Genomic DNA, 115,343 nt, shown 5'->3' on the forward strand with positions numbered 1-115,343 from the left:
AACGCCCACCGCCCCGGCCGGGCCCCGGTGCGCGGGGCCCCCCCGGGGGGGCGCGGGCGTGCCCCCGAGCCGGGGGCACGCCCGCTCCGCACGGGGAGGCTCAACCGTTCCACCGGTGTCGTCCGGTGGGACGGCTCACGCTCCTGGTGCCGCGGTGAAGGTCACGTTGACGGTTCCTCTGCCCGCGGCCGACGTGTCCTTGGTGGAGGTCGCGACGACCGCGACCGTGGTGGAGGTCTCGTCGGCCGCCACCGTCAGCAGGCCGTCGGCGGAGATGGCCGTGCCCGACGCGTGGGCGCCGACGAGACTCCACGTGACGGACGGGTCGTCCGCGACGAACCGCTGCCTGGCGCCCTTGGCGACCGTCCACTCGAACTTGCCGGTGTAGGGCTGGATGTCGACACCCGTCCAGCCGACCGAGACGCTGCTCTGCCAGGCCCACTTCTCGTGGCTGACCCAGTTCGCGGCACCCCGGTCGATCGCGTAACCGGCGGTGGCGGTCAGGCCCTGGTCGGAAGCGGCGGGACCGAGGAGTTTGCCGCCGGAGTAGGTCTTGCCGAAGGTGACGGCCGTGCCGCCGACGGTCAGGGTGCTCGTGCGGTTCAGGCGGGTGGTGATGTAGACGGTGTTGCCGATGAGGCGCAGGTCGCGGTCGCTCGCGCCGGAGCCGTCGAAGACCTTGGCGTCGGCGACGCTCGTCACCAGCCGTGCGGCCCCGGAGGCGTCCTGGGCGTAGTACTCGGTGGTGCCGCCGACGCCGGTGCTCAGCGTGTAGGTGACCGGGGAGAAGACCTGGGCCGGGGAGGTGAGGTTGCCGAGCCCGTAGAAGCTGTACGCGGTGACCGTGCCGTCGACGGTGGTCCCGCCCCCGCCCTGCTGCGCCTCGTACGCGTAGACGCTCGCCACCTTGTACGACGTGGTCAGGGCGCTCCTGTCGTCGGTGGTGAGGCCCTTGACGTGCTTGCCGTCGACGGTGAGCGACAGTGACGAGTAGACGGGCTCGAACCCCCAGTTCTGCAGGGTCACCGCGACCTGGGACTCACCGGCACCGGTGTGCAGGGTGAAGTCCCGGCCCGGCTTCAGGGCGAGGGTGTCACCGTGCGCGCTGTGCAGGGTGAGGTGCACGTCGGACGGCTTGAGGGCGGACGCGTCGGCGCCGCGGGGCCAGGTGACGTAGAAGTCGTCGGCCGCGGTGTCCGCGAGGTTGGGCTCGCCGCCCGCGCCGACCCACGTCCACCGCGGCCGTGCCGAGCGGGACGGCGGGTCGGAGACCTTGTCGGCGAGCGGCGCGATGACGGCCTGGACGGGCGTACCGTCGCCGTAGAGGGCGTCCGCGTCGCTGGTGTAGTTGTAGCCGTAGATGGAGACGTGGACGCGGAAGGTCTGCGCGGCGACGGGCAGCCCGTTGTAAGTGAGGCCGCCTACCCGGAGGTTGAAGGTGTAGTTGCCCTGTCCGTCACCGCCGAGGCAGCTCCACTCACGGCCGCTGTTGGTGTCCGCCAGGGGATAGCCGTGCATGTCGAGGGCGAGGTCGCCCTGTTGGAGCGCGTAGCTGGTGCGGCCCTGCTTGAACGAGTGGGTGAGGCTGTCCGCGCCGAGGGTGTATTCGTCGGGGAAGTAGCCGTCGCCGGAAGCGAGTTGGACGGTGCTGTGGCTGTCGTCGATCTTGCCGTTGTCCAGGCCGGGCAGTTTCAGGGCAAGTTCGGCCTTGGTGTTCTTGTCGAAGGACACCACCCCGCCGAAGTGCTCCTTGAGCGTGCTCTTGCCGTACGTGTACGCGCTGCCGGTGATGTCGCTCGTGACGGCGAGTTCCGGCACGACGTAGGACCCGGCGCGGGTGGCCGCCGGTGTGTAGGCGCGGTGCCCGTTCCCGGCGTGCAGGGCGACGGCCGGCGGCCGAACGTAGAGAGCGGTCGGGCCGTTGCCGCTGAAGCCGGTGATGGCGGAGGCGTCCACACGGACGGTCAGACCGGAGCCGTCGCGGCTGCGCGTGGCGTGCGCCACGGCCGCGTCGCCCGTGAAGGCGGGATCACCGGAGGCGTTGACGAACCAGTCGGTGACGTCGCTGCCGCTCGTGGTGCGCCACTGGGCGGACGCGGCGGCCCGCAACGTGAGGGTGTAGGCGCGGGCCTCGGTGATCTTGATGGTGGAGCCGGTGAGCCGGTAGTAGTCGGCGGCGCGGACCGTGACGGAGCCTGATGCCGCGGTGTCGTTCGTGTGCTCGGCCGTGACCCTGGTCGTGACGGACGGGGGTGCGGCCTGGGCCGGCACGCTCATGGCCGTGGCGGCTGCCAGGGCCGCGGCGGTGACGAGGACGCAGGCGGCCCCGCGCCTTCTGGGCTGGAAGGGCATGGTGGGGCCCTTTCTCTCGTCGGAGGTGAGGGGAACAGGGGGGCGGGGGAACTGCGGGCGGGCGGGAGGGCCGCTCGGCCGGTCCGTGCCGGGAGCCGGCCCTCCGCGCGCGCCGGGTCAGCCGGTGCTGGTGTTGTACAGCGCGTCGCCGCTGTAGACGGCGGTGACGGTCTTCCCGGACCAGGCCGAGGCGTTGCCGGTCAGGACGGCCTTTCCGCCGCTGAGCCGGACGGGCTTGCCGAGGCTGACGCCGTCGGCCTCGAACTGGACGGTGCCGGTCGCGGCGGCGGGCTCACTGGTCGCGGCCACGACGGTCGCGGTGAGCCGCCCGGAGCCCTGGGCCACGGTCGTGGTGGTGGCGCGGAAGCCGACGCGGGTGAGGAAGTCGTACAGGGTCTGCTGCCAGAAGGCCCAGGTGTGGCCACCACCGGCGGTGTAGTAGGTGAAGGGGACACCGGCGTTGATGAGGCCCTCGCGCTCGGTGGTGGCCGTCATCATCGGCGCGTTGCCGCCGGTGTCCTCCTGGCCGATCGCGAGGTGGATGCCGAGGACCTTCTTCAGGGCGGCGGTCTTGTACGCGTCGTCGACGGGCGTGTTGCCGGAGCCCGTCACCGTCACGGCGGGTGCGCCGGCGGCGGGCGACCAGGCGCCGACGTAGCCGAAGGCGTCGGTGTCCTTGAACAGGAAGTTGTTCGCCTGCGTGCCGTAGGCGCTGGTACCGGCGAACGCGCGGTCGGCGGAGTCGTCGGCGACGTCGTAGTGCTGCTGGACGTAGGGCAGGACGTTGTCCGTGATCTCGGAGGTGTAGCTGCCCGCCGAGAGGCCGGAGCCGTTCGGCATGACGACGATGGCCGGCTGCATCCTGCCGGCGGCTATGAGGTTGTCGACGATCTGCTGGAGCCGTCCCCGGGTGGACCAGGCGATCTCGTTCTCACCGCCGCCGTGGCTGAGTACGAGGACGGGGTACGGGGTGGACCGCTTCGCGTTGTAGCCGGGAGGGGTGTAGACGGCCAACTGGTGGCTGCCGGTGGTGGAGTTGGCGGTGCTGTAGGTGACCTCCGCGAGCTTGCCGCGCCTGGCGGCGGGGGCGTCGGCGAGCCAGGAGGCGTCGGTGGTGCCGAACTTCTTGTCGGAGGGCACGTACACCTGGCTGAAGGCGGCGGCCGAACCGGTGCTGTTCCAGGCGGGGTTGGCGGGGTCCGTCTCGGCGGTGCAGCCGCTGAGCGTGGCCGAGGCGCAGTTCGCGTAGAACTGGTAGTCGAAGCTGCCCGAGGGCAGCGGCACGGTGTACGACCACACACCGGTCTTGGCGTCCTTGGTCAGGGACGCCACCGCCCACGCCTCGCCGGGCTGGTCGGGTGACTGGAGGGGGAAGTCGCCGGGCTGCCAGTCGGCCGCCCGGACGGGTGACGCGTTGGTCGGGTCGGTGCTCGCCGAGGTGGTCGAGGCGAAGGACCAGGTGCCCTTGATCCGCATGGAGGTCGCGGACGGGTCCTTGACGCGGAAGGTGACCTGGTAGCCCGTCGGGCCCTGGCCCGTGTGCGTCACGGTCGGCCCCAGGGCCGTCGAGGAGGCTTTGGGGGAGGGGGACTTGGCGGAGTCGGCGCTGGCCGCGGTGGTGGCCAGCAGGGTCGCGGTGGCCAGGGCGCAGGCGGCGGTGAGGGTCAGCAGTCTCTGGCGAGGCATGGCGGGCACGAGGAATCCCCTTGCTGTGCTCGGGAGTTGGGTGGAGCGCCGTCAACGGCCCTTGTTCCTCGGGGGAGTGGCCGGACGGTGTGCCGGGTCGTGGCGGGGTGGGCGGCGCCGTCGGTGGTAACGACGCTGCGGCGCGCGGTCGTTCGGCGGCGTGGGGCGTGGGCGGGCGGCCGCCGGAGCGACGCGCGGAGCGCGAGGCGGCTCGGGCGTCTTCGTCGCCCCGGCGGCCGTGTTCGGGGTCAGGCGCCCCAGGAGGTGTCGGCCGTGGTCGGTGGCAGGAACGCGCAGCGGGTCAGGAAGTCCCGCAGCAGGAGGCGCCAGACATACCACTCGTGGCCGCCGTCGACGAACGCGGTCTGCACGTGGATGCCGGCCGCCGTGAGGTCGCGGACCTCGCGCAGGGGCCCTCGGTGCAGCGTGAGGTAGCCCTGGTTGATCGGGTCCTGGCGGCCCGCGCCGACGTACACGGAGACCTTCTTGATGGCGGCCTTCTGGGGCTCGGTGAGGGTCGTGCCGCTGGGCAGGCCGGCGCTCATCATGCCGTAGTAGCCGAACTGCTCGGTGTTGTTGAGGAGCAGGTAGTTGGTCCGCATACCGCCCGCGGACAGGCCCGAGTAGGCGCGGTCGGCGGCCGAGGCAGAGACGTTGTAGTTCTTCTCGACCCAGGGGAAGACGCGCTCGATCAGGTCGGTGCGGTGCAACTGCTCGGCGGTGGACGAGGCGTAGCCGGTGGCGTTCGGCATGACGACGACCATGGGCGTCACCGCGCCGGCGTTGACGAGGTTGTCCAGGATGTTGGCGAGGTCGCCCTGGGTGCTCCAGCCCATTTCGTTCTCGCCGCCGCCGTGGCTGAGGTAGAGCGTGGGGTAGGGCGCCTTGCGCTTCGCGTCGTAGCCCGGCGGTGTGTAGACGACGAGGTAGTTCTCGTCGGGCGGGGTCAGGTGGCCGGGGGAGCTGTAGGTGACGTGCCTCAGCTTGCCGCGGGCGCCCTTGGCGGGACCGAGCCAGGACGCCGCCGACGGGTCGAGGTCCGGGTCGGAGGGCACGTAGACCTGGCTGCGGTCGACGGCGGTGCCGTGGACGACACCGTTCACCACGTTCCAGGCGGGGTTGGCGGGGTCGGCGAGCTGTCCGGTCTGGGTGGTGTCGTCGGCGTCCGCGTCGACGAAGAAGCCGTAGGTGTAGAAGCCGCCGGGCAGCGGGGTGGTGTACGTCCAGATCCCGTCGCGGCCCTTGACCATGTCGGCGGTGTGCCAGTTGGGGTTGGTGGAGTTGGGGTGCGATATCGGCACGTCGCCGGGCCGCCACTGGGTGGGCAGCAGGCCGGGGCTCTCCACCAGGTGGTCGGGGTCGGTGAGCCGCCGGGTGAGGGCGAGCGGGCGTTCGAAGTACCACTCGCCCTTGATCTGGACCCGCTTGGCCTTCGGGGCGCGGTACCGGAAGGTCACCTCGAACCCGGTGGGCGCCCTGCCGGTGTGGCGCACGACGGGACCGGTGCCGTCGGTCTGCCGAGCGGTGTCCGCACGCCTCGCGGTCGCGCCGCCGCCGGCGGCCGGTGCCGCCGAGGCCAGGCCGGCCGAGGTGCCGAGGAGGGAGGCGCCGCCCACGGTGGCGGCGAGGGCTCGGGTGACACTTCTTCGGGTCACGGACATGGGATGAACTCCTCTGCTGAGGGATGCGCGGTTCCTGTACGCCCCCGCTGACGGCCTGGCGGTCCCCGTGTCCGTCCGGTGGCCGCGGACCCCGGTCCTCGGTGTCGTCGGCCTGACTTCGCGGGCGGCGGCCCGGGGCCCGGCCGCTGCCCTTTCCGGCCTTCCGCGGGGCGCCTGATGGTGGACGGGTGACTTGGAGAGGTGTCGGCAGGTGGGTGGCAACGTCCCAGTGCCGCTTCGGGTGTTGAACGAACGGGGGGCGGGTGTCGCCTTTGTAACCCTCGCGTAATCAACGTGTCAACGGTCTGGCGAAATCGAGTTACGCCCCTCGCAACCGAAGGCTGTGGCCTTGTGCCTTTATGAGGTGTTTGCCTTCGTGCGACCTGGGCCGTGCCCAGCCGTACCAGCTCGTACGTGCCGCCCGTGCGTAGCGCCTCGTGCGAGGAAGTCCAGTGTGTGCCGCGCAAGTTAAGCGTGCGGCGGCACGCCTGTGAGCTTGGGTCAGGTTCTTGAAGTCATGAAGGCGGGCTTCCAGCATGGGCCGCCGGACCCGACGGCGGGTCGGACTCGTCCGCGCCGCCGTCGCGTCGCCACCCGCCGTTCGTCCCCAGGAGACAGATCGTGAACTCAGAGGAGCAGGACCCTCGTAACGGAACACCCTTCGCCGGGCCGGGCATTGGCCGCCGACGGCTGGTCGCGGGCACGGCCGGTGTCGTCGCCGCGGGCGCCGTCCTCGCGGAACTCGGTACCGTTCCGGCCGCCGCCGCGTCGCGCGGCGCGAGCCGTCGCGGCAGGGGCCGCGACCCGAGGACGCCCGTGCGCACGACGTCCGGGCTCGTGACCGGGGCCGACGCCGCGCTGCCCGGTGTCAGCGTCTACAAGGGGATTCCCTACGCCGCCTCGACCGCCGGCCGCAATCGCTGGCGCGCTCCGCAGCCGGCGCCGTCCTGGAAGGGCGTCCGGGCCGCCGACTCGTGGGGGCCGGCGTGTCCGCAGCCGGTGACGGGCATCCCCGCCGACCAGGTGCCCGAGCTGAGCGAGGACTGCCTCAACCTCAACATCTGGACCGGCGCGACCTCCTCGAAGGAGCGCCGCCCCGTGATCGTGTGGATCTACGGCGGCCGCGACTCCGCGATGTGGGCGTCGCAGCCGATCTACGACGGCTCGGGCCTCGCCGACAAGGGTGCCGTGGTGGTCACGTTCAACCACCGGGTCGGCCCCTTCGGCGGCCTGGCACTGCCCGAACTCAGCGCCGAGACCGGCCACGGCTCCGGCAACTGGGGCACCCAGGACACCGTCGCGTGCCTGAAGTGGATACGGAACAACATCGCCGCGTTCGGCGGCGATCCCGGGCGGGTGACACTCGCCGGGTGGTCGCACGGCTCGTCGTTCGTCAACATCCTGATGATCTCGAAGCTGGCCCGGGGGCTGTTCCACCGCGGCGCCCTGTGGGCCGGCGTGCAGTACACCAAGGACCCCTCGCTCGGCCACGTCGCGGGCGGCTACAGCCCGCTCGCCGACTGCGAGGCCGTGGGCACCGCCTACGAAAAGTACCTCGGTGTCTCGTCCCTGGCCGGTCTGCGCGCCATCAGCGCTGCCGAACTGGTGGAGAAGACGTTCGCCGCGGACGCCCCGGCGGAGGCGACGGACTTCGGCAACGTCCTCGACGGTTACGTGCTGCCCACCACCTACACGGGCGCCATGACCTCCCGGACCGAGACCGACATCCCGGTGTTCACCGGCAACAACAAGGACGAGAACGGCGCCTCGCCTACCCTCACCATGACCGTCGCCGCGTACCGGGAGTTCGCCGCCGAGACCTTCGGCGACAAGGCGCCGGCCTTCCTGGGGCTGTACCCCGCGTCGACCGACACCGAGGCCGCCGCGCAGTACAACGCCTACTGCCGCGACGAGGAGCGGGTCTCCACGTTCCTGTGGGGCACCCAGTTCAAGTCCGTTGCCCGCAACCGCAGTTCGGTCTTCACCTACTGGTTCACCCAGGCGCCGCCCGGGACCGACACCACCAGCCCGATCGTGGGCACCGGCACGGTGGGCGCCTACCACGGAGCCGAGATCAACTACATGTTCGGCAACCTCTACGGCACCGACCGTCCCTGGACCTCGTCGGACCACAAGGTCGCCGACAAGGCCTCCTCCTACCTGGTCAATTTCGCGGCGCACGGCGACCCCAACGGACGGGGACTGCCCGCCTGGCCCGCCCTGCGCACGAGCAGGGCGGTCACCCTGGAGCTGGGCGCGCCGACGAAGACCATCGACTCGGCCGACTCCCCGGCGAAGTTCGCTTTCCTGAAGGCCTACTTGGAGTCGCAGACGACGGCCTTCTGAGGCATCGGTGCCCCGCCGGCGGACCGGCCACCGGCGGGGCGGGGCGCCCGCACCGGGCTTCCCGCGCCCGGAGTGCGGGAAGCCCGCGAGCCCTGGTCAACTCCGCTGATCGGAAGGGGGGTTGGGTCCAGGGGACCGGCGAACGGGTCCGGGGCGGCCGGGGCCGCGGCACGCGAGCGGGCTCGTCCGGGAAATCCCGGTGCGGCGTGCCGCCGATGCGGCCGCCCCGCCGGTCTCGGTTCCCTCCAGTAGAAAAACATAGCCTTTCGCTGGACGAAATATGAGAGGCTTCCTTCAGCGCGTCCCCGGCCGTCGGCCCGGTACGCGGCTCTTGTGGTCGGGCCGGGCCGGGCCGGCACGGCAGCCGGTGGACCCGAGGAGCGGCCTGTCGGCCGGAAGGAGACCCGTGGTCCGTCGCGCAGCGGAGAGCGTGCCCGAACCGGACGCCGCCGAAGAGGAGGCGACCGGAGCCGTCGACGATTCCCCCGGCGCGTCCGCGGAGGGGGGCAGGCCCGGGTACTACATCGCGGCGATCGGCCGCGCGCTGGCCGTTCTGGACGCCTTCTCCCCGGAGCGTCCCGAACTGGCCCTGCGGGACGTGGCCGCCGCGGCCGACGTGACCCAGCCGAGCGCGCTGCGCATCGGCTACACCCTCGTGCGAGAGGGCTTCCTGGTCCGCAACCCCCTGACCAAGGGGTACCGCCTCGGGCCGAAGGCCATCTCGGTGGGCATGGCGACACTGGGGTCGATGACCCTGCCCGAGATCGCCGAGCCGTACCTCGTCGACCTGCGCGACCGGACCGGGGAAACGGTCAAGCTCGCCATCCACCACGGCGCCACCGTCGTCTTCGTCTCCCGCGTCCCCTCGTTGCAGCACCCCTCCTCGGCGCATCACATCGGTACCCGACTGCCCATCCACGCAACGTCGTTGGGGCGGGCCATCCTGGCGCGGCTCCCCGAGGACGATGCCGAGCGCCTGGTCGCGGAGTCCGCCGAGGCGCAACTCACCGCACGGGCCCCCAGCAGGGAAGCGGTGCTGGCGGAGCTGCCCCGGATCAGGGAGCGCGGCTACGCCGTGAACGATCAGGGCACCTCGCTGGAGCACCGCTCCGTGGCCGCTCCGCTCGTCGGTCCGGACGGGGCGGTGGTGGGCGCGGTCAACCTGTCGGTCTCCGCCCACCGGATGTCCGCGAAGGAGATGGAGGCGACGCTGGCCCCCGAGGTGGTCGCGGACGCGGAGGCGATCAGCGCGGTGCTGCCGCCGGACGTCCAGGGCAGGGGCTGGTCCTGACCCGGCGCGCGAGGACCGGCGGGACCGGCCTGCGCCCGCACGGTCACGACCAGCCGGCACCCTGGACGTTGGGCGGCAGGACGGCGCTGATGGCGCGGGCGGTCTCCACGACCAGGGGAGCCATGGTCCGCTCCATCTCGGCCATGGTGATCCGCTGCACGGACATGGAGAGGTTCACGGCGCCCGCGGGGCGGCCGTTCGCGTCGAGCAGCGGAGCGGCGACGGCCCGGTTCTCCAGGCTGGTCGCCTGGTCGTTGACGGCGTAACCGCGCTCGCGGACGAGGGCGAGATCCTTGCGGGCCTGCGCCTTGGTCAGGGTCCGGGAGGTGATGCGGGCCTCGGCGGACTCCTCGATCAGCCGCAGCGCCGTCTCCTCGGGGAGGTGGGCGAGGATGGCCCGGCCCAGACCGGAGGCGTGCACGGGCAGCGAGGAGCCGATGTAGTGGGTGCCCGCCGGGTGCGTCAGGGAAGGGACGCGGGAGACGAAGACCACGGTGGTGCCGTGGTGGATGGCGAGCTTGACCGTTTCCCCGGTCCGGTCGCGCAGATCGACGAGGTACGGCTCGGCGATCTCGGGCAGGGCCAGGGAGTTGAGGGTGGCCATGCCCACCGAGATGGCCTTCGGCCCGAGGCGGTACCCCTTGGTCAGCGGGTTGCGGACCAGGAAGCCGTCCTGCACGAGGGTGTAGCCGATGCGCAGCGCGCTGGGCTGGCTGACGTCGGCCGCGGCGGCCATGTCCCGCAGGGCCAGTTCGGGACGCTGCGGGGAGAAGGCGTCCAGGATCGCCAGCGCTCGGCCGACCGCGGCGATGTAGTAGTCGGGCCGGTCGCCCTCGCCGGTGGTCGACTGCTGCGGTGGGTCTGCCTTCGCCCTGGCGGTCATGTGTCCTCCTGCTTCCGCGCGTGCGCCGCCTCGTTTCGCTCCGCGAAAGAACGGCCGCGCCAGCTTAACGAGTCGCCGAGTCCCGGCGAGCGCCCGTGGCCGAAACCGGGGTCGCGCGGGAACTCGGCTCCAGGGGCTACGGCGGCCGGTCAGGCCGCGCCGTCGCCCGCGACCTCCTGGGGGACGGGAGGCAGCACCTGGTTCTCCGCGTGCCGGCGCTCGCGGGCGGTGGCCACGATCAGGCCGGTGACGACCGCCCCCAGCCCGCAGACCAGCCAGACGACGACGAAGGCGGACTCGCGCGGGACGTCGGTGTGGGCCACGGTGATGGCGGACAGCACGGCGGAGAAGCCCGCGCCCGAGGCGCTGCCGCCGATGTTGCGCATGGTGCTGACCAGTCCGGTGGCGATCCCGGTGTGCGAGCGGGCGGAGCGCTCCGCCAGGACCAGCGTCAGCGACCCGAAGGTGAGGCCCAGCCCGTACTGGCAGACGCATCCGCCGACGAGGAACTCGGTGAGGTTCGCGTGGAGGGTCGCCATCAGGACGTAGCCGACGGTGATGGCCGCGGTGCCGGTGTAGAGCATGCGTTTGTGGCCGACGCGGGCGGCCAGCGGTGCCACGCACATGGCGCCGGCCATCCCGACCACCGACGTGGGCAGCAGGGCGAGCGCGAGGTGGGTGGAGTCGAGTTGGAATCCGTAGCCGACCGAGTCGGCGGAGGCGGCCATGAAGAGACTGGTCGCGGTCTGGGCCCCGAAGTAGGCGCAGCCGAAGGTGGCAGCGGCCAGGTAGAAGGGAAGCACCTGGCGTTTCACCGCGGCCCGTACGTCCACCATCGGGTCCTGCACCGCCAGTTCGATCCGCGCCCAGACCACGAGCACCGCGCCGCCGCCGATGATGCAGCCGAGGGTGGCGGCGCTGGTCCAGCCCCAGAGAGCACCCTTCGATATACCGAGCAGCAGCGCCGCGAGGCCGACGCCGATGGTGAGGTAGCCGGCCCAGTCCGGGCGTACCCGTGCGCGGTCGACCGTCTCGGGGACGGCGGTGAACAGCAGGACCAGGGCGAGCGCGAAGCCGATGGCCGGCATCCACAGGGCGACCCGCGGGTTGCTGGTGGCGTCGAAGATCTCCGCCGCCGCGAGCAGGCCGACCGCGCTGCCCGCCGTCAGTCCGACGAAGAGGGAGGACAGGGCCCGGCGCATCCGCTGCCCCTCCAGCCGGTCGCGGGCGATCCCCGCGGCGAGCGGAGTGATCGCGGCGACCGCGCCCTCCAGCATGCGGCCGACGAGGAAGACGCCGAAGCCGGGTGCCAGGGCGCACAGCGCGGCTCCGGTCAGGGACGACAGCAGGGCGATGCGCAGCAGCAGCCGGTGGCCGTACATGTCTCCCAGCCGGGCCATGATCGGCACGCCCACGCCGGCGGCCAACAGGTGTGCCGCGCTGGACCAGTTGAGGTCCGCTGCCGAGACGTCGAGCATCCGGCCCACGGCCGGGGTCGCGGAGGGGACGACCCCGAGCAGGAAGCCGCCGGTGAAGTCGGAGAAGGCAAGGATCGTTATGAACAGGGCGATGCGGGACTCGCCCGACGGCAAGCGCTGGGAATCGGCTCTCACGTCCGCTCCTCGGATCGTCGGAAGATGCTGGCCGGACCGGCGCCGGGTCCCGGTGACGTCGGTCACGGACGCGACGATTGAAGAACTCATTTCTGCCAGTGTCAATGGCTTACGCAAGACGAAAGAAGCAGTCCCGTGCCGTGCGGAATGCGCATGGGGACGGCCAAAATTTCCCCCTGCGCAACATGTTGACGGTGTGTGAAATGCTTCTTACTGTCGCCGCACGGAGCACGATGCCTGTCGTCCACGTCGCAGAGGTGATCGCTGTCATGGCCGCACATCCCGTCAGCATCGTGGTCAGCGACCGCCCGCACACGGCCGTGCTCCGCTCGGTGCGCAGCCTGGACGGCACGCTCACCGTCTTTCCGTCGGTCAGCCCCCTCCACCGGGCGTTCGCACAGATGATCGCGGACGCCCGGTACGACATCTGCGAGATGGCGGTGGGCGCCTTTCTCCAGGCCCGAGCGGCAGGGCGTCAACTCCTGCTGCTTCCCGTGGTGATCGGAGGCGGGTTCCACCACGGCAGCGTCGTCGTCTCGCCGGCGGCCCCGCCCGGCGGCCCGGCCGGACTGAGAGGGCGACGCGTAGGGGTGCGCTCCTACAGCCAGACCACCGGACTGTGGGTGCGCGCCTTCCTGGAGGAGGAGCACGGCATCCGCCCCGAGGACGTCACCTGGGTGACCACCGAGGGTTCGCACGTCCCCGAGTACCAGGACCCGCCCTTCACCCGGCGCACCTCCCGCACCCTGCGGGAGGAACTCCTCGACGGCGGAGTCGTCGCCGCCGTGCCCGGCCGTGGAGACGGCGCCGGCCTGTCCACCCTTGTCGAGGACCCCGCTGGCGCCGCGCGTGCCTGGCACGCACGGCACGGTGTCGTTCCCGTCAACCACCTGCTGGTCACCACCGAGACGTTCGCGGCGGAGCGCCCGGCCCTGATCGCGGAGGTCGTGGCCCTGGTGGGCGAGGGCATCGACGCCACCCGGTCGCCGGGCACGGGCGGGCCGGCCCTGCCCTCGGGCCTCGTCCACGGCCGCGCCGCCGTCCTTCCCACCGTCGCCCTGGCCGCCCGGTACGCGGTGCGCCAGGGCCTTGTCCCGGAACTCCCGGACGTCGAGGCGCTGTTCGTGCCACAGCTCTGAACGGGTGCACTGAACGGGTGTCCTGCCCGTACCGACCGCCGGGCGGCACGGGCGGCACGGGCGGCACTGCTCCCGGCACACCCGCCGGGCGGCACATCAGCCGGCCGCGCCCGGCGGGCCGCCCCGAGTCCCGGGGCCGCTGCCGTCGTGGTGCGACGCGTGGTGACGCCGCAACAGGTCGACGCCGTAGTCCCCGCCGTTCGGGGTGCGGACCACCGTGTGGACGTGGTTGCGCCAGGGCTCGTCGACCTCGAACATCACGCTCGCCATGTGCTCGAACTCGATGAGCACCACGGGACTGTGCACGCGGTAGTAGAAGGCGCCGCCGGGCCCGCCGTCGCCGACGAACGCGAACGAGGTCAGTGCCCCGTGCGCGCGTACGTCCGCCCGGCGCACGGCGGCCTGGTCCCGCGGCGCCCGGTCGACGTAGAGGTCGATCAGGTCGTACGCGGACTCCCGTTGCGCGCGGGACATGTCCGCCAGGCACAACCCCGCCCGCTCCAGGTGGAGGTTGTCCCGGTAGGCGCCGGTGAACAGGTCGGGCGGCATGACCTCGGCGATCCGGGCCCGCGCGCGCTGTTCCTCGCTCAGGGCGGAGAAGAGCGCGGCGCCGGCCGCCTCCTCGGGCCCGAAAACCCTGGTTCCCGCGTAGCGACCGCCCTCCGCGACCACCGGCTCCGCGCCCAGGAACGACGGGGTGAGCGTCATCCGGCCGTCGACCACGACGCAGTTGACGGCGAGGTGGTGGCCGTCGAGCTGCCAGCCCCACGGTGCACCGGGCCGGTCCGGCGAGCCGTAGACGCTGAACCAGTAGAGCCACTCGTTGAGTACGTCGAGTTCGTCCCGCAGCTCCCCGATGGTGCGGTTGAGCCGCATCACGTCCACGAGCTGCCGGTACCCCTCCGTGCCGAGCGACGCCGCCACCACGCTCAGCGCCAGCGCCCGGCGGGAGTGGTCGAGGTCCTCCAGGCACTGGCCGTGGCGCCCGTAGAAACGGCTGCCGTTCATCCAGTGCCGGCGGCTCTCGTGCTCCATCGGGAAGCGGACGGTGGCCGCCTGTCGTACGGGGAGGCTGTCCAGGAACGCGAGGAGCGCGTGGCGGGCCGGTTCCGACCCGTCGGCCGGAAGCGCCGGGGGAGGGGCCGGGCTGTCCGGGGCGGGGGCCCCGGACAGGCCGCGAAAGCCCTCGTCGGTGACCCGCCGGTGCATGCGGTCGACCTTCTCCGCACGTTCGAGGGACCACACGGTCCACATCGGCGGACGGCTTCCGCCCCCGTCCCTGGGACGCAGTTCTGCCACGGGGCCTCCATGTCGTCGGTGACCGGTCGGTGACCTGTCGCGGTCGGCGGGGTCCGGTTCGGCCCTGGTCCCGTCGGCGCGCGTTTCAGGTGGGGGTGCTCAAGTCTCTTTGGAATGTGTGCAGTTCGTGGCTCGGCGCCACCCGCGTGCACGGTGGCCGGACAACTGCGAGGACGGAACCCTCACTTGAGGACGGCGGTGTCGCCGTCGATCCGGATGTCCGTGCCGAAGAGCGAGGACAGTTCGCGGTAGCGCTCAAGGACGCGTTCGGCGTCGGTGCCGGTGGCGGCGAAGGGGCGGCCGTCCGTGAGCGGGCGGGCGCCGGAGCCGACACCGCGGCGCAGGGTGGCGTCACCGCCGACCTCGCGGCCGAGTTCGACCGGCTGGAACCTGATCTCCCGCAGCTCCCCGCCCTCCATCCGCACGTCGAGTACGGCCGAGCTCCACCAGGTCGCGCTGTGTGCGCTGTAGCCCGGGTGCAGGGGGTGGCTGGCGGGGGTGAGCGCGGGGAGGTTCTCGACGTCGTGGCCCCAGCTCTCGTAGCCGTCGAAGGGTACGCGGCGGGCGAACTCGGACTGGGCGAAGAAGTTGCCGATGCCGTAGACGATCGGCCGGCCCTTGTAGATCTCGATGCCGAGCGTCTTGTGCCAGCCGTGCCCGACGTAGATGTCGGCGCCCTCGTCGATGCAGGCATGCGCGAACTCCCGCACGAAGCCGGGCGGAACGTCGCCCCGGGTGCCCTCGGAGTTGCTGAAGTGGTGGGCGACCAGGACCAGATCGGCCATGGTGGCCGCCTCGCCCACCGAGCGCAGGTTGCCGGCGAGGTCGAAGCGGTGGAGGGCGGACCGGATCTCGTGGTGGTCGCCGGTGACGAAGCGGTTGGCGCCCCAGGTGCTTCCCGGCATCGGGAGCTGGAACTCCGGTCCGGTGGGCTGGGCGACGCCTCCGCCGCGCTGGAGCGGGATGCCGAGGTTCGCCCAGATCTCCTTGAGCCGGCGGGCGTCCGCCTCCGGGACCACGTAACTCATCGTGGTTCGCAGCGGGTTGACGCCCGTGCGGCCGGGCAGCGTGGCCTTGGGCGGAGTGGCCCATTCGTGCGCGCTGTTGCCGGAGCTGACGGAGACCAGAGCGACGCGCCCCTTGCGGGTTTCCAGGTAGGCGGGTTCCCTCGCCTCTTCCAGGTCGCGACCGGTACCGGCGTGGGCGATGCCGGCCGCGTCGCAGTGACGCATCGTCGACAGGATGCCGGGTGCGCCGAAGTCGAAGCTGTGGTTGTTGGCGAGGGAGGCGAGGTCGACGCCCGCCCGGCGCAGGTCGTGGGCGGCGCGCGGGTCGGTGAGGAAGTAACTGCCCAGGGAGTCGCTGCGGGCCGGCGCGCCGACCTCGGCGTACTCGCCGAAGTTGGTCTCCACGTGCGCGTACGTCACGTCGGACGACCGCAGCCCTTCGAGGACCTGTGTGAACTCCGGCTCGTCACCGGAGGAGAAGGGCCGGGTGACCATGCACTCCCCGGCCAACTTGACGGACATGGACTTCGGACCGGACACGGTGCGGCTCCTTCGGGAGTACCTGGCGAACAGGGGCAGACGGCTGCGGTACCGGCCGGGCAGGCCGGCAGCCGGAAACGCGGGCGGTCAGTCCATGACCGTGCCGGGCCGGGCACGCCGGATCCAGCGCATGTGGCGGCTGAGCACGCCGCGTTGGGTACGGACGTCGACCACCGCGAGTCCGGGCGCCAGGGCGGCCCGCGCCACGCCCGCCGCGGCGGCCGTGTCGGCGAGGAGACTGCCGCGCGCGCCGAGGGCGGTGGCCACGGCGGCCAGGTCGGGAGTGGCGACGGCAGCCAGTTCCGCCGGTCCGCCCTCCGCGTGCAGGCGCTGGTACTCGGTGCCCAGCGCCTGGTCGTTGAGGACGAACACGGTCAGGTCGGCGCCGGAGCGCGCGGCCGTCTCCACCTCCTGGAGGTGCATCATGAACGCCGCGTCGCCCTCCACCACGACGACCTTGCGTCCCCCGGCCCCCAGCGCAGCGCCGACCGCGGACGTCAGCGCCTGGCCGATCGAACCGAATCCGTGCGCGGCGAAGAACCGGCCGCCGGGCGGGAGTTCCAGCAGCGTGGCGGCGAAGCCGGAGCTGTGCCCGTTGCCGATCACCACGACCGCGCCGTCCGGCAGCAGGTCGCTGACGGTGGCAAGGACCGGCCGCGGGTCGACGGAGCCCTCGGTGACCACCGGTGCGAAGTCGGTCAGGTCCTCCGTCCAGCAGTCGGCGGGCGCGGGTACGGTGCCGCACCACGGCTCGACCGCGGCTTCGTTCCGTCCGGGGGCGAACAGGCAGTACCGCAGCGTCCGTTCCGCGTCGCCGAACACGCGGGTCACCTGGGGGTGGAGGGGACCGTCCGCCGGCTCGTGCACGAGCTGGAGCAGACGCGCGCCGCCGAACAGCCGCATGGACGAGGTGGTTCCCCGGTCCAGGGCGGCGCCCACCGCCAGCACCACGTCCGCCTGCTTGAGCAGGGTCTCGGCGCGCCGGTGGGACAGGCCTCCCGAGATGCCCAGGTTCGCGGGGTGCCCGTCGAAGAGTCCCTTGGCCGGGACCGTGGTCGCCAGCGCCGCACCGTACCGCTGCGCCAGCCGCACCATGAGCGCCCCGGTCTCGCCGCGGAGTGCGCCCCGCCCGGCGATCAGCACGGGACGTTCCGCCGCGTCGAGCGCCTTGACGACCGCGTCGGCGGCGGAACGGTCGTCCGCGTCACCGGGCCGCGCCACGGGTGCGGGACCCGGGCCACGGCTCCCGCCGGCGGGAGCCGTGAGCAGATCCGCCGCCACGGCGAGCACCACGGGACGGCGCAACTCCCGTGCCGTGTATGCCCGTTCGGCAAGGGCCGACGCGGGGTCCTCATCGGCCGCCAGCCGTCGGTAGGGCGCTTCGCAGGCGTCGACGAACCGCTTCTGGTCGAAGCGCTGCGCACCCTCGTAGTCGGCGGGCGTCTCGGCCAGCAGCATCACCAGGGGCGAGTGGCTGCGGGCGGCGACCACGAGAGAGGTGGCCGTGTGGGTGAGGCCGGGGCCGTGGGTGACCGAGCAGAACCCGACGCCGTGTGACGACGTCCAGCCGTAGCCCTCCGCCATGGCGACGGCGGCGCTCTCGTGCCGCACCTCGACGACCTCCACGCCGTGGGCGGGGAGCGCGGTGAACAGGTGCATGTTGCCGTCGCCCATCAGACCGAAGAGCCGGTCGCACCCCTGCTCGGCGAGGGCTTCCGCCAGCGCCTCCGCGACCGTTGGCCGTACGGGAACCTCGCTCGCCCGCACGGCCTGCCCCTCCTCGGACCGGTTGGCGTCCCGGCCGCTGTCCTCCGTGGTCCGCATCGCGGCTCCTCCGTATCCGGTCGACGGGGAGAACATAACGCCGCACTACGTAGTTGTAAACGGCGTTACGTGCTGCGAAATTACTTAAGGAGTGTGGCGGCCCTGCGTCGTCGCGCGCGAACACCGGAGCGGCCGGCGTCACCGAACACGGTTCACGGGCAACGGAGTTGGGGTGAAGGTGCGCGACGGTCGGCCATGGCTCGGCTCGACGCCCGGCCTCGTCCGCATGGCGGGCGGCGGGCCGAAGTGGGTTGCGCGGGTCGGCGACCGGGGGAGGTGTAGGAGCCCGCGCGGGCCCCCACCCGGTGACAGGTTCGGTGCGGGTGTGGTCGGCGCCGCCGCCCCGGGAAGGTGGAATCCGGCACCGGTGCGCCGGCGGGGCGGCCCTCAACAGCCGCCGGGCGGTGCCTGGTTCGCGGTGATTGCTCCGCTGTACGCCTGTGGCCGACCTGTGAATCCTTGTGCGCCCGGCATGAGGTCAACGAAATTGTTGACGATCTGTCGGGCGGCTCCCTACGGTCGGGAAGCGGTGGAGAGGGGCCGTGCCTTCGCGCCGGGGCGGTCTCCGCCTCCGGCGGTCGAGGACGGTTCCCCCACGGCCGACGGCGGCAGCCGCCGTTGCCTTGTTCGAAGGGGATCAGGTGAAGCACCGAGCAGTTAAGCGCAGGTCCGTCGTGATCGGGATCGGAGCGACCGCGGGAGTCGCGGCGGTCGGGGGCATCGCGCTGTCGGCGCAGGCGTCGACCGGGACGTCGGCCTCGGGACCGGGGACCTTGACGTTCGACCCGGAGGCGTACACGAAGAAGACGATCACGATCACCACGGCGGACGGCAGCGAGAAGGACGTCGTCTACCACTTCTGGGCGCCGATCACGTACGTCACCAGCCCGGTCGACACCGACCACCAGACTCTCGTCGTCAGCGTGCCCGTGGAGATCGACGGCAAGGCGGTGGACGCCTCCAACGCGCCCATCGTGTTCGCGAACGAGGTGGGCGGCTACTTCCCGGCGACGGTGAAGGACGCCACCGGTGTCGGACAGGCCACGATGGAGATGTCGGGAGGCGCGCCGCCGGCCGGAGGGGCGTCGGGCGCGCCCAGCGGCCTCCCCTCCACGGGCGCGAGCCCGGGTGACGACGGTTCGGCCAACGACATGACGGACGCCGCGGGCGGTCGCGTCAGCCTGCCCCAACTCGCCCTGGCCGCAGGCTTCGTGGTCGTGGAACCGGGCTGCCGCGGGCGTACCCTGACCGACTCCGCGGGCAACTACTACGGCACCGCGCCCGCCGCCATCGTCGACCTCAAGGCCGCCGTGCGGTACATCCGCTTCAACAAGGGCCGCATACCCGGCAACACGGAGCGCATCGTCTCCACCGGCACCAGCGCGGGCGGCGCCCTGTCCGCGCTCCTCGGCGCCTCCGGCGACAGCCGGATCTACGACAAGTACCTCAAGGCCGCCGGTGCCGCGGACGCCAGCGACGCGATCTTCGCCAGCGCCGACTGGTGCCCGATCACCGACCTCGAACACGCCGACGGGGCGTACGAGTACTGCTGGGGCACGAGCGTCACGCAGACCACCGGCAAGGGCGTCGACCAGACGGTCTCCAAGGACCTCAGGACCCTCTTCGCCGAACACCAGGCAGCGCTGAAACTGCGGGGCCTGAACGGCTTCGGGGCGCTCACCGCGCGGAACTACGACCAGTACCTGCTCACCACGTACCTCCAGCCGGCGGCCACCACCTACCTGGCCTCCCTGTCGGACTCGGCGCGCACCACCTATCTCGCGAAGAACACGTTCATCACCTGGAAGGGCGGCCGGGCCACCTTCACCTGGGACGACTACGTCACGCACGTGGGCGCCCGCAAGAAGGACGCTCCCGCGTTCGACGCGTTCGACCTCTCCGCGGGGGAGAACAACGAGTTCGGCAAGGACACCACCGAGGCGCGGCACTTCACCGCCTACGGCCTTGAGCACGACACCACGGGTCTCGGCGCCAAGCGTCTCGACAGCGACATTCCCGAGAAGTTGAACCTGATGAACCCGATGTACCACATCGGCAGGGAGAACCCCGGACGCGCCCGGCACTGGTGGCTGCGGGTCGGCACCAACGACACCGACTCCTCGCCGGTCATCGTCGCAAACCTCGCCGCCGCCCTCCACGGGCTCGGCGACGACGTCAACTCCCTCATGTACTGGGACCAGGGCCACGGATCCAACACGGACCCGGGTGACTTCATCGCGTGGATCAGCAAGGTGAGCGGCCACAGGAAGTAGCCGCGGCGTCCGCATCGCAACGGACAGGTGTGTGCGGCCCACCCCGGCAGGGGGGTGGGCCGCACACACCTGTCCGAGGGGGCCCACGACGTCGCCCTGGAAGTATGCGCGTTACGTCTGTTGTCATGGCGTTACGGCAGGCGTACTTTGCTGTCGCTCCATCTCCCGCGATCGGAGGACCTTCGTGCACGCTGAGCAGCCACCGCACCCGCAGCAGCCGAACCGCCCCGCGCACCCCTTCACCCGCCGGAACTTCGTGACCGGTTCCCTCGTCACCGCCGCGGCCCTCGCGGCCGGCCGTGCCCCCGCCTTCGCCTCCACCCCCTCCGCCAAGGGGAATGCCGTACGGAGCGCACCGGTTCGGACCGACTCCGGACTCGTCACCGGGGTGGCCGGAGCACTGCCGTCGGTCACCGTGTACAAGGGCATCCCCTTCGCCGCGTCCACCGCCGGGGACAACAGGTGGCGCAGCCCACGGGCACCCCGGCCGTGGACGGGTGTGCGCGCCGCCGACACCTTCGGCGACATCTGCCCGCAGGCAGGTCCGGCGTCCGGTCTTCCGCCGATGAGCGAGGACTGCCTGAACCTCAACGTGTGGACCACGGGCGCCGGTTCGGGCCAGCGGCGCCCCGTCCTGGTGTGGATCTACGGCGGCGGCTTCACCGGAGGTTACGGCGCCGCCCCCGGCTTCGACGGGTCGGGCCTGGCGGCCAGGGGACTTGTCGTCGTCACCTTCAACTACCGCACCGGCACGTTCGGTTTCCTCTCCACGCCCGAGCTGAGCAGGGAGTCGGGGCACGGCTCCTCCGGCAACTACGGGCTGCTCGACCAGATCGCCGCGCTGCGCTGGGTGCGGCGCAACATCGCCGCGTTCGGCGGCGACCCCGACCGGGTCACCGTCGCCGGACAGTCCGCGGGTGCCGGATCGGTCGCCTTCCTCCTGTACTCGCCCCTCGCCCGGGGGCTGTTCCACGCGGCCGTCGCCGAGAGCGGGGTACGGAACCCGCGCGACCCCGAGATCGCCTGCCTGCCCACCTCCTACCGCACACGGTCCTACGCGGAAGACTCGGGCGCCGAGTACGCGGCACGCTGGAAGGCGAGCAGCCTCGCCCAACTGCGCACCGTGAGCACCGCCGACCTCGTGGCGGCCAACAGCGCCACCGATCCCGCCGTCACCGCCCCGATGTACGACTTCTGGGGGGCGCCTCTGTGGCGTCCGGTCGTCGACGGCTGGGTCGTCCCGGCAGGCATCGACGAGACGCTGACCCGCGGCAGGATCAACGACGTGCCGGTGCTCACCGGCAACAACAAGGACGAGAACGGAGCGGCGGCGAACACCACCGAGACCCTGGACGCCTATCGGGCCTCGGCCGCACGGCAGTACGGCTCCCTGGCCGGCGAGTTCCTCTCCCGCTACCCCGCGACCACGGACGCCGAGGCAGTCGCCGCCTTCAAGGCGTCGGCCCGGGACAGCGCACGCACCTCCACCTGGCTGTGGGCCGCGCAGTGGCTCCGCCGCGCCAGGAATCCCGTCTACACCTACTACTGGACCCACGCGCTGCCGGGCCAGTCGGCCTCGCACGGCTCCGAGATCCACTACGTCTTCGACAACCTCTACACGGCCGACCTCGCGTGGACCGACGAGGACCGTTCCATCGCCGACACGCTCTCGTCGTACGTGGTCAACTTCGCCGCTCGCGGAAACCCCAACGGACACGGCCTGCCCGCCTGGGCACCCACACGCACCGACAGGGCCACCACGATGCAACTCGGCGACGGCTACGGGCCCTTCCCCGTGGCGGCACCCGGCAACGCCGGCTTCTTCCAGCGCTACTACAGGACGCAGCCGGCCTGGTAGACACTCCCGCGCTCAGCCGCACCGCCTCCTGCCCGCGCCGGGTGTGAGCGTGCCGATGTTCAGGGCCGGGCGGTGGGCGCAGGACGGTACCGGCCGCGGCCGGACGATGCGCGCTCGCGACGGTCAGCGATCGTCAGCGGGCGGAAGACCGACGGCGGTTCGTCGCCTGTCGCCCCGACGGGGCATGCGTCGCCGTACCGGACGTGCCCGGAGGAGCGAGCCGGCGGATCACGGTGTCGGCGTTGTCGGACAGGGAGACGGCCCTGTCGCCGAGCCTCTCGGGCACCTGCGCATGGTCCCGGTTGATGCGCGCCAACCGGGACGCGGGGAACGCCATGGCGATGTTCTCCATGGGCTTCCGGACGACGACCGGTGTGTTCCAGCCCGTGCCGATGTCGAGAACCACGAGGTTGGGGTCGGGGGTGTCCTTCAGCCAGGAGACGAGGCGCTCACCGGTGGGGGAGAAGTGGTCGTCGATGAAAGAGGCGTCGAGGCGGACATTGAGGAAGACGTCGGCACCGCAGCGCGGGCAGTGCGGGATCGCGGCAGGGTCGGTCACCGCGCCGGTGTCGGGGTCAACGGAGGCCAGGAGGCGTTCCATGACAGGTGTGAAGTCCCAGACCTGACGGGTGCACGGACCGGTGCACTGGTAGAGGGCGTAGTCGCCCTGCGGGGTGTAGACCCGGTCCGCGGCGAAACCGTTGCGGGTGAAGAGGCCGTCGACGTTGGAGGTCCACACGAAGTGGTCCCTCTCCCCGACGAGTTCGCGAAGCTGCTGGTAGAGAGGGTTCGGGCGGGGGTCGTAGCGCACGTAGTCGACGTGGACGGCCCAGTAGCCCCACAGCAGTTCGGGCGCCATCGGCAACCCGATCATCTGGTACTGGGCGCGCAGGCCGCGGGCCGCGAACGCGGGGAAGACACGGGCGAAGGCTTCCGTGTCGGTGTAGTCGATGCCTGCGGCGGCGGTCAGGCCTGCTCCCGCGCCGATGAGGATCCGGTCGGCGTCACGCAGCCAGCCGGCCAGGGTCTCCAGGGGCGAGGTGGGTGGTGCGGGGTGGGGCATGGCGGTCACCAGTCCTTCAGGATCCGGGTGTACGTGGCGTGGTCGGCCTCTGCGAAGACGTCGAAGACCACGAGGTCGAGGCCGTTCGGGTGGGCCTGCGACCAGGTGGCCACCGTCTCCAGCGCGATCCGCGCGGCGGCGGGACCGGGATAGCCGAAGACCCCGGTGGAGACCGAGCAGAAGGCCAGGGTGCGGGCGCCCGCCTCGGCCGCGAGGTCCAGACACGAGAGGTAGGAGCGGGCGAGCAACTGGGCCTCGGCCCGGCCCGGTTCGCCCCGGACGATGGGCCCGACGGTGTGCAGGACGTACCGGGCCGGCAGGTGGTAGCCACGGGTGATCTTGGCGGTGCCGGTGGTCTCGCTCGTGCCCAGAAGGGCCATGATCCGCGCGCAGTCCTCGCGCAGGCGGGGGCCGGCCGCGGAGTGCAGTGCGTTGTCGACGCAGTGGTGCCCGGGGACGAAGCAGCCCAGCAGGCGGTCGTTGGCGGCATTGACGACCGCGTCGACGCCGAGCTTGGTGATGTCGCCCCGCCACAGCGCGGTCCGGTCGGCCGCGGGGTACTCGCTGTGGGGATGGGCGGCCCCGATGAGCGGCAGGGCGGCCGGTTCCACGACCGGCCGGTCCGCTGCCTCCGCGGCGAGCAGCCCGTCGGTGCGGGCAAGCACTTCCGGGGACCACGCACGGGCCGGACGCACCGTCAGGAGGGACGCCAGCAGCCGCCGTGCCGTCACGGCGTCGGGGGCCCGGGAGGCGATGGCGGCCGCGGTCAGCCCGGCCGCCGCCGCGGTGCCGTCGGCCACCAGGTCCGCCAGGAGCGCGCGGACCGTGCCCGCGGGATCCTGGGCGGCCGGGGCGCCTGGACGGAAGGGCACGTCGAGTGCGACGAGGTCCCGGTAGGCGGCCAGCGGGGTGGGAGTGACGTACATGATCGACTTTCTGTCGCCTTCCCCGGCCCATGGGGCGACCGCGGGGAACGCGGTGCCGGGCTCGCCAACGTACACGGTGAAAACGAAAGCGCCAACTTTTTGAAAGTGCCCTCGTAAAGTAAGCTCCCCGCATGAGTACTCAGCGCCCACCCGCGACCACCCCGCGCGCCGAGAACCATGACGCCGCCGAGCGGACGCCTGCCTTCGACGTGTTCGACCACGGCTGTCCCTCACGTCCGGTCCTGGCCCACCTGACCGGACGGTGGGGTGCCCTGACCATGGCGGCACTGCGGGAGGGGCCGGTCCGCTTCAACACACTTCGCCGCCGCATCGGGAACATCAGCGACAAGATGCTCGCGCAGACCCTCCAGAGCCTCGAACGCGACGGCTTCGTGGACCGCCGGGTCCTCGCCGTCATGCCCCACCACGTCGAGTACCGCCTCACCGCGCTCGGCACGGAAACCGCCGCCAAGCTCTACGACCTCATCGAACACCTCGAACGGCACATGCCGGACGTCCTGGACGCCCAACGCCGGCACGCCCAGCACCAGACCACCGCCGAGTGACCCGGCCGGGGCCGCTCCGCGGAGTCCACATCACCCAGGAGGCACGGAGTGGCTGACGGCTTTCCCGCAACCGTCGCGTTGATCGAGGCGGCCGACGAGTACCGCCCGCTTTTCTCCCGGCACGACATTCCCCTGCTGTACTGCCGGAACAGGCCTGAATTCACTGCCGCCATCGAATCCCGAGGCGCGGGGATTCGGGCGATCATCACCCGCGGCACCATAAAAATAGAGGCGTCGGACATCCAGCGACTTCCGTCCCTCGAAATCATCTGCGCTCTCGGTTCCGGAGTGGAGACGATCGACCGGGACGCAGCCGCAGCCCGCTCGATTTCCGTGCTGGCGAACACGGGACTGAACGCGCCGACGGTCGCCGACCACGCGATGGGGCTGCTCCTCGCGGTGGTCCGCGAGATCCCGGCCGCGGACTCGGCCATCCGGCGCGGCGAGTGGCGACGCCTGGTGCCTCCCGGCATCGCGGGCAAGCGACTCGGGGTGATCGGCCTCGGCGCGATCGGTACCGAGGTCGCCCGGCGGGCCGCCCTCGGCTTCGGCATGGACGTGTCCTACCACAACCGGACGCCACGGACCGATTCCGATTACGCGTACGCCGACACCGTCGAGGCATTGGCCCACTGGTCGGACTTCCTCCTGGTGTCCGCCCCGTCCACCACCGCTACGCGGCACATCGTCGACCGACGCGTACTTCGGGCACTCGGACCGGGCGGATACCTCGTCAATGTCTCGCGAGGCGACCTCGTGGACACCCAGGCGCTCACGGAATGCCTGCGCACCGGAGAGACGGCGGGTGCGGCCCTCGATGTCCTGGAAGGCGAGCCGGCCGTGCCCGACGTCCTGCGAAATCTGCGCAACGTCGTGCTGACGTCCCATTACGCCGGCCGCTCCCCGGAAAGCACACAAGCGGCGGTCGACAGGTCAGTGGGAAATCTTCGGCAGCATTTCGCGATCAGCGGTCGGCGAAAGGAAGTGAAATGAAAAGGTGTCCGACGTCCCCGACGCCTCCGAAACGCTCGTGCACGGGGCCGCCGGCCGTTGGGCCGGGGAGGTGCTTCAGCGGGCGAGGAGTTCGGACAGCTCGACGGCCGGATGCCCGGTGAGCCGTGGGATTGCATCGCTGACCTGGCTGAAGGCGCCCGAGGCGATCGCGGTGTAGGTCGACACCCACGCGTCCAACTGCCACTGGGGGGCACCGTACGAGGCACGCGAGCGGTACGCCTCCGCCACCGTCTCCTCCCTGTACGAGACGGGCCGCCCCGTGGCCCGGGACACCGCCGCGGCGATCTCCTCCAGGCTCAGGGCCTGCGGACCGGTGAGGTCGTACGTGACGCCGTGGTGCTGTGCGGGATTCCGCAGCACCGCCACGGCGGCGTCCGCGATGTCGTCCTGTGCCACGGCGGCGACCCGCCCCTGCCCTCCAGGTCCGCGGATGACCCCGTCCTCGCCGACCAGGGCCGGCATGAAGTCCGCGTACAGGTTGTCGCGCAGCACCGTGAACTCCAGACCGCTGGCCCGGATGTGTTCCTCGGTTGCCCAATGGTCACGGGCCAGGGTGAACGTGGCGTCCGCCGCCGCCCCGACCGACGACGTGTACACCAGGTGGCGCACCCCGGCGGCGACTGCCGCGTCGATGAAGTTGATGTGCTGCGGCACCCGGTCGGGCGCCTCCGAGGCGGAGACCATCAGCACGGTGCCGACACCGCTCAGCGAGGCGACGATGTCGTCGTAGCGCGCGTAGTCTCCGGGCACGGCGACAGCGCCGGGCAGGTCCGGGGCGTGGGCGGGCGTACGGGCCAGAAGCCGCTGGGGAACACCGGCCTCGGAAAGGCGTCGCGCCACCCGGCCGCCCAGGCGTCCGGAGGCGCCGGTGACCGCGAGGACCCGCTGCTGGGCATCGTCGTGCGTGGGGGCGGCCATGGGTGCTCCTGATGTTGTGATCGGCGACGGTGACCAACGTATGCCCGCCCGGACCATCGGGCAGTTCGCGTTACGGTCGTCTGCCCCGACCGCACGTGGGCTCCAGCCGGGTTCGCGGACGCGGTCGGTGACCTGTGGGCTGCGGTCCTGCTGCGCCAAGTCACGCCGGAGGCCGGGCAGTTGCTCGGGGCGAACGCCGGGGCCACGTCGCCGGGGCGACGGCGGGGCTGTCGGGACGGCCGACGTAATACCGGGGGAGGGGTTGGGCCGGTCAGGGTGACCACCGGTGACTCGCCGCCGTCCTGGAGGTGGGGCGCGGCACCGGGGCGCCGGGCCGTGCGGTGGTCGGTGCGGAGGGCGAGCGCCCTGGTGCCGAGCCGTCCGCCCGCGCGATCGCTGCGAGAGGGCCCCCGCCCGCGACGGCAGGCGCGTCCGTGTCAGCCGTGGGAGCACGGTCAGGTGCTGAACTCCGCGAGCGGCAGGCCCAGTTGGACGTGATCGGCAGCGCCGCCGACGTGGAGATCGGTCGTTCGGGCAGCGCTATCCCTCAGCCCTGCGCCGCCTCCACCGCCGAGGCGACGAAGTCCGCGACCAGTCGTCGGCGGTCGTCCTCTCCCCAGGCGAGGACCAGGGCACTGCGCGGCGCGTCGGTCACCGGAACATGAACCAGCCCCGGATGGTGCGGCCTGGCCAGCGAGCGGGGCAGCACCGCGATCGCCCGTCCCAGCAGGACCATGTGCGTCAGTTCGGCGCCGTCGGCGACCTCGGGGCCGGCCTCGGGGAGGGGGTCGATGCCGGGCACGGCGTTGCCGGTGACGCCCTTCCAGCGCGGCAGTGTCTCGTGGGCCAGGTCGGCGAGGGTCACCTCGCTGCGGCCGGCGAGCCGGTGGTCGGGCGGCAGGATCGCCACCCGGCCCTCGACCATCAGCGTCTCGTGGTCCAGTCCGGTCAGGTCGTCGAACGGTACGTACAGCAACGCCACGTCCGCCCTGCCGTCGCGCACGTGGTCGGCGCGGTCGGTGGCCCCGCCGAACAGGATGTCCACCTGGCGTGCGTCGAGCCGGCGGGAGTAGGCGGCCAGCATGCCCGACAGCAGATCCGCGTCCCCGCCGGGCTTGATCACCAGACGCAGCCGCGTCTCCCGCTCACCCGCCCGACGAGTCTTCTCGGCCGCCGCCCCGACCGCGAGCAACGCGTGCCGGCCGTGGTACTGCAGTGCCTTCCCGGCGGAGGTGAGGGCGACGTGCCGGCTGGACCGCTCCACCAGGACCACCCCGAGCCGGTCCTCCAGCCGCCGCACCGCTTTGGACAGGGCAGGCTGCGCGATCCCCAGCCGCTGCGCCGCTCTGCCGAAGTGGAGCTCCTCGGCAAGGGCGGCGAAGTACTCCAGTTCTCGGGTCTCCAGCTCTGCCATGGCCGCCAGCGTACTGTCCCGACCATTCCCTCAAGGAATGAATCGAGAATCCCTCGGCCTTGGACTACGAGCGGAAACCCCAGTTGAATCGATGCATGATCCAGCACACGATGATCGTCGCCTTCGACGAACCCATTCCCTCGGACGAGCTCGACGAGTACCTGAAGGGACTTGAGGAGCTGACGATGGGTACCGGCGGCTTCCAGTCCTTCGCCGCCCGTCACCACCTCCGGGTCCCCGTCGACGACCACGCCCCCGTGGCCGTCGCTTCCGCCGTCGTCCAGTTCGGCGTGACCGACCTCGACGCGCTCAACGCCAGTTTCAGCCTCCCCGGCATCGGTGAGTTCATCGACGGCTGGCAGGCACGCCGCCCCTACAAGGTGATCTGGGTCAACCACGAGCCCCTCGCCTGACGCCACGGCCTGCCGATGTGTCCCCGACGCCGCGTCGACAGCCACTTCGGTGAGACATCGGCAGGCCCGTCGGGGCGCGGAGGACTCGGGCGGCTGACCGCCTTGGTGACACCGAACCGGTTGTGGGTGTCAGTCGCCGTGGAACTCGTGGGCGCGGGCACCGCGCCACTCCAGCCACTGCGGATCGTTCACGATGGCCTCGGGGTCGGCGACACCGGCAGCCGCCAGGAACACGGCCAGGTCGTGGTCGCTGTAGGCGATGCCGAGGACCTCGTCCCGGCCGTCGCTGTGCACGGTGACCCGGCGGCCCCCGGCGGGCAGGGGCGGGTGCACGACGATGGGGGCGTCCGTCATGGCGTCGACACGTTCCCACCGCGCTGCTCCGCGCGCAAGGTGGTCGGCGTGGTCGGCGCGGCCATCAGGCGACCGTCGATTCCCGGGCCCGCACCGCTCGCCGCAACTCGCCCCGGAGCTCGGAGGCCTGCGTGGTGCCGTTCCAGAACGGATGCCACCAGAGCCGCACGGACAGCCGCAGGAGGCGGCGGCGCAGCGTCGCCGCCTCCTGCGGACGGTGCGCGGCGAGTGCTCGGTACGTGGTGTTCCATGCGTGCTGGATCCGAACCAGGTCGTCGGGGAAGTCGGTGAAGCCCATGACGGCATTAGATCGCATGTTCGAATTTGGTGTCACGTCGAGACCGGGTGGGTCGGTGTCGACGCCGCAGGCCCGTGCCGCCGGAACGAACCAAGTCCAGTGATCACCGTGGTCGCCGTGCCCATGCGCGCTCGCCCGGGTGGCTCTCGGCGGCCGTGGCGCGTCGCGCGCCCGCCACCGTTCTGGGCGGCCACCCGTCAACGCGCCGGCAGGAGCCTCCGGCCGTCCAGCTTCTTGAACGTGTTCAAAAGAGAGGGCTAGGCTGACTTCGGCGAACCAGGGGGATTCGATGAAGGTAGTGCTGCCCGGGGGAACCGGACAGGTGGGCACGATTCTCGACCGTGCGCTGACCGCGGCAGGCCACGAGGTCACTGTGCTGACCAGGCGTCCCGTGCTGGCGCATCACATCAAGTGGGACGGGGCCACCCTCGGCCCGTGGGCCGCCGCGGTCGACGGCTGCGACGCGGTGATCAACCTGGCCGGGCGCTCCGTCTCCTGCCGCTACACCGCGGAGAACCTGCGAGCCATGATGGACTCCCGCGTGGACTCGGCACGGGTGGTCGGCGAGGCCGTCGCCGCCGCGTCGCGACCGCCGCGCGCCTGGCTGCAGATGAGCACGGCGACGGTGTACGCCCACCGGTTCGACGCGGCGAACGACGAGGCGACCGGGGTGATCGGCGGTACGGAGACCGGTGTGCCGGACTACTGGGCCTACAGCGTCGACATCGCGCGGAACTGGGAACGGGCGCAGGCCGAGGCGCCAACTCCCTTGACCCGCAAGGTGGCACTGCGCGCGGCCATGGTCATGTCCCCGGACCGGGGCGGGGTGTTCGACGTGCTCTCGCGACTGGTGCGCCTGGGGCTGGGCGGCCCGGTGGCGGGCGGCGCGCAGTACGTCTCGTGGATCCACGGCGCGGACTTCGTGCGGGCGGTGGAGTTCCTGCTCGCACGGAACGACCTCGACGGGCCGGTCAACATCGCCTCGCCGCACCCGCTCGCGCATCGCGACTTCATGCGGGCGCTGCGCGCTGCCTGGAGAGTTCCGTTCGGCCTTCCGGCGACGGGCTGGATGGCCGAGTTGGGAGCGTTCGCACTGCGCTCGGACACGGAACTGCTCCTCAAGAGCCGCCGAGTTGTACCGGGACGGCTGCGCGAGGCCGGTTTCACCTTCGCACATCCCGAGTGGGAGAGCGCTGCCGCGTCCCTCGTGCGGCTCGCGCGCCGACCGGACTCCGCCCTCCTGACGCCCCCGGACGATTCCCCTCAACCGTCGGCCCCGACCGGCCTGTTGAGCAGCCGGCCGGACCGGGCCGACCCGCCGAGCTGACGGACGGGACCGCTGGGCCGCCCTGTTGAACCACCCTGACGAGGAACCGTGAGGGCGAGGGCCAGGGCGAGCCTCAGCTCGTGCCTGACAACGTGAAGCCCTCCGGGGTCGGGCTGTGCACCGGCCTCGCCGCGGAGGCGGCTGCGGCAGCAGCGGCCAGCGGGTCGCGGGCCGGACGGCCGAGAAGGTCGGCGAGGTCGGAGCCGAATCCGGTGCCGTCCAGGAAGCCGTGCCGGACACCGGTCGCGATCGACGCGAGCATGGGCGGCTGGAACGGCAGCAGGCCCGGCGTCTCGTCGAGGAGACGCCGCCGGTACTCGCCCAGGCCGACAGTCCGGTGCGGGACTCCGAGCCGGTCGGCCACCTCCCGCGCCGTGATCGGAGTACCGGTCAACTCGTATACTCGGCCGCTGTGTTGCGCCGGATCCGCCGCGACGACGGCCGCGGCCTCGGCGAGATCCGTACGGACGACCGCGGCCAGGGCACCGTCGCCGAACGCGGACTCCACTCCCTCGGCGGTCCACATCAGCAGGCCGCCGAAGAGTTCCGCGTACAGGCCGTTGCGCAGAATCGTCCACCGCGGGCCGCATGTGCGCACGAGCCGTTCCGTCGCACGGTGCGCCAGAGCGAAGCCGAGGTGGTCGCCGGCACCGGTCAGGCTCGTGTAGACAACGTGCCGCACGCCGTCCCGGGCGGCGGCGTCCAGGACGGCCGCGTGCCGTGCGACCACCTGGTCGTCCTCGGCGTAGCCGGCGGAGACCAGTACCAGGGTCGACACGCCGGTGAGATCGAGGCCGGAGGGGTCGTCGAAATCGAGTCGCCGCATCCCGTCCCTCGGAGTGCGGCTGCCGCCCGTCGCGACCGCACCACGAGTGTGCAGCGCCGCGAGTGCGGCCGAACCGAGGTTCCCTGTCGCACCGGTCACCAGAATCATGTCCGTCACGGCCTTCCGTTGTGGTTCTCTTCAGTAACTGGGCTTGATCCTTGTCCGCCCGTTCACCAGCCACAAGGAGGCAGTCAGATGTCACTCACGCACACCGGGGTAACCACGGCGCCCGCCGACCTCGACCCCTGCGGTCGCGCGGATCATCCGGACTGCGGGATCCGCGACGTCCTGGACCGCATCGGCGACAAGTGGTCGGTACTCGTCATCGTCGAACTGGCAGGCGGACCGCGCCGCTTCCGTGAACTGCAACGCGCCGTCGACGGCATCTCCCAGCGCATGCTCACCCTCACCGTGCGCAGACTGGAACGCGACGGACTCGTTCGGCGCACGGTGTACGCGACCGTGCCGGCGCAGGTCGACTACCGCCTGACGGAGACAGGAGCCGGCCTGACCCACCTGGTCAAGGCACTCGCCGACTGGTCGCTCAGCCATCGCACCGTCATCGCCGAGGCACGGCACCAGTACGACGAGACCCATCCCGGCCACGACATCCGGTGAGGGCAACCCGTCGGCACGTGCCCTCCTCGGTTTCGACGTGGAGGGCGCGTCAGTTTTTGGAGTGTGCGTCACGCGCGCCGCGCTGCCTCAGAGGCACGGCAAGCTACTGGATGCTCCAGCGGTGCGGATGCTCGGGCTGGTGAGGGCAGGCGAACACGTTGAGCTCGCCCCACCGGCCCACAGTGACCTCCGTGGGACTGGCACCACGATGAGTGGTCCGGTGCCGGTGCCGGTCCTCCAGCGGTTTCCAGCTGCCGCTGCCGCCGTCCCACTCCGAGCTGTCGATGGTCAGCAGCAGGTGCATCGGCGCCGCGCAGGTCAGACAGTCCATGGGACAGGGGTCGGTCACGTGCCAGGAGGCGAAGCCGCCAACGCGCCAGCCCGGCGGGATGGACAGGTCGTACTGGTAGCCGATCGACTCAGCCGCGCTCTCGTCCGCCGACTGCTCGGCTTCCTCCTCCAGGGCTTCCTCCCAGGCGTCGATCCGGGCGTGCAGTTCCTCCGGCAGAAGGCCGGCGAACGGGTAGGTGAACACCTGCTCCGGGTGCAGCACACAGGGCTCGGGCACGAAGCCGTCGGACCCGACGACCAGCGGCTGCGGCGGCGCGGTCAGCACATCGCCGGCCTCCCACGAGCGTCGCCAGCGCAGGTGCAGCGCCAGGTCGTACCGGCCCGGACCGTGCGCGTCGAAGGGACACCAGAACACTTGAAGTAGATCGCAGTCGGCCGGCCCCGCGGGCAGGTCCGGCACATCCCGGCGGTACAGCTGCGCCAGGCCGATCATCGGCAAGGGGTCGGAATCGGATGCCCTGGGGACCCGGTGCTCCCGGCGCAGTTCGTCCAGGAGCTTCAGTTCCTCGTCCGTCGGGCCGGGAGCCTCCTCGCGTGCCCAAGCGGAAGCCAGCACCTGCCGACAGCGGCGGATGTCAGCCGGGCGTCGACCGTGCCCACGGCTGTGCGCCTCGCCGCACACAGGCCAGGGCTCGTCCCCAGGCCACAGCATTGGACCGCCCACGGAACTGGCCGAAGGGTCCGGCCTGCCCGGCCGCGGATGGAGCCGAGTTGTCGTTCCCCGAAAGGCGGCGAGTTCCGGGAAGAGCGCCTCGACGTCGAGCGGTCGTGCGGGCGTGGTCCTCGTCATGGACGTGACCCTAGACGCCTCGGAGCCACTGCCACCGGGCACCCCTTTCGGGGGCATCCCGCACAGCGGTGCCGGCTTGGACCGCACGCTGCGAGGGATGCGCTGGTCGTCCGGCGGCAGCGGGCGGCTGCGGGGCGCGGCGAACCGGTAGCCCCCGCCTACGGCCTGTAGTACGCCTCGATGGGAGCGCGTGCCTCGTCGAACAGGGCCGGCCCGTCCTGAGCCGCCTCCGGCCAGGCGCCCGACTCCGGGTTGGCTTCGACGAGTTGCTCGGTGGACAGCGCGTAGACCACCCGGCCGAGTCCGGAGCGGACGATGCCGCCCGCGCACATGCCGCACGGCTGGCAACTGGTGTACATGGTGGTGCGTGCCGCGGTGTCGGGGTCGAGTTCGCGGGCCGACCAGCGGGCGAGTTTCAACTCCGGGTGTGCGCTGATGTCGTTGTCGCGGCGCACCGTGTTGTGGGCTTCGGCGAGGATCGCGCCGTCCGGGCCGACCAGCAGCGAGCCGAAGGGCGCGTCGCCCACGGTGACGGCATGGGCCGCGATGGCGATCGCCCGCCGCAGGAAGCCTTCGTCGGCAGAGGTGATCACGATGCTGTCCTCCAGTGTGTGACTACGACGATGTGCGCGTGCTGCCAGGCCACCGGGAGCGGGCGGGGTCGGGTGGGACCCGAGGGTTCCGGGGTCCGGTGGTCTCCCGCAGGTCTCCGTCGCACCCGTGTACCGGTCGGGTGTACCGGTCCGGTCTACCGGTCGGGTTCGACGGTACCGGGGCCCGGGGTGATCCGGCCGGTGCCTGAGGCCACCCGCCGGTGCGTGTCCCGGGGCGTTGGCCGAGCCGGGCTGTTGCTCCGGCGGCTGCACGGTGGGGAGTTGGAGGGTGCTGCTCACGGGGGCCAAGTGGTTTTCGCCGTGTACGGCAGTTCACACGGGGAACCTGGTCGTGCACGCCTCCTCTGCGGGGGAGGGCGCGAAGGCACGTGCCGAGCATGACGGGTACGGACGACGATCGACGAGGGGGAAACATGCAGAGGTTGTCGCGGCTGACGGGCATCGGTGCGGCAGGGGCGGCGGCGGCCCTGTTGTTGGCCGGCTGCAACGGGGACGACTCCGCCGGGAACGGTGGCGGAGGGAGCACGGCGTCGGCGGCAGCGAGCGGTGAGCAGTCGGCGTCCGGAGCGGCGTCGCCGTCGGGCTCGGCCGGCGGCCAGGACGCGGTGGACGTGGTGCAGGCGACGAACAAGAAGACGACCGACGCCGGGTCCGCGCACGTCCAACTGGCGACCGAGGCCACGACTGCCGGCAAGAGCGTGACGGTGACCGGGACCGGTGTGATCGACCTGCGCAACGGCACCAGCCGACTGCTGATCGGGGAGAGCGGGCGGCAGGTTGAACAACGCGTCGTCGACCAGGTGTTGTACGAGAAGCCGCCCGCGGGAACCGTCCAAATGCCCTCGGGGAAGACCTGGTTGAAGATCGACCTGGCGAAACTCGGCGCAGCGCAGGGGGCCGGCGCCGACGGCAGCGGCGTCAGCGACCCGGCCGGCTCCTTCGCGTACACCAAGTCGCTGTCCGAGAAGGACGTGACGGTGGTCGGCAAGGAGAACGTGAACGGCGCCTCCACCACGCACTACCGGGTTGCTCTCGACCTCGGCAAGCTGGCCAAGGGTGATGCCGCCCAGGAGAAGAAGCTCCGCGCGCAACTCGGTGACAACGTGCCAGTGGACCTGTGGATCGACGCGCAGGGCAGGACGCGGCGCGAGCAGATCGAGCTCACCGTCTCGGGTGCCGACGCACCGAGCGCTGCGACCACGGGTGCGAGCGCGTCCGCGCAGCAGGCGAAGGCCAAGGTCGTCATGAACTTCAGTGACTTCGGCACCGACGTGAAGGTGGCCGCACCCGCGGCCAAGGACGCGGTGGACTTCACCGACAAGCTGGCAGGCAAGACCACCGGCTGACAAGCGGCTTGCGGCACGCGGATGTTGCGAGTGCAGCCACACGGCGGCAGAGCGACACTCTTCAACTGCCTACCACGAACGATTGTGGTGGGGGCAGTTGCTGAGTCCCTGAGTCCCTGAGTCCCTGAGTCCTGTCGGCGTTGCCGGCGGAGCGCGGTCGCCGACTGTGAGGACGAGAATAGGTCGGCTGGAGCAGGTCTTGCGCAGGCTCCGCCATAACTTCGGTCGCGTGAAGCCGCGTTCGACCGGTACGCGTGCCGTCGGCGGTGTGTGACCGACGGTCTGGCGGGTCGGTGTGAGACCGCGGCTGGGTGAGCGTCTGCGTGGTGTCGTCACCCATGGCGTGCCGGGCGGCCGGGTCAGGGAGACAACGGGGCTCTTGCGTCCGCGAGTTGAGACATCGAGCGCCCCTGAAGAGCACGAGGGCCGTGCGAGTTGCGGCTCCCACCGGCCGCTGCCCCGGTTGCGCCGGGGGAAGATGGTTCTCACCTGGTAGGCAGGCGTACTTGGCACTGATGCTCGGTCGGTGCCTCTCGACCCCTCACCCGTGGACCGACTTGCCGGTCGGCCGTCGGCGACCCGGGCTCGACGGCCGCGTCGACACAGCGCGACGGCGCCGGTCGGCAGGACGCGCGTGCGGCGTCTCCCCGGGCCGCGCGAATCGGAAGCGCATTACCAGGGCACCTCTCCCGCGTCGTCGAAGAAGCGGCCCGTGGGCCCGTCGGCCGGGACGGTGGCCAGCCGGATCGCGGCGACCGCGCCCTGCTGAGGGGTGCGGACTCCCCGGAAGCCGTTGAGGTCGGTAGCCGTGTAGCCGGGGCAGACGGCGTTGATCAGGATGGGTGTGCCGGCCAGTTCCTTGGCGTACTGCACGGTGACGGCGTTGAGGAACGTCTTCGACGGGGCGTAGGCGACGGAGATCGGGCCCGTCTCGGCGCCCGGTTTGGTCTGGAGCGTGAGAGAGCCGACGCTGCTGGAGACGTTCACGATCCTCGGCGCGGGCGATCGGCGCAGCAGCGGCAGCAGGGCGTTGGTGACCCGGATGACGCCGATCACGTTGGTTTCCACCGCCGCCCGTACTCGGTCCACGTCGACCGCGGTGGGCTCCTGGGGATGCCCGCCGGTGATGCCGGCGTTGTTGACGAGCGCGTCCAGTCGCCCGGACCGCTCCTCGATCAGCCGGGCCGCCTCTTGCACGCTCGCGTCGTCGGTCACGTCCAGCGGTACACCGAACGCGTCGACGCCGGCCGCCCGCAGCTTGCTCACGGCGGTCTCGCGCCGTTCCTCGTCCCTGGCACCGACCCCGACCGTCCAGCCGAGGGCGCCGAGCCCGGCGGCGATCTCGTACCCGATGCCCTTGTTGGCCCCGGTCACCAGCGCGACCTTGGGGTGGTTCACGGTGTTCGTCTCACTCATGACACCGATCCTTCTCCGCGCCGGGCAGGGCGTCCAAGACCGACCGGGTGGACGGCGATACCGCTCGGGTATCGCTCCTGGTGGGCCCGGCTAGGCTGGCGGGGTGGAGACACGTGAACTGCGGTACTTCGTCGCGGTCGCCGAGGAGCTGCACTTCGGGCGGGCCGCGCAGCGGCTCGGGATGGCGCAGCCGCCGCTGTCGCGGGCGATCGCGGGGCTCGAACGGCGCCTGGGTGCCGTCCTGTTGGAGCGGTCCAGCCGCGGTGTCACCCTGACCGGGGCCGGTGCGGTACTGCTGCGGGAGGCTCGGGCCGCGCTGGACGCCGTCGAGGCCGCCGAACGGCGCACCCGCCGGGCGGCCCTCGCCGGGACCGGTCGCCCCGCGGTGGTCCTGGCCGCGAAGGCGGGCGCCTCGGGCGAACTGCTGGCGAAACTCCTCGGCGCCTACGCCGCCGAGCCCGGCGCCGTCGCCGTGGACGTCGTACTGTGCGGGCCGGGTGAGCAGACACGGTTGCTGCACGACGGCCGGGCCGACGTGGCCCTGCTGCATCGGCCGTTCGACGACACGGCCGGCTTCGACACCGAGAGCCTCTACTCCGAGGGCCAGGTCGCGGTACTCCCGGCGGGCCACCCTCTCGGCGCCCGCCCCCACGTGCGGCTCGCCGAGGTCACCGACCTTCCCGATCTGCCCCTGCCCCGCTGGCCACGCCCCGACGGCACCTTCCCGGACGGTCCCGGTCCCCAGGTGCGCGACCAGACGCAACTCACCCAGCTGATCGCCCTCGGCCGCGCCTGCGCGATCGTCCCGGAGTCGGCCCGCACCGGCCTGCGCGAGGACCTCATCGCCGTACCGGTCGCCGACGCCCCCGAGGTCACCACGGTCATCGCCTGGCCTCCGCACAGCCGCTCGACGACGGTCGCGGGCCTGGTCCGAGCCGCCACCACCCTGTGACCGACGCCGGTGACGCCGTGCCGCCGTGCGGGACCTGAACTTGGGCGGGCAGGATCTCGGGTGAATCTTAAAAGCGGTCTTGGAAATCTCGGAAGTATGGGCGTCGACTATCAACTTCCTGATGCAGGAGGGGGCCCGCAAACCTCTGGAATCTTGACCAGTTCTCGGGGTATCCCAGCAGGTGATCGCTGATCGGTGATCCTGATGCTCAGGCGGGTCAGCACCTTCGGCTTGACGCTCGACATCGGACAGCGGATGCGGGTTCTGCTGAACGGCGCTTGGGCGCCCCTCAGTTCAGGCGCCTGACTGCCGGGGGTTGGTCAAGGAAGGAGCCGCCGGGCTGCGGTCCACGTGACGAGTTGCTCGCGAACCGGGCCAGGTTCCAGGTAACCGACCAGACCTTCCAGATGAGTCGTCAGGTTCTTGTGTCGCCGCAGTTCGCGGATTTGCTCGGTGGGACGGTCGCGCCAGTCCTCGGCGAGTGCAACAGCCTGTGTGGGTGTGAGGGTCAACGCGTCGAGCGTGTCTGCGGCCAGAGCCTCGGGGCTCCAGTCGGCGTCCGTCTCGTCGGGGCCCAGACGGTCGATCACCCACATCCTGAGCATGAACTCCTGTTGAGCCACGCGCGCGGAGGGCCCCTCCGCGTGGTCGGGCATGCGCCGGTTGGCAAGCAGGGACAGCTTCGCCCACTGGCGACGGGCCTCCTGGGGATGCTTGGAGGTGTAGGCATGTTCCTGCGCGGCGACGCGTGCCGTCTCAAGTTGCTGACCGTGGGCGCTGAAAATGAATGCCTGCAGATCGTCGAGTGTCAACTTGCTCAGATCGCCGCCAGGCTCTCCTCGATGTGCGTGGCTACTCACGGTCCTCGCTCCTGTTTGTAGGCATGCCGGGGCTGATGGTGGCCGTCGGCGACTGCCCGTCGATCTGGGCGAGCCTACCCTCGACGCACGCGACGGTGATTGAGTTCTAGCGACCCCGCCGAGCCGGTCTTCGCACGCGGAGACAGGTCGGAGGGGCGAGCAATGAACGCAACTGTGTACGTGAACAGGAGGGTTTGAAGAGGCGGAGCCGCAGGTGGGGAGGAGGTCCGGCGTGGGACCCTGCGACGGGCCGGGAGAGCTCAGGACGCTGTGCTTGCACGATCTCGACTGAAAGGTCAATGGCACCACCGCATCCGCCTCACCACAGCAACGTCCAAAGATTCGTTTGGAGTTACTACGTTGGCTCGTCGAACACGACCGCGCTGAGAGCGAGTTCCGCCATCGGTAGAGGACCTGCCCTCGCGCAACCTATCGGGCCGTCCTCTCAGCGAACACCACTATTCTGTCGAGCCATGAACGCTGACCGCTGGTTGGAAGACGCCCGGGCCTCTTACGACACGGTGGCGGTCAGCTACGCCGACCAAGTTCGTGGGTCCCTGGCCGGGGCACCTTACCTTCGGGCTGCCTTGGCGCTGTTCGCCGACCTGGCGCGTGCTGCCGGCGGTGGACCGGTGGCAGACGTGGGCTGCGGGCCTGGACACGTCACGGCGCACCTCCGCGAGTTGGGTGTGGACGCCTTCGGCATCGACCTGTCGTCCGCGATGATCGACGTGGCCCGGCGTGACCATCCCCAACTGCGTTTCGAGATCGGCTCGATGACGGATCTCGACCTGGCCGATGCCTCAGTTACCGGCCTGCTCGCTTTCTGGTCGTTGATTCATGTCCCCGACGAAGCAGTGCCCACGGTCTTTGGCCACTTCCGGCGCGTGTTGCGCCCAGGCGGGCCACTGTTGCTGGGCTTCCACGTCGGCGACGGGTCGCAGTTGAAGACGCAGGGCTACGGCGGTCACCCGATGAACGTCCACGTCCACCGCCGTAGGCCCGACCAAGTGACGGCCTGGCTACGCGATGCCGGGTTCACCGTGGAAGCCCACATGGTGATAACCCCCGAGGAGAGCGTTCCCGGTGCGGTCCTCTTCGCGCGCCGTCACGACTAGCCAACGAACGACCTGGCCAACAATTTCGGCGAAGACCGTTGCAGAGTATTAGGCTCCCATGCCTATGGAGACGGGGGAGCCGGGTCGTGTTCGAAGGCCGTGGCGTGCATGGCTGGTGAGGCCTCGTGCTGCCACGGCCCTGCTGATCGGGACGGCGGGGCTGGCCGTTCTGGGCACGGTGTTCGTCATCCTGCCGGGTGTGGTGGTCGACCACGATCTCGCCGGGGCGAGCGTCGCTGCGCAGGACCGGCTGAAAGCGGTGAACGACGTCCGCACGACTCTTCTGCAGGCCGTGGGCGGCATGGTCGTACTGTTCGGCGCGTACGCCACCTGGCGGCAACTGCGCGTCAGCCAGGACAGCTTGCGCGCCACACAGGAGGGTTATGTCACCGACCGGTTCAGCAGGGCCGTCGACCAGCTCGGTAGTGACAAGCTGGAGACACGCATCGGCGGCCTCCACGCGCTGTGGCGGATCGCGGAGCACTCCGCCCGTGACCGCGAGGCCGTCATCTCCATCCAGGCCGCCTACCTGCGTACGCACCTGCCCTGGCCGCCCGCCGGCCCGACTGCTCCAGGCGTTGACGTGCCCATCAACGACGTCGTGCCGCTGGAGATCCGCGCTGCCGACGCCCAGGTGGCGCTGACCGGGCTCGGCGTGCTGCTGTTGCAGCCCCGGGAACAGTCCTGGATCAACCTCAGCGTCACCGACCTGCGCCGGGCCGACTGCGACGGGTTGTGTCTGCATGAGGTCAACTTCGACCGGTCTTGCATGGAGGCGGCGGGCCTGTACCACGCGAACCTGACACAGGCGTCCCTTGTCTCGGTCAACCTGCGGCACGCCGACCTCAAGACGGCGGTCCTGCGCCGGGCCCGCTGCGCCATGGCCGACCTGCGCGGCGCACGGCTGGTCCAAACCGACCTGCGCGACGCGGACTTCACCGAGTCCGACCTGCGTGAGGCGAACCTGCGCAAGGCCGACGCGAGCGGTGCCGTCTTCCGTGACGCCGACCTGCGCCTGGCCGATCTGCGTGGCTCCGACCTGCGCACGGCCGACCTTCTCCGGGCACGTCTGACCGGCGCGTTGGCCAGCGAGAACACGCGCTGGCCGACTGGTTACGACCACGCGGCCGCCGGAGTCGTGCTCACCGAGGACCATGGCCCCGAGCCCGCGCCGCTGCTCCAGCCATCAGGGATAACGACACAGCACCCGCCTCTGCGGGCCATGCCGTGATCGACGAACCGGCTGAGGAAAGTTGTGCACGAAGGACCTCACAGCGCACCATCAACCGGCTCAAGACGTTCCGTGCGGTCGCCACGCGCTACGACAAGAGGGCGTAGGTCTTCCACGGGACGGTCACGGTCGCGGCGATCCGACTGTGGCTCCGACCGTGACCTCCACGTCCTCGCCTATCGGTCTTCCGGGACCAAGACGCCGAGCTCGACTTCCTCGAAAACGCGTGACCACCAGGCTGCGTCGTCCTCGAACACCACCGGATCACTCTGCCGGGCCCGCTCAAGCACGTCCTCGACGTAGTCCTCGTAGTCGTCGTCTGCGTCGGTCTTTCCCGAACAGGCGAACGCCTCCCACACCTCCAGCACGTTCTGCAGACCAGCAACCGAAGAGTTGACCAGGCCGTACTGCTGGTCCCCATCGCTGTCATAGCCGCGGACCATCCAGACTTCGCCGCTGTCGATCAGCAGCCAGTATGTGTTGACGCCGTCCTCGAACGCCCCGAGGAACGCAGCCCGACCCGGCGGAAGGCCGCGGACCTCCAGCTCCCGACCCGCGTCCCGCAAAACATGCGGTTGCAGTCGGCCGGCAATCCTCGTTCGCCCAGCCCAGACACCGCCTCACCGCCCACTCCCAGGCACGCGAGAGCACTCGCGTCATATGGCAGCCACAGCACGCTCGGCAACCGGCACCCCCTACTCGATCCAAACCATCCGATCCTCTCAGACCGCCTGGCCGACCCATCGGACAGGACCTTAGCCACGTCAGCAGTTCAGGCAGCCGACCGGGATCGCTCGGTTCCGCGCTACGGCACCGGGCGGAGGGAGAAGGAAAGCGGCGTGCCCGCGTGGGCAGCGAAATGGGCTTCGGTGGGAGTGGCATTCTGCGGCAACGATCGCATGGCGGAGCGGGCCGCCACGGTCACTCCGTGCCGCCACGATCACTCCGTGCGGCAGCGGGCAATGAGCTGTGCAGTGTCAGTGTCGAGCAATCGCGGCATGAGCCGACGCAGAGCGGCCGAGTGCTGGCGGACACGTTTGAGCAGGGGCTCGCCGGGTCGGGGCCGAGGCGGGAACGTCTTGGGCTGGACCGCATCCGCTCACGACATACAACTGGTCCAGCCATATACCCCGGGTAGTTGCACCGTCCGGCTCGACCGGGGTGACTGTGTCGCGACGACGGGTTCGTGTCCGTCCAGGGACCAGATCTCGACGTTGAGACTGCTGCCGCGGAAGAGAATTCCATCGGCGGTCCCCTCCGGGCCCGAAAAGCCGGCGTCCTCGACCAGGAACGCGAACTCAACGCACGCTTCCGCACGGAATGCCTCGGCCAGGTCCCCGCGATGCCCCATACACCGATACTCGGAGAGCATCACTATCGGCGGAAGGCCTCCGGCCGGTAGAACTTCGCGGTCATGGAGCCGTGGCCGGATGGCCTCCCGGTCAGCGGGCGGGCGACCGGGCCTGGAATACGGCCAAGAGTGACTCGGACTTGGCGCGCCGGAATTGTCGATTCAGCGGCGGACGAGGTCGGCGTGAGGATCACTAGGTCACGCCGACCTCGGTCTCGTACTGCTGGCCCGCTGCCGCCGAAAGGGGCCTCCGGGTGGCGCTACCGAAAGGTGGCCGATGCTGCTCGACGCGCCGGTCGCAGCGGTGCGCGTGGGATGCGGCGCGGCACGGTGGTCGCCGCTGACTGGCTCGCCCGCTCTCCGCTTGACCTGAGTAGACCTGTCTGTCTAATGTAGGCTCTCGGTTAGACAGACAGGTCTACTCAATGCTCTGACGGGATTGTCATGACGCACCTTTCGGTCGCCCCGGAGTCCCCGCCGGCACGCACCTCGACGGCGCAACCCGCCGACGCCGCATCCGCGGTCCGTTCCGGATCGCGTTCCGCCGCCACGGCGGCGCGGGGCCGGCGGCTGCCGCCGGCCGTGGCGCTGTACCTGCTCGCCTCGATCACCATCTCGTTCCTGGCGGCCTCCAGCGCGCCGACCCCGCTCTACGCGGTCTACCAGGCCGAATGGGGCTTCGATCCCATCACCACGACCGTGGTCTTCGGTGTCTACGCGGTGGCCGTGCTGCTCGGGCTGCTCACCATGGGCAAGCTGTCCGACCACGTCGGCAGGCGGCCGGTGCTGCTGGCCGCGCTGGCGGCGCAGGCGGCCTCGATGGTCGTGTTCGCCACCGCCGAGGGCGTGCCGGGACTGCTGGTCGCCCGGATCGTGCAGGGACTGTCGACCGGAGCGGCGCTCGGCGCGGTGGGGGCCGGGATGATGGACATCGACCGGCCACGCGGCACCCTCACCAACGCGGTCGTGCCGGGCATCGGTACGGCCACCGGTGCTCTGGTCTCCGGCCTCGTCGTCCAGTTCCTGCCCGCCCCCACGCATCTGGTCTACCTCGGCCTGCTGGCCGTCTTCGTCCTCCAGGCCGTCGCCGTCGTGCTGATGGCGGAGACGGTGGTTCGCGTGCCCGGGGCGCTGGCCAGCCTGGTTCCGGAGATCAGGCTGCCGCGTGCGGTGCGCCGTCCGATGCTGGTGGCCGCGCCGGTGCTGTTCGCCGTCTGGGCGCTGGCCGGGCTCTACGGATCGCTCGGGCCTTCCCTGGCACGGCAGTTGACCGGTTCGAAGTCCGAAGTGCTCGGCGGGCTGAGCCTGTTCGTGCTCGCGGGGGTGGCCGCCGTATCGGTGGTGGTCCTGCGGAAGGCGGCGGCCCGCACGGTGATGCTCACCGGCATCCTCGCGCTGATAGCCGGCGTGACCCTCACCCTCCTCTCGGTCCGCGACTCCTCCGCCGCCGGATTCTTCGTCGGCACCGCCGTCGCGGGTGTCGGGTTCGGCAGCGGCCTCCAGGGCGGCATCCGCACGGTGGTGCCGCTGGCTCGGCCGCACGAGAGCTCCGGGGTGTTGTCGCTGGTCTTCGTGGTCTCCTACCTCGGCATGGGAGTGCCCGCCGTGGTCGCCGGGTTCCTCGTCGTCCACGCGGGCGGACTGACCGCCACCGCGCAGGAGTACGGCGCCGCGGTGATCGTCCTGGCAGCCCTCGCACTGTTCGGGCTGCTGCGCGGGGGCCGGAACGGGGCGGGGGTGCTGCCGGGCGAGCGGGTGGACGGCAGCGCGTGAGAAGGGCTGCCACCCGACCGGAAACTCGGCCGGAGGCGCCCGCTCGACAGGACATAAGCTGGACAGATCCGTCTGAAGGAGTGACCGACATGGCGCGTGTGACGAGTGCACGGAGCACCGCGAAGCCGTCGGCGCGTGAACGCCTGCTCGACGCCGCGAACGAGCTGTTCTACGCCGAGGGAGTGCAGAGCGTCGGCATCGACCGGGTCATCGAGCACGCCGGCGTGGCCAAGGCGTCGCTGTACAACACCTTCGGCGGCAAGGAACAGTTGGTTCGGGCCTACCTCGACACCCGGCACGCGGGTACCGCCGACCGGATCACCCGGGCCGTCGCGGAGCACGACACACCCCGCGCGAAGATGCTGGCGGTCTTCGAGTCCCAGGGGCGGCAGTTCGACCGGCCCAGCTTCCACGGCTGCGCCTTCGTCCGCGCCGGCGCGGAGGCGGGCCCCGGCGGACTGGTCAAGGAAGCGGCGGACAACTTCCGCGGCTGGATGCGCGGCCTCTTCACCGGCCTGGCCACCGAGGCCGGTGCCACCGACCCCGCCGCCCTGGGCCACCAGCTCCAGATTCTCTACGACGGCGCCAGTATCTCCGCCCTCATGGACCACGACTCCACGGTGGCCGCGACCACCCGCGCCGCGGCGGACGCCCTGATCGCGGCAGCGACGGGCGCGCCCGCCGGGGCGTAGAGTCCGGCCCCCCGGTACGGCCATCGACCGGTTCGACCGCATCAGCGAGTACGCGGCGACGCCGACGGCAGACGCAACACCGCGCCAGGTCACCAGCTCGATCTCAGTCTCAGGACTCAGGCACTGCACGCTGTGTGGGGTCGCCCCGAGAGCAGCCGACCTGCCTTCGCCGGGTCTTCAACTCGTACGCGGGTGCCGGTGAGGCGGTGTACGGGTCGGTGCCGGTTCCGTGACCGTGCCGTCGGCCCAATGCTCCGCAAGCGGTGTGCCCGGCGTCGTCTCGTTCTTCCGAGCGCGTGCCCGGTCGGCCTGGCTGGGCACGCCGGGGCGGCCCACGGGAGGTCGCCGCTGGCAGGTCAGTGTTGGACGAGGATGTTCGTGCCCACGGGGTTGGTCGTAACCCCCGACGGCTGATCCGGGTCGGAGGGCCACCAAGGGGCCGTGACCGCGGCCCACAGTACGGCGCCGACGGCGTCGGACCTGCTTGGCTTGGCGCCGGCCGGCAGGGCGATGCGGATCCGCACGGTTCGCGTTTCTCCGGGCTTGAGCTCGAACTCGTCGGTCTCCACGTGTGTTTGGCCTGTCAGGTCGGCCCAGCGGTCCTCGCGGCTGATCGACCAGTGCACCTGTCGCACGGATTGGCCGATCTCTCCCGGGGCGAGGGAGACCGCGACGCGGAGGTGGGAGCGAGTGAGCCTGCCCGCGGCGTTGTGCACCCGCACGTGCCACTCCACCGGTGTCCCGCCCTCCGTCGCCCGGAGAATCTGCGGGACCTTGAGGGTGAGATGCGTGGGGTCGACGGAAAGGCTCAGACGCGTCGCGGAAGCCGCCGGGTGGATATCCGCGTGACGGGCGTCCTTGGACATCTGTGCCGCCACCGTGGTGGTCACGGCAGGAGCCTTGCCGGCAACGTCGTTGGTGCGCTGGTCGGCGCTGAACAGCCGGAAGTCGAGCGACGTCCGCGCCTTGCCGCGATACGTCAGCGGCACGAGGGCGGCGAACTCTCCGTTGTCGTCCCGCTCGTTGGTCCACTGCAACGGCACGTCGTGCCAGGAGCCGTTCTCGCGGATCTGGAGTTTGTTGGGGACGGTCCCGATGTAGATCGTGACGCGACGTCCGTCGGCCTGCCCGGCGGTGAGGCCCGTGACGGAGAGGCGGAGGGGGAGGGGAGGGCCGCCGGGGACCAGGGCGGTCCCGTCCGCGCTGAGATGAACGACCGGGTGGGGTACGGATGTTGGCCCGCTGGCCGACGGACTCCTCACCGTCGATGCGGACTTGTGCTCCCCGCATCCGGCGAGCGCCGTCATCGCGACAACCGAAGCAGCCACCATGAGCGCTACGGCCGGTCTGGGTGTTCGCGTCACGGTCAGTCCTCCGTGGCGGACTCTATCGGCGGCGGCGACCGGTAGGCAGGCCGTCGGAGAATACGGGGGAACGCGGGAGTCGTGGTTCCGCGGTCCAGGCGCCGGATGGGCAGACAGTCAAACGGACAGCGAGACCCTGTGGCTCGCGCGGACGTGGACGTGGACGGGCTGGATCGGCTCGACGAGGGGGAGAGGGCGTTGGGGTGACAGCGCGCGTGGCGAGCCTCGACAGAACCGGATCACCACGGCGGCAGCTTCCTGCGAGGCCCTGGTCAGAGCGAACCCGGCGCCTTCCGCACCGTCCGCCACAACATGCCTTGCTTGCGCCCAAGCTCCAGCATTGACGACATGCCGTCCCCGGCGGTCCCGTCGGATCGCGGCGCAACGCTCGACATGCGACATACGGCGTGCGCGGCATGACCTGCGGTCTGTCCCGTCGCACCGAAGTACGAGGATTCCGGGCGAAGTTTGACCGGCCGGGCAAGGTCGCAGCCCCGGCTGGCTCACGCCCCGAGGATGCCTGCTCGTCGCCCCCGCAATTCGGAGCGGACGAGTTCGAGCAGACGCCCCGACCAGTTGCGGCCGCGTCCGGCATTGTCGCCCCAGAAGGACGACTTCATGTCGTCGTAGATCAGGGTGGCGTCCTCCGTGGCTACCAGGATGTCGGCCAGTTCGGGGTGTTGGGCGTACTTGGCGCGCAGCAGATGTGTCATGACGGCGGTTCGGGCGTGTTCCCACTCTTCACGCCGAGGGGCCTCGGCTGCGAGCGTGCCCGCTGCGGTGGCGGTCTCCGCCGTGGCGATCGCGCGCCGGGTTTCCGGGTCGTCGACCGACAGGGCCCAGTAGGCGTGGGCGACGGAAGGGTAGGCGGTGCCTTCGACGGTGATCGGGGCGGGGTAGTCGTGGCGGAGGGCGAGCTTGCCGGGATCGTCAGACGGCTTGGCCGGGAACGAGTGGTAGAGCTTGAGGGCCGGGGCGTGCGATGTCGTCGGCCCGTCCGCGGGAACCTGGGTCGCCGCCTCGGCTCTCCAGCGGTCCCGTTCCGCGAAGTACCGGAGGGCGCTGTCGTAGTCCTTCTGCGTGACAGTTCCGTCGAACGACAGGTAGGTGCGGCCACCGGGACCTGCCACCAGGATCCGCAGTGGCCAGTCCTTGCTGTCCATGTCGCCCAGCGCGTAGCGGCGTTGTGTCTCCGGGATCGCCAGGAACGCCTCGCGGGCCGCGGCCCGGTTCTCCTCGGTCCGGTCGGCGAGGAAGATGTCGACGGCGGCCAGGCAGCGCCCGGTCGAATCGGGCCGGCCATTCAACGTGTCGATGGTGTCCCGGACCTCGGCGACCAGCAGTTCAGGCGTGATCCAGCTTTCCGGCTCGCCGAACTTCCAGTCCGCCAGTTCGTGCGCGGAGGCGTCGCCGCCTTCGGGGAGGCTGGTGGCTACCCATCCGGTGCGCAGTTTCTCCTTGAACTCCTCGACGTTGACCAAGCCCCAGCAGTCGATGAGCCCGTCGGCGTAGATGAAGAGGTCGGTGAGGAAATAGTGGCCACCGTTGCGGATGAAGGCGTGGCGCCAGGTTCCGGGTATGCGGACGCCGTCCGCCACGCGATAGATGATCCGGTTGCCCATCATCCTGGGATTGTGCCCCAGCGACTACGGAGGGGGCAGCGGATTTCCTGCCGCTCGCTGGGGCCACTGCAAGGGACGACCGCGGGTCAGAGTCCCGGTGGTGCCCGGCACTTCGTGTCGCGCGCACACTCGCAACGTAAGAAGTTCGCAAGAGTGACCCCGGCGGCGGTGCGCCCAACTCCGTGCTACCGCAAGGCTTTCGAGTCGTTCCGCACCAGTCCTGCGCCGCTGCTGCCGTATACCACCAGCTCGGAACGTCCTTCGGCGTGAGACCGTGCGGGGTACACGCGGTGGCCGTCGAGACAGGAGAAACCGTGACAGGGTCGGGCAGCGTCGGTGGAGAGCGGAAGAGCGGCTCGGCCTGGGCCCCGTTGCGGCGTCGCACGTTCCGTACGCTGTGGACCGCCCAACTCGGTTCCAACGTCGGTACCTGGATGCAGACGGTGGGCGCCCAGTGGATGCTGGTCCGCCAGCCGCACGCGGCCGCACTGACCTCCGCGGTGCAGGCGGCGTCACTGCTGCCCGTGCTGTTTCTCTCCCTTCCGGGCGGTGTCCTGGCGGACGTCGTCAACCGGAAGACGATGCTGGTCTGGCTGGCCGCGTCCATGGCGGCGGTCTGTGGTGCCCTCACAGCCCTGACCTCGGCCGGCCTGGCAACGCCCGCCGTCCTGCTGGCACTTACCTTCCTCCTCGGCTGCGGGCAGGCCCTGATGAACCCGGCCTGGCAGGCCATCCAGCCCGAGTTGGTGCCCCGGGAGGAGATCCCGGCTGCCTCCGCGCTCGGCTCGCTCAACGTCAACGCGGCGCGCGCCGTGGGGCCGGCGGTCGCCGGCCTGCTCATCGCCGTCGCCGGCACACGGGTGGTCTTCGGCCTCAACGCCCTTTCCTTCGTGGGCATTTGCTTCGCCGTCGCCACCTGGCGCCGACAGTCCACCACAGTGGGCGAGGCGGAGCACATGCGTCCCGCCCTGGCGGCCGGCACCCGTTACGTGCGCGCGGCGCCGGGAGTTCGCCGCATCCTGCTGAGGGCAGCCCTGTTCGTGGTGCCGGCCTCCGCGCTGTGGGGGCTCCTGCCCGTCGTCGCCAGGGTGCGCCTCGGGCTCGGGTCCGGCGGATACGGTCTGTTGCTCGGTGCGCTCGGCGTCGGGGCGGTGGCCGGAGCCGCCTTCATGAAGCCGGCCACCGCGGCGTTGGGACGCAACCGTCTGCTGGCTCTCAGCAGTCTCGTGTTCGCCGCGGGCGGTGCTGCCGCCGTCTGGCTCACTCAGCCCGTGGCGGTGGCCGTTGTCCTCGTCCCCACGGGTGTCGGCTGGTTGTGGGCCCTGTCGACGTTCAACACGGCCCTCCAGCTCACTCTCCCCGCCTGGGTCCGTGCGAGGGGCCTCGCCGTCTACCTCATCGTCTTCATGGGCGGGCAGGGCGTCGGCAGCCTGCTCTGGGGCGCCGTGGCAGCATGGCTCACGCCCACCGGCGGGGTTGTGATCGCCTCGGCCCTGCTGGCGCTGACGACCGCCACCCTCGCGAGTTGGCCGTTGCCCGCGTCGCTCGGCACCCTGGACCGCGAGGTCGTCGCCCCGTGGCCGGAGCCGTCCCTCGTACTCGACCCCGACCCCGACGACGGGCCGGTGGTCGTCGAGGTGGTCTACCTGCTCGACGGCGAGCGCGAACCGGCCTTCCTGGAGGCGATGACGGCGGTGGAACGCTCCAGGCGCCGTACGGGGGCGCTTCGTTGGACCCTGCTGCGCGACTCGGAGGACGTGAGCCGGTGGGTGGAGGTCTTCGAGGTCGCCTCCTGGTCGGAACACCTGCGCCAGCACACCTCCCGCACCACCGGAGCCGACGCCGAGGCGATGCGCACGGCAGCCGACCTGTCCCGCACACCTCCGCAGGTGAGGCATCTCGTTCCGGCGCGTACTCCAACGCCCGTCATGGCCAGCATGGTTGCCGAATGACGAGTTGAGAAGCGGCGCTTCCACCGGACCGAACCGAACGTTGCGCTGGTTGGCGCGCGGCAACCAGCGCAACACGCTGAAGACCAACATCGTGAGTGCATAGGCCGTGGCGACCTCTCTCAGCGCAAAGCAACACAGCAACAAAGCAACAAGGTAGAGCGACGCGATTGAGGTGCTGCGTGGGGAAAAAACCGCTGGTCCGTGCGGAGTTGGGGAGCTAGCGTGCGCGCGTGAGCCCTGAACAGACCCTGCCCGTCCCGCTCGACGGCCAACTCCGGGACGCCTTGCGGGGCGATGCGACAGAGCAGCCTGAGCCGGTACCGATGAGCGCGGAGCTGCTGCCGCAGATCCGCGCTGAGGTCGACGCGGCGGTGGCGGCACTCGACGACCTCGGGCGCGGCGGGCGCTTCACCGTCACGCAACCCGCCGCGCCCGGTCTGGACGGCGACCCCGACGTCCCGCTACTTGTCTGCACGCCCGTCGGAGCGCCGACTTCCCGGCCGACGCTCTACTTCGTCCACGGCGGCGGATTCTTCTGCAACGACCACCGCACCGGGCTCGACCAGATGCTGGACACCGCCGAGCGGTTGGGGGCCACGCTCATCTCGGTCGGCTACCGGCTCGCACCGGAGCACCCCTACCCCGCTCAGATCGACGACGTCCACGCCGGTCTCCTCTGGGCCGTCGAGCACGCGGACGAGCTGGGCATCGACCCGGCCCGCGTCGTCGTCGCGGGCCCCAGTGCCGGAGGCGGCCTCGGCGCCGCGCTCGCCCTGACCCTGCGCGACAAGGGCGGCCCCCGTCTGCTCGGCCAGCTGCTGATGTGCCCCATGCTCGACGACCGCAACACCAGCGGGTCGCTCGCACAGATGGACACGACCGACCTGTGGAACCGCAGCTTCAACGGGTTCGCCTGGAGCTCGCTGCTGGGCGGCGTACTCGGCGGGTCGGACGTACCGCAGTACGCCGCGCCCGCCCGCGCCGTCGACCTGAGCGGCCTGGCACCCGCGTTCCTCGACGTCGGTTCCGCCGAGTGCCTGCGCGACGAGGTCCTCGACTACGCCGCCCGGATCTGGCAGGCCGGGGGAGAGGCCGAGTTGCACGTGTGGTCCGGCGGTGTCCACGCCTTCGACCTTGAGGTCCCCGAGGCGCGGATCAGCAGGGCCGCCGTCACGGCGCGCCAAGGCTGGCTGGAGCGGCTCCTCGCGGCCGACGAGCGCTCCGACCGCACGGGCGCGGGCTCGTAAGCAGGGGCGAGGCATCGCCGGCCGCCACGGCAAGAACGTCGACTCCCACCAAGCAGCCGTCGCCCTCGCCCCGCTCCTGGTGCGGGCGTGACGCTAGCGCAAGGCTCCTAGGCAGCCGCGCGCTCACCGGCCAAGACCGCGGCTTCCTTCGCCGAGCCGTGGTGCGGCGTCCCGTGGCCAGGCAGGACGATGTCCGCGTCGATCTCGTCGAAGGCGGCCAGCGAGTCGAGGGCACGGACCCGGTCGGTGTGGAACATGCCCGGCAAGAGCTGCGGGCCCGTCGCGCGGGAGGTGGGGTGCCCTGTCACCAGGGCATCGCCGCTGACGACGATCCCGTGAGCCGGCAGATGGTACGCGCAGTGGCCCGCTGTATGACCCGGGGTGAAGACCGGCACCGGGGCACCGGGCAGGTCGAGCGGGCCTGGGGCCGGGAACGCCTGCGGTGCGTGGACGGGTACGCGGGCTTTCCCACCGGCCCGCAGGGCGTGAACGCCCCAGCGAAGCACACCGGGCTGCCACGCGCGGGCGAGCACCTGCCCCAGGGAGACCTGGCTCAGGAAGTCCCGGCGGGCGTGCGGCACTTCCTTCTCATGCATGAGTACCGGCGTGCCGTACACGGAACTCAGACGCTGCGCAGCGCCGATGTGGTCGTTGTGGGCGTGGGTGACGAGGACGGCGCGGACCGCTGCGGGGGAGAGGCCGACAGCGGCGAGGGAGGCGAGGACCGCGTCGTGATCGCCGGGATAGCCGGAGTCGATCAAGGTACAGCTCTCGGCGTCGCGCACAATCACCCAGTTGGTACTGCTTCCTGACACGAGGTAGACGTTGTCGCGGACATGGGTGATGTCGTCTTCCCGGAGGGGCATACGCGGACCTGGTCCTTTCCGTGTGCTGTCGCTTCTCACGGTGGAGCACACACGCCGACGCCGACAGCCGCGAGGTGGGCCTGGCTGTTGCCGTCGCAGCTTGCCACCGGTCCGCTGTTCGTCGCCACTTGCACCGGCCTCGTCCGGCGAATCATGGCCGGGGCCGGGGCCGGGGCCGGGGCCGGGGCCGGGGCCGGGGCGGGCCGGTTCGATTCGAAAGTCGGCCAGTGCTTAATGCTGTTGACCGCCCTTGGCGACAGTGCTGGAGTCGGCGAGTGGACAGCATCCCCGCCAACCGGCGGCTCTGGAACGAGATCAGCAGCTCCTACCAGCAGAAGCACGACCCGCAAATCGGTGCAGCACCCCGACTGTGGGGCATGTACTCCATTCCCGACGAGCACCTGCACGCCCTGGGCGATGTGACGGGCAAGCGCGTCCTGGAACTCGGCTGCGGCGCCGGCCAGTGGTCCAGGGCGCTCGTCGCCGAGGGCGCCGCCGTCGTGGGGTTCGACCTGTCCGAGGCCCAACTCACCGCAGCCGCCGACGCGATGGGAACGGCCCGCTACCCGCTGGTGCAAGGCGCGGCCGAACAACTGCCCTTCGCTGACGAAAGCTTCGACCTGGTGTTCTGCGACTTCGGTGGACTCAGCTGGGCGGCCCCGCACTTGGCCGTCCCGGAGGCCGCTCGCGTCCTGGGCAGAGGCGGGCGCCTGGTGTTCAACGTCGCCAGCCCATGGTTCGAAGCCTGCTACGACGAAGCCGCGAGCCGAGTGACCACGACGCTGCGGCAGGACTATTTCGGGCTGGACACCATTGCCGAAGGCAACGGCGCGACCAGCTATCAGCTCACCTACGGCGACTGGGTCAGGACTTTGCGAGGCGCCGGTCTCATCATCGACGACCTCATCGAGCCGCGGCCCGACCTCGGAACACCCAACGGCTACAACGAAACCGACCCGCCCGACTGGGCACACCGCTGGCCGGCGGAACTGCTCTGGGTTACCCACAGGCCGTGACCGGTCGCCCGTGCCCTCGTCAGTGGGGAAAGGAAGGGGGCAGGGGGCGTTGGTGCTCGGGAGTCGCACGCCGCGGTTGGCCGACTGTGGACGGCGCAAGCCGGAAGGTGGTTTAGCAGCTGCCGTCGAGCGGTGACGTGATTCAGCCGTCCCACGTCCTAGCGTGTTCGCACAAGTAACTGACCAGCTCGGGGGGTTGTAGTTTGAGCGCCGCCAGGACGGACGCGTCCGGCGTGACTCGGACCGGCGAGAAGTCGCGCGTATCGGCGTCGTCCGGATCGGGACCGCCACGACGGCTCAGATCGATGTCCAGCAGTTGCGCGCGGAAGAAGTGCCGTACGACGGTAACTCTTTCACCCGGCTCGGCCAGGGTCAGGAACTCGGTGACAGCGCCGATCGTGGCTCCTAGTTCTTCCATGACCTCGCGGCGCAGGGCCGCTTCGAGGCTGACATCGCTGGGTTCGACACCTCCGCCGACCGTCGTGGAATAGGGCGGGCAGCCGGGCCACTGACGGCGTAGGAACACGAGCCGGCCGTTGTCCAACAGGACCGCGCGCACGTTGTGACGGAACCTCATACCCGGGACGGTAGCGAGCCCCGCGTGCCGAGGGGGTCCGAACGTGCTGCCCGGTCGAGGAGCAGGATCAGGGCGAGTGCACGGCGTGTTGTGCCGGGGCGCCACCGGCGGCACTGACGCCGATGACTCCAGGGCGGGTGGGCCCGCGGCCAGCGGTTCGGCTCTGCGGTGCCCTTCCAGGGGCCTGCGTACTGTGTGGCGGCCCGGAGACGTCCGCTGCATCGCAGAACCTGACGGCTTCTACTGCCCCCGGTGCAGGGGCCGTTCTCATCGGGGACTGCATGGTGCTGTCGGCAGTCCGGACGCCGACGGTGCCGATCACGGTCTTCCTCGTTCCAGATCACTTGCCGCGTGTCGTCGTTGTCGATCCCGGCCGGGTGCCGTGAAGTGGTGAAACAGGGGGCGGGCAGGTGCCCGTCATCGTGGCGGACCGAGCGCGCGGTAGTGAAATGGGTGTACAGGCCATGTGTCCCTCTGCCAGGATGGCCGGCTATGACCACAGCGCGAGCTATCGCCCTCTTCGACCAAGTGGCCCCGGTGTACGACGAGTTACTGCCGTTCTTCACCGGGTTCGGCCAACAGCACATTGAGTGGCTCGCTCCGGCGCACGGCACCCGTGCTCTCGATCTGGGCGCCGGGCGCGGCGCCCTGACCGCTGCCTTGCTTGCCCGCGGGTGCCAGGTGACGGCGGTGGACTGCGCCCCCGGCATGGTCGAGCGGATCTCGACCCAGTACCCACAGGTTCACGAAGCGCGGGTGATGGACGCTCACCAGCTGGACTTCCCCGACAACTCCTTCGATCTGGTCTGTGCGGGATTCGTGGTCCACCTGCTCGACGATCCGGCTGTGGCAGCCCGGGAGATCCGTCGAGTCCTCACGCCCGGTGGAGTGTTCTCCTTCTCCCTTCCCGGTGCCGTCGAGGCCGCGCCGGAATGGGAGTTCTACGGTGCGCTCTTCCGGGAGTTTCAGCCCCTCATACCCGTCGGCGAAGGCCGGCTCAGTCGTCCCTTGGACGAGGAGCAGTTCCTCGCTGCGGGAAGATTCACCGGCGTGGGCGCGATCGCCATCGAGCAGCGTCTTCCCGTTCCCGACGCCGACACGTTCTGGAACTGGGGGCTCTCGCACGGTTCCCGCGCCTTCTTCGACGCTCTGCCGGCAGATGCCCGAACCCGGTTCGAAGCCCGAGTGCGAGCAGAGCTGGCCACCATGGATCCGATCGTCTTTGCGGCCGGCGCCAAACTCTGGCGCGGCGCCTCGCCGGCCTGACCACCGCCGCCTGCCCACAGGCCACGGTGGTACCGCTGCCCGGCACCAGCCCTTCCCGTTCCCGCCTCCGCGCCAGGCAGAGTGAACCGTCAGCAACGCGCTGTAACGGCGCACCATCGGCGACCCTGCTACCGGGACGAAGGGCAAGGGGAAAGGGGAGGGCGCAGGCTGAGAGCCGTGAAATAGCCGTACTTGGTCGTCGCGAACGGCGAAGCCGGGCCCCGGCGTTTGGCCTCTCGTGTCAGCGCTCCACAGACCTCTGAAGCCACCAGTGCTCCGCCAAGAACGAGTTCAGAGCAGCCAGTTGTGGAAGGTGCACCGTCCGACGCTCGAACGCCTCGTCCAACGGTGCCATGATCCGTTCAAGCTCGACGCGGGCTCCCGACGGCAGGGCATCGAGCACGCCCTGAAGGAGAATCCGGGACTCGAAGGGGTCGCAGCCCGGACACCCCGGGCACTCGGAAGGACGGATGCGACCGGGCTGGCGTACGAAGGCGCGGTATCGATCCAGAGCTTCGGCAACTGCCCCGGACCCCAGGGGTTGTGCCGACTCAACACGTCTGATGGCCGCGCGGGTCAAAGCGGAGACGCCGGCAACCTGTCGCCCACCAATACTGGTGATTGGCCGCCGTCTCAACTCGGCACGAACCGCGCCGGGGCGCCTACGCGGCACGGTCCTTTCGGGTTGCACTCATGCCGGCATCCTGCCACGACTGGGAGGCCTGCGTTGAGCCGCATAGTCGCTGAGACCCTGCCCGGAATTCGCCAACCAGGTCGGAGAACTTGTTGATTGGGCCCTCGGACTCGTTCATGGCGAGTGGAGGACGTCGCGAACTGGCCGCCTCGGGTTCGCTGTTGCTGGAGCGGAGCCTCGAATGGCGATCCTCCAGGCTGCAAAATTTTGGTTCGTGCGGGTAGTTGCCGGCGGCCGCGGGCCGTTCGACCCCGAGCTGGACCTTGCGTCGGCACTCGGGCATTCCGGCAGCGGGCCCGCGCCCGGCGCGGCGGGTCGACTTCGCTCACCCCATCCCGGGGCGCCTTGCGCGCGGCGACCGGCGGGCACTCGGCCTCCCTTGCGTGCGCGGCGTAGACCGGCACCTTGGTAGTTGGCGTTGTGTCGCGGATAGGCGGCACAGAACCGTTCAGCGGTCCGCGGGGCGTGAGGCGAGAAGATCTTCGTCGCCCCAGTCCGACCGTTCCCCGCGACAGGCGTCCGACCGGTCGCCCCTGGCGGGCGCTCAGATCCTGTACGCCGCCTGCCCGTCCACCCGGCGCGCAGGGCGCGACAGCGGACAGTGGCCGTGTTGCGACTGTTCTGCTCTCTCCCGTCTGGGTCGGAGGCAGTCGAAGCGATCCTTGGCTCTTGCGCGGGCCATTTCCCCCTGGTTATCGTTTATCGATAACATCGATAAACGATAACCAGGGGGAAACGATGGCGGACGACTCCAGGTTGCTCGAGCCGCTGTCCTCGGTCGTGTCGATCGTGGTGCGCGTCCTGCTCGGCTTCATGGTGCTGAGTCTCGCGCTGAGCCTCTTCGACACCGATGTCCACTTCGAGTGGGGTGGCTCGGATGCCTGTGTCAGCACTGACTGGATCTCGAGCACCACGAGCGAGGCTTCCATGGGGCTGCACCCGAAGGCGGGCGTCCAGGTCGACACTGTCCCTCGATACTGCGCCGATGATCCGGGGACGTATCAGCAGACTCTGTCGTTCCTCGCGGGCTTCCCTTCGTTCGTGCTGATGACCGGGGCGCTGCTCATACTCAACCGTCTCCTGAGCGTCTCCGCGCGGGACGGTGTGTACACCCTGTGGACCGCGGGGCGGCTGCGCCTGCTGGGCTGGTGGCTGCTCATCGGGAGCCTTGCCGCCCGCGCCGTTGAGACCACCGCGCGGACCGCCCTTCTCTCCACCCTCACCACCGAGGCCCCCTTCAACGTGGGTACCTGGACAGGCGTCTGGACCACGCCCTATTTCCAGGTGCTGACGGCGATGGGGGTACTTGTGTTCGCGCGTATCACCCGGTCAGGAGCAGCCATGCGTGACGACTTGGAAGGCACCGTCTGAATGGGGTCACAAGCACCAGAGACCCATGCCATCGAGGTGCACCTCGACCGCCTCCTGCGAGAGCGTGGCATGACGCTCGCTGAGTTGGCTTCACGCGTCGGCGTCACCAACGTGAACCTCTCCATCCTGAAAAATGGAAAGGCCAAGGCCATCCGGTTCACAACCCTCACGAGGATCTGTGAAGTCCTTGAGTGCCAGCCGGGGGACCTGCTCAGCCATCGCGTCGACGGGGTAGAAGAATCCTGACTCCGTACGAGCGCAGGGGACTTGGCCGCCCGTGGAGGCATCGGGTTACGGCCCCAGTTTTCTTGAGCGGAACTCCCGGGTCGGTCGGGTCAGTCGAGAGGGTCGTCTGGTCGGACGTCACCAGGGTGGACCGACCAGCAGTGGGGCTGCCTTGTCGGCACCGGCATGACCCTTGACCGACCGACCGGACGAAGGGCTGTCATCCGCAGGGATAAGAAGCCGGTCCTGAGGAGCCTCTGCGCTGTCCGACGTCGAGCAATGGCAACACGTCGCCTTTCCCGGCAAGAGTGTGGCGAGGCCGGAACCGACCGCCCGGATCCGACCTGCTTGCGACTCTCGGTCGGACGGCGTCAGAATAGCCAGGGCGTGGCCTACGCCGAACCTCCCGCGACCGTCCCCGGCACGGTCTGACACGGAGGCAAAGGGACCAGGGTCTCAGGTCGCTGTTGCAGCCCGATCGCCTCGGGCGAGGTTGCCGGGGAGCTGTCGCTCAAGGCGTGGAAGGCCGCCATGACCGCCCATCACAATTTCAAGCGCCAGGTACGCGCCCGTGCGGCTCGGACCGGAGAGTCCTATACCGCCGCCCTGCGCCACTTCCTTCCGCCAACGTCCCCTGGTGCCACAACCATGGCGGAGGGTGCCTGGCCCACCGAAGCGGTACGCCTTGCCGTTGCGCAGACTCCGGCACGCGAGGACCCCCGCGACGTCGACGCGCTGCGCGCCAGCGGACTCCAGGTCCGTGACTTGATGCGTCAGGCCCACGAGCAGGGAGCGAGGATCGTCCAGTTTCCGGAAGGGGCGATCTGCTTCCCCAACAAGCGCATTCTGTCCGTCACCGGCCCGGACACGGTCGGCCCCGCAGACTGGGACCGCTACCGATGGCCGGTTGCGCAGGCGGAGTTGGCCAAGATCGCTGATCTGGCAGCAGAGTTGCGGCTGTGGACCGTGATCGCCGCGCCGCACCGCCTGTCCGGAGCGAACCGCCCGCACAACAGCCTGTACGTCGTGTCCGACCAAGGGGCGGTAGTCACCCGCTACGACGAGCGACGGCTGTCGCGCACCAAGGGGATGTATATGTACTCGCCCGGACGTTCTCCGGTGACCTTCGATCTCGACGGGGTCCGGTTCGGGTGCCTGCTCGGCATGGAGATTCACTACCCGGAGCAGTTCGCCGAATACGAGGCCCTGGACGTCGACTGCGTTCTGCTCTCCACGACGGGGGTCCGGCCCGGCAACGTCGCCGCGCAGACCCTGGGGCACGCCGCGAGCAACAGCTACTGGGTCAGCCTGGCCGTACCGACCGAGCACGCTGAAACAACGCCCTCTGGGGTCGCCGCTCCCAACGGCGAATGGCATCAGCAGTGCCCCGCAGACGGCTCACCCGCCGTTGTCGTCGTCGACCTGGACGACCGGTGTGAACTCGCGGCCGAAGCGGTCAACCACGCCCGCCCGTGGCGCCGCCAGACACGTGGGACAGGACCGGACGACCGCTGCTCGTCGGACCCTCGCAGTGAAAACCGTGCGGCAGGCTTCAGCTGATCGACGCCTCCGAGGGGGCGACGTTTCGCAAGTGCGCGGACAGGGCGCGCAGGACACCTGGTCAGGACCGCAGCGCCACCCGGCCGGAAAGGTGGTGATCCGTCCTGGGCAGCCTGAGTAGATGCAGGTAACGGGTGGGGCGAACTTGCCAGTTGTGCGTTTCGGTGAGGGGCGGCTCAACGCGACCTGGCCGTTCGGCGTCCTCACGGTTGAGCACAGGCGAGTGCGCCTGAGGATCCGCTTTTTCGGTGCCGTGTCGCGGTTGTCGGGAGCGCAGCCGCTGGACGGCACACCGGAGGACATCGTCGAGATTTTCCCCTGCCGTGGCCGCCTGGGTACGTCTGGTGTCGGACTGCGCACCGACCAGGGCCGGCGCTACTCTTCTGGACCGGTGCCGCAGCGAGGGTTCTCGACGCATGCCGCCGAGAAGGGTTCACGGTAACGACCGACGTGCAGGGGGTGTGACCGACCGCCTCCCCCTCCGCTCACGCCCCCGGTCCGTCGCCCGTGGCGGCGAGTGCCGCTGCGACACCGTCCAGCAGGCTGTCCAGTACCACCGGGTAGGCGCTGTGCGGCATCCGGGCGGCGAGCAGCGGGGCGGTGGCGGCGATGTGCGGGTGGGTCGCGGCCGGTAGGCGGGCGTAGGTGGAGCGCCACATGTCCTCGTCCGCGGTGCGGGCCTCCTCGGAGAGTGCGAGGGAGCCGGCGTCGAGGGCGGCGAAGCCCAGCACGAGGTCGATGAAGGCGTGGTAGAACCGGACCGCCTGCATGTCGGGCAGGCCGGTGCCGCGCAGGATGCCGAGGATCGTCTCGTCCACCGCGATCTCCCGGGTGCGTCCGCTGACCCGGGACGCGGTGAGCACCGCGGCGTGCGGGTGGGCGAGGTAGGAGGCGTGCACGGCCAGGCCCAGGCTGCGCAGGTCGGACCGCCAACTGCCGCTTGGGTTCCAGCTGTTGAGGGCACGGCCCATCAGTTCGTCGCCGACCGCGCGGGCCAGGTCGTCCATGCCGGAGAAGTAGCGGTAGAGGGTGCTCGGGTCCGCGCCCAGCGCCGTGCCGAGACGGCGGGCGGTGAGACCGGCCGTACCGTGCTCGCGCAGTACGCGCAGGGCCGTGGCGACGATCAACTCCTCGGAGAGCACCGCCCCTTGACGGGTCGGCCTGCGCCGCCGCCGTGCTTCCTCCGGCACCACCTTCTTGGCCATGTGTCCTCCGCCTCTCACTCCGTACGCCGCGTCCGTCCCGCCGTCCCGCAGTCCCGCAGTCCCGCCGTCCCGCAGTCCCGCCGTCCCGGCCGTCCGGGGCCGGGACCCTTATGCCAACGCGGTTGACCTTACTGTCCGGCCCGGGGTTGCATCGAAGCCGGTCCTCCCGGGAGGCGCACGTGCGCCGCCGCACCTGTCGTCACGCCTCCCGCACATCCGAAAGGCCTCTGCCATGCGCGTACTCCTCGTCGGCGCGGGCGGTGTCGGCACCGCCGTCACCCGCATCGCCGCCCGCCGCGACTTCCTGACCCACCTCGTCGTCGCCGACTACGACCTCACCCGTGCTCGGTCCGCCGTCGACACCGCCGGTGACGACCGGTTCTCCGCGATCCGCCTGGACGCCTCCGACGAGGACGCGGTGCGGGCGGCGCTCGCCGAGCACCGTTGCGACGCGCTGCTCAACGCGACCGACCCGCGCTTCGTGATGCCCCTGTTCCGCGCGGCGCTCGCCGCCGGCACCCACTACATCGACATGGCCATGTCCCTCTCGGTGCCGCACGCCGAGCGGCCGTACGAGGAGACGGGCACCAAGCTCGGCGACGACCAGTTCGAACTGGCCGCACGGTGGGAGGGATCGGACCGTCTCGCACTCGTCGGCATGGGTGTCGAGCCGGGCCTCTCCGACGTCTTCGCCCGCTACGCGGCCGACGAACTCTTCGACGACATCGAGGAGATCGGCGTCCGTGACGGCGCCAACCTCACGGTCGAGGGGTACGACTTCGCCCCGTCGTTCAGCATCTGGACCACCATCGAGGAGTGCCTGAACCCGCCGGTCGTCTACGAGGCCGGCCGCGGCTGGTACACCACCGCGCCGTTCAGCGAGCCCGAGGTCTTCGACTTCCCCGAGGGCATCGGCCCGGTCGAGTGCGTCAATGTCGAGCACGAGGAGGTCCTGCTGATCCCCCGCTGGGTGGACAGCAAGCGGGTGACCTTCAAGTACGGCCTGGGGGACGACTTCATCGCCAAGCTGAAGACCCTGCACGAACTCGGCCTGGACTCCACCGCCCCGGTGACGGTCAAGGGTCCGGACGGCCCCGTCGCGGTCTCCCCGCGCGACGTCGTCGCCGCCTGTCTCCCCGATCCGGCCGGCCTCGGCGACCGGATGACGGGCAAGACGTGCGCGGGCACCTGGGTCAAGGGCTCCAAGGACGGCGCTCCGCGCGAGGTGTACCTGTACCACGTGGTCGACAACGCGTGGTCGATGGCGGAGTACGGCTCCCAGGCCGTGGTCTGGCAGACCGCGATCAATCCGGTCGTGGCCCTCGAACTCCTCGCCAACGGCGCGTGGTCGGGCAGTGGTGTCCTCGGGCCGGAGGCCCTGCCGCCGCGCCCGTTCCTCGACCTGCTCACCGAGTACGGCTCCCCGTGGGCCATGCGCGAGCAGGGCTGAGACCGTGCCGGAGGGGGACGGACGGGCCGCCCGTCCGTCCCCCTTCGGGCTGTTCCGGCTGCCGGATCGCGCCCGGTGACGGGGCGCTCAGTCCGTGATCGAGGCGCGGAAGCGGTAGCGGTCGCCGCGGTAGATGGCGACCGTCAGTTCCAAGGGCCGCGCCTCCTGGTTGAAGGCGAGCTGGGTGGCGACGAGCACGGGTGTGGCGTCGGTGATCTCCAGCAGGGTCCGCTCCTCGTCGGTCGGCTGGCGGGCCTCGACGGAGTAGTCGGCGACGTGCGGGACCTGCGGGGGCTCGGCCTGCCGCAGTGTGGCGTAGAGCGAGGCCTCGGTGAAGTCGGTGTCCGCGAGGGCCGGACACAGGGCGAGCGGCAGCCGGTTGTGCTCGACGACCACCACCAGGTCGTCGAGGAACCGCAGCCTGCGCATGGTGAAGAGCGGTGCGCCGGGGGCGATGCGCAGTTCCTCCGCCTCGGCGATCGTGGCCGCGCGTACCTCGGTGTCGAGCATGCGGGTGCGGACGGCCAGCCCGTGCCGCAGGGCGTAGTCGGCGAAACCCTGCACCCGGCGACCCTCGCTGGGACGGGGCAGGGCGGGATGGTCCGCGGCGCGGTCCTCCTGGAGGAACCAGCCGCGGGCCGGGGCGGAGGCGATCAGGGCACCCTCCGCGAGCCTGTTGAGCGCCGCGCGCATGGTGACGCGGGAGACGTCGTACCGGTCGGCGAGGACGCGCTCGGAGGGCAGACGGTCGCCGGGGCGCAGGTCGCTGCCTGTGATGTCCTCCCGCAGGCGCTGGGCCACCTGGGAGTAGAGGGGGAGGGTCTCGCCGTGCACTCCGGCGGCCTCGGGTTCCGAATGGCTAGGCATACCAGAATAATACCAGATAGATCTTTGACCAGACCGGTTCATACCAGTAGCCTCATCCTCGAGAGGCCCGCCTGACCGGGTTTCCTCACCCACCATTCTGTTGTCGCAGGCAAGGGGCTGGCATGTCGTCGGTGTTGGACCAACTGGTACGAGACCAGAAAGCCGGAGAGGCGCACGGCATCACGTCGGTGTGCAGCGCCCACCCGCTCGTGCTGGAGGCGGCCGTGGCGCAGGCCCGTGAGTCCGGCCGCGCCCTGCTCGTGGAGGCGACGTCCAACCAGGTCGACCAGTACGGCGGCTACACGGGCATGCGGCCCGCCGCGTTCCGGGCGCTCGTGCTCGATACGGCCGACCGCCTCGGACTGCCCCGCGACCGCGTGGTGCTCGGCGGCGACCACCTGGGGCCGAACGGCTGGCGCGACCGCCCCGCCGGGGCGGCGATGGAGGAGGCCGACGCCCTCGTGCGCGCCTACGTCGAGGCCGGGTTCACCAAGATCCACCTGGACTGCAGCTTCGCCTGCGCGGGCGAGAGCCTCCCGCTGCCGGACGACGTCGTCGCCGAACGGACCGTCCGCCTCGTGCGGGTCGCCGAGGACGCGGCCGGCGCGGACGCCGCGCGGCTGCGGTACGTCATCGGCACCGAGGTGCCCGTCCCGGGCGGCGCCGACCACGTACTGACCGACGTACCGCCCACGTCCGCGGGCGCCGCCCGCCGCACGCTCGACACCCACCGGGCGGCGTTCGCCGCGGCGGGACTCTCCGCCGCGTGGGAGCGCGTCATGGCGCTCGTGGTGCAACCCGGCGTCGAGTTCGACCACCACGGTGTCGTGGACTACCGCGACGACCGAACCGCCGCGCTGCGTGCCGTCCTGGACGACGAACCCCGGATCGTCTTCGAGGCGCACTCCACCGACTACCAACTCCCGGACTCGCTCGCCCGGCTGGTGCGCGACCACTGGGCCGTCCTCAAGGTCGGGCCCCAGTTGACCTTCGCCCTGCGGGAGGCCCTGTTCGCGCTCGCCGCCGTCGAGCGCGAGACGGTCCCCGAGAGCGACCTCTCGCACCTGGTGGAGGTCATCGACCGCCGGATGCGCGAGGACCCCGCCGGATGGTCGCGGTACGCCGAGGGCGACCCCCTCGAACAGCGCCTGAACCGCCTCTACGGCTACAGCGACCGGGTCCGCTACTACTGGACCGACCCCGAGATCGCCGCGGCGCAGCACCGGCTGCTCGACAACCTGCGGGACCGCCCGCTGCCCCTGCCCCTGCTCTCCGCGCAACTGCCCCTGCAGTACGCGCGCGTCAGGGCCGGCACCCTCGCACCCCGGCCGCACGACATCCTCGTCGACCGGATACGCGACGTGCTGCGCGACTACGACCACGCCTGTGCCCGACGTTCCGAGGAGTACGTGTGACGACCACCCCCGAGACCCGCGACCTTCCCGCCGTGCCCGCGGGCGCCGCGCACACCGACCGGGAGATCCGGCAACAGCCGCGCCTGTGGGAGGACATGCTCGCCCGGCTCGGTGAACAACGGGCCGCACTCGACGCGTTCCTCGCCCCGCTCCTCGCCGAACCGGGCCTGCGCGTCGTCCTCACCGGCGCCGGAACGTCCGCCTACGCGGGCGGAATCGCACGCTCGGTGCTGGCCGCAGCCCTCGGGCGCACGGTCGAGGCCATCGCCACCACCGACATCGTCGCCGAGCCCGCCGCCTGCTTCGAGGACCCCGGACGACCCACCCTCCTGGTGTCCTTCGCGCGCTCCGGCAACAGTCCCGAGAGCACCGCCGCCACCGCGCTCGCCGACCGCTTCCTGGACCGCTGCGCCCACCTCGTCGTCACCTGCAACGCCTCGGGCGCGCTGGCCGCCGGGCACGACACGCGCCCCGACTCGTTCGTCCTGCTCACGCCCGCCGAGGCGGAGGACCAGGGCTTCGCCATGACCTCCAGCCTCACCTGCATGCTGCTCGGCGCGCTCGGCGCGCTCGGCGCGCTCGGCACCGGGCAGGTCCGCGGTCTCCACGCCGCCCCGGCCGCGGCCCGGGAACTGCTGTCACCGGAGTTCGCGCGCCGCGTCGCCGCACTCGTCGGCAACGAACCGCGACGCTTCGTCTACCTCGGCAGCGGCCCCCTGAAGGCCCTCGCCGGCGAGTCCGCGCTCAAACTGCTGGAGCTGACCGGCGGAGCCGTCAGCGCTCTCGCCGAGTCCTCCCTGGGATTCCGGCACGGGCCCAAGGCGTTCCTGACACCGGACACCGCCGCGGTCGTGTACGTCTCGAACGACCCCTACACCCGGCTGTACGACCTGGACATCTTCCGGGAGTTGAGCACGGCACTGCCCGTGGGACAGGTCGTCGCCGTCGCGGCGAGCACCGAGGGACTGCCCGCCGACCGCACCTGGCTCGTCCCGGGCATGGCGGACGCGGACGACGCCGCGCTGGCGCTGCCCGCCGTCGTGTGCGCCCAACTGGTCGCCCTGAACGCCTCGTTGGCGCACGGCCTGACACCGGACAACCCCTTCCCCGCCGGGGAGGTCAACCGCGTCGTGCGGGGCGTCACCATCCACCCGCCGGCCGAGCGCTGACCCGCGCCGGGTCCGCACCGGCATCCGCGACAGCCCAGCACCTGTCGGCGCGACACGACAACACAGCGACCGCGCCCGCGAACGCGAACGCGAACGCGAAGAACACCCGCCACTGCGAAAGGGGACAACGCCCGTGTACCTGGGAGTCGACGGAGGCGGCACCAAGACCGCCTTCTGCGTCCTTGACGCGTCGGGGACCGTGCGCGGTCTCACGCACGGCCCGTCCACCTCGCCCGCGACGGGCGAAGGAGGCACGGACAGAGCCGAAGACGTGCTGCGCGAGGGGATCGCCGAGGTCTGCGCGCAGGCCGGCGTCCCCGCCGCCGAGCTCGGCCACGCCTTCCTCGGACTGCCCGGCCACGGCGAGTCCGCCGCGCTGACGGGCGCCCTGAACGCCCTGGCACCCCGGGTGCTGGGACACGAACGCTGCGCCGTCGGCAACGACATGGTGTGCGGCTGGGCAGGCTCGCTCCTGCTCGCGGACGGCGTCAACGTCATCAGCGGCACCGGTTCCATGGCATACGGCGTCCTGCGCGGCAGACAGGCACGCACCGGAGGCTGGGGCGAACTCTTCGGCGACGAGGGCTCCGCGCACTGGCTCGCCGTGCGGGGACTGAACCTCTTCACACGGATGAGCGACGGCCGGGCACCCCGCGGTCCGCTCCACGGCCTGCTGCGGGAACACCTGGCCCTCACCGACGACCTGGACCTGGTGGACGTCGTGCTCCTGGCCCGCTGGGACCGCACCGCCGTCGCCTCCCTCAGCCGCGTCGTCACCGCCTCGGCCGCCGCCGGCGACACGGCGTGTGCCGCGCTCCTCACCGAGGCGGGACAGGAACTCGCCGCCCTGGTGCGGGCCGCGCGGCCACCGCTCGGCGCCGCCGCGGACGAGTCCGTACCGGTCTCCTGGTCGGGTGGCGTCCTCGGCGTCCCCCAGGTCAGGGACGCCTTCGTCGCGGCCCTCGGTGCCGGGCCCGCCCCCTTCGCACCCCGCCCGCCCCGTACGTCGCCCGTCGTGGGCGCCGCGCTCGTGGCCGCCCGGCTCGCCGGACGGCCACTGGACCCCGCCGCCACGGACCGGCTGCCCCCGGCCGCCGGCCCCGACGCGCCCGCCCACGCCTGACACCCACCAGCACCAGCCCGCCGCACCGGGTCCGCCCGGACGGCACGCCGCGCCCGCGCACGTCCGCCGCCGGGCCCGCCGAAAGGAAGATCCCATGTCCGACACCACCTCGGAACGCCGCTCACTCGTCCTCATCGGCGCCGGAAGCGCCGTGTTCACCCGGGGGCTGCTCGCCGACCTCATCACCGCCGAGGACCTCGGCCGCTGGGAGATCCGGCTCGTCGACGTCAACCCCGAGGCCCTCGCCGTGGCGCACCGGCTCGCCGGACGCATGGTCGAGGCCCGGGGCGCCGAGGACCGCATCACCGTGCGCGCCTCCACCGACCGGCGCTCCGAACTCCCGGGCGCGGACTACGTCGTGACCTGCGTCGGCGTGGGCGGCCGGCCGGCCTGGCAGACGGACCACGAGATCTGCCAACGCCACGGCGTGTACCAGCCCGTGGGCGACTCGGTCATGCCCGGCGGCATCTCCCGGCTGCTGCGCACCACGCCGGTGATGGTGGACATCGCCCGGGACGTCGTGGAACTCGCCCCCGACGCCTACTTCTTCAACTACAGCAACCCGATGACCGCCAACGTGCAGGCCATGACCCGCTACGCGGGCGCCGAGGTCGTCGGGCTGTGCCACGGCATGCACCACGTTCAGCGGGAACTGGCCGCCTTCGCCGGCCTGCCCTTCGAGGAGACCTCGACGCTGTACGCCGGCATCAACCACCTCACGTTCATCTACGACTTCCGCCACCGCGGCCAGGACGCCTGGCCCGCGGTCCGCGCCCGTATGGAGCGCGAACTGGCAGAGGCTCCGCACCCCGACGACATCGGGGCGATCTGGGAGAACGGCAAGGCCTGGCACAACCCCTTCTCCTGGGAGATCTTCCGCACCTACGGCGCCTATCCGGCGGCGAACGACCGCCACGTCGTGGAGTTCTTCCCGGAGCGCTGGGCGGGCGGGGACTACTACGGCAAGAAGCTCGGCGTCGACGCCTTCTCCGTGCCGGAGATCCTCCAGTGGGGCGAGGAGCGCTACCTGTCGATGCGGGACCAGGCGGAGGGCGACGTCCCGCTCGACGCGGCCGCCTTCGACCGCTCCACCGGTGAGCAGGAGCAACTGCTCGCCATCATCCGCTCGATCACCTTCGACCGGCGCGAGATGTTCTCGGTGAACGTGCCCAACCGGGGCAGCGTCCCGGGCCTCGCGGACGGGGCGGCGCTGGAGATCCCGGCCGTGGCCACCGCCCGCGGTCTGCGTCCCGTGCGCGTCCCCGACCTGTCCGCGCCCCTGACCGGCATCCTCGCGCGACGGCTCGCCTCCGTCGACATCGCGGTCGAGGCGGCGATGACCGCGGACCGCGACCTCGTGGTCGAGGCCGTCATCGCGGACGGCGCGGTGACCGACCGCGACGCCGCGGCGGCGCTCACCGACGAACTGATCGAGGCCCAGCGCCGGTTCCTGCCCCGCTTCGGCTGACCCCCGCGCACAGCAGCGGCACCCCGGACGACGGCACGCCTGCCACGCCCGTCCCGAACCACCCGGAGGAACAGTGAAGATCGCCCGCGTACGACACCAGGGCCGGATCATGGCCGCCCGTGTCGAGGGGGACACGGTGTACCCGGTCCTGCCCGAGGAACCACGCCACATGGCCGACGCCGTGCGCGACCTCGTCGCCGACGGCACCGCCGCTCGGGTGCTGCGGGCCGACGTGCCCGGCGTCGCCCTCGCGGACGTCGAGCTGCTGAGCCCGCTCACCGCGCCCCAGAAGATCGTGTGCATCGGCCTCAACTACGCCGACCACATCCGCGAGACGGGCCTGGAGACGCCGAGCGCCCCGCTCGCCTTCGTCAAGACCGCGCACACGCTGACCGGTCCCACCGCGCCCGTCCGCGTCGCGCGCGGAACCACCGCGCAGCTCGACTGGGAGGCCGAACTCGCCGTCGTTGTCGGGCGGACAGCTCGGAACGTCACCGCCGAACAGGCCGCCGAGCACGTCTTCGGGTACACCGTCGCCAACGACGTCTCCGCACGCGACGCGCAGTTCGCGGACGGACAGTGGTTCCGGGGCAAGAACTTCGACGACTTCTGCCCGCTCGGCCCGTGGATCGTCACCGCCGACGAGGTGCCCGACCCGCAGGACCTCGCCGTCACCGCGCGGGTCAACGGCACGACCGTGCAAGACAGTTCGACCAAGGAGATGATCTTCGGCGTAGCGGAGACCATCGCCTACCTCTCGCGCTTCATGACCCTGTTTCCCGGCGACGTCATCGCCACCGGCACCCCGCACGGCGTCGGGATGGGCCGCGACCCGCAGCTCTGGCTGGGTGACGGGGACGTCGTGGAGGTGGTGGTGGAGGGCATCGGACTCCTGCGCAACCAGGTCGTGGTCACTGACTGAGTGACTGACCGGGCACAGGGCACCCCGTCGGGCGCCCGTCCCCGTCCCCGTCCGCCCACCGCCCCGGCCCGCCACTGCGTCCGGACCACCGCCGTGCCCGGGACCGGCCGGTGCCCGACCCGCCGCACGCCCGCACCACCGAAGGAGCCGCCATGAACATCGCCGACGATCCCGACCGCGCGCCCGCACGCTCCCACCTCTACGCCATGGGGCTGAGCGACGACGACATCCGGCGCCCCACCGTCGGCATCGCCTCGACCTGGACGGGGACGATGCCGTGCAACCTGACCCACCGTGACCTGGCCCAACACGTCGCCGTCGGTGTGCGGCGCGCGGGCGGGACGCCGATGGAGTTCAACACCATCGCCGTCTCCGACAACCTGACGATGGGGACGCCCGGCATGCGCGCGTCCCTGGTGAGCCGCGAGGTCATCGCCGACAGCATCGAACTCATGGGCCGTGCCCACCAGTTCGACGCGATGGTCTGCATCGTCGGCTGCGACAAGACGGTTCCCGCCGCGATGATGGCGATGGCCCGCCTCGACATCCCCTCCGTACTCCTCTACAGCGGCAGCATGATGCCGGGGACCTGGCGCGGTCGCGAGGTGACCGTGCAGGACATGTGGGAGGCACTCGGGGAACGCGCGGTCGGCCGCCTCGGCCAGGACGACGTCGACGACCTGGCGCGCCATGCCTGTCCAGGGGCGGGCACCTGCGCCGCGCAGTACACCGCCAACACCATGGGCACCGTGGCGGACTTCCTGGGGCTCGCGCCGTTCGGGGTGGGCGACATCCCGGCCGTCGCCGAGGAGAAGACGGCGGCCGCCGAACGCGTGGGCGAGATCGCGCTGGACGTCCTGGCGCGCGACCTGCGCCCGTCCGCGATCCTCACCGCGGACGCCCTGCACAACGCCATCGCGTCGGTCGCCGCCATGGGCGGCTCCACCAACGCGGTGCTGCACCTGCTGGCCATCGCGCGCGAGGCCGGACTCGATCTCGCCATCGACGACATCGGCGCGCTGTGTCGCGAGGTACCGATCATCACCGCCCTCAAGCCCGGCGGACCCCACACCTCCGCGGACCTCTGGCGGGCGGGCGGCACCTCGCTGGTCGCCGCCCGGCTGCTGGCGGCCGGGGTGCTGCGCGACACCGTGTCCCTCGTCGACGGGCGCACCCTCGCCGACGTGGCGTCCGACGCGGCCGAGACCCCGGGGCAGGAGGTGGTCACCGATGTGGCACACCCCGTGAAGCCCGCGGGCGCCTTGGCCGTCCTGCGGGGTTCGCTGGCCCCCGACGGCTGTGTCCTCAAGCTGGGCGGCCGACCCGACTTCGTGCGGTCGGGCCCCGCCCGCGTCTACGACTCCGAGGAGGAGTGCTTCGCCGCCATCCAGGCGGGGACGGTGACGGACGGGGACGTCGTCGTGGTCCGGTACGAGGGCCCCGCCGGCGGACCGGGCATGCGCGAGATGCTGTCGATCACCGGAGCCCTGGTGGGACGCGGGCTCGGCGACTCGGTCACCCTCGTGACGGACGGCCGCTTCAGCGGCGTGTCGCACGGCCTGGTGATCGGGCACGTCGCTCCCGAGGCCTGGCACGGGGGACCCATCGCCCTCGTCCGGGACGGCGACACGGTCACGGTCGACAGCGCCCGCAACGTCCTCGACCTCGACGTGCCCGACGACGAACTGGCCCGCCGAGCGGCGGCGTGGACGCGGCCGGCCCGGGACGTCGAGCGAGGTGTGTTCGCCAAGTACGTCGCGGTCGTCGGCTCCGCGTCGGACGGAGCGGTCACCGTGTGACCGGGTACGCGCGGGGCACTGTGTGACCCGGTGCGGCGAAGGGGGTGGGCCCCCACCATCGGTGGGGGCCCACCCCCTTCGCCGCACGCTCCGTTCCGCGCGGGTGCGCCTGCCAGGGGAGTGGTCTCAACCGCGGTGCACGGGGCCGTCGTTGGTGCCGGAGGTCAGACGGCTGACGACAGGGGACGACGTGGCGGCACCGGTTCCGTCGTCCGTCAGGTGCCACAGCCGGCCGCCCCGGCGCAGCACCAGGTCGGTCCGTCCCTCGGTGTGGGCGAGGGGAGTGGCGGCGATCGCCGTGACCGGTCCCTCGCCGGGCAGTTCCAGACGCCGGTCCGCTCCGGAGGCGCCGGGGTGCACGACGTCCAGCGCGGTGCCGCCGGTCCAGAGGTAGAAGCGGGGGCCGTCGTGTGCGGTCGCCACCGCGCCCGTCCGGGCCGGCGGCAGCCGGTGGGAGTCGCCGGCCGGGCCGACGTAGGTGCCCCCGTCGGCACCGAGCAGGCCGACACCGGGCACCGGGCTGCCCGGCAGGGGAGTCAGCAGCACGGTGTGCCAGTTCCCGGCCGGGAGTCGCGACGCGTCGCCCGGGGGAGCGGACCAGGCGAGGCGGGGGTGGCCGGAGGGGTCCGCGCGCAGCAGGCGTGCCTGTCTGTCCGTGCCGAGGTGGGCAATCCAGGGGGTGCCGTCGGTGGTCTCCGCGGCGGTGGCCGTCGTGACCGTTCCGGCGGGCGGCGGGTCCTCGGTGGTGAAGGCGGCCTCGGGACTCCAGCGCAGTCGGTGGAGATGCGTGCCGGAGCGGGCGTACACCTCCAGGTGGTGGGGGCCGTGGCGGCTCTGCACGATCTGGACGTCGTCGTAGCGGCGGCCGGTGCCGAAGCGCAGCGCGCCGCTCCACTCGCCGGGGGGCGGCCCCGAGGGTTCGGGTTCGGTCCCCGGCGGGTCGCTGTTGAACCACAGGACCCACAGGCCGTCCGAGGCGTCGCAGAGCAGGAGTTCGACGTTGCCGCGCAGGCCGTAGCGGCCCTGGGCGAGCGCGATGCCGCCGCGGCCGGGTGGCGGGTCGGCGGTGCGGAGGAGGGCGGGCGGTTGGGCAGCCATGGATCACCTCGGGGGCGGGCGACGAAGGGACGGGGGAGGGCACGCCGAGCGGCGGCCGTCTCAGCGGCACCCTAGGCACTCCAAGAACGCGCGTCAATGAGCATGAATGAGCAGACACGGGCACATTGATGGCGCGCCGACGACCGGTCGAGCAGGATGGTCCTGTCCTGCCGATGATCGGCCGGACGGGATCCGGCCATGGACGGCCGGCATCCGGAGCGTGTGGAGAGGGCGGCCAAGCGGTGTTCGAGCACCAAGTCGGAGAGCAGGGCGCCTCCGCCGCGGAGTCCGGCGGTGTGCTCGTCGTCGGGGCGACGCGCATCCTGCGTCCCGCCGTGCGGACCCTGGCCGCGCGGGGCGCACGGGTCACCGCCGTCGCGCGCGACGCCGCCGCCCTGGACGTCCTGGCACGGGAGCACGAAGGCCGCGTGCGGCCCCTGGCCGCCGACGTCACGACCGCGGACCTGGGCGCCCGGCTGCGACGGGCGGCCGGCCCTGACGGGTTCTCGGGCGCCGTGGTGTACGCCCCAACCGCGCCCGCGCGCACGGTCGTCGACGTCCTTCGTCCTCTCCTGCCGCGGGGCCCGCTCGTACTGCTGCTGACGAGCGAGTGGGCCGCACCCGCCCCGCACGGCCACGCGCGCCCGGCCGGACCGACCGCGTGGACGCCGGACCTCCTGCCGCCCGCACTGCGCGCCCGGCCGGCCTGCCGTCCCCTGGTGCTGGGCTGGCGGCGGCGGACGGACGGGGCCCGCTGGCACACCCCCGAGGAGATCTCCGCGGCAGCCCTGGAGCTGCTGGACACCGACGCCGGAACCTCTGCCGTGCTCGGCACGGTGCGTCCGTGGGCCGACAGGCCCGCCTGACCCTCCGCACGAGCGCGGCGGAAGCGTCACCGCGCTCGGCGCCGGTCTTCAGGAGGCGTCACTTTCGCGCAGGGGCGCGCAGCCGACGTAAACTGGCGGCTCGCGGCGGACGGACGACGCACGCTCAGCGAACTGCCGGGGTCCTGCCCCGGCGTCGGCCGAGGAGAGAAGAGACCAGGTCATGCTGGGCGCAGAGCGCAGGAAGAGGCTGCTCCACGAGGTGCGCGCGGAAGGCGTGGCGCATGTCGCCGAGTTGGCCGAGCGGTTGGACGTCAGCCCCTCCACCATCCGCCGGGACCTGTCCGCCCTGGAGTCTCAGGGCCTGCTGAACCGCACCCACGGCGGTGCCGTCGCGGAGGCCAACTCGTCGCTGGAGCCGGACAGGCCGCAGCGCAGTGGCGTCGCCCCGTGGGAGAAGCGCGCGCTGGCGAGCGCCGCGGTGCGGCATGTCGCGCCGGACTCGACGATCCTCGTCACCGGCGGCACGACGACCGCGGCGATGGTGCCCCTGCTCGGGGCCGTCGAGCGGCTGACCGTGGTCACCAACTCCCTGCACCTGGCCGGTGAACTGGCCCAGCACGAGGACATCAGCACGGTGGTGCTGGGCGGATACCTGCGCCACCGCGAGATGTCCCTGCTCGGTCACCTCACCCGGCAGGCACTGGAGGAACTGCACGTCGACGAGGCGTTCGTGGGGGCCTACGGCATCACGGGCGGCGGGATCAGCGGTGCGCACGTCGACGAGGCGGAGACCGACCGGTGGCTGCTGTCCCGGGTCGGGCGGGTGACCGCGCTGGTCGACGGCTCGAAGTTCGGCCGCTCCGGGCCGGTGCGGGTGGCAGCCGCCGACCGCATCTTCCGGGTGATCACCGACGCGTCGGCGCCGGAGAACGACGTGCGCGCCCTGCGCGGCGCGGGCGTCGACGTCGTGCGCGTCTGAACGACGGGTCAGCCGCGCCGCGTCCGGCCGGTGGCCCACTCGACCCACACCTCGTCGCGGGGCACCGACCAGCCCTCGGCCAGTGACCGCGCCGCCGCTTCGAGGGCGTCGTGCGTGGCCCGTTCGCCGCGGTCGGAGCCGTGCAGCACGGCGAGCGGCCATGCCTGGACGGGGCCGGCCCCGGTCACGGACACGGGCGCGTCGCACAGGAGTGCCACGACCCCCGAGGGCGGCAGCCCGAGAGCCGCGGCCACCTTCGCGCACAGCAGGCGCAGCCGTTCGGCGTCCCGTCCGTCCTCGGCCGCTCGGGGCGCGGTCACCTGGATCACCGGCACGGGACTCCTCCTGCTCACGTCGACGAGGGCGGCGCCCGCGTCCGCTCCGGTGTCGTGCCTGGTGGCAGGAGCCGGAGGACGGCGAGCGTCCGCCCGAGGCTAGGCGGGGCGGTAAGTGACGTCAAGGAAAAATGAGCAATAAAAATCAGAGGCTGATTGATATTGACCGTCCTTGGTTGTGACGGCTAGAAATCAAGCAGCGAAGTCGTGCGTGGCTGAAAACCGCCGCCCCGCACGGACTCCCCGCTTGCGAGGACCTCACTCCGTCCGACCTCTAAGGATGTGTCCATGGCTGTCGCCCGACGAGTGGTACTGGGCGCCGCGGCGGCCGGCGCGGGAGCGCTCGGCTTCGCCCGCCGATCGGGATTCACCCCCTCCGGCACGGGCTCCGGGGGACCGGACACGCTCACGTTCTCCCTGTGGGGGAGCGACGCCGAGGTGGCCGCCTTCCAGGCCGTGGCCCGCGCCTTCGAGCGCCGCCACAAGGGCATCCGGGTCCGTATCGGCCTGGAGTCCTACGAGCAGATGTACACGAACATGGACGCCCTGCTCGCCGGCGGCCGCGCCCCCGACCTGTTCCGCTGCGACTACGCCAACCTGGGCATGTACAGCGCGAGCGGCCAACTCCTCGACCTCAGCCCCTACTTCGGCCCCGGCGAGAGTGACGCGTTCCTGCCCGCCCTGTGGGAGGCCGTCTGCCACGACGGCAAGCCCTACGCCGTCCCGCACCACACCGACACCACCGCCGTCCTCTACCGCAAGGACATGTTCCACAGTGCGGGCATCACGTCGGTGCCGTCGTCCCTGGAGGAGGCGTGGACGTGGGAGGAGTTCACCGAGATCTGCGCACGACTGCGCAAGAAGGTGCACGGGGTCTACCCCTTCGTCTACGACTGGCAGCAGACCGGTGCCTTCCGCTGGCTCACGTGGCTCTGGGAGGCGGGCGGCCGGCTCCTCGACGAGGACCTCTCGGCACCCGCCGTCGAGTCCCGGGCGGGGCTGCGCGCCCTGCGCCACACCCAGGACTTCTTCCGGCAGGGGTTCGTACCCCCCAACAGCTCGGTCAAGAGCGCCGCCTATCCCGACGCCCTGTTCACCGCGGGCACCGTGGCGATGAGCTTCGCCGGCGACTTCCTGCTGCCGACCATCGACCCGGCGCTCAAGGCCGAGCTGTACGGCGTCACCTTCCAGCCGCGCGACGCACGCGCCGCGACCGACCTCGGGGGCAACGCCGTGGCGGCGACCCGGCACACCGACAATCCCGAACTGGCCGCCGCCTTCCTCAAGTTCCTGGTGGAGGAGGAGAACATGGCCCGGTTCTGCGAACAGGGCGTCATGCTCCCCACCCGCCCCTCCCTGCTGAAGCGACGGCTCGACTACGCCGTCCGCCCCGACCTCATGTCCGTCTACGCGGAGCAGGCCACGGCCCTCACGCCCGCCATGACGGCCCAGGTGGCCGTCTCCTCCTTCGGCCGCATCAACAGCGTGCTGCAGGACGAGCTGGAGGCGGCCTTCGTCAACCACCAGCCCGCAGACGTGACCCTCCACAACATCGCCGACTCAACCCGAACCGCGCTGGCCTCCGCATAGGGCAGCCGTCCCGCACCCAGGAGCCGTCATGGCCACCACTGTCTCGCCGCCGCGCGCCACACGTCCGACGGCCCCGGTGAGCACCACGCCGTCCTCGAACGCGCGACGGGCGGCCCGCCTCCGGGAGACCCTCGCCGCCTACTGCACCCTCGGACCCAACCTGGTCCTGGTCGCCGTCTTCCTGCTGGTCCCGCTCGTGATGGCCGTCGTGCTGAGCTTCCAGTACAGCACCGGTCTCGCGGCCCCCACCTGGGCGGGACTCGCCAACTACCGCCAGCTCGCGGACGATCCCGTCTTCTGGCGCACGGTCCTCAACACCGCCGTCTTCTGCGTCGCGACCGTGCCCGTCGAGATGGCGGTCGGGCTCGGCGTCGCACTGCTCTTCAACAAGGTCATGCCCGCCCGCCCGTTGTGGCGCACCCTCGTCTACCTGCCGATGGTCATCTCCGGAGTGGCGACCGCCCTGGTCGGCACCCTGATGTTCGACCAGAACATCGGCCTGCTCAACAAGCTCGTCGCCGCCATCGGCCTGCCCACCGCACCCTGGCAGACCGACGGCAGCGCGGCCATGGCGTCCGTCGTGCTGATCACCCTGTGGATGCGCGTCGGCTTCAACATGGTGATCTACCTCGCCGGCCTGCAGGGCATCTCGCCCGAGATGTACGAGGCGGCCGAGGTGGAGGGGGCCTCCTACTGGCAGCGGCTGCGCCACGTCACCGTGCCGCTGCTCGGCCCCTCGACCTTCTTCCTGCTGATCATGAACGTCATCTACTCGTTCCAGGTCTTCGACACCGTCTACGTGATGACCCTCGGCGGCCCCGGCCACTCCACCGACGTGATGATCACCTACGCCTACCGGAACGGCTTCCAGGGCAGGCAGCAGGGCTACGCCGCCGCCATCGGCATCGTGCTCTACGTCATCGTCATGGCCTTCACCGCGCTCCAGTGGCGCTTCAGCCGCAACAGGGACACGGTCGGCTGACCCCCGCCCCCGCCCCGCCCCGTCGCCCCGTCGCCCCGTCACGAAGGACGCCGATGTCCGTCACCTCGCCCCCGCTCCCACCGGCCGTGTCCGTGCGCCGCGACCGCACACGTGTGCTGCGCACCGTCGCCGCCGCCGTGATCGGCCTGGCCATGGCCGTGCCCCTGTTCTGGATGGTGCTCGTCGCGTTCTCGCCGCTGGCGGACCTGCACTCGCAGCATCTGCGCTGGTGGCCCAGCGCGGTCACCCTCGACAACTTCCGCCGCGTCTTCCGGCTCCCGGTGTGGACCTGGACGATGAACTCGACCGTCATCACGGTCCTGGTCGTGGCCATCACCGTCTCCTGCAACCTGCTGGCCGGATTCGCCTTCGCCAAGATGCGCTTCCGCGGGCGCAACGTCCTGTTCCTGCTCATGCTCAGCACGATGACCGTCCCGGTCCAGGTGCTGATGGTGCCTCAGTTCAAACTCGTCAGCGCCATGGGGCTGTTCGGCAGTTTCTGGGCCGTCATCCTGCCCGCGTCCTCCACCGCCTTCGGGGTCTTCCTGGCCCGGCAGTTCATGCTCGGCATCCCCGACGAGATCCTGGAGGCCGCGCGGATGGACGGCGCCGGCCGGCTCCGCACCTTCTTCACCGTCGTCCTGCCCCTGTGCAAGCCGCTCGTCGCGGTGCTGTCGCTGCTGACCTTCCTCAGCCAGTGGAACGACTTCGCCTGGCCGCTGACCGTCCTCAAGGACGAACGGCTGTACACCCTGTCCGTCGGCATGCAGTTCGTCAACGGCCAGTACACCGCCGACTACGGCGCCATCATGGCGCTCGCGCTGCTGTCCATCCTGCCCATGGTCGTCCTCTTCCTCTGCTTCCAGAAGTACTTCGTCCAGGGCTTCGCACGATCGGGAATCAAGTGAGCACTCCAGCCCCCGTCCACTACCTCAGCACCCTGTCCTTCCCGGACCGCTGGCTCGACGAGCTGCGCACCCGCCACCCCGGGCTCCAGGTCACGCAGGTGCGCGCCGACTCGGCGGCCGAGGTGCCCGGCGAGGTGTGGCGGCGCACCGAGATCCTGCACACGGGCGCCGTCTTCCCCGGCCGCACCGCCGACGTCCCCAACCTGCGCTGGATACAGCTCGACACCTCCGGCGCCGACCACCTGCGCGGCACGACCGCGTGGGACCTGCCCGTCCCGCTGACGTCCATCGGGGGCATCTCCCCGGTGCCGATGGCCGAGTACGTGATGATGATGCTGCTCGGTCTCGCACACCGCCTGCCCCGGGCCGTCGACATCCAGCGCGGCGGCCGATGGCCCTCCCTCGCGGAGCGGTGGAACACACTGATGCCGCGCCAACTGCGCGGCGCCACCGTCGGGATCGTCGGCTACGGCCGCATCGGCAAGGAGATCGGCCGCCTCGCCGGACAGTTCGGCCTCACCGTCCTGGGCCTCAAGCGCGGACGCGGCACCCGCGCCGGGGAGTTCTTCGACGGCACCGGCGCCCCCGGTACGGGCACGACGGCCACCGCGGGAGCCGACACGCACGCCGCCGAGCTGTACACACCGGCCGAACTCCACGCCTTCCTCGCCCGCTGCGACTACCTCGTCGTCACCTGCCCGCTCACCGACGAGACCCGCGGAATGATCGACGCCGCGGCGCTCGGCCACCTCAAGGACGGCGCCATGGTCGTCAACGTCTCGCGCGGCGGCATCGTCGACGAGACGGCACTGCGCGACGCGCTGCGCTCGGGCCGCGTCGCCGGAGCCGCCCTCGACGTCTTCGACGAGGAACCCCTGCCCGCCGGCCACCCCTGGTGGGACGAGCCGAACGTCCTGCTGACCCCGCACGTCGCGGGCTTCGCCCCCGACTACGAGCGGCAGACCCTCGAACTGGTCAGCGCCAACGTCGCCCGTTTCCTGGACGGACGGGAACTGCTCAACCTGGTGGACCGGGCCCATGGCTACTGAGTTCTTCCTGGCACCGCAGCGCCGGCGGGCCGTCCTGAACAGGCTCCGGCACCGGGGCACCGTCAACGTGCAGGAACTGTCCGACCTGCTGCGCATCTCCCCGTCCACCGTACGACGCGACCTGCGGGACCTCGAACTGCGGGGCATGCTGCGCCGGGTGCACGGCGGGGCGACGGTCCTGGACGGTGCCGCGGAACCGGATCAGCCCCTGCGGGCCGCCGCGCACCTGCTGGAGAAGGGACGCATCGCGCAGGCCGCGCTGCCGCTGGTCCGCGACCACAGCACGGTGCTCATCAGCGGAGGGACGACGACCGAGACCCTGGCCGCCCGCCTCGGCGAACGGCGCGGCCTCACCGTGGTCACCAACTCGCTGCCGATCGCGCAGGTGCTGTCGGCGGCCTCCTCCGTCGACGTGATAGTCCTCGGCGGCGTCCTGCGCCACCGGGAGCAGTCCCTGCTCGGGCACCTCGTGGAAAGGGCGCTGAGCGAGCTGCAGATCGACCAGATCTTCACCAGCGCCTTCGGCCTGGACGCCGACGCGGGACTCACCGGCGCGCACGTCGACGAGGCGCAGACCGACCGGGCCCTGCTCGCCGCCGCCCGCCGCATCGTCGTCCTGGCCGACGAGTCCAAGCTCGGGCGGCGCGGTCCGGTCCGGCTGGCCCCGCTGACGAAGGTGGCCACCCTCGTCACCGACGCCGGCCCGGACCACCCGGTGTGCGCCGCGCTCACGGGCGGGGGAGGCGACGTGATCGCCGCCTGACCCGCCCCGGCGACCGGACCGCCGTCCCGGCAGGCCACCGCGGCCCGGCCGGGTCGCCCTGCGGTCGCGCGACCGGAGCCCGTTTCGCCCCAAGGAGAGAAGAACCCCCATGCCCCTGGTCCCCACCGCCGCCCTCATGGAGGAGGCAGTCCGCGCCGGGACGGCCGTCCTCGCCTTCAACGTCGTCACGCTGGAGCACGCCGAAGCCGTGGCACGAGCCTGCGAGCGCACCTCGGCCCCCGCGATACTCGCCGTCAGCCACAACGCCGTCCGCTACCACCACGACGATCCCGCACCGCTTCTCGCGGCCTGCGCGAAGGTCGCCCACGGCAGCGGCGCCCCGCTCGCCCTGCATCTGGACCACGTCGAGGACGAGGAACTCGCCCTGCGGGCCCCCGAACTCGGCTGCTCCTCCGTCATGTTCGACGCCTCCCGCCTTCCGCACGAGGCGAACGTCGCACGGACGGCGGCAGTGAGCGCCCGCCTGCACGAGGACGGTGTCTGGGTCGAGGCCGAACTCGGCGAGATCGGGGGCAAGGACGGGGTCCACTCGGCCACCGCGCGCACCGACCCGGGCGAGGCCGCCGACTACGTCCGGGCCACCGGCGTGGACGCCCTCGCGGTCGCCGTCGGCAGCTCACACGCCATGACGACCCGGACCGCCGTGCTCGACACCCGGTTGATCGCGGCCCTGCGTGACGCCGTGGACGTGCCGCTCGTCCTGCACGGGTCCTCGGGCGTGCCCGACGACGCCCTCGTGGAGGCGGTCGCGCACGGCATGCGGAAGATCAACTTCGGTACGCACCTGAACGCGGCCTTCACCCACGCCCTGCGCGAGAGCCTGTCGGACAGGACGGGCGTCGACCCCCGCCGCGGCCTCGGCGCCGGCCGGACCGCGGTCACGGACACGGCCGCCGACCTGCTGCGGCTGCTGTGCCGCGCCCCGAGCACGGCCTGACCGGCACCGCCTGACCGGCACCGCCCGACCGGGCAGCGCCCGACCCGGCACCCGGCCGGGCGCCGGACGGCAACCCCCGCGGGGCGCCGCCCGAGCGCCCCCACCGCCCGTTTCCGAGCCGCACCGACCGCCTCGTACGAGGCAGGAGACCGCCCCATGGCACCCGCAACCCCCACGCCCCACGGCGCCCCCGTCCCCGACCCCCGCGCCCTGCTGACCACCCTCGGTGAACGCGTACTGGAACGCGAGGGCATCCCCATGTTCCTGACCCTCCAGACCGCACCGGCACCGGACCGGACCCCGGACCACGCCGATCCGAACCCGGAGTCGCCCGAGCCGGGACAGGAGGGCGGGCAACTGGCGGACCTGCTGCGGCACTACCGCGAGACGCTGACGCCCGACGCCCCGGACGACTCCGAGCCCGCCCTCATCGAGGTGCTCCAGGTGATGGGGGCGGCCCACCTCTTCCCCCAGGCCGCCAACACCCCCAAGGAGAACGACCAGTGACCCCGGACACCTCCCCCGCCCCGCACCCGGTCGCGCAGGACAGGCGGCCGTCCTTCTCCGGCCAGGAACAGGGCCTGCGTTCCGGCCGGTTCGTCCGGGTGGTGAACTACCACAACACCCCGCACGCGGACGTGGCGAAGATCCGGGGCGAACTCGCCCTGCTCGCAGAGCACTTCGACCCGGTTGGCCTGGACGACCTCGACCTCTTCCGCACCACCGGGGTCTGGCACAAGGACCGGCCCGGGATCATCCCCGTCTTCTACGAGGGCTACCGCAACAACGCGGAGGTCGCCGCCCCGCTCGCCGACGAAGTCGGCCTGACCGCCTGGTTCTTCGTCTGCACGGCGTTCCTCGACGTGCCGGTCGCGGAGCAGTACGACTACGCGGGCGCCCACAACATCGACCTCGTGGAGGAGGACCGGCGCGGCGACCGGCTGGCCATGACGTGGGACGACGTCGCGTCCCTCAGCCGGCGTCACGTCGTGACGCCGCACACCGCGAACCACGCGGAGGCGGCCTCGCTGCACACCGGGGCCGACCTGGAACGCGAGATCTTCGAGCCCAAGCGGCGCATGGACGAGGTCACCGGCCAGGACGCGGCGTCCACGGCATTCCTCTGGGGCACCCCCTACGGGGCGAACCCCGCCGTCGACGCGGCCCTCCGGGACGCCGGTTACCGCTACCAGTTCGGCAACACCATGATCCAGCACCTGGGTTGAGCCGGGCCGCGCAAGGTGGGCGCGGCGCCCGCACCGGGCCGCGCCGACAACGGGACGGTGGCCCGGCCCTGTTGGGGGCCGGGCCACCGTCCCGTTCTCATCGCGGCAGGGGGCGCAGGTACTGCACCATCGTGTTGCCGAAGAGGAACCGGTACCCGGCGTCCCGCACCGCCTCGTCCGCCGGGCTCGCCCCCGTCCAGGAGGTCCCCTCCAGCCAGGCCGTCGCCGGGGCGGAGCCCCCGGCTGCCCGGTCCATCAGCCGCTTGGGACCGGTCACCTCGCGCTCGACGTCCGCCGGGGTGCGCACATCGCGGGCCGGTGCGTGGGAAGCGGTGTGCGGTGTGACCACGTGCCCACGCCGCCGCAGGTCGGCGATCTCCTCCCAGCTCATGGCGATGCGCTCGCCCCGGACGTTCCCCTCGACGAGCTTGATCCGGTGCGACGAGGCGTACGCGTGCTGCTGGTCCGCCGGAGTGTCCACGAACTGCGTGCACACGAAGAACCAGCCGGTGACTCCCGCCTCCTCGCATGCCGCGGCGGCGATGTCGTAGTTGTCGCGATACCCCTCGTAGAAGACGGGCAGCAGTCCGGCGCGGCCGTCACGCCATGTCCCGGTCAGTGCGAAGTGCTCCAGCGCCTCCGCGTCGACCCGTCCGAAGCGCTGTGCGCAGGAACGCAGCTCGTCGACGAGTTCGTCCTGCCAACTCGCGGGCGTGTTGTGGTAGTTCATCAGGCGGAGGAAGTTGCCGGCGCGCAGGTCGGCGGCGGTTTCCGAGGCGCCGACGGCCCGGCACCCCGAGAGGGGGGAGCCGACTGCCGTCTCCGTCCGCGCCTCGGCCGGCGTGCCGTCGGCCGTGAGCGTCGCACCGTCGGGCCCCAGAACCGTGTAGGCGAGCGCCTGAAGGGCCGCGACGACACCGGCCTCGGCATGCGGAGCCTCCGGGGCGAGCCGCGCGTGGAACTCCTCGAAGAGTTCGGCGAGTTGGCGGTCGCTGACGGAGCCTGCCACCCCGTCGTGCCGCGGGGCATCCTCGCGCCCCGGCACCGCCGCCGGTGTGGTCGGTGCGGCCGACGGGGCCGCTGCTGTGCCGGCGGCGACGGAACGCAGGGACACGAGCATGGGCACGCCCCGACGCCTGGCCACCAGATCCATGCTGGCCTTGAGCGCTGCTTCGGGGGAGAGGGGGATCGGGCGGGATGACGACATGAGGGTCCTTGGGTGAGCGTGCACGGACCTCTTCACTGTGCTCGTGTGCGCAGACAGGTGACAGGATCGAGGCGTATCTGCTCGGTATTGCTCATGTCGGCGGCGGCCGGGGCCGTCGGACATCCACGTCCGCTGGGCCTCCCGGCACCGAGAGGCGCGCGGGCGGCCGGTGTCAGCCTGCCGCTCCCTTCGCGGCCCCACCGGGGCGGACCTCGGCCGGACCGACGACCATCCAGGGGTGGAGCGCGGGGCCGACGACGGAGACGACGACGGCCATGCCTGCCGCCACCCAGTAGTCGATCTCGTCGACTCGCCCGCGCAGTGCGGCCGTTACCACCAGGGCGAGTGCGACGACGCCGAGTTTCAGCAGGATGAGCCTCGGCAGGGACACGTGGAGTTCGCCCTCGCGCCCCTCGCGACGGCGCCTGCGTGTGCGTGCCCGCTCAAGGAGCGGGGCGACGACGAGGATGATCAGCAGCAGCCGTTCGGCGTGCTCCCAGAGGGAGGCGCCGTGGTTGTAGGCCCACAGACCTCCCATGAGCAGACCGAGCAGGGGATAGCTCAGGAACACGGACCTCGGGCGGCCGACCCCGTGCGGAGCCGTGCCCTTGGGCGGCGCGGTCGCGGTCGTCAGCAACTGGTCGCTGGTCCTGCTCATCAGAATCCGATCGTCGAAGGGCGGGGAAAGTGCATGTCGGCGCCGGGTGCCGGGGCCGGGAGGGACGTGCGGGGCGATATCGCAGAGCACGGGTCCGGGGCGCACGGGCATCCGTGGTCACGAACGTCATCCTGCCTCATTCTGGCAGTCATGACAATTGGCAACCGTGACACGAGGGTTGACTGTGCGCTGCCGCGGCCTTCGCCGCGTCAAGGAGTCGACTCCCCTTCTTCGCGGGCCCGTTGGAGCGTTCGGTGCCGCTGGCGAGTGGCGGGACATCGTCAGGAGGGGAGGCAGTCGACGCCGAAGTGGGCGAAGGGGTGTCCGTGTCGCCGGGCCTTCGCTCCTCGCCCAGGACCAACCGCAGCACTTTTAAAGGGAGTTGGGCGGCGGGCGCCGGGTGGCGGGCGCCGGTTCCAGCGGGGCCAACTGATTACGGGCCGGCTGTTTCGTCGACCGGATTCGGTGACGTCCCCACCAGTTTGCGAAGGAAGCGGTCAACCTGGTCCTCAAGCGGGGGCCACTCCCCGTCGGGCTGGTTGACCCGCATGGACACCGTGCCGTGCACGGCGGCGCGAAGGTCGAGGGCCACCGTGGAGGCGTCGTCGACGGGGGCCAGGCCGGCGTCCATGCACCGTTGCACCGCGGCCGTGGTCGTGCGCCCGAGTTCTTCCTTGAAGCGCATGCCGTCGCGCTGGTTGAGGGTGCTCTCGTGCAGCACCTTGTAGAGCCCCGGGTGGTCGCGTGCCCAGGTGCCGAGGACGAGGGTGCGCGCGCGCAGTTGGGCGACCGGGCCGTCCGCGTCGCGCTCCGCCCGCTGCACGGCGAGCATCAGGTCCTGGTGGCAGCGCTCCAGTGCGGCCAGCACGAGTGCGTCTCGGTCGGGAAAGTGCAGGTACACCGATGTCGCGGCGACGTTGATCTCCCGTGCGACAGCCCTGAGGGACAGGGCCTGGTCGTCGCCGAGTTCGTCGAGCATGCGGAGCGTGGCGGCGACGACCTCCTCTCGGAGGCGTTCGCCCTGCCCACGGGGATTGCGCCCGCGTGGCTGCTGTTTGTTCGGTGACCTGGCGTCCACGGTGAGCGATTGTATCCGCACAACCGTTGCCCTACAGTCGTAGCGCTACAGCTGTTCAGTCATGAGGGGGAGCAATGGCGGGCGCACGGGCGGAAGAGAACAAGCGGACCGTTCTGGCCTTCTACCAGGCCGCGATCAACGACAAGGACCACGACGCGGCCTCGAAGCTGCTGAGCCACCGCTACCTACAGCACAACCCCCGGATCGCCGACGGCCTGGAGGGCTTCCGGGGGTTCGTCGAAACCCTGAAAGCCGACTTCCCGCACCTCCGCGCCGAGGTCAAGCGGATCTTCGCCGAGGGCGACCACGTGATCGCCCACGTCCACGGCGTACGGGTGCCCGGCGGCCCCGGGACAGCGATCGTCGACATCTTCCGTCTGGAGGACGGGCGGATCGCCGAGCACTGGGACGTGATGCAGCAGATCCCCGGCGAGGCGCGCAACCAGAACGGCATGGTCTGAGCGGACGACGTGGTTCACCAGGGCGACCCGGGGGTGCACGGGGCGCCCGTGCCTCGTGCGCGCGCCCGGGGCCGCGAGTCGCCGGGCGGGGCTGACGACGGCGGGCGTTCGCCGCGCCCAAGGCGCTGTTGTAAAGGGGGAGTTGCCGGGTACCCGATGCCCCGGGCCCCGGACGCACCAACTCCGCCGTCCACCCGGCCCGTCACACCAGCAGCACCGCATCAGGCACGCCCAGTGCGTGGCCGCCCGCGCGGGGCGGCCGCGCGCCGAGCGGTGGCCGGACCCGGGGTGCCGCCGTTCCACGCCGTTGACCTACGTGAACCTCCACCACACCCCGCGGGAGAGACACCGGTGCGTACAACGAACGGTCCGTCGAGACATCCGGCCCGGCCCGACGACACGAGCGGCAGGGCCAGACTCGGCCAACTGCTGCGCGAGTTGCGCCAGCGGGCCGGTATGACGCAGGAGCAGCTCGCCGGGCTGTCCACGATCAGCGTGCGGGCCATCAGGGACCTGGAACAGGGCCGGGTGGCGGCGCCCCGGCAGGACACCATCCGGCTGCTCACCGACGCGCTGCGCACCGGTCCCGCCACCCGGGCCCAGCTCGAACAGGCGGCGCGGGCGGAGGAGACCGCGTCCGACATGCCGCCCGTCATCCTGAGTTCCTCCGCGTCCCGCGTGCACGAGATCAGCAACTCCGTCGAGCTGCTCGCCACCGGCGCGACACGGATGCTCCAGCTCACCGGCCTGCCCGGGGTCGGCAAGACCGCGACGGCCCAGCACGTGGCCGCGACCCTGCGCGACGCGCACGACGTCGGCGTGGTCTGGGCCGACCTGAGCGACACGTCACGGCTGTACGGGGAGCCGCCGGCCCCCGGCCCGCGCCCGCCCGTCGCCGAACTCGTCGTCTCCGCCGCCCGCGACGGCGATCTCTCGGTGGTGGCGGGCGAACTGGTCGACGAGATCGCCGATCGCCGCATGCTGCTGGTGCTCGACGGCGACGACCCGGACCGGAGCGCTGTCCGGGTCGCCGAGGAGTTACCGCAGTTGCTGGGCGCGTGCCCCGAGCTCGTCACCATGGTCACCGCCCGGGGCGGCGGGACGGTGCCGGGGGCCGCCCACATGGCGCTGGCGGGACTGCCCGCCGAACCGGGCTCGGACACCGGTCCGGCCATGCGGCTGATGACGACCGCCGTGCGGTGCGCCTGCCCCGAACTCGCCGTCGACTCCGGGACGCGCGACACGCTGGCCGGGATCTGCCGGTCCCTGGACGGCGTCCCGTACGCGCTCGAACAGGCCGCCCAGTGGCTGCCGGTGACCTCACCGGGCCGCATCCAGGAGGCCGCGGCCGACGACCCGCTCGCGCTCGTCGGCGACCTCTACACCGAGGAACTGCGTGCCGCGCTGCCGCCCTGCGACTCGTACCAGGGCCGGGCCCTCGAAGCGCTCTGCGCCCTCGGTTCCGACGCGACGCTCCGCGAAGTCGCCGCCACGCTGGAGGCGCCCCTCCCCGAGGCCGTGCGCACGCTGCGGGCACTCCTGCGCCGCGGTCTCGTCCGCCGCGTTCCGGCCGCGGACGACGACCGCTTCACCGTACTGAACCTCGTCCGCCACGCGCTGACCGTCGCGGGACCGCACCACGACGGCCACCGCGTGGCCGGCAGCACGGCGAAGGACGGCTGAGGCGGTCGTCCGCACCCTCCACGCCCGGCCGGACATCACCGGCCGGGCGTCTGTCGTACCGGCACCGTGCCGCCCGCCCCTGCGCGGTGACCTGCGCCGCGACGTCCGCCCTGCCGGTGCGACCGGGTTCCGGGCCGCCTTCTGCCGGGCTCCTGCCGGTCGGAGTGCCGCCCGGCGGCGGCCGTCTTGCCTAGCTTCGACTGTCGTGACCGAGCGCGCCGAACCGACCGACGATCCCGACTTCCTGGAGTGAACCGTGGCCGACGTCCCCCCTTTCCGCCGCAGCCGCCCGCTGCGCCTTCTGGTCACCGGCGTCTCGTCGGACGCGCACACCTGGAACCTCGTCTATCTCCAGGCTCTCCTGGAGGAGATGGGCCACGAGGTCGTCAACCTCGGAGCCTGCGTTCCCGACGAGCTGCTCGTGCGGACGTGCCGGGCGGTGGGCCCCGACGCGGTCGTCATGAGTTCCGTCAACGGTCACGGCTGGCGGGACGGAGCGCGTGCGGTGCGTGCCCTGCACGAGGCACCGGGGCTCGCCGCGACGCCCGCCGTGATAGGCGGCAAGCTGAGCATCGACGGTCCGCACGGTCCCGACCTGTGCTCGTCCCTGCTGGCCGCCGGATTCGACGAGGTCTTCGAGGACTGCGACCCACGGACGGCGCTCGCCGGCTACCTCGCCACCGTGCGCCCCGGGGTGACGGTATGACGGACGCGACGGACACGGCGGAGGCGAACTTCGGCGACGTCGTCCTGGCCGCCGCGGCGGACCGGCGACTGGTCGTCCAGCCGCGGATGGGAATGTCCCGTCCCGAGGAGATGCGGCGCGGTCTGGCCGCCACGCGCGGCGCGGCGGCCAGGACGGTCGGCACGATCACCCTGGACAGCTACACCCGTGTCGGCGACCACGACGCCGCCCGCGCCGCCCTCGAAGCCGGGGCCGACCTCAACGGCTACCCGATCGTGGCCCACCCGCCGGAGGTGACCGAGGCGGTCGTCGAGGGCATCCGGGGGCCGGACTTCCCGGTTCAGGTGCGGCACGGGTCGGCCAGTCCGCAGTACATCGTCGACGCCCTCACCCGCGTCGGACTGCACGCCACCGAGGGCGGCCCCGTCTCGTACTGCCTGCCGTACAGCAGGCTCCCCGTGGCGGACTCCGTCACGGCGTGGGCGGAGGCCTGCCGCGTCCTCGGCGATCTCGGTGAACACGGCCCGAGGGCGCACCTGGAGACCTTCGGCGGCTGCATGATGGGCCAGCTCTGCCCACCGTCGATGCTCGTCGCGATCAGCGTCCTCGAAGCCTGCTTCTTCCGGCAGTTCGGCATCGACAGCGTCTCCCTCAGCTACGCGCAGCAGACGGACCCGGTCCAGGACGCCGAAGCGATCGCCGCTCTGCGCGCGCTGGCCGACGAGTTCCTGCCGGACCTGAGCCTGCACATCGTCGTCTACGCCTACATGGGCGTGTTCCCGCGCAGCGCGGAGGGCGCCACCCGGCTCGTCCGGGACGCCGCCGCGCTCGGTGTCCGCGCGGGCGCCCACCGGCTCATCGTCAAGACGACCGCGGAGTCCCGGCGCATCCCGACGATCGCCGAGAACGTCGACGCCCTGCGCGCCGCGGCCGAGACGGCCGAGCGGACCCGGGCGGTCGAGCCGGCCGCGACGCCCCCCGCCGACACCGGCATCCTCGCCGCGGCGCGCGCCCTCGTCGAGACCGTCCTCAGCGGTGACGCCGACGTCGGCCGGGCGCTCGTCGGCGCGGTCCGGCGGGGCGTGATCGACGTGCCCTACTGCCTGCACCCCGACAACCGGGGCCGCACGAGCGCGACGGTGGGCCCGGACGGACGCCTGCACTGGACCCGGACGGGCGGCCTGCCCCGCGCCGTCACCCAGGAGGACACGGCCCGCACGGGCCACGACTCCTCGGACGACCTCCTCCGATCGCTCTACTACGTCCAGCGGCGCTTCGACCGCGCGGCGGCGGGCGCCGCCGGGTGAGCGCGGCGGACCGCCGGCCCGCCGGGCCGGCGCGCATCGCGCCCCGAAACCCCTGACCTCCCCTCCCGACCAGGAGAGAACATGACGACGACCACGAACCCGACGACCAGCACGAACCCGGGCACGGCCCCGTCCCCCGTCGACGTCCCCGGGCGCGACGGCGGACTGCCGCCGGCCACCCGCGAGCACCTGGCCGACCCGCGGACCCGCGCGGTGCTGCGCGTCCAGCACGAGGTGCTGGCCGCCGCGCGCGAGTACCTGACGCAGGCGCAGGACTGCACCGAACTCCTGCTGCCGGTCGTCGGACCGGTGACCGACCCCGGCGCCCGCGGGGCCAAGCAGGTCGACATCGACTACTACGGACAGCGCTACAAGCTCATGACCAGCGCGATCCTGTACAAGCAGGCAGCCCTCGTGGGCGCGGAGCGCTTCTTCTGCATCGCGCCCAACGTGCGCCTCGAACCGCTGGAGACCAGCAACACCAGCCGCCACCTCGCGGAGTTCCACCAGATCGACGTGGAACTCGCCGGGGCGGGCCGCGAGGAGGCGATGGACGTGGTCCAGGGCGTGGTACGGCACGTCGTGGAGCGGGTCGCACGGAACCGCGCGGCCGAACTGGCCGTCCTCGGCCGCGACACCGCCGCCTTCGACGCCGTGCTCGACGGCGGGGACTTCGAGCGCCGCCCGCACGCCGACGCCGTCGCCGCGCTGCGCGCGACGGGCTGTCCGCAGAGCCCGGACGCCGAGATCGACTGGCAGGGCGAGGCCCTCATCTCGGCCGCCTCCGCCCGGCCGTTCTTCCTGGTCGACTACCCCAAGGGCTCCCGCGGCTTCTACGACAGGGAGTCGCGGCAGCGGGCGGGGGAGCTGTGCAACTTCGACCTGATCGCCCCCGAGGGCTACGGCGAACTGTGCAGCGGCAGCGAGCGCGAGTCCGACTACCGCACCGTCATGGCCCGCATCCGGGAGACGGGCGAGAACCCGTCCAAGTACCGCTGGTACCTCGACATGGTCCGGGAGGGCATCCCCTCCAGCGCCGGCTTCGGCATCGGCGTGGAGCGCCTCACCCGCTGGGTCGCCGGGCTGGACTGCGCCTGGCAGGCGAGCGCCTTCCCGAAGGTCCCGGGGGTGGTGGCGCCGTGACGACCCCGCTTCGTGCGCCGTCCTTTCCCGAACAGGCCGTGCGCGCCCGTGCCCGGGACGGCGCGGCCGCGGTCTTTCCCCCGCGCGACGCCTACGGACACGTCCTGTTCGGTGCCGAACCGGACGGCCGGAACGGCGACGGGGACGCGCTGGACACCATGCGGCTCGTACCGCCGGTCTTCGTGCCGGAACGCCTGGAGAAGCTCGTCGACCTCGGGCGCGAGCCCCTGCACAGCGACGTCGACCTGCGTACCGGGATCGGTGGGTTCACCTCCCAACTGCCGTGCTACATCTCGGCGTTCGGGTCGACCCAGGTCGCCTCGGCCGGGCTCGGCACCGCGGTCGCCAGGCAGGCGGGCCGGCTCGGCGTCCCCCTCGTCATCGGCGAGAACATCGCCCCGATGAACGGCTACGGACGGATCGAGGACACCGCCGGCCGCGGCCTGCTCGACCGGATTCGCGCCTACGCCGACGCGGTCGCCCCCGGGACCGGAGGCGTCGTGGTCCAGCAGAGCACCGAGGACGCCGACGCCGAGGTGTGGAACCTCGTCTACAGCGACCCGGGAACCCTGGCGCTCCTGGAGAGCGGACGGCTCGGCTTCGAACTCAAGGTGGGCCAGGGCGCCAAGCCCGGACTCGGCGGGATCACCGTCGTGGACCGCGAGCGGGCCGCCGACCTCGACGGACAGTTCACCGTCGAGCCGGTCTACGGCGCGGAGGCCGGCGACCGGCTGCGCTTCGCGACACCGGGTACGTTCACCAGCGAGATCCTGCGGCAGCAGATTCGGCTGATGCGCAACAACTTCCCGCGTGCCAGGGTCTGGGTGAAGCTCATCCCCGGACGCGACGTCGCGGACGCGGCCCGCGTCGCCTGGGAGGCGGGCGCCGACGCGGTGACCGTCGACGGCGCCGAGGGCGGCACCGGCTGGGCGCCGACAGCGGCGCTCGACGGCCTCGGCCTCCCGCTCGGGGACTGTCTGCGGCGCATCGCGGAGCCTGCGGGCTGCCTGCTCGCCTCCGGCCGGATGTGGGAGGGCCTGCGCGCGGTGAAGTGCCTCGCCCTGGGGGCCCGCGCCGTCGGCTTCGGGCGGGCCGCCCTGCTCGCCGCGGACGAGGACCCCGAACAGGGGCTGGAGCGGCTGATGGAGGCGTTCGCCCTGGAGTCGCGGCTGCTGATCAGCGCTCTGGGCAAGTACGGGACGTCGGCCCTGTCGCCCGAGGACGTGTGGGACCCCGCACCCCTTGACGATCTCTCAACTCCCTTTCTGAATAGGTCAGTTAGTTCGCACTGGCGCGGGGAAACGGAAGCGGTGAAGGGCGAGGGAGTCGGCGGGGGACGGGGACGGTCATGACGGAACGCGTGGACGGCCGGTCGGCGGCGGACGGCGACGGGAGTCCGGACGGCGTGCCGGGCACCACGGCCGGACCGCGCGTGCGCGCCGAGGAACCCGCCCCGCCCGCGGACGCCCCACCCGCGGACGCCCCGCACGAGGACGCGGCGGCGCCCACGGGCGGGCCGCTGTCCGCGCGCTACCTGGCCTTCGTCTCCGCGACCGGACTCTCCTCGCTCGGCGACGCCGCCTGGGTCATCGCCCTCACGGTGACGCTCACCCGGCTCAGCGACGCCGCCGTGGCGGGCGCCGTGATGGCGCTGTCCGGAGTACCGCGCGTCCTCGCGATGCTCGGCGGCGGCGCCATGGCCGACCGCCGCGGGGCCCGCTGGACCATGATCCGTACCGACCTGCTGCGCTGCCTGGTCATGCTGGTCGCCGCCGGCGCCGTGTACGTCTGGGCGCCCAGCATCCCGCTGCTGGTCTGCCTCGCCGCGCTGCTGGCCTTCCTGGGCTCGTTCTTCGTTCCGGCGTCCGGGGCGCTGCGCCCGCGACTGCTGCCCGAACGTCATCTCGTCCGGGGCAACGCCCTCTACCTGATCGGTCTGCGGTCCGGTCAGGCGGCGGGCGGCCCGGTCGGCGCGTGGCTGCTCGGGCTCGGCGGGCTGGTGGCGGTCGCGCTGGTCAACGCGGGCAGCTTCCTCCTCTCGGCCTTCGCCACCCTGCGGTGCGCGCCGAGGAGCATCGACCGTACGACGGTCCGCCCGGCCGACGACGAGGCGGACGGGCCCGCGCCCCCGCCCGCGAGCACGCTGCACCGCATCGCGGAAGGCGTCCGGTACGTCCTCGGCAACCACCGGCTCACCGTGCTGATGGGGGTCGTCGCCCTCACCGAACTCGCGGGCGCCGGCCCGCTCAACATCGGACTCATCCTCATCTCCGACCGGATGGGGGAGAGCGCGTCCGGCGCGGGCCTGCTGCTGACCGGGTACACCGTCGGCACCACCGTGACCTTCCTGGCCGGCCTGGTCCTGCCGGTGGGCCGCCGCGCCGGCGTCGTCGCCCTGGCCGCCATGGCCGGCTCCGGGATCGCCCTGGCGGCCATCGGGCACAGCGGCGAACTGGGCGTCACCGTCGCGCTGTACGGCCTGTTCGGCGCGTGTTCCGCGCAGGCCGGCCTGGTGCTCGTCTCGCTGGTGCAACGGCTGCTGCCCGACCACGCCAGGGCCCGGGTCATGTCGATCATGTCGCTGCTGATCTTCGGAGCCGTCCCGATCGGCAACCTCACCACCGGTGTCATGATCCAGTGGCTCGGCGTCCCCACCACCCTGACCGTGCAGGCGCTCCTCAGCCTCGCGGGCGCCGCGCTCTTCGCGGGCGACCGCGCGCTGCGCCGCTCGTCCCTGGAATGAGGCGCCATGACGCACCGCACCCCGGCCGACGACCTCGGTGACCCGGCGTCCGGAGCGTGGCCCCCACTCGCGGAACTCAGCCGCATGCTGCGTACGGGCGCGACGAGTTCGGCCGAGCTGACCGGCATCGCCCTGGCCCGGATCGCGGAGCGCGACCCCCTGCTGTCGTCGGTCCTGGCGCTCGACCCGCGCGCCGCGGACCGGGCCCGTGCCGCGGACCGCCGGCTGCGCCGCGGGTCCGCCCGCCCGCTGGAGGGAATCCCGGTCCTGGTCAAGGACAACATCGGCACCGCCGGACTCGCGACCACCGCGGGGTCGCGCCTCCTGCTGTCCTGCCCGCCCCCGGCCGACGCGGCCGTCGTCGCCGCCCTGCGGGCCGCCGGCGCGGTCACGGTCGGCAAGACCAACCTGTCCGAGTGGGGCAACTTCCGCAGTACGAACGGGATCGAGGGCTGGTCGGCGGTGGGCGGCCAGACCCGCAACCCGCACCACCTCGGGTACTCGCCCTGGGGTTCCTCCAGCGGGTCCGCCGCCGCAGTGGCCGCCGGACTCGCCCCGCTGGCCCTGGGCACCGAGACGGACGGCTCGATCGTGTGCCCGGCCGCGGTCTGCGGTGTCGTCGGCCTCAAGCCCGCCGCGGACACCCTGCCCTCCACCGGCATCGTGCCGATCGCACCGGGCCAGGACACCCCGGGCATCCTCGCCACCCGGGTCGAGGACGCCGCAGCCGCGTTCGCGGCCCTGCGCCCCGGCGAACCGCCCGCCGCGCACCCGGCGTCCGGCGTCCGTCTGGGGATCTGGACCGGGCGGCGGTTCGACGACGCCGCGCACGCCGCGCTCGCAAACGTCGCGGACCGGCTGCGCGACCGCGGAGTCCCGCTGACCCCGGTCGAGCTGCCCTTCGACCGTGAACGCCTCGACGACGGCCTGCACGCCATGATCGCCGGGTTCGGGCCCGCCCTCGACAGCTACCTGCGCGGGCGCCCGGGAGCCCCGGCCGGTCTGGAGGCCGTGATCGCGGCCAACCGGGCCGATCCGGACGAGCTGACGCTGTTCGACCAGGACCTCATGGAACTCGCCGCCCGCGCCACCGCCCGGGAGCGGGCGACCGTCCCGGCGCGCCGCGCCCGCGCGCGCTCGTGGGCGAGCGACGCGCTGCGACGCGTGCTCGACGACAACGCGGTCGACGCGGTCGTCGCGCCCACCGCGCCGCCCGCGTGGCCCCTCGACCACGGTGGCGGCGACCCGGCCGCGCCGTCGACGTCCACCCTCGCGGCCCTCGCCGGACGGCCGGTCGTCACCGTGCCCACCGGGGCCGACGCCCTTCTGCCCACCGGCGTCAGCGTCTTCGGCCCCGAGGAGACCGGCAGGGTCCTCGCGATCGCCGCCCTGGTCGAACGGGTCGCCGGCGACCGCAGGACGCCCACCTACGCGGCCCCGGCCACCGTGCCGGGCGAGCCGCCGCGCACCGGGGACCGGTAGCTTCTGCCGGTCGTTCTGCCGCCCCGACTGCCGTTCGCGGGGCGGACCTCTCCCTAGCGTCGTGTGTGGGCGATCCCCACCCGACATCCAAGGAGAGAACGACATGAGCTACGAGAACCCGTTCGACCGGGCAGACGGCCGCTTCCACGTCCTGGTCAACCACGAGAACCAGCACTCCCTGTGGCCGGCCCACCTGGACGTGCCCGAGGGATGGGACGTCGTCTTCGGCGAGGACACGCGGGACGCGTGCCTGGAGTACGTCGAACGCTCCTGGACCGACCTGCGCCCGGCCAGCCTGATCGCCCTGCGCGGCTGAGCGCCCGCCACATTCCCCGGACCCGCGCCCTTCCGGTGCGTCCCCCGGGGCCGCGGCTTCCGCCCGCACCCACCCCGGCGCCTCCTCGTGCCGCTTCCGTCTCCGTACCGCCTTCCGCCCCGCACGACAGGAGTTGAATCGTGACGACCACCGAGCAGCCGATCTCCGCACCGTCCGCGGGCGCCGGTCCTTCGGCGATCCACACCCGGGTCGCCCACTGGGCCACCTCCCGCCCCGGGGCGACGGCGCTGATCAGTGGCGACGTCCGCACGACCTACGCGGACCTCGACGCGCGTGCGCGGCGGTGGGCGGGCGTGCTCGCCCGCAGGGTGCGGCCCGGGTCGGTCGTCGCGATCGACCTCCCCCGGGACACCACGCTCGTGGTCGCCGTGCTCGCGGTGCTCAGGGCGGGGGCGGCCTACACGATGCTGGACCCGGCCCTGCCCGCGGCGCGGCGCGAGGAGATCTGCCGACGCGCCGGCGTCGAGGTGGTCGTCAGCGACCGCGAAGGCGCCCACACGGACCGCACCGTCGTCACACCGCACGAGGCGGACCGGGCGGACACCGCACCGGCGGGCCCGGACGACGAACGGGCCGACGTGCGCCCGGACGATCTCGCCTGCCTGATGTTCACCTCGGGCTCGACCGGCGAGCCCAAGGGCGTGCTCGCCACCCACGCCGCGATCACGTCGACGCTCGTCGGACCGGGATTCGCCGACTTCGGGGCCGACCGGGTCTGGCTCCAGAGCTCGCCCGTGTCGTGGGACGCGTTCGCGCTGGAACTGTTCGGCGCGCTGCTGCACGGCGCCACCTGCGTGCTCCAGCCGGGGCACGCGCCGGAGCCGGCCGAGATCGCCGACCTCGTCGCGCGGCACGGCGTCGACACCGCCTACTTCTCCTCCGGCCTGCTGAACTTCCTCACCGACGACCGGCCCGAACTCTTCGGCCGGCTGCGCCAGGTGATGACCGGCGGCGAGGCCGTCTCGGCGCCGCACCTGCGGCGGCTGCTCGCGGCCCACCCGGGGCTGCGCCTGGTCAACGGCTACTCACCGGTCGAGAACATGATCTTCACGCTGTGCCACGACATCTCCGCGCTCGACTGCGAGCGGGACCTCGTCCCCGTGGGAAGCGCCCTGCCCGGCAAGGACGTCTACCTGCTCGACGCCCTGCTGCGACCGGTGCCCGACGGCACGGAGGGCGAGATCTACATGGCCGGCGACGCGCTCGCCGTGGGGTACCTCGGCCGCGGCGCGCCGACCGCCGAGCGGTTCGTCGCCCATCCGCTGGGCGGGCCCGGTGCGCGCATGTACCGCACCGGCGACCTGGGCGTGCGCGGGGCGGACGGCCTCGTGACGCTGCGCGGACGGTCCGACCGCCAGGTCAAGATCCGCGGCTTCCGCATCGAACCCGCTGAGGTGGCGGCCGCGCTGCTCCGCCACCAGGACGTCCTGGGCGCGCACGTCCTGGCCGCCGAGACGCGTTCCGGCGACCACCGCCTCGCCGCCTACGTCGTCACCGCGGGCCCCCTCGACGACGTAGCGCTGCGGGCGCACGCGGCGGCCGTGCTGCCCCGGCACCTGCGGCCCGCGACCTACACCGTCGTGGACGGCCTGCCGCTCACGCCCAACGGCAAGGTCGACGAGTCCGCGCTGCCCGCCCCGGAGTCCGGCCCGGCCGGCTCCTCGCACGAGCGGCCCGCCGACGGCACCGAGGAACGCCTGTGCGCCCTCGCGTCGGGTCTGCTGGAGACCGAAGTGGGCCCCGGCGACGACCTGTTCGCCCTGGGCGCCCACTCCCTGACGGCGATGGCCCTGCTCAGCCTGATCCAGCGGGAACTCGGCGTGCGCCTGCTCACCACGGACGTCTTCGACGCCGCAACCCCGCGCGCGCTGGCCGAACGCGTCGACGCCGCACGCGCCGCGGCCGGCCCCGGCGACGGCCGGACACCGCGCACGGCCCTGACCGCGACCCGACGGGACGACGGCCCGGCCGAACTGTCGTCGGCGCAGGCACGCCTGTGGCTGCTGCACCAGACCCAGGCGCCCGGCACGTACACCATCCCTCTGGTGCTGCGGCTGCGCGGTGTCCTCGACCACGACGCCCTGCGCGCCGCGGTGGGCGACGTCGTCGATCGGCACGAGGCCCTGCGCACGGTGTTCGTGCCGGTGGACGACGTCCCGCGGCAACGGATCGAGCCCGCGGGCACCGCACCCGCCTGGGCCGAGCCCAGCGACCTGACCGGCCTCCCGCGCGAGGACGCCGAGCGGCGGCTCGTGGAACTGACCACCGAGGCCGCCACCCGCCCGTGGGACCTCGCCACCGAACTGCCCGTGCGCGTCCATCCGGTCCGGCTCGCCGCGGACGACCACGCGCTGGTCCTCCTGCTGCACCACGTCGCCGCGGACGGATGGTCGACCGGGCCGCTGCTCACCGACCTCGCCACGGCCTACCGCGCCCGCCGTGCCGGACACGCCCCGCGACAGGAGCCGCTGCCCGTCCAGTACGCGGACTACGCGGCCTGGCAGCGCGCCGAACTCGCCTCGGGCGCCGCCGACAGCGAACTCCGCCACTGGGAGCGGACGCTGACGGGCCTTCAGGGCGAGGGCCTGCCGCTCACCGACCGCCCCCGGCCCGCGCTGCGCACCGGCGAGGGCGACACGGTGGACCTGCGTCTGTCCCCGGAGACGTACGCGCGTCTTGAGGTTCTGGCGGCGGAGCACGGGGTGACGTTGTTCATGGTGGTGCACGCGGCGTTGGCGGCGTTGTTGTCGCGGTTGGGTGCGGGGCCGGACGTGGCGGTGGGCACGGTGGTGGCGGGTCGTCGTGATCCGGTGCTGGACCGGTTGGTGGGGTTCTTCGTGAACACGTTGGTGCTGCGTACGGACACCGGGGGTGATCCGGGGTTCGACGAGTTGTTGCGTCGGGTGCGGGGGGTGGACCTGGCGGCGTACGACCATCAGGACGTGCCGTTCGACCAGGTGGTGGAGCACCTGAATCCGGACCGGGGTCTGTCCCGGCACCCGTTCTTCCAGGTCATGCTCGTCCTCCAGAACACCCCCGCGGAACAGGCCGACTTCGCCGGGCTCGACGTCGACCACACCGTGGTCGATCCCGCCCGCGCCAAGTTCGACCTCACCTTCGAACTGACCGAGACCCGGCCCCGCGACGGCGGCCCCGCCGCGCTGGAGGGCGTGCTGAAGTACGCCACCGACCTGTTCGACCGCGCCACCGCCGAGCGCACCGCGGCCATGCTGGTCCACTTCCTCGGCCAGGTCGCCGAGGCCCCCGGGACCCCGATCGGGGCGGTCCCCCTCCAGGACGCCGACGCGCGGGCCCGCGTGCTCGCGGCAGGGCGCCCCGCCGCCCCTGCCGCCCCGGTGGCCGAGACCGTGCACGGGGTGTTCACCGAGCAGGCCCGCCTGCGCGGCGACGCGACCGCCGTGATCGGCGAGGACACCACGCTGTCCTACGCCGAACTCGACGCGCGGGCCGACCGCCTCGCCCGCCACCTGCGCGCACGCGGCGTCGACGGGAGCCGCCCGGTCGGCGTGCTGTTCCCCCGCGACTCCCGGCTGGTGGTCGCCGTGCTCGCCGTGCTCAAGGCCGGCGCGCCGTACATGATGCTCGACCCGCGCTTCCCCGCCGAGCGGCTGGCCGCCATGGCCGGACAGGCCGGTGTCGAACACGTCGTCACCGCGGAGCCCGCCGACCGGCTGCTCGACCGTCCCGGTCTCGGCGCACTGGACTTGATCGACGTCGTCGCCGAGGCCGACGCGATCGCCGCCCTTCCCGTCGGCGCTCCGGGTGTGGGTGTGTGTGGGGGTGATGCGGTGTGTGTGATGTTCACGTCGGGTTCGACGGGGCGTCCGAAGGGGGTGCGGGCGTCGCACGGTGCGGTGGTTGCGACGTTGTGCGGTCAGGGTTTTGCGGGGTTCGGGCCGGATGAAGTGTGGTTGCAGTGTTCTCCGGTGTCGTGGGACGCGTTCGCGTTGGAGTTGTTCGGGGCGTTGTTGCACGGTGGGGTGTGTGTGCTGGCGCCGGGGCATGTGGCTGATCCGGCGGTGATCGCTGATCTGGTGCGGGTTCATGGTGTGAGCACGGTGCATTTGTCGGCGAGTCTGCTGAATCACATGGTGGATGAGTTCTTGGGTGTGTTCGGGTCGGTGCGGTGTGTGCTGACGGGTGGTGAGGCTGCTTCGGTGGGGCATGTGGGGCGGTTGTTGGGGGCTTATCCGGGGCTGCGGTTGGTGAATGGGTATGCGCCGGTGGAGAACATGATTTTCGCGTTGTGTCATGAGGTGCGGGTGGGGGTGTGTGGGCGGGTGCCGGTGGGGCGTCCGTTGGCGGGGAAGTCGGTGTATGTGCTGGATGGTTTGTTGGGTCCGGTGCCGGTGGGGGTGCCGGGGGAGTTGTACATGTCGGGTCCGGGTCTTGCCGAGGGGTATGTGGGGCAGGCGGGGGCGACGGCGGAGCGGTTTGTCGCTGATCCGTTTGCCGGTGGTGGTCGGCGGATGTATCGGACGGGGGATGTGGGGCGGTGGCTCGGTGACGGGTCGCTGGAGTTGCTGGGGCGTGCCGACGATCAGGTGAAGGTGCGGGGCTACCGCATCGAACCCGCCGAGATCGAGGCGGCCCTCACCCGCCACCCGGCCGTGCGCTCGGCCGTGGTCGCGGCCCGCGCCGAGGGCATGCCCGAGGGCGAACTCCGCCTGGTGGCCTACGTCGTGGGCAGCCCCGAGCTGACCGAGGCCGGCCTGCGGGCCCACGCCGCGTCCGTGCTCCCCGAGCACCTGCGGCCCGGCGTGTACGTCCCGATCGACGCGCTGCCGCTGACCGCCAACGGCAAGCTCGACCGCGCCGCGCTGCCGGAACCGCCGCTGCCCGGGACCACCGGGCGCCGTACACCCGGCGACGCGCGGGAACAGATCGTGTGCGCCCAGGCCGCCGCGGTCCTCGGCCTCACCGACGAGCAGGTCGCGGCCGACGACAACTTCTTCGCCCTCGGCGGCCACTCGCTGCTCGCCGCGAAGTTCGCGAGCCGCCTGCGCCCGCTGCTGGGTGCCGAGGTCGGCGTGCGGGACGTCTTCGCCGCCGCCACCCTCGCCGATCTCGCCGCCGGGCTCTCCGGGGACGCCCCCCGCCGCCCGCTGGACCGCCGGCCGCGCCCGGAGCGCATCCCGCTCTCGCCCGCCCAGGCCAGGCTGTGGTTCCTCGGCCAACTGGACACCCGCGACGGCGCCTACCAGGTGGCGAACACGATCGACCTCGGTCCCGCCGCCGACGTCGACGCGCTGCGGTCGGCGCTCGCCGACCTCGTCGCGCGCCACGAGATCCTGCGCACCCGCTACCCCGCCGTCGAGGGCCGGCCCCGCCAGCTGATCGACGACGCCGCGCCCGTCCCCCTCGCCGTCCGGGACGTCCCGGCCGCCGAGCGCGCGGCCGCCGTCGCCGCCGCGGCGCGCACCCCCTTCGCACTGGCCGAACACCACCCGCTGCGGGCCGAGGTGCTGCGCTGCGAGGGGACCCACACCCTCGTCCTCGTGCTGCACCACATCGCCTGCGACGGCTGGTCCATGCCCGTCCTCGTGGACGACCTGGCCACCGCCTACACCGCACGCCGCGCGGGCCGGACCCCGCAGTGGTCCCCGCTGCCCGTCCAGTACGCGGACTACGCGCTGTGGCAGGCCCCCACACCGGAGTCCGAGAAGCGGTTCGAGGACCAGCTCCGGCACTGGGAGGACACCCTCTCCGGCGCCCCCGGCCTCCTCGCGCTCCCCACCGACCGCGGCCGCCCCGGCGACCCCACCCACGCGGGCGCCACCGTGCCGTTCCACCTCGACGCCCGGCTGCGCGAGCGGCTCGTCGCCCTGGCCCGCACGAGCGGCGTCACTCCCTTCATGGTGCTGCACGCCGCCTACGCGGCTCTGCTGACCCGGCTCGGCTCCGGCGAGGACCTGCCCATCGGCACCGTCGTCGCCGGACGCGACGACCCCGCCCTCGACGACATGATCGGGTTCTTCACCAACACCGTCGTGCTGCGCACCGACACCGGCGGCGACCCGACGTTCCGTGAACTCCTGGCGCGTGTGCGGGAAGTGAACCTCGCCGCCCACGACAACGCCGACGTCCCCTTCGAGCAGGTCGTCGAACGGCTGGCCCCGGCGCGCGGCGACCACCACCCGCTGTTCCAGACCATGCTGGTGCTCCAGAACAACGAACGGGCCGAGGCCGCGGTGGGCGACGGGAGCTGGCGGACCGTCCCGGTGCCCAACGAACAGTCCAAGTTCGACCTGACCGTCGCCCTGGAGGAAACGGCCGAAGGGTTCGACGGGCACGCCGAGTTCGCCACCGAGCTCTTCGACCCGACGACCGTGTCACGGCTGCTGCGGCGCTTCGGCATCCTGCTCGACGCGGTGACCCGCGACCCGGACACACGGCTGGCGGCGATGCCCGTGGCGGACGGCGCGGAGCTGGACACCGTGCTGCGGTGGGGCACGCCCGCCGCCCACGACACCGAGGACCGCACCGTGGTCGGGGCGATCGCCCGGCAGGCCGCCCTGCGCCCCGGAGCCACGGCCGTCGTGGCGGGAGCGGACCGGCTCACCTACGGCGAACTCGACGCACGGGCCGACCGGTTCGCCGGCTGGCTGGCCGCCGCCGGTGTGCGTCCCGGCGACGTCGTGCCGGTACTGCTCGACCGCGACGCGGACCTCGTCGTCTCGGTCCTCGGTGTGCTCAAGGCAGGCGCCGCGTACACCCTCCTCGACCCCGCCCTCCCGCGGGAGCGCATCCGCTCCGTCACCGCCGAGGCGGGCGCCGCGGTCCTGGTCTCGGACTCCCGCCACCGCGGCGCGGCTCCGGCACACCTGCGCGTCGTGGACCCCGCGGCGGCCGACACGGTCCCCGCGATGTCCGCTCCGGGTGTGGGTGTGTGTGGGGGTGATGCGGTGTGTGTGATGTTCACGTCGGGTTCGACGGGGCGTCCGAAGGGGGTGCGGGCGTCGCACGGTGCGGTGGTTGCGACGTTGTGCGGTCAGGGTTTTGCGGGGTTCGGGCCGGACGAGGTGTGGTTGCAGTGTTCTCCGGTGTCGTGGGACGCGTTCGCGTTGGAGTTGTTCGGGGCGTTGTTGCACGGTGGGGTGTGTGTGCTGGCGCCGGGGCATGTGGCTGATCCGGCGGTGATCGCTGATCTGGTGCGGGTTCATGGTGTGAGCACGGTGCATTTGTCGGCGAGTCTGCTGAATCACATGGTGGATGAGTTCTTGGGTGTGTTCGGGTCGGTGCGGTGTGTGCTGACGGGTGGTGAGGCTGCTTCGGTGGGGCATGTGGGGCGGTTGTTGGGGGCTTGTCCGGGGCTGCGGTTGGTGAATGGGTATGCGCCGGTGGAGAACATGATTTTCGCGTTGTGTCATGAGGTGCGGGTGGGGGTGTGTGGGCGGGTGCCGGTGGGGCGTCCGTTGGCGGGGAAGTCGGTGTATGTGCTGGATGGTTTGTTGGGTCCGGTGCCGGTGGGGGTGCCGGGGGAGTTGTACATGTCGGGTCCGGGTCTTGCCGAGGGGTATGTGGGGCAGGCGGGGGCGACGGCGGAGCGGTTTGTGGCGGATCCGTTTGCCGGTGGTGGTCGGCGGATGTATCGGACGGGGGATGTGGGGCGGTGGCTCGGTGACGGGTCGCTGGAGTTGCTGGGGCGTGCCGACGATCAGGTGAAGGTGCGGGGCTACCGCATCGAACCCGCCGAGGTCACCGCGGCCCTGGCCGCCCACCCGCAGGTGCGCCGCTGCGCGGTCGTGGTCCGCGACGCCGAGGCCGCGGGGGAGAAGATCCTCGTCGGCTACGTGGTGCCGGAGCGGCCCGAGGCCCCGCCCGCCGAGACCGATCTGCGGTCCTTCACGGCCCAGCGGCTGCCGCGGTACCTGCGCCCCTCGGCCTTCGTCGTCCTGGACGACCTTCCCGTGACGGCCAACGGCAAGCTCGACCGCGCCGCGCTCCCCGCGCCGCCGCCGGCCGCCGTCACCGACGACACGCCCCGCACCGCCCGCGAGGAGATCCTCTGCGCGCTCTTCGCCGACGTGCTGTCCCTGCCCGCCGACCGGGTCGGCCCCGGATCGGGCTTCTTCGACCTCGGCGGACACTCCCTGCGCGCGGCGACCCTGGCCGCGCGGGTCCGCGCCGAACTCGGCGTCGAGCTGCCCGTACGGACCCTGTTCGACCACCCGACGCCCGGCGGCCTCGCCGGCGTCCTGGGCGACACCGCCGCAGCGCACCCCGCCCCGGTCACCCGCCCGCGGCCCGACCGGGTGCCGCTGTCACCCGCCCAGGCCCGGCTCTGGTTCCTGGACCGGGTGAACGGACCCGACGCGTCGTACCACGTGACCTGGTCCGTCCGGCTCGACCGGCCGGTGCGGCCCGGACCGCTGCGCGCGGCGGTGGCCGACGTCGTCGGCCGCCACGAGGCACTGCGCACCGTGTTCGTGGAGGAGGGCGACCGGCCGTACCAGCGGGTCGTGCCGGAGAGCGACACCTACCCCGGCCTGGTCGGCGAACTCCGCGACGACGACGAGGTCGCCGCCTGGAGCGCCGCCCCGTTCGACCTCGGCGCCGACCTGCCGATCCGGGTCGCGCTCGTCGGGGACACGGGGGACCGGTTCGCCGTGGTCCTGCACCACATCGCGACCGACGGAGCCTCCGTGCGCCCGCTGCTCGACGACCTCGCCACCGCCTACGCGGCGCGTGCGGCGGGCACGGCGCCCACCTGGCCGGCACTGCCGGTCCAGTACGCCGACTACACCCTGTGGCAGCGCGACCTGCTCGGCGCACCCGACGACCCCGGCAGCGTCGGGGACCGTCAACTCGGCTACTGGCAGGAGCAGTTGAACGGCCTGGACGGATCGAACGCCCTGCCCGCCGACCTGGCTCCCGCCGAAGCCCCTACGCACCGGGCGGACACTGTCCCGGTGACCCTGGACCCCGCCGAACTGACCCGTCTCGAGGGTCTGGCGGCGGAGCACGGGGTGACGTTGTTCATGGTGGTGCACGCGGCGTTGGCGGCGTTGTTGTCGCGGTTGGGTGCGGGGCCGGACGTGGCGGTGGGCACGGTGGTGGCGGGTCGTCGTGATCCGGTGCTGGACCGGTTGGTGGGGTTCTTCGTGAACACGCTGGTGCTGCGTACGGACACCGGGGGTGATCCGGGGTTCGACGAGTTGTTGCGTCGGGTGCGGGGGGTGGACCTGGCGGCGTACGACCATCAGGACGTGCCGTTCGACCAGGTGGTGGAGCACCTGAATCCGGACCGGGGTCTGTCCCGGCACCCGTTCTTCCAGGTCATGCTCGTCCTCCAGAACGGCTCCCGCGAGGGCCTGGAACTCGGCGCCGCCCACGGCGTACTGACTCCCGTGGCCAACCCGACGGCGAAGTTCGACCTGTCCGTCGGACTCACGGCGGACGAGGACGGCCTCCACGGCGGTATCGAGTTCGACGGGGACGTCTTCGAGCGCGGAAGCGTACTGCTGATCGCCGCACGGCTGACCCGGCTGCTCACCGCCGTGACCCGCACCCCCGGCCTCCCGCTCTCCCGCTTCGACGTGCTGGAACCGGAGGAGCGGCAGGCACTGACCCCGGGCACCACCCGTGCCCCCGACGCGCGGGGCGTCGTCCACGAACTGTTCGCCGCCCAGGCCGCCCGCACCCCGCACGCCGTCGTCGTCCGCGGCGAACGGGACCTCACCTACGCCGAACTGGCCTCGCGCAGCGCCTCGGTGGCACGCCGGCTGCGTGCGGCGGGCATCCGTCGCGGAGACGTCGTCGCGATCCACCGCCCCCGGGACACCGAGGCGGTCGCCGCCCTGCTCGGCGTGCTGCGCGCGGGCGCGGCCTACACGATGATCGACCCGACCCACCCCGCCGAACGCGTCGCCCGCATCGTCGCCCTGTCCGGCGCCCGGCTCGTCGTCGGCGACCCCGTGCCCGCGCCGGACGGGCAGGCGCCCCTCCCGGTGCTGTCCGACGAGGACGGCGCGGCACAGGACGCGGACGCACCCGGCGACGAACCCGTCGTGCTGCCCGCCGACGCGGCCTGCCTGATGTTCACCTCCGGTTCGACCGGCACCCCCAAGGGCGTGCTGACCCCGCACCGGGCGCTCGTGGCGACCCTGCGGGGCCAGGACTACGCCGGATTCGCCGAGGGCGAGGTCTGGCTGCAGACCGCCCCGGTGTCCTGGGACGCCTTCGCCACGCAGCTGCTCGGACCGCTGCTCTCCGGCGGCACCTGCGTCCTGTATCCCGACCACCACGTCGACCCCGACGACATCGCGCGGCTCGTCCAGGAGCACGGGGTCACGGTGCTGGACGCCTCGGCGAGCCTGTTCAACCACCTGCTCGACCACCACCCGGCCGTCTTCTCCACCGTCCGCCGCGCCCTGACCGGAGGCGAACCCGCGTCCGGCGCCCACGTGGCGCGGGCCCTGCGCACCTACCCGGCCGTCACGGTCGTCAACGGCTACGGGCCGGTGGAGAGCACCGGCTTCACCACCCGGCACGTGGTCACCCCCGCCGACGAGGGCAAGCCGTCGGTACCCATCGGCACACCCCTGGCGGGCAAGGCGTGCCACGTCCTCGACCACCGCATGCAGCCCGTCCCGACCGGCGCCGTCGGCGAGGTGTACGTCTCCGGCGCGGGCCTCGCCCACGGCTACGCGGGACGGCCCGGCACCACCGCCACCCGGTTCGTCGCTCTCCCCGGTGCCGCGCCCGGCGAGCGTGCCTACCGCACCGGCGACCTCGCGCGCCGCCGGCCGGACGGCACCCTGGAGTTCCACGGCCGCGCCGACGACCAGGTCAAGCTGCACGGCTACCGCGTCGAACCCGGCGAGGTGCGCGCCGCCGTCGTCCGCCAGCCCGGCGTCACCGACGCCGCCGTGGTCGTCCACGGCACCGGTACGGAGGCGCGACTGACCGCCTACCTGACGGGCGACTGCGACACGGAGCAGGTGCGTGCGGGCGTCGCCGCCGTCCTCCCGTCCTACCTGCGCCCGGCCGCGTACGTCGCGCTGCCCGAACTGCCGCTCACCGTCAACGGCAAGCTGGACCGCGCCGCACTGCCCGAACCGGAGGCCGGGACACCGGCCGGGGCCGCCCGCCGGGCGGGCCGCTCACCGCGCGAGGACATCCTGTGCGCGCTCTTCGCGGACGTGCTGGGACGGCCCGCCGACACCGTCGGCCGGGACGACGACTTCTTCCGCCTGGGCGGACACTCGCTGCTCGCCGCCCGTCTGACGGCCCGCGTGCGCACGGCACTCGGCGTCGACATCAAGGTCCGCGACGTGTTCGAGACGCCCACCCCGGCGGCCCTCGCGACCCGGTCGGCACACACGGACACCGGCCGGGCCCGGCGCCCCCTGACCCCGCGCGTGCGCCCGGACCGGCCGCCGCTGTCCTACGCGCAGTCCCGGCTGTGGTTCCTCGACCGCGCACGGGAGGCGGGAGCCGCGTACAACGTGCCCGTCGCCCTGCGCATGACCGGCGACCTCGACACCGACGCGCTGCGCGCCGCGCTGGACGACGTGGTCGCCCGGCACGAGGTCCTGCGCACCACGTTCGCCGAGCACGACGGCACACCCTGGCAGCGCGTGCGCCCGGCGGCGGAAGCCCACCTCGCGTTCGAGACGGCACGGACCACGCCGGACGGCGTCGACGACCTGCTGACCGCCTTCGCCGGGCGGGTGTTCGACCTCGCCGGGGAACTCCCGGTGCGCGCCCTGCTGGTCAGCACCGATTCGCTCCCCGCACCGGACGCGGACGAGCAGTGCCACGTCCTGCTCCTGGTCATGCACCACATCGCCGCCGACGGCTGGTCGATGCGGCCCCTGCTGGACGACCTCTCCCGCGCCTACGCGGACCGGGCGGCCGGCCGGACCCCCGACCCGCGACCGCTGCCCGTCTCCTACGCCGACTACGCCCTGTGGCAGGCGGAGGAGCTCTCCGGCACCGCACTCGACGAGCAGATCGACTACTGGTCGAAGGCGCTGGACGGCATGCCCGACTGCCTCGCCCTCCCGGCGGACGGCACTCGCCAGGGCCACGGCACACCGGCCGGCGGCACGGTGGACCTGCGGCTCCCGGCACCGGTCCACCAGGCACTGCTCGCGATCGCCCGGGAGACCGGGGCGACGCTGTTCATGGTGCTCCAGGCCGCCTTCGCCGGGCTGCTCACCCGGCTGGGCGCGGGCAGCGACATCCCCCTCGGCACGCCCGTCGCCGGACGGCCGGTGGAGGCGCTGGACGACGTCGTCGGCTTCTTCGTCAACACCCTCGTGCTGCGCACCGACACCGGCGGCGATCCCACCTTCCGCGACCTGGTCGCACGAGTGCGCCGGACCGACCTCGACGCCTACGACCACGCCGACCTGCCCTTCGAGCGACTCGTCGAGGCACTCAACCCGCCCCGGCGCGGCGACCGGCAGCCGCTCTTCCAGACGATGCTGGTGCTCCAGAACAACGCCGAGGCCACCGTCGAGCTGCCGGGCCTGCGCACGGACGTCGAGACGGTCACCCCCGGCGCCGCCAAGTTCGACCTGACCCTCGGTCTGGTCGAGGAACCGTCGGGCGGTGGGCTCGGCGGCACGCTGGAGTACCGCGCGGACCTGTTCAGCGCCGAGGCGGCCCGCGGCATCACCGAGCGGTTCGAACGGCTGCTCACCGCGGTCGCCGCCGACCCCGGCACCCGGCTCGGCGCGATCGACCTGCTCGGCGCCGACGAACGCCGGGGCCTCGTCGGCACGACGCCGCACCCCCGCCGGGAGGACCTGGAGACGGGCCTGTTCGACCTCGTCGCACGCCAGGCCGACCGTCGGCCCGAGGCGGTCGCGGTCGTCGGCGGCACCGAGCGGCTCACCTACCGCGCACTGACCGACCGCGCCCTGCGCACCGCCGGTGAACTCCGCGACCTCGGCGTACGCCCCGGGGACGTGGTCGGCGTCCTGGCCGACCGCGACACCGACGCGGTCGTCGCGGTGCTCGCCGCCCTGGCCGCCGGAGCGGGCTGCACCATGCTCGACCCCCGCCTCCCCGACCGGCGCCTCGCCGAACTGGTGGACCAGGCCGCCGTGCGCGTCGTCCAGACCCGCACGGCCCAGGCCGGACGCCTGTCCGAAGTCGCTGCGCGCCCCCTGGTCCTGGACGACCCGCACACCGTCCGCCGGACGGCCGCCCGGCCGGCCACCGCGCCCGACGCGCACGTCACCGGCGACGACCTCGCGTTCGTCGTCTTCACCTCCGGATCCACCGGACGCCCCAAGGGGGTCGCGGCCACGCACCGAGCGGTGGCCGCCACCCTCCTCGGCCAGACCTTCGCCGACCTCGGCGAGGACTCGGTGTGGCTCCAGTGCGCCCCCGTGCCGTGGGACGCCTTCCTGCTGGAGCTGTTCGGCCCCCTGCTGAACGGGGGGACCTGCGTCCTGCAACCCGGACCCGTGCCCGACCCGGCGCTGATGGCCGGGCTGATCGCCGAACACGGCGTCGACACGCTGCACGTCTCGGCGAGCCTGCTCAACGTCATCACCGACGACTACCCGGACGTCTTCGTCACCGCCGACGGCCCGACCTCCGTACGGCAGGTCATGACCGGCGGCGAGGCCGCCTCCCCGACCCACCTGGCCCGGCTGCTCGCCCTGCGCCCCGACCTGCGCCTGGTCAACGGGTACTCACCCGTCGAGAACATGATCTTCGCGCTGACGCACGACGTCACACCGGGCGACTGCGACAGGCCCGTCCCGGTGGGCCGTCCGCTCGCCGGCAAGACCTGCTTCCTGCTGGACGACCACCTCGAACCGCTGCCCCCGGGAGCCGTCGGCGAGCTCTACATGAGCGGTCCCGGTCTCGCCCACGGCTACCTCGGCCAGGGCGCCGCCACCGCCGAACGCTTCGTCGCCTGCCCCTGGGGCGCCCCCGGCGGGCGCATGTACCGCACGGGCGACCTGGGACGCCTGCGCCCGGACGGCACGGTCGAGTTCCACGGCCGGGCCGACACCCAGATCAAGATCCGCGGATTCCGCGTCGAGCCCGCCGAGGTGCAGGCCGCGCTCAACCGCCACGACGGCGTGCGGGACAGCGCCGTGCTCGCCCTGACCCGCGACGGCGACCGGCGCCTCGTGGCACACGTCGCAGGCGGGCCGGGACTCGACCCCGCCCGCCTGCGCGACCACGTCGCCCGCGAACTGCCCGACCACCTCCGGCCGTCGGAGTACGTGTTCCTCGACCGGCTCCCGGTCAACGCCAACGGCAAACTGGACCGGGCCGCGCTCGCCGCCCTGCCCCCGCAGCCCGTCGAGACCTCCCCGCGGCGTCCGGTCCGCGCGCCGCGCACCACGGCGGAGCAGACCGTGGCGGCACTCTTCTCCGACGTCCTGGGCCGCCCCGGAGACGTCGGCGTCGACGAGGACTTCTTCGCCCTCGGCGGCCACTCGCTCCTCGCGATCAAGCTGATCAGCCGCATCCGCGCCACGCTGGGCGCCGAGATCACGGTGGCCGCCCTGTTCGCCGATCCGACGGTCGCGGGCGTGGCCCGCGCCCTGCGCACCGGCGACCGGGGCCGGCCCCCGCTGCGCCCCGCCGACCGCCCGGCACGCCTGCCGCTGTCCGCCGCCCAGCAGCGGCTGTGGTTCGTCAACCGCGTCGACGGCCCCGACGCCGGCTCCGGCTACGCGGTCCCCGTCGCCCTGCGGCTCTCCGGCCCGCTCGACACGCGGGCGCTGCACGCCGCCGTCATGGACGTGCTCGCGCGTCACGAGGCCCTGCGGACCGTCTTCCCGGACGCCGACGGGGAGCCCGTCCAGGAGATCCTGCCGCCGCACTCGTGCGGCCTGTCCTTCACCGAGACGGACACCACTCCCGAGGATCTGGACGACGTCCTGCGCGCCGCGATCGACGAGCCGTTCGACCTCTCCCGCGACCTGCCCCTGCGGGTGCGCCTGGCCCACCTGGGACCCGACGAGCGCGTGCTGCTCCTGGTGCTGCACCACATCGCCTGCGACGGCTGGTCGCTGGCACCGCTCCTGGCGGACCTGGGCCGCGCCTACGCCGCCCGAGCCGACGGCACACCTCCGCGGTGGAGCCCGCTCCCCGTCCAGTACGCCGACTACACGCTGTGGCAGCGCGAACTGCTCGGCAGGGCCGACGACCCCGACAGCCTCGTCGCCGTACAGACGCGCTTCTGGCGGGAGACCCTCGCCGGTCTTCCCGACGAACTCGAACTCCCCACCGACCGGCCGCGCTCGCAACCGGTGTCCGCCACCGGGTCCGTCACCGACGTGGAACTCGACGCCGAACTGCACGCCGCCCTGCTCGACCTGTGCGGCCGGCACCACGGCACCCTCTTCATGGCTCTCCAGGCGGGCTTCGCCGCACTCCTGTCGCGGCTGGGCGCCGGCGACGACATCCCCATCGGCGCACCGGTGGCGGGCCGTCCCGACGACGCGCTCGACGACCTGGTCGGCTTCTTCGTCAACAACCTCGTCCTGCGCACCGACGTCAGCGGCGACCCCGGCTTCGGCGACCTGCTCGACCGGGTCCGCGCGGCCGACCTCGCCGCGTTCGACCACGCCGACCTGCCCTTCGAACGGCTCGTCGAGGAGCTCAACCCGCAACGGTCCCTGCTGCGCCACCCCCTGTTCCAGGTGATGCTCATCCTCCAGAACACCGCGGAGGCCGACCCGTGCCTGCCCGGGACGAGGGCCCGGCTCCATCCGCTCGACACCGGCTCGGCCGCCTTCGACCTGCTGCTGGGCCTGCGCGAACGGCGCGCCCCGGACGGCGCCCCCGCCGGCATCACGGGCCAACTGTCCTACCGTGACGACCTGTTCGACGCGGAAACCGTCCGCCGACTGGTCGGCCGGTACGTCCGGCTGCTGCGCGCCGCCGTTGCCGCCCCGGAGCTCCCGGTCTCCCGGCTGCCGGTCCTGGACGACGCCGAGCGGACCTGGCTCCTGACGGAACTCAACGACACGGCAGCGCCGGCCGAAGTGAACAGTGTCCTCGACCTGATCGACCGGCAGATCCACGCGGCGCCGGACCACGTGGCGGCCGCCGCCGGCGGCGTCGAGCTGACCTACGGCGAACTCGGCGCGCGCGCCGACCGGCTGGCCCACGAACTGCGGGCACGCGGGGCCGGGCCGGAGACGTTCGTCGCCCTCAGCCTGCCGCGTTCCGCGGAACTCGTCGTCGCCGTGCTCGCGGTGCTGCGGGCCGGCGCCGCCTACCTGCCCCTCGACCCCGCCTACCCGGCACACCGCATCAGCCAGATGCTTCAGGACGCGCGCCCCGTGCTCTGCCTGACGGCGGGCGACTCCGCCCCCGACCTGGGCGGCACACCCGTGCTCGACCTGGCGGACCCTGCCACGGCCGCCGCCGTCGCCGCCCGCCCCGCCACCCCGCTCGGCCACGTCCCGGCGCCCGCCGATCCCGCGTACGTCATCTTCACCTCGGGCTCCACCGGCCGGCCCAAGGGTGTCGTGGTCACCCACGGCAACCTCGCCGACTTCGCCGAATGGGCGGTCCGCGACGTGGGCCCGGACCTGCTGGCACGCACCCTGTTCTCGACGTCGCTCAACTTCGACGTGTCGGTGTTCGAACTCTTCGGGACGCTGTCCTGCGGCGGCAGGCTGGACATCGTGCCCAACCTGCTGGCACTCCTCGACCAGGAGTGGTCCGGCACCCTGATCAGCGCCGTCCCGTCCGTGCTCGGGCTCGTCGTGGGCCGTGAGGACCTGCGCATCGACGCACGTATGGTGGCCCTGTGCGGGGAGGCCGTCCCGCCCGACCTCGTGCGTCACGTCCGCCGCGCCGTGCCCGGCGCCCGGGTGGTCAACATCTACGGTCCGACCGAGTCGACCGTGTACGCGACCGCCGAGGTCCTCGACGAGGCGGCCGACGCGACGGGCAGGCCGATGATCGGGAGCCCCACCCGCAACCGCCGGGCCTACGTCCTGGACGAGTGGCTGCGCCCCGTTCCCCCCGGTGTCACCGGTGAGCTGTACCTGGCCGGGGCCGGTGTGGTCCGCGGCTACCTAGACCGGCCCGGACTGACCGCGAGCCGTTTCGTGGCCGCGCCGTTCGCCGCCCCCGGCGAGCGGATGTACCGCACCGGCGACCGCGCCCGGTGGACCGCGGACGGCAGGCTCGACTTCCTCGGCCGCCTCGACGACCAGGTCAAGGTCCGCGGCTTCCGCATCGAACTCGGCGAGATCGACAGCGCCCTCGCCGGCCACCCGCACGTCTCCGGCGCGGCCACCGTCGTGCGCGAGGACCGCCCCGGCGACCGCCGCCTGGTCTCCTACGTCGTGCCGGACGCCGGGGCCGGCGCCCACGACGGCGCACCCGACCCCGCGGCCCTGCGGGCGCACGCGGCGGAACGGCTCCCGGAGTACATGGTCCCGACCCACGTCGTCGTGCTCGACGCGCTGCCGCTGCACGCCAACGGCAAGCTCGACCGCGCCTCCCTGCCGGCCCCGCACGTCACCGGCGGCGCGGAGCGCAGGAAGCCCCACAACCGGGAGGAGGCCGTCCTCTGCGCACTGTTCGCCGAGATCCTCGGCATCGAGGAGCCCGGCTGCGACGACGCGTTCTTCGACCTGGGAGGACATTCCCTGCTGGCAGCCAGGCTGCTGTCGCGCATCCGTGACGAGCTCGGTGTCACCCTCGGCATGCGGTCGGTCTTCGAGGCGCCCACCCCCGCAGCCCTCGCCCGGCTCGTCACCCGGGCCGGCACCACGCGGACGGACACGGACGACGGGCTCGCCCCCCTGCTGACCCTGCGGGCGACGGGCAGCGGGGACCCCCTGTTCTGCGTGCACCCCGCCGCCGGCATCGGCTGGGTCTACTCGGGACTGCTGCGCCACGTCGACCGCCCCGTCCACGCGCTCCAGGCCCGCGGTCTGACCCGGCCCGACGAGCGCCCCGCCGACCTGGACACCCTGGTCGACGACTACCTGGCACGGCTGCGGTCGGCGCACCCCACGGGCCCCTACCACCTCCTGGGCTGGTCCCTGGGAGCCACCGTCGCGCACGGCATCGCCGCACGCCTCACCGAGCAGGGCGAACACGTCGCCTCGCTCACCCTGCTCGACGGCTACCCCGACCCGCGCCCCGGTGCGGAGCGCCCCGACCCGCGCGACCCCGCCACCCTCGCCGCGCTCCTCGACTCGCTCGGCTACCCGGCGGCGGGCCCCGGACCGCTCGACTGGGACCGGTTCCGCGCGCGGGTGCGCGAGGAGGCCGGACCGCTGGCCACCGTCGCCGCACCACGACTGGAAGCACTCGCCGAGGTGTTCGCCGACTCACTGACCCTGCGCCACGCCGAACCGCTCGGCGTCGCCCGGACCGACACCCTCTTCGTCCGCGCGAGCCACCGCGCGCCGCAGGACCCCAGCACCCCCGACGCCTGGCACCCGTGGCTGGACGGACCGATGCGGGTCCACGACGTGGCCTGCGCCCACGGCGCCATGACCCGGCCGGGCCCGATCGACCGCATCGGTGAACTCGTCCGCCTGCACCTCGCGTCCTCGTCCGCCGGCACCTCGAACCGGTGACGGCACCCCCTATCCAGCGTTACCCGTGCCACGACCAGGGAGGTCCCATGAGTGCACGAAGCAGCACGACCGTCCCGCCGGTGATCAGCACCTTCTACGAGCGGGTCGACACCGGCGACGTGGACGCGATCTGCGCGCTGTTCGCAGCCGACGCCGTCTACGCCCGGCCCGGCTATCCAGAACTGAGGTCCCGCGCCGCGATCGCACACTTCTACCGCCACGACCGGGTGATCGCCTCCGGCCGGCACACGATCGACCAGTCGGTCGTCGACTGGGGCACCGGGCACTCGCTCGTGGCCGTGCGCGGCTCGTTCGAGGGCGTCAGCCGCGACGGCCGGCCGATCGCCCACCGCTTCGCCGAGTTCTTCCGCATCGGCACGGACGGACTGTTCACGGAACGGGAGACCTTCTTCGCGGTGGCCCACGTCTGAGCGTCGGCCCCCGGTACCGCATCGACGGGCCACCGCGCCCGAAAGGACGAACACCATGACCACGCTCGCACCTTCCCCCGCCCACACCGGCACCCGGACCGAAGGACCGGGACACGGTGACGCGTTCACCGCGCACATGTACAGCCTGGAGTACACGCCCGAGCACGGCTGGCACGACGGGCGGCTCGGCGCGCTGGAGCCGCTTTCCCTGCACCCGGCGACGATCGGGCTCCACTACGCGCAGGTCATCTTCGAGGGCATGAAGGCGTTCCGGCAGCAGGACGGTTCGGTCGCGCTCTTCCGTCCCGAGGCCAACGCGGCCCGTTTCAACCGGTCGGCCGCACGGCTGGCCATGCCGCACCTGCCGGTGGACGACTACCTGGCGGCCGTCGACGAAGTGGTCCGCGCCGACCAGGGAGAACTCTCGGACCACCCCGAACACAGCATCTACGTACGCCCGTTGATGATCGGCACCGACGTCAACCTCATGCTGCGGCCCTCCCGGGACTTCCGCTTCATGGTCATGGCCTTCGTCGCCGGCGGGTTCTTCGGCGACGAGGTGGAGGCGGTGTCGGTGCACGTCTCGCGCGACCACAGCCGCGCGATGCCCGGTGGTACCGGCGACGTCAAGTGCGCGGCCAACTACGGCCCCTCCTTCGTCGCGCAGCGCGAGGCCGAGGCCGCCGGATGCCAGCAGGTCGTCTGGCTCGACTCGGCCGAGCACCGCTGGGTGGAGGAGATGGGCGGCATGAACCTCTTCTTCGTCCGCGGATCCGGCCCGGACGCCGAGATCACCACGACCCCGCTCACCGGCACCCTCCTTCCGGGCGTCACCCGCGACTCGCTCCTGCGGATCGCAGCCCGGCTCGGCCACCGCGTCGCCGAGCGCCCGATCACCGTCGACGAGTGGCGCAAGGGATGCGCCGACGGAGGCATCACCGAGGTGTTCGCCTGCGGTACCGCCGCAGTGGTCACCCCGGTCGGCAAGGTCCGCGACCGCGACGGCGACTGGCTGATCGGCGACGGCACCCCGGGCCCGACGACGACACGCCTGCGCCGCACCCTCACCGACATCCAGCACGGCCGGGTCCCGGCCCCCGAAGGCTGGCTGCGCCCGATCCCCCCGGCCCGGCAGATGTAGTGCCGAACGGAACCCGCAACCGGGGGAGCCCCGGAGCCGCCGCCGCGACCCGTCCGGGCCGCGGCGGCATCCGCACGTCGGACACCCCCGACGCCCCCGGCGCGGACGCCCCCGACGACCCCGGCGCACGCCCCGATCGCCACCCGTCCAACGCCCGCTGCACGTAGGGGAGTTATTACGACCGGGCCAAGCCGAACCCACCCCACCGCTGTCCCGTACCGACTTGTGAGAAGAAATCTCCTCAGGTTGCCGCTGAATGGGGAGCGGTGGGCCACTCACATGCCGCGGTCCGGGCCGTACCAAGGTTCCCCGTGCGCGGACGGGGACGTCTCGTGCAACGGGATCGCCACCGGCACATCGCGATCACCGTGGCGCCGTCGGCCGCCGTCCTGCGGCCGCAACGGCGCGCGCGAACACCGGCGCCTCTCCCGGCTGTGGGAGGCGCTGATCGTGGTGACGAGCAAAAAGGGTCCGTGACCAAGCTCGGCGGTGCTCGGCGCCGGGGATGGTCAACGCGCAGTTCTCGCTGACCGGTTGACCCACTGCGGAGAGTGACGTCCGGAGGAGCGGTTGGCCCCTTTCGCGCTGGAGAACTACAGCAGCATCCGTGAGATCGTCACGGTGATGTGGCGCCCCTGTGGCCGGGGCGTGGATGACCTGCCACCATCAAGTTGTGGTCAACCTTTCGATGATGGTGAGGCGGGTGGACGCCTTCCTCGATCTGGTGGGCGTCGCGGTCGGGGCGACGCTGCTGGCGTTGGGCGTGGAGACCTGTCACGAGGGCGGGTCGCTGGGCTGGCCCGCAGTCGGAGCAGCACTGCTCCTGATCAACCTTGAGGTGGCCAGGCGACGTTTCGCCCGGCGCAGGAGGCCGACGTCGTCGCCGTAGAACCTCACGGGGCGCCGATAGACGGGTCAACTGCCCATGCGAAGCTGAGCACATGAGGTTCTGTCCCGCTTCTCGGGTCCTATTGACGGCGTCTTCCGTCATCGGCGCGCTGTTGCTGTCATCCTGCGCGGGGAGAACCTCGACGGGGACGGAATTCACCACGGGCAGTGATGGCATCTCCACGGTGGCATCCGAGGACCGAACGGCCACAGTGACGCTGAAGGGCCAAACCCTCGAGGGCAAGAGCCTTGACGTGGTGAATGCCCACAGGGGCAAGACGATTGTGATCAATGTATGGGGTTCGTGGTGTCCGCCCTGTCGTGCGGAGGCTCCACTGTTCGACAAGGTGGCTCGGGAGAAGGCCGACGACGGAGTCGTTTTCGTCGGCATCAACACCCGCGACCCCAGTCGGACGCCGCCCATTGCGTTCCAGAGCAACTACGGAGTCTCCTACCCAAGTCTGTACGACCCGACAGGCAAGATAGTCATGTCGGGTTTCCCTACCGGGACGCTCAACCCTCAGGCCCTTCCTGCCACCGTCGTGCTCGACCGGGACGGCAGGATCGCAGCCCGCTACCAGGGCCCGCTCTCCGCCGAGAAGCTGCGCAAGATGATCGACCCTGTTGTCGCAGAGAAGTGACGGCCTCACAGCGTGCCCGCTCATGCGCCCTGGCCGTGCGGCAGATTCGAACTCATCGCCCGCTCGGGGTGGGGAATCGGTGGCCGAGTCGGGCCCCTCGCACGACACCCTGTCGGTGTTCGCGGGAGCCGATGACGCAGATCGCCGCCGGTTGCAACATGGCACATCGAGCGAAACGAGGAGGAGACATGAGCGACTTCGCCGTCCGCGGGACGGGCTGAGGGATTTAGTGGCTCGGCGATCATTGCTTCAATCGGCCGATGGGCCGAGCGGGAATGCAGGGTGGCGTCTCGCTCACCGCGGTCCGTGGACTCCCCGTTGAGGATCCCCGAGTAATGCCGCCAGAGGGAGAGAAGACTCGGCCGCGTACTACACGACAGCGGGGCGGATTGGCCCGGCTCTCGGGCGTTCACCTCCCCACATGCCAGGCACGAGTTCGTGGCGCGACACTCTGCCGGGTTTCACGGTGCCGTCTGGACGTCGGTCGGTGACTTTCTCGGGCTGACCCTCGTCCGGTCCGAAGCCGAGCAGGGACTGCTTCCCGTGGCACTGCTGACCGACCCGTTCGCCTGGGCGGGCTGACCGGCTGCGGCAGCGGTGGCGCCGAAGCTGGCCGGCTTGTGCCGAATGTTGACCATGGATTGATGGTGGAAAGCCTCCAGCCCTGTCCGACGCGTCACCGACGCGTCACCGAGGTATCCGATCCAGAGAGTTCCGTCCGACAGAAATGTGACGAGTCCCAGCCCCCAGTCTCAGCAGAGCTGTCAGAAAAAGGGTGCCCTGCCTTTTTCGAACCCTCGTCCGGGCATTGTGACGGCTCTGACTTCCGTAGGGGACTCCAGGAGCGGTAAGACGTTCGATGCAAGCCTCGATCATGGAAGATGTATCGACGATCGACGGTCGATGACCAGCGAGAGTGTGTCCAAGTCCGGAGCTGTCAGACCCTCGAAGCCTGACGCGCTCGTCCAATCACAGGAGGTTTCCATGCCCAAGGGCTATTGGGTC

Annotated in this window: 87 protein-coding genes (1 of these 87 running past the window's edge); 56 read left to right on the plus strand and 31 right to left on the minus strand. The window is 71.9% G+C overall.

Translation table 11 applies throughout. The annotated features are described in order from the left end of the window. Window positions 1-135: 135 nt before the first annotated feature. From ACFZA0_RS17290 to ACFZA0_RS17300, 3 genes are all read right to left on the minus strand, one after another. Window positions 136-2,352: a hypothetical protein gene (locus ACFZA0_RS17290; RefSeq protein ID WP_391017007.1), complete on the minus strand. Its 2,217-nt coding sequence runs from the start codon at window positions 2,350-2,352 to the stop codon at window positions 136-138. Between the two features lie 117 nt (window positions 2,353-2,469). Then, complete coding sequence (locus ACFZA0_RS17295) at window positions 2,470-4,038, minus strand: alpha/beta hydrolase-fold protein (protein WP_391017009.1); 1,569 nt, start codon at window positions 4,036-4,038, stop codon at window positions 2,470-2,472. 248 nt (window positions 4,039-4,286) lie between these two features. After that, a complete protein-coding gene (locus ACFZA0_RS17300; RefSeq protein ID WP_391017012.1) occupies window positions 4,287-5,699 on the minus strand; it encodes an alpha/beta hydrolase-fold protein in 1,413 nt (470 codons plus the stop codon). A 621-nt stretch (window positions 5,700-6,320) separates the two neighbouring features. Here ACFZA0_RS17300 and ACFZA0_RS17305 point away from each other — a divergent pair. Both ACFZA0_RS17305 and ACFZA0_RS17310 read left to right on the plus strand, forming a co-directional pair. Next, window positions 6,321-8,045: a carboxylesterase family protein gene (locus ACFZA0_RS17305; RefSeq protein WP_391017014.1), complete on the plus strand. Its 1,725-nt coding sequence runs from the start codon at window positions 6,321-6,323 to the stop codon at window positions 8,043-8,045. 406 nt (window positions 8,046-8,451) lie between these two features. Beyond that, a complete protein-coding gene (locus ACFZA0_RS17310; protein ID WP_391017016.1) occupies window positions 8,452-9,336 on the plus strand; it encodes an IclR family transcriptional regulator C-terminal domain-containing protein in 885 nt (294 codons plus the stop codon). A 43-nt stretch (window positions 9,337-9,379) separates the two neighbouring features. On the opposite strand, the gene ACFZA0_RS17315 is transcribed toward ACFZA0_RS17310, so the two are convergent. After that, window positions 9,380-10,219, minus strand: a complete 840-nt coding sequence (locus ACFZA0_RS17315) for an IclR family transcriptional regulator C-terminal domain-containing protein (protein ID WP_391017018.1) — start codon at window positions 10,217-10,219, stop codon at window positions 9,380-9,382. Window positions 10,220-10,368: 149 nt separating this feature from the next. Then, entirely contained in the window at window positions 10,369-11,832 is a 1,464-nt protein-coding gene (locus tag ACFZA0_RS17320; protein WP_391017021.1) for an MFS transporter, read from the minus strand. Between the two features lie 269 nt (window positions 11,833-12,101). Here ACFZA0_RS17320 and ACFZA0_RS17325 point away from each other — a divergent pair, with 269 nt between their 5' ends. After that, window positions 12,102-12,971 (plus strand): hypothetical protein, encoded by an 870-nt coding sequence (locus ACFZA0_RS17325; RefSeq protein ID WP_391017024.1) that lies wholly within the window; start codon window positions 12,102-12,104, stop codon window positions 12,969-12,971. Window positions 12,972-13,067: 96 nt separating this feature from the next. On the opposite strand, the gene ACFZA0_RS17330 is transcribed toward ACFZA0_RS17325, so the two are convergent. The 3 genes from ACFZA0_RS17330 to ACFZA0_RS17340 all read right to left on the minus strand — a co-directional run bounded on the left by ACFZA0_RS17330 (window position 13,068) and on the right by ACFZA0_RS17340 (window position 17,641). Next, window positions 13,068-14,270, minus strand: coding sequence for a DUF3500 domain-containing protein (locus ACFZA0_RS17330; RefSeq protein ID WP_391017027.1), 1,203 nt, complete (start codon window positions 14,268-14,270; stop codon window positions 13,068-13,070). A gap of 182 nt (window positions 14,271-14,452) precedes the next feature. Continuing rightward, complete coding sequence (locus ACFZA0_RS17335; protein ID WP_391017030.1) at window positions 14,453-15,817, minus strand: CapA family protein; 1,365 nt, start codon at window positions 15,815-15,817, stop codon at window positions 14,453-14,455. Between the two features lie 87 nt (window positions 15,818-15,904). After that, window positions 15,905-17,641: a thiamine pyrophosphate-binding protein gene (locus ACFZA0_RS17340; protein WP_391017033.1), complete on the minus strand. Its 1,737-nt coding sequence runs from the start codon at window positions 17,639-17,641 to the stop codon at window positions 15,905-15,907. Between the two features lie 641 nt (window positions 17,642-18,282). Here ACFZA0_RS17340 and ACFZA0_RS17345 point away from each other — a divergent pair. Together ACFZA0_RS17345 and ACFZA0_RS17350 are read left to right on the plus strand one after the other, a co-directional pair. Then, on the plus strand, window positions 18,283-19,914 hold the full coding sequence (locus tag ACFZA0_RS17345) for a subtype B tannase (protein WP_391017036.1): 1,632 nt from the start codon (window positions 18,283-18,285) through the stop codon (window positions 19,912-19,914). 184 nt (window positions 19,915-20,098) lie between these two features. After that, window positions 20,099-21,772 carry a carboxylesterase family protein gene (locus ACFZA0_RS17350; protein ID WP_391017038.1) on the plus strand — a complete coding sequence of 558 codons (1,674 nt, stop codon included), beginning with the start codon at window positions 20,099-20,101 and terminating at the stop codon, window positions 21,770-21,772. 133 nt (window positions 21,773-21,905) lie between these two features. Here the strand turns inward: ACFZA0_RS17350 and ACFZA0_RS17355 are convergent, their stop codons facing one another. Both ACFZA0_RS17355 and ACFZA0_RS17360 read right to left on the minus strand, forming a co-directional pair. Next, complete coding sequence (locus tag ACFZA0_RS17355; RefSeq protein ID WP_391017604.1) at window positions 21,906-22,835, minus strand: NAD-dependent protein deacetylase of SIR2 family; 930 nt, start codon at window positions 22,833-22,835, stop codon at window positions 21,906-21,908. Window positions 22,836-22,840: 5 nt separating this feature from the next. Beyond that, complete coding sequence (locus ACFZA0_RS17360) at window positions 22,841-23,761, minus strand: protein-ADP-ribose hydrolase (protein WP_391017041.1); 921 nt, start codon at window positions 23,759-23,761, stop codon at window positions 22,841-22,843. A gap of 131 nt (window positions 23,762-23,892) precedes the next feature. Between ACFZA0_RS17360 and ACFZA0_RS17365 the strand changes: the two genes are divergently transcribed. Next, entirely contained in the window at window positions 23,893-24,327 is a 435-nt protein-coding gene (locus ACFZA0_RS17365; protein WP_391017044.1) for a winged helix-turn-helix transcriptional regulator, read from the plus strand. 48 nt (window positions 24,328-24,375) lie between these two features. Further along, window positions 24,376-25,320: an NAD(P)-dependent oxidoreductase gene (locus tag ACFZA0_RS17370; RefSeq protein WP_391017047.1), complete on the plus strand. Its 945-nt coding sequence runs from the start codon at window positions 24,376-24,378 to the stop codon at window positions 25,318-25,320. A 75-nt stretch (window positions 25,321-25,395) separates the two neighbouring features. Here the strand turns inward: ACFZA0_RS17370 and ACFZA0_RS17375 are convergent, their stop codons facing one another. Beyond that, on the minus strand, window positions 25,396-26,259 hold the full coding sequence (locus ACFZA0_RS17375; RefSeq protein ID WP_391017050.1) for an NAD(P)H-binding protein: 864 nt from the start codon (window positions 26,257-26,259) through the stop codon (window positions 25,396-25,398). Window positions 26,260-26,806: 547 nt separating this feature from the next. Beyond that, window positions 26,807-27,673 carry a LysR substrate-binding domain-containing protein gene (locus ACFZA0_RS17380; RefSeq protein WP_391017053.1) on the minus strand — a complete coding sequence of 289 codons (867 nt, stop codon included), beginning with the start codon at window positions 27,671-27,673 and terminating at the stop codon, window positions 26,807-26,809. Between the two features lie 95 nt (window positions 27,674-27,768). Here ACFZA0_RS17380 and ACFZA0_RS17385 point away from each other — a divergent pair, with 95 nt between their 5' ends. Beyond that, entirely contained in the window at window positions 27,769-28,086 is a 318-nt protein-coding gene (locus tag ACFZA0_RS17385; RefSeq protein ID WP_391017056.1) for a hypothetical protein, read from the plus strand. Between the two features lie 129 nt (window positions 28,087-28,215). Here ACFZA0_RS17385 and ACFZA0_RS17390 read toward each other — a convergent pair whose 3' ends face one another. Continuing rightward, window positions 28,216-28,440 carry a hypothetical protein gene (locus tag ACFZA0_RS17390; RefSeq protein WP_391017058.1) on the minus strand — a complete coding sequence of 75 codons (225 nt, stop codon included), beginning with the start codon at window positions 28,438-28,440 and terminating at the stop codon, window positions 28,216-28,218. A gap of 64 nt (window positions 28,441-28,504) precedes the next feature. Then, complete coding sequence (locus tag ACFZA0_RS17395) at window positions 28,505-28,738, minus strand: hypothetical protein (RefSeq protein ID WP_391017607.1); 234 nt, start codon at window positions 28,736-28,738, stop codon at window positions 28,505-28,507. A gap of 289 nt (window positions 28,739-29,027) precedes the next feature. Here ACFZA0_RS17395 and ACFZA0_RS17400 point away from each other — a divergent pair, with 289 nt between their 5' ends. Further along, on the plus strand, window positions 29,028-30,065 hold the full coding sequence (locus ACFZA0_RS17400) for a TIGR01777 family oxidoreductase (protein ID WP_391017061.1): 1,038 nt from the start codon (window positions 29,028-29,030) through the stop codon (window positions 30,063-30,065). A gap of 73 nt (window positions 30,066-30,138) precedes the next feature. Here the strand turns inward: ACFZA0_RS17400 and ACFZA0_RS17405 are convergent, their stop codons facing one another. Then, complete coding sequence (locus ACFZA0_RS17405; RefSeq protein WP_391017609.1) at window positions 30,139-30,999, minus strand: NmrA family NAD(P)-binding protein; 861 nt, start codon at window positions 30,997-30,999, stop codon at window positions 30,139-30,141. 87 nt (window positions 31,000-31,086) lie between these two features. On the opposite strand from ACFZA0_RS17405, the gene ACFZA0_RS17410 reads away from it, so the two are divergent. Further along, window positions 31,087-31,509, plus strand: a complete 423-nt coding sequence (locus tag ACFZA0_RS17410) for a winged helix-turn-helix transcriptional regulator (RefSeq protein WP_391017063.1) — start codon at window positions 31,087-31,089, stop codon at window positions 31,507-31,509. A gap of 103 nt (window positions 31,510-31,612) precedes the next feature. On the opposite strand, the gene ACFZA0_RS17415 is transcribed toward ACFZA0_RS17410, so the two are convergent. Together ACFZA0_RS17415 and ACFZA0_RS17420 are read right to left on the minus strand one after the other, a co-directional pair. Beyond that, window positions 31,613-32,650: a hypothetical protein gene (locus ACFZA0_RS17415; RefSeq protein WP_391017065.1), complete on the minus strand. Its 1,038-nt coding sequence runs from the start codon at window positions 32,648-32,650 to the stop codon at window positions 31,613-31,615. 158 nt (window positions 32,651-32,808) lie between these two features. After that, on the minus strand, window positions 32,809-33,243 hold the full coding sequence (locus ACFZA0_RS17420) for a deaminase (RefSeq protein WP_391017067.1): 435 nt from the start codon (window positions 33,241-33,243) through the stop codon (window positions 32,809-32,811). A 434-nt stretch (window positions 33,244-33,677) separates the two neighbouring features. On the opposite strand from ACFZA0_RS17420, the gene ACFZA0_RS17425 reads away from it, so the two are divergent. Beyond that, entirely contained in the window at window positions 33,678-34,610 is a 933-nt protein-coding gene (locus tag ACFZA0_RS17425; RefSeq protein WP_391017069.1) for a hypothetical protein, read from the plus strand. Window positions 34,611-35,282: 672 nt separating this feature from the next. Here the strand turns inward: ACFZA0_RS17425 and ACFZA0_RS17430 are convergent. Next, window positions 35,283-36,026: an SDR family NAD(P)-dependent oxidoreductase gene (locus ACFZA0_RS17430; protein ID WP_391017072.1), complete on the minus strand. Its 744-nt coding sequence runs from the start codon at window positions 36,024-36,026 to the stop codon at window positions 35,283-35,285. A 103-nt stretch (window positions 36,027-36,129) separates the two neighbouring features. Between ACFZA0_RS17430 and ACFZA0_RS17435 the strand changes: the two genes are divergently transcribed. Then, the gene (locus ACFZA0_RS17435) at window positions 36,130-36,978 is read left to right on the plus strand and encodes a LysR family transcriptional regulator (protein WP_391017073.1); all 849 of its coding nucleotides are present in this window, start codon (window positions 36,130-36,132) and stop codon (window positions 36,976-36,978) included. A 320-nt stretch (window positions 36,979-37,298) separates the two neighbouring features. Here ACFZA0_RS17435 and ACFZA0_RS17440 read toward each other — a convergent pair whose 3' ends face one another. Beyond that, window positions 37,299-37,838 carry a hypothetical protein gene (locus tag ACFZA0_RS17440; RefSeq protein WP_391017075.1) on the minus strand — a complete coding sequence of 180 codons (540 nt, stop codon included), beginning with the start codon at window positions 37,836-37,838 and terminating at the stop codon, window positions 37,299-37,301. A gap of 473 nt (window positions 37,839-38,311) precedes the next feature. Here ACFZA0_RS17440 and ACFZA0_RS17445 point away from each other — a divergent pair, with 473 nt between their 5' ends. Together ACFZA0_RS17445 and ACFZA0_RS17450 are read left to right on the plus strand one after the other, a co-directional pair. Beyond that, on the plus strand, window positions 38,312-38,956 hold the full coding sequence (locus ACFZA0_RS17445; protein WP_391017078.1) for a methyltransferase domain-containing protein: 645 nt from the start codon (window positions 38,312-38,314) through the stop codon (window positions 38,954-38,956). A 115-nt stretch (window positions 38,957-39,071) separates the two neighbouring features. Continuing rightward, window positions 39,072-40,187 (plus strand): pentapeptide repeat-containing protein, encoded by a 1,116-nt coding sequence (locus tag ACFZA0_RS17450; protein WP_391017081.1) that lies wholly within the window; start codon window positions 39,072-39,074, stop codon window positions 40,185-40,187. Window positions 40,188-40,363: 176 nt separating this feature from the next. On the opposite strand, the gene ACFZA0_RS17455 is transcribed toward ACFZA0_RS17450, so the two are convergent. Continuing rightward, window positions 40,364-40,753 carry an SUKH-4 family immunity protein gene (locus ACFZA0_RS17455; protein WP_391017084.1) on the minus strand — a complete coding sequence of 130 codons (390 nt, stop codon included), beginning with the start codon at window positions 40,751-40,753 and terminating at the stop codon, window positions 40,364-40,366. 1,229 nt (window positions 40,754-41,982) lie between these two features. On the opposite strand from ACFZA0_RS17455, the gene ACFZA0_RS17460 reads away from it, so the two are divergent. Together ACFZA0_RS17460 and ACFZA0_RS17465 are read left to right on the plus strand one after the other, a co-directional pair. Next, window positions 41,983-43,311, plus strand: a complete 1,329-nt coding sequence (locus ACFZA0_RS17460; RefSeq protein ID WP_391017087.1) for an MFS transporter — start codon at window positions 41,983-41,985, stop codon at window positions 43,309-43,311. A gap of 89 nt (window positions 43,312-43,400) precedes the next feature. Further along, a complete protein-coding gene (locus ACFZA0_RS17465) occupies window positions 43,401-44,003 on the plus strand; it encodes a TetR family transcriptional regulator (protein ID WP_391017089.1) in 603 nt (200 codons plus the stop codon). 356 nt (window positions 44,004-44,359) lie between these two features. Here ACFZA0_RS17465 and ACFZA0_RS17470 read toward each other — a convergent pair whose 3' ends face one another. Together ACFZA0_RS17470 and ACFZA0_RS17475 are read right to left on the minus strand one after the other, a co-directional pair. Next, complete coding sequence (locus ACFZA0_RS17470) at window positions 44,360-45,310, minus strand: hypothetical protein (protein ID WP_391017092.1); 951 nt, start codon at window positions 45,308-45,310, stop codon at window positions 44,360-44,362. Window positions 45,311-45,870: 560 nt separating this feature from the next. Beyond that, window positions 45,871-46,992, minus strand: a complete 1,122-nt coding sequence (locus tag ACFZA0_RS17475) for an NADAR domain-containing protein (protein WP_391017094.1) — start codon at window positions 46,990-46,992, stop codon at window positions 45,871-45,873. Window positions 46,993-47,303: 311 nt separating this feature from the next. On the opposite strand from ACFZA0_RS17475, the gene ACFZA0_RS17480 reads away from it, so the two are divergent. Both ACFZA0_RS17480 and ACFZA0_RS17485 read left to right on the plus strand, forming a co-directional pair. Continuing rightward, entirely contained in the window at window positions 47,304-48,941 is a 1,638-nt protein-coding gene (locus tag ACFZA0_RS17480; protein WP_391017097.1) for an MFS transporter, read from the plus strand. 230 nt (window positions 48,942-49,171) lie between these two features. Beyond that, on the plus strand, window positions 49,172-50,188 hold the full coding sequence (locus tag ACFZA0_RS17485) for an alpha/beta hydrolase fold domain-containing protein (protein ID WP_391017100.1): 1,017 nt from the start codon (window positions 49,172-49,174) through the stop codon (window positions 50,186-50,188). 107 nt (window positions 50,189-50,295) lie between these two features. Here ACFZA0_RS17485 and ACFZA0_RS17490 read toward each other — a convergent pair whose 3' ends face one another. Beyond that, window positions 50,296-51,054, minus strand: a complete 759-nt coding sequence (locus ACFZA0_RS17490) for an MBL fold metallo-hydrolase (RefSeq protein WP_391017102.1) — start codon at window positions 51,052-51,054, stop codon at window positions 50,296-50,298. 275 nt (window positions 51,055-51,329) lie between these two features. Between ACFZA0_RS17490 and ACFZA0_RS17495 the strand changes: the two genes are divergently transcribed. Next, complete coding sequence (locus ACFZA0_RS17495) at window positions 51,330-52,070, plus strand: methyltransferase domain-containing protein (protein WP_391017104.1); 741 nt, start codon at window positions 51,330-51,332, stop codon at window positions 52,068-52,070. Between the two features lie 142 nt (window positions 52,071-52,212). Here ACFZA0_RS17495 and ACFZA0_RS17500 read toward each other — a convergent pair whose 3' ends face one another. After that, window positions 52,213-52,647: an NUDIX domain-containing protein gene (locus ACFZA0_RS17500; RefSeq protein ID WP_391017105.1), complete on the minus strand. Its 435-nt coding sequence runs from the start codon at window positions 52,645-52,647 to the stop codon at window positions 52,213-52,215. 492 nt (window positions 52,648-53,139) lie between these two features. Between ACFZA0_RS17500 and ACFZA0_RS17505 the strand changes: the two genes are divergently transcribed. From ACFZA0_RS17505 to ACFZA0_RS17520, 4 genes are all read left to right on the plus strand, one after another. After that, window positions 53,140-53,913 (plus strand): methyltransferase domain-containing protein, encoded by a 774-nt coding sequence (locus ACFZA0_RS17505; protein ID WP_391017108.1) that lies wholly within the window; start codon window positions 53,140-53,142, stop codon window positions 53,911-53,913. A 1,432-nt stretch (window positions 53,914-55,345) separates the two neighbouring features. Continuing rightward, window positions 55,346-55,978, plus strand: a complete 633-nt coding sequence (locus ACFZA0_RS17510; RefSeq protein WP_391017109.1) for a hypothetical protein — start codon at window positions 55,346-55,348, stop codon at window positions 55,976-55,978. Next, entirely contained in the window at window positions 55,979-56,224 is a 246-nt protein-coding gene (locus ACFZA0_RS17515) for a helix-turn-helix domain-containing protein (protein ID WP_391017111.1), read from the plus strand. It abuts the gene before it with no gap. Between the two features lie 510 nt (window positions 56,225-56,734). After that, window positions 56,735-57,763, plus strand: coding sequence for a nitrilase-related carbon-nitrogen hydrolase (locus tag ACFZA0_RS17520; protein WP_391017114.1), 1,029 nt, complete (start codon window positions 56,735-56,737; stop codon window positions 57,761-57,763). 485 nt (window positions 57,764-58,248) lie between these two features. Here ACFZA0_RS17520 and ACFZA0_RS17525 read toward each other — a convergent pair whose 3' ends face one another. Continuing rightward, a complete protein-coding gene (locus ACFZA0_RS17525; RefSeq protein WP_391017117.1) occupies window positions 58,249-58,968 on the minus strand; it encodes a TetR/AcrR family transcriptional regulator C-terminal domain-containing protein in 720 nt (239 codons plus the stop codon). 232 nt (window positions 58,969-59,200) lie between these two features. Here ACFZA0_RS17525 and ACFZA0_RS17530 point away from each other — a divergent pair, with 232 nt between their 5' ends. Continuing rightward, a complete protein-coding gene (locus ACFZA0_RS17530) occupies window positions 59,201-60,418 on the plus strand; it encodes a saccharopine dehydrogenase C-terminal domain-containing protein (RefSeq protein WP_391017120.1) in 1,218 nt (405 codons plus the stop codon). Window positions 60,419-60,505: 87 nt separating this feature from the next. Here ACFZA0_RS17530 and ACFZA0_RS17535 read toward each other — a convergent pair whose 3' ends face one another. Further along, a complete protein-coding gene (locus tag ACFZA0_RS17535) occupies window positions 60,506-61,285 on the minus strand; it encodes a UTRA domain-containing protein (RefSeq protein ID WP_391017122.1) in 780 nt (259 codons plus the stop codon). A gap of 122 nt (window positions 61,286-61,407) precedes the next feature. On the opposite strand from ACFZA0_RS17535, the gene ACFZA0_RS17540 reads away from it, so the two are divergent. The 6 genes from ACFZA0_RS17540 (at window position 61,408) to ilvD (ending at window position 69,181) form a co-directional block, all read left to right on the plus strand. Next, the gene (locus ACFZA0_RS17540) at window positions 61,408-62,700 is read left to right on the plus strand and encodes a D-tagatose-bisphosphate aldolase, class II, non-catalytic subunit (protein ID WP_391017125.1); all 1,293 of its coding nucleotides are present in this window, start codon (window positions 61,408-61,410) and stop codon (window positions 62,698-62,700) included. Further along, window positions 62,697-63,869, plus strand: coding sequence for a tagatose-6-phosphate ketose isomerase (locus ACFZA0_RS17545; RefSeq protein WP_391017128.1), 1,173 nt, complete (start codon window positions 62,697-62,699; stop codon window positions 63,867-63,869). The genes ACFZA0_RS17540 and ACFZA0_RS17545 overlap by 4 nt, the downstream gene beginning before the upstream one ends. 133 nt (window positions 63,870-64,002) lie before the next feature. After that, window positions 64,003-64,992 carry a BadF/BadG/BcrA/BcrD ATPase family protein gene (locus ACFZA0_RS17550; protein WP_391017131.1) on the plus strand — a complete coding sequence of 330 codons (990 nt, stop codon included), beginning with the start codon at window positions 64,003-64,005 and terminating at the stop codon, window positions 64,990-64,992. 94 nt (window positions 64,993-65,086) lie between these two features. After that, window positions 65,087-66,460 (plus strand): hypothetical protein, encoded by a 1,374-nt coding sequence (locus ACFZA0_RS17555; RefSeq protein ID WP_391017134.1) that lies wholly within the window; start codon window positions 65,087-65,089, stop codon window positions 66,458-66,460. Between the two features lie 73 nt (window positions 66,461-66,533). Next, window positions 66,534-67,382 (plus strand): fumarylacetoacetate hydrolase family protein, encoded by an 849-nt coding sequence (locus tag ACFZA0_RS17560; protein WP_391017137.1) that lies wholly within the window; start codon window positions 66,534-66,536, stop codon window positions 67,380-67,382. A gap of 152 nt (window positions 67,383-67,534) precedes the next feature. After that, window positions 67,535-69,181 (plus strand): dihydroxy-acid dehydratase, encoded by a 1,647-nt coding sequence (gene ilvD, locus ACFZA0_RS17565; protein ID WP_391017139.1) that lies wholly within the window; start codon window positions 67,535-67,537, stop codon window positions 69,179-69,181. A 126-nt stretch (window positions 69,182-69,307) separates the two neighbouring features. Here the strand turns inward: ilvD and ACFZA0_RS17570 are convergent, their stop codons facing one another. Continuing rightward, window positions 69,308-70,279, minus strand: coding sequence for a hypothetical protein (locus ACFZA0_RS17570; protein ID WP_391017142.1), 972 nt, complete (start codon window positions 70,277-70,279; stop codon window positions 69,308-69,310). Between the two features lie 242 nt (window positions 70,280-70,521). On the opposite strand from ACFZA0_RS17570, the gene ACFZA0_RS17575 reads away from it, so the two are divergent. Together ACFZA0_RS17575 and ACFZA0_RS17580 are read left to right on the plus strand one after the other, a co-directional pair. After that, entirely contained in the window at window positions 70,522-71,145 is a 624-nt protein-coding gene (locus tag ACFZA0_RS17575) for a hypothetical protein (RefSeq protein WP_391017145.1), read from the plus strand. Window positions 71,146-71,326: 181 nt separating this feature from the next. Beyond that, entirely contained in the window at window positions 71,327-72,085 is a 759-nt protein-coding gene (locus tag ACFZA0_RS17580) for a DeoR family transcriptional regulator (protein WP_391017148.1), read from the plus strand. Between the two features lie 8 nt (window positions 72,086-72,093). Here the strand turns inward: ACFZA0_RS17580 and ACFZA0_RS17585 are convergent, their stop codons facing one another. After that, a complete protein-coding gene (locus tag ACFZA0_RS17585; RefSeq protein WP_391017149.1) occupies window positions 72,094-72,420 on the minus strand; it encodes a hypothetical protein in 327 nt (108 codons plus the stop codon). A gap of 288 nt (window positions 72,421-72,708) precedes the next feature. Here ACFZA0_RS17585 and ACFZA0_RS17590 point away from each other — a divergent pair, with 288 nt between their 5' ends. The 8 genes from ACFZA0_RS17590 to ACFZA0_RS17625 all read left to right on the plus strand — a co-directional run bounded on the left by ACFZA0_RS17590 (window position 72,709) and on the right by ACFZA0_RS17625 (window position 79,896). Next, window positions 72,709-74,010 carry an extracellular solute-binding protein gene (locus tag ACFZA0_RS17590; RefSeq protein WP_391017152.1) on the plus strand — a complete coding sequence of 434 codons (1,302 nt, stop codon included), beginning with the start codon at window positions 72,709-72,711 and terminating at the stop codon, window positions 74,008-74,010. Window positions 74,011-74,038: 28 nt separating this feature from the next. Then, a complete protein-coding gene (locus ACFZA0_RS17595) occupies window positions 74,039-74,992 on the plus strand; it encodes an ABC transporter permease subunit (protein ID WP_391017154.1) in 954 nt (317 codons plus the stop codon). A 53-nt stretch (window positions 74,993-75,045) separates the two neighbouring features. Beyond that, window positions 75,046-75,900 (plus strand): ABC transporter permease subunit, encoded by an 855-nt coding sequence (locus tag ACFZA0_RS17600; protein WP_391017156.1) that lies wholly within the window; start codon window positions 75,046-75,048, stop codon window positions 75,898-75,900. Further along, entirely contained in the window at window positions 75,897-76,949 is a 1,053-nt protein-coding gene (locus ACFZA0_RS17605) for an NAD(P)-dependent oxidoreductase (protein WP_391017158.1), read from the plus strand. The genes ACFZA0_RS17600 and ACFZA0_RS17605 overlap by 4 nt, the downstream gene beginning before the upstream one ends. Then, window positions 76,939-77,712, plus strand: a complete 774-nt coding sequence (locus ACFZA0_RS17610) for a DeoR family transcriptional regulator (RefSeq protein ID WP_391017161.1) — start codon at window positions 76,939-76,941, stop codon at window positions 77,710-77,712. Before ACFZA0_RS17605 ends, ACFZA0_RS17610 begins: the two co-directional genes overlap by 11 nt. Window positions 77,713-77,821: 109 nt before the next feature. Then, window positions 77,822-78,670: a class II fructose-bisphosphate aldolase gene (locus ACFZA0_RS17615; protein ID WP_391017163.1), complete on the plus strand. Its 849-nt coding sequence runs from the start codon at window positions 77,822-77,824 to the stop codon at window positions 78,668-78,670. A 156-nt stretch (window positions 78,671-78,826) separates the two neighbouring features. Then, entirely contained in the window at window positions 78,827-79,177 is a 351-nt protein-coding gene (locus ACFZA0_RS17620; protein ID WP_391017166.1) for a hypothetical protein, read from the plus strand. After that, window positions 79,174-79,896 (plus strand): polysaccharide deacetylase family protein, encoded by a 723-nt coding sequence (locus ACFZA0_RS17625; RefSeq protein WP_391017169.1) that lies wholly within the window; start codon window positions 79,174-79,176, stop codon window positions 79,894-79,896. The genes ACFZA0_RS17620 and ACFZA0_RS17625 overlap by 4 nt, the downstream gene beginning before the upstream one ends. A gap of 97 nt (window positions 79,897-79,993) precedes the next feature. Here the strand turns inward: ACFZA0_RS17625 and ACFZA0_RS17630 are convergent, their stop codons facing one another. The 3 genes from ACFZA0_RS17630 to ACFZA0_RS17640 form a co-directional block, all read right to left on the minus strand. Then, window positions 79,994-81,103, minus strand: coding sequence for a polysaccharide deacetylase family protein (locus ACFZA0_RS17630; protein ID WP_391017171.1), 1,110 nt, complete (start codon window positions 81,101-81,103; stop codon window positions 79,994-79,996). 172 nt (window positions 81,104-81,275) lie between these two features. Then, window positions 81,276-81,761, minus strand: a complete 486-nt coding sequence (locus tag ACFZA0_RS17635) for a hypothetical protein (RefSeq protein ID WP_391017174.1) — start codon at window positions 81,759-81,761, stop codon at window positions 81,276-81,278. A 433-nt stretch (window positions 81,762-82,194) separates the two neighbouring features. Continuing rightward, on the minus strand, window positions 82,195-82,839 hold the full coding sequence (locus ACFZA0_RS17640; RefSeq protein ID WP_391017176.1) for a WHG domain-containing protein: 645 nt from the start codon (window positions 82,837-82,839) through the stop codon (window positions 82,195-82,197). A 74-nt stretch (window positions 82,840-82,913) separates the two neighbouring features. On the opposite strand from ACFZA0_RS17640, the gene ACFZA0_RS17645 reads away from it, so the two are divergent. From ACFZA0_RS17645 to ACFZA0_RS17720, 16 genes are all read left to right on the plus strand, one after another. Beyond that, window positions 82,914-83,300: an ester cyclase gene (locus ACFZA0_RS17645; RefSeq protein ID WP_391017179.1), complete on the plus strand. Its 387-nt coding sequence runs from the start codon at window positions 82,914-82,916 to the stop codon at window positions 83,298-83,300. Between the two features lie 351 nt (window positions 83,301-83,651). Further along, window positions 83,652-84,983: a helix-turn-helix domain-containing protein gene (locus ACFZA0_RS17650; protein ID WP_391017182.1), complete on the plus strand. Its 1,332-nt coding sequence runs from the start codon at window positions 83,652-83,654 to the stop codon at window positions 84,981-84,983. A 256-nt stretch (window positions 84,984-85,239) separates the two neighbouring features. Beyond that, entirely contained in the window at window positions 85,240-85,689 is a 450-nt protein-coding gene (locus ACFZA0_RS17655; protein WP_391017184.1) for a cobalamin-dependent protein, read from the plus strand. Then, a complete protein-coding gene (locus ACFZA0_RS17660; RefSeq protein WP_391017187.1) occupies window positions 85,686-86,975 on the plus strand; it encodes a methylaspartate mutase in 1,290 nt (429 codons plus the stop codon). Before ACFZA0_RS17655 ends, ACFZA0_RS17660 begins: the two co-directional genes overlap by 4 nt. A gap of 81 nt (window positions 86,976-87,056) precedes the next feature. Then, a complete protein-coding gene (locus tag ACFZA0_RS17665) occupies window positions 87,057-88,118 on the plus strand; it encodes an amino acid--tRNA ligase-related protein (RefSeq protein WP_391017190.1) in 1,062 nt (353 codons plus the stop codon). Further along, window positions 88,115-89,470 carry a glutamate synthase-related protein gene (locus ACFZA0_RS17670; RefSeq protein ID WP_391017192.1) on the plus strand — a complete coding sequence of 452 codons (1,356 nt, stop codon included), beginning with the start codon at window positions 88,115-88,117 and terminating at the stop codon, window positions 89,468-89,470. The genes ACFZA0_RS17665 and ACFZA0_RS17670 overlap by 4 nt, the downstream gene beginning before the upstream one ends. Continuing rightward, on the plus strand, window positions 89,467-90,861 hold the full coding sequence (locus ACFZA0_RS17675; RefSeq protein WP_391017195.1) for an MFS transporter: 1,395 nt from the start codon (window positions 89,467-89,469) through the stop codon (window positions 90,859-90,861). Before ACFZA0_RS17670 ends, ACFZA0_RS17675 begins: the two co-directional genes overlap by 4 nt. Window positions 90,862-90,867: 6 nt before the next feature. Then, a complete protein-coding gene (locus ACFZA0_RS17680) occupies window positions 90,868-92,343 on the plus strand; it encodes an amidase family protein (protein WP_391017198.1) in 1,476 nt (491 codons plus the stop codon). A 103-nt stretch (window positions 92,344-92,446) separates the two neighbouring features. Then, window positions 92,447-92,659 carry an MbtH family NRPS accessory protein gene (locus ACFZA0_RS17685; RefSeq protein WP_391017201.1) on the plus strand — a complete coding sequence of 71 codons (213 nt, stop codon included), beginning with the start codon at window positions 92,447-92,449 and terminating at the stop codon, window positions 92,657-92,659. Between the two features lie 140 nt (window positions 92,660-92,799). Beyond that, window positions 92,800-111,237, plus strand: coding sequence for a non-ribosomal peptide synthase/polyketide synthase (locus ACFZA0_RS17690; protein ID WP_391017202.1), 18,438 nt, complete (start codon window positions 92,800-92,802; stop codon window positions 111,235-111,237). Between the two features lie 47 nt (window positions 111,238-111,284). Next, window positions 111,285-111,668: a nuclear transport factor 2 family protein gene (locus ACFZA0_RS17695; protein WP_391017205.1), complete on the plus strand. Its 384-nt coding sequence runs from the start codon at window positions 111,285-111,287 to the stop codon at window positions 111,666-111,668. A 55-nt stretch (window positions 111,669-111,723) separates the two neighbouring features. Beyond that, window positions 111,724-112,809: a branched-chain amino acid aminotransferase gene (locus tag ACFZA0_RS17700; protein ID WP_391017207.1), complete on the plus strand. Its 1,086-nt coding sequence runs from the start codon at window positions 111,724-111,726 to the stop codon at window positions 112,807-112,809. A 673-nt stretch (window positions 112,810-113,482) separates the two neighbouring features. Continuing rightward, window positions 113,483-113,698, plus strand: a complete 216-nt coding sequence (locus ACFZA0_RS17705) for a hypothetical protein (protein ID WP_391017210.1) — start codon at window positions 113,483-113,485, stop codon at window positions 113,696-113,698. 52 nt (window positions 113,699-113,750) lie between these two features. After that, entirely contained in the window at window positions 113,751-114,338 is a 588-nt protein-coding gene (locus ACFZA0_RS17710) for a redoxin family protein (RefSeq protein ID WP_391017213.1), read from the plus strand. Window positions 114,339-114,776: 438 nt separating this feature from the next. After that, window positions 114,777-114,920: a hypothetical protein gene (locus tag ACFZA0_RS17715; protein ID WP_391017215.1), complete on the plus strand. Its 144-nt coding sequence runs from the start codon at window positions 114,777-114,779 to the stop codon at window positions 114,918-114,920. A 402-nt stretch (window positions 114,921-115,322) separates the two neighbouring features. Beyond that, window positions 115,323-115,343: the 5' end (the start) of a DUF1330 domain-containing protein gene (locus tag ACFZA0_RS17720; RefSeq protein ID WP_391017218.1), read on the plus strand. Its footprint extends 273 nt past the window's final position; only the first 21 of its 294 coding nucleotides appear in the window; its start codon is at window positions 115,323-115,325; its stop codon lies off the right edge, out of view.

Source organism: Streptomyces sp. NPDC008150, assembly GCF_042956945.1.
Lineage (GTDB): Bacteria > Actinomycetota > Actinomycetes > Streptomycetales > Streptomycetaceae > Streptomyces.

Bases quoted from the DNA above. Each gene is read 5' to 3' on its own strand.
- ACFZA0_RS17325 (WP_391017024.1), top strand. From the start codon at position 12,102: ATGGCCGCACATCCCGTCAGCATCGTGGTCAGCGACCGCCCGCACACG.
- ACFZA0_RS17505 (WP_391017108.1), top strand. From the start codon at position 53,140: ATGACCACAGCGCGAGCTATCGCCCTCTTCGACCAAGTGGCCCCGGTG.
- ACFZA0_RS17395 (WP_391017607.1), bottom strand. From the start codon at position 28,738: ATGGGCTTCACCGACTTCCCCGACGACCTGGTTCGGATCCAGCACGCA.
- ilvD (WP_391017139.1), top strand. From the start codon at position 67,535: ATGAACATCGCCGACGATCCCGACCGCGCGCCCGCACGCTCCCACCTC.
- ACFZA0_RS17410 (WP_391017063.1), top strand. From the start codon at position 31,087: ATGTCACTCACGCACACCGGGGTAACCACGGCGCCCGCCGACCTCGAC.
- ACFZA0_RS17510 (WP_391017109.1), top strand. From the start codon at position 55,346: ATGGCGGACGACTCCAGGTTGCTCGAGCCGCTGTCCTCGGTCGTGTCG.
- ACFZA0_RS17460 (WP_391017087.1), top strand. From the start codon at position 41,983: ATGACGCACCTTTCGGTCGCCCCGGAGTCCCCGCCGGCACGCACCTCG.
- ACFZA0_RS17595 (WP_391017154.1), top strand. From the start codon at position 74,039: ATGGCCACCACTGTCTCGCCGCCGCGCGCCACACGTCCGACGGCCCCG.
- ACFZA0_RS17555 (WP_391017134.1), top strand. From the start codon at position 65,087: ATGTCCGACACCACCTCGGAACGCCGCTCACTCGTCCTCATCGGCGCC.
- ACFZA0_RS17405 (WP_391017609.1), bottom strand. From the start codon at position 30,999: ATGATTCTGGTGACCGGTGCGACAGGGAACCTCGGTTCGGCCGCACTC.
- ACFZA0_RS17610 (WP_391017161.1), top strand. From the start codon at position 76,939: ATGGCTACTGAGTTCTTCCTGGCACCGCAGCGCCGGCGGGCCGTCCTG.
- ACFZA0_RS17500 (WP_391017105.1), bottom strand. From the start codon at position 52,647: ATGAGGTTCCGTCACAACGTGCGCGCGGTCCTGTTGGACAACGGCCGG.
- ACFZA0_RS17400 (WP_391017061.1), top strand. From the start codon at position 29,028: ATGAAGGTAGTGCTGCCCGGGGGAACCGGACAGGTGGGCACGATTCTC.
- ACFZA0_RS17490 (WP_391017102.1), bottom strand. From the start codon at position 51,054: ATGCCCCTCCGGGAAGACGACATCACCCATGTCCGCGACAACGTCTAC.
- ACFZA0_RS17680 (WP_391017198.1), top strand. From the start codon at position 90,868: ATGACGCACCGCACCCCGGCCGACGACCTCGGTGACCCGGCGTCCGGA.
- ACFZA0_RS17465 (WP_391017089.1), top strand. From the start codon at position 43,401: ATGGCGCGTGTGACGAGTGCACGGAGCACCGCGAAGCCGTCGGCGCGT.
- ACFZA0_RS17340 (WP_391017033.1), bottom strand. From the start codon at position 17,641: ATGCGGACCACGGAGGACAGCGGCCGGGACGCCAACCGGTCCGAGGAG.
- ACFZA0_RS17530 (WP_391017120.1), top strand. From the start codon at position 59,201: ATGCGCGTACTCCTCGTCGGCGCGGGCGGTGTCGGCACCGCCGTCACC.
- ACFZA0_RS17295 (WP_391017009.1), bottom strand. From the start codon at position 4,038: ATGCCTCGCCAGAGACTGCTGACCCTCACCGCCGCCTGCGCCCTGGCC.
- ACFZA0_RS17355 (WP_391017604.1), bottom strand. From the start codon at position 22,835: ATGCCCCACCCCGCACCACCCACCTCGCCCCTGGAGACCCTGGCCGGC.
- ACFZA0_RS17695 (WP_391017205.1), top strand. From the start codon at position 111,285: ATGAGTGCACGAAGCAGCACGACCGTCCCGCCGGTGATCAGCACCTTC.
- ACFZA0_RS17685 (WP_391017201.1), top strand. From the start codon at position 92,447: ATGAGCTACGAGAACCCGTTCGACCGGGCAGACGGCCGCTTCCACGTC.
- ACFZA0_RS17590 (WP_391017152.1), top strand. From the start codon at position 72,709: ATGGCTGTCGCCCGACGAGTGGTACTGGGCGCCGCGGCGGCCGGCGCG.
- ACFZA0_RS17315 (WP_391017018.1), bottom strand. From the start codon at position 10,219: ATGACCGCCAGGGCGAAGGCAGACCCACCGCAGCAGTCGACCACCGGC.
- ACFZA0_RS17635 (WP_391017174.1), bottom strand. From the start codon at position 81,761: ATGAGCAGGACCAGCGACCAGTTGCTGACGACCGCGACCGCGCCGCCC.
- ACFZA0_RS17520 (WP_391017114.1), top strand. From the start codon at position 56,735: ATGACCGCCCATCACAATTTCAAGCGCCAGGTACGCGCCCGTGCGGCT.
- ACFZA0_RS17535 (WP_391017122.1), bottom strand. From the start codon at position 61,285: ATGCCTAGCCATTCGGAACCCGAGGCCGCCGGAGTGCACGGCGAGACC.
- ACFZA0_RS17425 (WP_391017069.1), top strand. From the start codon at position 33,678: ATGCAGAGGTTGTCGCGGCTGACGGGCATCGGTGCGGCAGGGGCGGCG.
- ACFZA0_RS17660 (WP_391017187.1), top strand. From the start codon at position 85,686: ATGACGGACGCGACGGACACGGCGGAGGCGAACTTCGGCGACGTCGTC.
- ACFZA0_RS17580 (WP_391017148.1), top strand. From the start codon at position 71,327: ATGCTGGGCGCAGAGCGCAGGAAGAGGCTGCTCCACGAGGTGCGCGCG.
- ACFZA0_RS17380 (WP_391017053.1), bottom strand. From the start codon at position 27,673: ATGGCAGAGCTGGAGACCCGAGAACTGGAGTACTTCGCCGCCCTTGCC.
- ACFZA0_RS17645 (WP_391017179.1), top strand. From the start codon at position 82,914: ATGGCGGGCGCACGGGCGGAAGAGAACAAGCGGACCGTTCTGGCCTTC.
- ACFZA0_RS17290 (WP_391017007.1), bottom strand. From the start codon at position 2,352: ATGCCCTTCCAGCCCAGAAGGCGCGGGGCCGCCTGCGTCCTCGTCACC.
- ACFZA0_RS17445 (WP_391017078.1), top strand. From the start codon at position 38,312: ATGAACGCTGACCGCTGGTTGGAAGACGCCCGGGCCTCTTACGACACG.
- ACFZA0_RS17360 (WP_391017041.1), bottom strand. From the start codon at position 23,761: ATGTACGTCACTCCCACCCCGCTGGCCGCCTACCGGGACCTCGTCGCA.
- ACFZA0_RS17525 (WP_391017117.1), bottom strand. From the start codon at position 58,968: ATGGCCAAGAAGGTGGTGCCGGAGGAAGCACGGCGGCGGCGCAGGCCG.
- ACFZA0_RS17430 (WP_391017072.1), bottom strand. From the start codon at position 36,026: ATGAGTGAGACGAACACCGTGAACCACCCCAAGGTCGCGCTGGTGACC.
- ACFZA0_RS17470 (WP_391017092.1), bottom strand. From the start codon at position 45,310: ATGACGGCGCTCGCCGGATGCGGGGAGCACAAGTCCGCATCGACGGTG.
- ACFZA0_RS17600 (WP_391017156.1), top strand. From the start codon at position 75,046: ATGTCCGTCACCTCGCCCCCGCTCCCACCGGCCGTGTCCGTGCGCCGC.
- ACFZA0_RS17375 (WP_391017050.1), bottom strand. From the start codon at position 26,259: ATGGCCGCCCCCACGCACGACGATGCCCAGCAGCGGGTCCTCGCGGTC.
- ACFZA0_RS17615 (WP_391017163.1), top strand. From the start codon at position 77,822: ATGCCCCTGGTCCCCACCGCCGCCCTCATGGAGGAGGCAGTCCGCGCC.
- ACFZA0_RS17540 (WP_391017125.1), top strand. From the start codon at position 61,408: ATGTCGTCGGTGTTGGACCAACTGGTACGAGACCAGAAAGCCGGAGAG.
- ACFZA0_RS17665 (WP_391017190.1), top strand. From the start codon at position 87,057: ATGACGACGACCACGAACCCGACGACCAGCACGAACCCGGGCACGGCC.
- ACFZA0_RS17620 (WP_391017166.1), top strand. From the start codon at position 78,827: ATGGCACCCGCAACCCCCACGCCCCACGGCGCCCCCGTCCCCGACCCC.
- ACFZA0_RS17630 (WP_391017171.1), bottom strand. From the start codon at position 81,103: ATGTCGTCATCCCGCCCGATCCCCCTCTCCCCCGAAGCAGCGCTCAAG.
- ACFZA0_RS17365 (WP_391017044.1), top strand. From the start codon at position 23,893: ATGAGTACTCAGCGCCCACCCGCGACCACCCCGCGCGCCGAGAACCAT.
- ACFZA0_RS17570 (WP_391017142.1), bottom strand. From the start codon at position 70,279: ATGGCTGCCCAACCGCCCGCCCTCCTCCGCACCGCCGACCCGCCACCC.
- ACFZA0_RS17475 (WP_391017094.1), bottom strand. From the start codon at position 46,992: ATGATGGGCAACCGGATCATCTATCGCGTGGCGGACGGCGTCCGCATA.
- ACFZA0_RS17415 (WP_391017065.1), bottom strand. From the start codon at position 32,650: ATGACGAGGACCACGCCCGCACGACCGCTCGACGTCGAGGCGCTCTTC.
- ACFZA0_RS17710 (WP_391017213.1), top strand. From the start codon at position 113,751: ATGAGGTTCTGTCCCGCTTCTCGGGTCCTATTGACGGCGTCTTCCGTC.
- ACFZA0_RS17300 (WP_391017012.1), bottom strand. From the start codon at position 5,699: ATGTCCGTGACCCGAAGAAGTGTCACCCGAGCCCTCGCCGCCACCGTG.
- ACFZA0_RS17675 (WP_391017195.1), top strand. From the start codon at position 89,467: ATGACGGAACGCGTGGACGGCCGGTCGGCGGCGGACGGCGACGGGAGT.
- ACFZA0_RS17390 (WP_391017058.1), bottom strand. From the start codon at position 28,440: ATGACGGACGCCCCCATCGTCGTGCACCCGCCCCTGCCCGCCGGGGGC.
- ACFZA0_RS17385 (WP_391017056.1), top strand. From the start codon at position 27,769: ATGATCCAGCACACGATGATCGTCGCCTTCGACGAACCCATTCCCTCG.
- ACFZA0_RS17700 (WP_391017207.1), top strand. From the start codon at position 111,724: ATGACCACGCTCGCACCTTCCCCCGCCCACACCGGCACCCGGACCGAA.
- ACFZA0_RS17515 (WP_391017111.1), top strand. From the start codon at position 55,979: ATGGGGTCACAAGCACCAGAGACCCATGCCATCGAGGTGCACCTCGAC.